The organism is Mesorhizobium sp. WSM4311 (assembly GCF_002295115.1).
In the GTDB taxonomy this organism is placed as follows: domain Bacteria; phylum Pseudomonadota; class Alphaproteobacteria; order Rhizobiales; family Rhizobiaceae; genus Mesorhizobium.
The window spans coordinates 166,786-279,050 of sequence record NZ_NSFV01000007.1; the positions used below are offsets into that span (position 1 = coordinate 166,786).

Annotated in this window: 111 protein-coding genes and 1 pseudogene (1 of these 112 running past the window's edge); 61 read left to right on the plus strand and 51 right to left on the minus strand. The window is 63.7% G+C overall.

The annotated features are described in order from the left end of the window. On the plus strand, positions 1-160 hold the 3' portion of the coding sequence (locus tag CK226_RS19965) for a diacylglycerol kinase family protein (RefSeq protein ID WP_095792824.1). It extends 779 nt beyond the left edge of the window; only the last 160 of its 939 coding nucleotides appear in the window; its start codon lies off the left edge, out of view; its stop codon occupies positions 158-160. A gap of 93 nt (positions 161-253) precedes the next feature. On the opposite strand, the gene CK226_RS19970 is transcribed toward CK226_RS19965, so the two are convergent. The 3 genes from CK226_RS19970 to CK226_RS19980 are packed head-to-tail and all read right to left on the minus strand — an operon-like array spanning position 254 to position 3,995. Beyond that, a complete protein-coding gene (locus CK226_RS19970) occupies positions 254-1,171 on the minus strand; it encodes an NAD(P)-dependent oxidoreductase (RefSeq protein ID WP_095792825.1) in 918 nt (305 codons plus the stop codon). Beyond that, the gene (locus CK226_RS19975; RefSeq protein WP_095773573.1) at positions 1,168-2,382 is read right to left on the minus strand and encodes a mandelate racemase/muconate lactonizing enzyme family protein; all 1,215 of its coding nucleotides are present in this window, start codon (positions 2,380-2,382) and stop codon (positions 1,168-1,170) included. The genes CK226_RS19970 and CK226_RS19975 overlap by 4 nt, the downstream gene beginning before the upstream one ends. Beyond that, on the minus strand, positions 2,379-3,995 hold the full coding sequence (locus CK226_RS19980; RefSeq protein ID WP_095792826.1) for a GMC family oxidoreductase N-terminal domain-containing protein: 1,617 nt from the start codon (positions 3,993-3,995) through the stop codon (positions 2,379-2,381). The genes CK226_RS19975 and CK226_RS19980 overlap by 4 nt, the downstream gene beginning before the upstream one ends. Positions 3,996-4,201: 206 nt before the next feature. Between CK226_RS19980 and CK226_RS19985 the strand changes: the two genes are divergently transcribed. From CK226_RS19985 to CK226_RS34960, 3 genes are all read left to right on the plus strand, one after another. Further along, positions 4,202-5,143, plus strand: coding sequence for a phosphoribosylaminoimidazolesuccinocarboxamide synthase (locus CK226_RS19985; RefSeq protein ID WP_095792827.1), 942 nt, complete (start codon positions 4,202-4,204; stop codon positions 5,141-5,143). A gap of 105 nt (positions 5,144-5,248) precedes the next feature. Continuing rightward, on the plus strand, positions 5,249-5,644 hold the full coding sequence (locus CK226_RS19990; protein ID WP_095792828.1) for an acyl-CoA thioesterase: 396 nt from the start codon (positions 5,249-5,251) through the stop codon (positions 5,642-5,644). A gap of 127 nt (positions 5,645-5,771) precedes the next feature. Then, entirely contained in the window at positions 5,772-5,936 is a 165-nt protein-coding gene (locus CK226_RS34960) for a hypothetical protein (protein WP_095792829.1), read from the plus strand. Between the two features lie 207 nt (positions 5,937-6,143). Here CK226_RS34960 and CK226_RS20000 read toward each other — a convergent pair whose 3' ends face one another. Further along, positions 6,144-6,512, minus strand: coding sequence for a helix-turn-helix domain-containing protein (locus CK226_RS20000; RefSeq protein WP_179295992.1), 369 nt, complete (start codon positions 6,510-6,512; stop codon positions 6,144-6,146). A gap of 92 nt (positions 6,513-6,604) precedes the next feature. Here CK226_RS20000 and CK226_RS20005 point away from each other — a divergent pair, with 92 nt between their 5' ends. Both CK226_RS20005 and CK226_RS20010 read left to right on the plus strand, forming a co-directional pair. Continuing rightward, positions 6,605-7,210 (plus strand): NADPH-dependent FMN reductase, encoded by a 606-nt coding sequence (locus CK226_RS20005; RefSeq protein WP_095773578.1) that lies wholly within the window; start codon positions 6,605-6,607, stop codon positions 7,208-7,210. A 29-nt stretch (positions 7,211-7,239) separates the two neighbouring features. Beyond that, entirely contained in the window at positions 7,240-7,983 is a 744-nt protein-coding gene (locus CK226_RS20010; protein WP_095792830.1) for a LysR substrate-binding domain-containing protein, read from the plus strand. A 32-nt stretch (positions 7,984-8,015) separates the two neighbouring features. Here the strand turns inward: CK226_RS20010 and CK226_RS20015 are convergent, their stop codons facing one another. Together CK226_RS20015 and CK226_RS20020 are read right to left on the minus strand one after the other, a co-directional pair. Beyond that, positions 8,016-9,275: an RNA polymerase sigma factor gene (locus tag CK226_RS20015; protein WP_095792831.1), complete on the minus strand. Its 1,260-nt coding sequence runs from the start codon at positions 9,273-9,275 to the stop codon at positions 8,016-8,018. After that, on the minus strand, positions 9,272-9,676 hold the full coding sequence (locus tag CK226_RS20020; RefSeq protein ID WP_095789097.1) for a YciI family protein: 405 nt from the start codon (positions 9,674-9,676) through the stop codon (positions 9,272-9,274). Before CK226_RS20020 ends, CK226_RS20015 begins: the two co-directional genes overlap by 4 nt. Before the next feature lie 235 nt (positions 9,677-9,911). On the opposite strand from CK226_RS20020, the gene CK226_RS20025 reads away from it, so the two are divergent. The 4 genes from CK226_RS20025 (at position 9,912) to CK226_RS20040 (ending at position 15,638) form a co-directional block, all read left to right on the plus strand. After that, a complete protein-coding gene (locus CK226_RS20025; RefSeq protein WP_095792981.1) occupies positions 9,912-10,790 on the plus strand; it encodes a DMT family transporter in 879 nt (292 codons plus the stop codon). Between the two features lie 253 nt (positions 10,791-11,043). Continuing rightward, positions 11,044-12,537 (plus strand): family 16 glycosylhydrolase, encoded by a 1,494-nt coding sequence (locus CK226_RS20030; protein WP_095792832.1) that lies wholly within the window; start codon positions 11,044-11,046, stop codon positions 12,535-12,537. Between the two features lie 35 nt (positions 12,538-12,572). After that, complete coding sequence (locus CK226_RS20035) at positions 12,573-14,312, plus strand: type I secretion system permease/ATPase (protein ID WP_095792833.1); 1,740 nt, start codon at positions 12,573-12,575, stop codon at positions 14,310-14,312. Positions 14,313-14,315: 3 nt separating this feature from the next. Next, positions 14,316-15,638 carry an HlyD family type I secretion periplasmic adaptor subunit gene (locus CK226_RS20040; RefSeq protein ID WP_095792982.1) on the plus strand — a complete coding sequence of 441 codons (1,323 nt, stop codon included), beginning with the start codon at positions 14,316-14,318 and terminating at the stop codon, positions 15,636-15,638. 42 nt (positions 15,639-15,680) lie between these two features. Here CK226_RS20040 and CK226_RS20045 read toward each other — a convergent pair whose 3' ends face one another. Together CK226_RS20045 and CK226_RS20050 are read right to left on the minus strand one after the other, a co-directional pair. Then, positions 15,681-16,991: a hemolysin family protein gene (locus tag CK226_RS20045; RefSeq protein ID WP_095792834.1), complete on the minus strand. Its 1,311-nt coding sequence runs from the start codon at positions 16,989-16,991 to the stop codon at positions 15,681-15,683. A gap of 172 nt (positions 16,992-17,163) precedes the next feature. After that, on the minus strand, positions 17,164-18,078 hold the full coding sequence (locus CK226_RS20050; protein WP_095792835.1) for a LysR family transcriptional regulator: 915 nt from the start codon (positions 18,076-18,078) through the stop codon (positions 17,164-17,166). 125 nt (positions 18,079-18,203) lie between these two features. Here CK226_RS20050 and CK226_RS20055 point away from each other — a divergent pair, with 125 nt between their 5' ends. After that, entirely contained in the window at positions 18,204-19,226 is a 1,023-nt protein-coding gene (locus CK226_RS20055) for an NAD(P)-dependent alcohol dehydrogenase (protein ID WP_095792836.1), read from the plus strand. A 13-nt stretch (positions 19,227-19,239) separates the two neighbouring features. On the opposite strand, the gene CK226_RS20060 is transcribed toward CK226_RS20055, so the two are convergent. Then, positions 19,240-19,947: an LssY C-terminal domain-containing protein gene (locus tag CK226_RS20060; RefSeq protein WP_095789102.1), complete on the minus strand. Its 708-nt coding sequence runs from the start codon at positions 19,945-19,947 to the stop codon at positions 19,240-19,242. 100 nt (positions 19,948-20,047) lie between these two features. Here CK226_RS20060 and CK226_RS20065 point away from each other — a divergent pair, with 100 nt between their 5' ends. Further along, positions 20,048-20,758 (plus strand): gamma-glutamylcyclotransferase, encoded by a 711-nt coding sequence (locus CK226_RS20065; RefSeq protein WP_095792837.1) that lies wholly within the window; start codon positions 20,048-20,050, stop codon positions 20,756-20,758. A 16-nt stretch (positions 20,759-20,774) separates the two neighbouring features. Here CK226_RS20065 and CK226_RS20070 read toward each other — a convergent pair whose 3' ends face one another. The 3 genes from CK226_RS20070 to CK226_RS20080 form a co-directional block, all read right to left on the minus strand. Next, a complete protein-coding gene (locus CK226_RS20070) occupies positions 20,775-21,581 on the minus strand; it encodes an extensin family protein (RefSeq protein ID WP_095789104.1) in 807 nt (268 codons plus the stop codon). Between the two features lie 193 nt (positions 21,582-21,774). Further along, positions 21,775-22,824: an extensin family protein gene (locus CK226_RS20075; protein WP_179296469.1), complete on the minus strand. Its 1,050-nt coding sequence runs from the start codon at positions 22,822-22,824 to the stop codon at positions 21,775-21,777. Between the two features lie 200 nt (positions 22,825-23,024). Continuing rightward, a complete protein-coding gene (locus CK226_RS20080) occupies positions 23,025-23,450 on the minus strand; it encodes a DUF3775 domain-containing protein (RefSeq protein ID WP_095773590.1) in 426 nt (141 codons plus the stop codon). A gap of 141 nt (positions 23,451-23,591) precedes the next feature. Between CK226_RS20080 and CK226_RS20085 the strand changes: the two genes are divergently transcribed. Beyond that, entirely contained in the window at positions 23,592-24,128 is a 537-nt protein-coding gene (locus CK226_RS20085) for a tetratricopeptide repeat protein (protein ID WP_095789106.1), read from the plus strand. A 271-nt stretch (positions 24,129-24,399) separates the two neighbouring features. Further along, a complete protein-coding gene (gene greA / locus CK226_RS20090; protein WP_008877613.1) occupies positions 24,400-24,873 on the plus strand; it encodes a transcription elongation factor GreA in 474 nt (157 codons plus the stop codon). 31 nt (positions 24,874-24,904) lie between these two features. On the opposite strand, the gene waaC is transcribed toward greA, so the two are convergent. From waaC to rfaD, 3 genes are read right to left on the minus strand one after another with little or no spacing between them, the layout of a single operon-like run. Continuing rightward, the gene (gene waaC / locus CK226_RS20095; protein ID WP_095792838.1) at positions 24,905-25,879 is read right to left on the minus strand and encodes a lipopolysaccharide heptosyltransferase I; all 975 of its coding nucleotides are present in this window, start codon (positions 25,877-25,879) and stop codon (positions 24,905-24,907) included. Next, positions 25,876-26,883, minus strand: coding sequence for a lipopolysaccharide heptosyltransferase II (waaF, locus tag CK226_RS20100; protein WP_095773593.1), 1,008 nt, complete (start codon positions 26,881-26,883; stop codon positions 25,876-25,878). Before waaF ends, waaC begins: the two co-directional genes overlap by 4 nt. Further along, positions 26,856-27,806 carry an ADP-glyceromanno-heptose 6-epimerase gene (gene rfaD, locus CK226_RS20105; RefSeq protein WP_095792839.1) on the minus strand — a complete coding sequence of 317 codons (951 nt, stop codon included), beginning with the start codon at positions 27,804-27,806 and terminating at the stop codon, positions 26,856-26,858. The genes waaF and rfaD overlap by 28 nt, the downstream gene beginning before the upstream one ends. Positions 27,807-27,938: 132 nt before the next feature. On the opposite strand from rfaD, the gene CK226_RS20110 reads away from it, so the two are divergent. From CK226_RS20110 to gmhB, 4 genes are all read left to right on the plus strand, one after another. Further along, complete coding sequence (locus CK226_RS20110) at positions 27,939-28,571, plus strand: LysE family translocator (protein ID WP_095792983.1); 633 nt, start codon at positions 27,939-27,941, stop codon at positions 28,569-28,571. 114 nt (positions 28,572-28,685) lie between these two features. Beyond that, positions 28,686-30,176 carry a D-glycero-beta-D-manno-heptose-7-phosphate kinase gene (gene rfaE1, locus CK226_RS20115; protein WP_095792840.1) on the plus strand — a complete coding sequence of 497 codons (1,491 nt, stop codon included), beginning with the start codon at positions 28,686-28,688 and terminating at the stop codon, positions 30,174-30,176. A 7-nt stretch (positions 30,177-30,183) separates the two neighbouring features. After that, positions 30,184-30,756, plus strand: a complete 573-nt coding sequence (locus tag CK226_RS20120) for an SIS domain-containing protein (RefSeq protein WP_095773597.1) — start codon at positions 30,184-30,186, stop codon at positions 30,754-30,756. After that, positions 30,749-31,402 (plus strand): D-glycero-beta-D-manno-heptose 1,7-bisphosphate 7-phosphatase, encoded by a 654-nt coding sequence (gene gmhB / locus CK226_RS20125; protein ID WP_095792841.1) that lies wholly within the window; start codon positions 30,749-30,751, stop codon positions 31,400-31,402. Before CK226_RS20120 ends, gmhB begins: the two co-directional genes overlap by 8 nt. Positions 31,403-31,417: 15 nt before the next feature. Here gmhB and CK226_RS20130 read toward each other — a convergent pair whose 3' ends face one another. Beyond that, complete coding sequence (locus CK226_RS20130) at positions 31,418-32,212, minus strand: glycosyltransferase family 2 protein (RefSeq protein ID WP_095792842.1); 795 nt, start codon at positions 32,210-32,212, stop codon at positions 31,418-31,420. A 246-nt stretch (positions 32,213-32,458) separates the two neighbouring features. Continuing rightward, positions 32,459-32,938, minus strand: coding sequence for an Lrp/AsnC family transcriptional regulator (locus CK226_RS20135; RefSeq protein ID WP_019860544.1), 480 nt, complete (start codon positions 32,936-32,938; stop codon positions 32,459-32,461). A 247-nt stretch (positions 32,939-33,185) separates the two neighbouring features. Here CK226_RS20135 and trxB point away from each other — a divergent pair, with 247 nt between their 5' ends. Then, the gene (gene trxB / locus CK226_RS20140) at positions 33,186-34,160 is read left to right on the plus strand and encodes a thioredoxin-disulfide reductase (RefSeq protein WP_032931359.1); all 975 of its coding nucleotides are present in this window, start codon (positions 33,186-33,188) and stop codon (positions 34,158-34,160) included. A gap of 90 nt (positions 34,161-34,250) precedes the next feature. After that, a complete protein-coding gene (locus tag CK226_RS20145; protein WP_095773600.1) occupies positions 34,251-35,147 on the plus strand; it encodes a LysR family transcriptional regulator in 897 nt (298 codons plus the stop codon). Here the strand turns inward: CK226_RS20145 and CK226_RS20150 are convergent. The 3 genes from CK226_RS20150 to CK226_RS35580 all read right to left on the minus strand — a co-directional run bounded on the left by CK226_RS20150 (position 35,139) and on the right by CK226_RS35580 (position 38,812). Then, positions 35,139-35,678 (minus strand): isoprenylcysteine carboxylmethyltransferase family protein, encoded by a 540-nt coding sequence (locus CK226_RS20150; protein WP_095792843.1) that lies wholly within the window; start codon positions 35,676-35,678, stop codon positions 35,139-35,141. The genes CK226_RS20145 and CK226_RS20150 overlap by 9 nt on opposite strands. Positions 35,679-36,408: 730 nt before the next feature. Further along, positions 36,409-38,460 (minus strand): elongation factor G, encoded by a 2,052-nt coding sequence (locus tag CK226_RS20155; protein ID WP_095792844.1) that lies wholly within the window; start codon positions 38,458-38,460, stop codon positions 36,409-36,411. Between the two features lie 199 nt (positions 38,461-38,659). Next, a complete protein-coding gene (locus CK226_RS35580; protein ID WP_245437788.1) occupies positions 38,660-38,812 on the minus strand; it encodes an EAL domain-containing protein in 153 nt (50 codons plus the stop codon). 161 nt (positions 38,813-38,973) lie between these two features. On the opposite strand from CK226_RS35580, the gene CK226_RS20165 reads away from it, so the two are divergent. Further along, positions 38,974-39,369, plus strand: a complete 396-nt coding sequence (locus CK226_RS20165) for a cupin domain-containing protein (protein ID WP_095789115.1) — start codon at positions 38,974-38,976, stop codon at positions 39,367-39,369. 105 nt (positions 39,370-39,474) lie between these two features. Further along, positions 39,475-40,992, plus strand: coding sequence for an MFS transporter (locus CK226_RS20170; protein WP_095789116.1), 1,518 nt, complete (start codon positions 39,475-39,477; stop codon positions 40,990-40,992). 69 nt (positions 40,993-41,061) lie between these two features. Here CK226_RS20170 and CK226_RS20175 read toward each other — a convergent pair whose 3' ends face one another. Next, a complete protein-coding gene (locus CK226_RS20175) occupies positions 41,062-42,264 on the minus strand; it encodes a pyridoxal phosphate-dependent aminotransferase (protein ID WP_095773722.1) in 1,203 nt (400 codons plus the stop codon). Positions 42,265-42,484: 220 nt separating this feature from the next. Here CK226_RS20175 and CK226_RS20180 point away from each other — a divergent pair, with 220 nt between their 5' ends. The 3 genes from CK226_RS20180 to CK226_RS20190 all read left to right on the plus strand — a co-directional run bounded on the left by CK226_RS20180 (position 42,485) and on the right by CK226_RS20190 (position 45,120). Beyond that, positions 42,485-43,372, plus strand: coding sequence for an EAL domain-containing protein (locus CK226_RS20180; protein ID WP_095773606.1), 888 nt, complete (start codon positions 42,485-42,487; stop codon positions 43,370-43,372). Beyond that, the gene (locus CK226_RS20185; protein WP_095773607.1) at positions 43,369-44,217 is read left to right on the plus strand and encodes an EAL domain-containing protein; all 849 of its coding nucleotides are present in this window, start codon (positions 43,369-43,371) and stop codon (positions 44,215-44,217) included. Before CK226_RS20180 ends, CK226_RS20185 begins: the two co-directional genes overlap by 4 nt. A 294-nt stretch (positions 44,218-44,511) precedes the next feature. Then, the gene (locus CK226_RS20190) at positions 44,512-45,120 is read left to right on the plus strand and encodes a glutathione S-transferase family protein (RefSeq protein ID WP_095792845.1); all 609 of its coding nucleotides are present in this window, start codon (positions 44,512-44,514) and stop codon (positions 45,118-45,120) included. A 345-nt stretch (positions 45,121-45,465) separates the two neighbouring features. Here CK226_RS20190 and CK226_RS20195 read toward each other — a convergent pair whose 3' ends face one another. Then, positions 45,466-45,678, minus strand: a complete 213-nt coding sequence (locus CK226_RS20195; RefSeq protein ID WP_010910991.1) for a cold-shock protein — start codon at positions 45,676-45,678, stop codon at positions 45,466-45,468. Between the two features lie 273 nt (positions 45,679-45,951). On the opposite strand from CK226_RS20195, the gene CK226_RS20200 reads away from it, so the two are divergent. Further along, positions 45,952-46,281 (plus strand): hypothetical protein, encoded by a 330-nt coding sequence (locus CK226_RS20200; RefSeq protein WP_064989843.1) that lies wholly within the window; start codon positions 45,952-45,954, stop codon positions 46,279-46,281. A gap of 38 nt (positions 46,282-46,319) precedes the next feature. Here the strand turns inward: CK226_RS20200 and CK226_RS20205 are convergent, their stop codons facing one another. Then, positions 46,320-46,889: a methylated-DNA--[protein]-cysteine S-methyltransferase gene (locus tag CK226_RS20205; protein WP_095792846.1), complete on the minus strand. Its 570-nt coding sequence runs from the start codon at positions 46,887-46,889 to the stop codon at positions 46,320-46,322. A gap of 181 nt (positions 46,890-47,070) precedes the next feature. Between CK226_RS20205 and CK226_RS20210 the strand changes: the two genes are divergently transcribed. From CK226_RS20210 to CK226_RS20260, 11 genes are all read left to right on the plus strand, one after another. Further along, positions 47,071-48,015, plus strand: a complete 945-nt coding sequence (locus CK226_RS20210; protein WP_095792847.1) for a lytic transglycosylase domain-containing protein — start codon at positions 47,071-47,073, stop codon at positions 48,013-48,015. 5 nt (positions 48,016-48,020) lie between these two features. Then, entirely contained in the window at positions 48,021-48,509 is a 489-nt protein-coding gene (locus tag CK226_RS20215) for a GNAT family N-acetyltransferase (RefSeq protein WP_095773611.1), read from the plus strand. Between the two features lie 196 nt (positions 48,510-48,705). Further along, complete coding sequence (locus CK226_RS20220; RefSeq protein ID WP_095792848.1) at positions 48,706-49,974, plus strand: ABC transporter substrate-binding protein; 1,269 nt, start codon at positions 48,706-48,708, stop codon at positions 49,972-49,974. 29 nt (positions 49,975-50,003) lie between these two features. Then, positions 50,004-50,918, plus strand: coding sequence for a sugar ABC transporter permease (locus CK226_RS20225; RefSeq protein WP_095792849.1), 915 nt, complete (start codon positions 50,004-50,006; stop codon positions 50,916-50,918). Position 50,919: 1 nt separating this feature from the next. Next, positions 50,920-51,744: a carbohydrate ABC transporter permease gene (locus tag CK226_RS20230; protein WP_095792850.1), complete on the plus strand. Its 825-nt coding sequence runs from the start codon at positions 50,920-50,922 to the stop codon at positions 51,742-51,744. Between the two features lie 125 nt (positions 51,745-51,869). Next, positions 51,870-52,292 (plus strand): lysozyme inhibitor LprI family protein, encoded by a 423-nt coding sequence (locus CK226_RS20235; protein WP_095792851.1) that lies wholly within the window; start codon positions 51,870-51,872, stop codon positions 52,290-52,292. 141 nt (positions 52,293-52,433) lie between these two features. Beyond that, positions 52,434-53,177: a DUF899 family protein gene (locus CK226_RS20240; RefSeq protein ID WP_095792852.1), complete on the plus strand. Its 744-nt coding sequence runs from the start codon at positions 52,434-52,436 to the stop codon at positions 53,175-53,177. Between the two features lie 174 nt (positions 53,178-53,351). Continuing rightward, positions 53,352-54,350: a YihY/virulence factor BrkB family protein gene (locus CK226_RS20245; RefSeq protein ID WP_095792984.1), complete on the plus strand. Its 999-nt coding sequence runs from the start codon at positions 53,352-53,354 to the stop codon at positions 54,348-54,350. A 126-nt stretch (positions 54,351-54,476) separates the two neighbouring features. Beyond that, positions 54,477-55,022, plus strand: coding sequence for a DUF4142 domain-containing protein (locus tag CK226_RS20250; protein WP_095792853.1), 546 nt, complete (start codon positions 54,477-54,479; stop codon positions 55,020-55,022). 272 nt (positions 55,023-55,294) lie between these two features. Next, complete coding sequence (locus CK226_RS20255; protein ID WP_095792854.1) at positions 55,295-55,759, plus strand: cupin domain-containing protein; 465 nt, start codon at positions 55,295-55,297, stop codon at positions 55,757-55,759. 215 nt (positions 55,760-55,974) lie between these two features. Beyond that, positions 55,975-56,367, plus strand: a complete 393-nt coding sequence (locus tag CK226_RS20260; protein ID WP_095792855.1) for a RidA family protein — start codon at positions 55,975-55,977, stop codon at positions 56,365-56,367. A gap of 92 nt (positions 56,368-56,459) precedes the next feature. Here the strand turns inward: CK226_RS20260 and CK226_RS20265 are convergent, their stop codons facing one another. The 5 genes from CK226_RS20265 to CK226_RS20285 form a co-directional block, all read right to left on the minus strand. Next, complete coding sequence (locus CK226_RS20265) at positions 56,460-57,308, minus strand: hypothetical protein (protein ID WP_142887729.1); 849 nt, start codon at positions 57,306-57,308, stop codon at positions 56,460-56,462. Between the two features lie 207 nt (positions 57,309-57,515). Then, entirely contained in the window at positions 57,516-58,664 is a 1,149-nt protein-coding gene (locus tag CK226_RS34460; RefSeq protein WP_142887728.1) for an AAA family ATPase, read from the minus strand. A gap of 209 nt (positions 58,665-58,873) precedes the next feature. After that, the gene (gene carB / locus CK226_RS20275; RefSeq protein ID WP_095792985.1) at positions 58,874-62,377 is read right to left on the minus strand and encodes a carbamoyl-phosphate synthase large subunit; all 3,504 of its coding nucleotides are present in this window, start codon (positions 62,375-62,377) and stop codon (positions 58,874-58,876) included. Positions 62,378-62,627: 250 nt separating this feature from the next. Continuing rightward, positions 62,628-63,584: an SH3 domain-containing protein gene (locus tag CK226_RS20280; protein ID WP_179301091.1), complete on the minus strand. Its 957-nt coding sequence runs from the start codon at positions 63,582-63,584 to the stop codon at positions 62,628-62,630. A gap of 242 nt (positions 63,585-63,826) precedes the next feature. Next, positions 63,827-64,585, minus strand: coding sequence for a metallophosphoesterase family protein (locus CK226_RS20285; RefSeq protein WP_095792987.1), 759 nt, complete (start codon positions 64,583-64,585; stop codon positions 63,827-63,829). Between the two features lie 211 nt (positions 64,586-64,796). On the opposite strand from CK226_RS20285, the gene CK226_RS20290 reads away from it, so the two are divergent. After that, a complete protein-coding gene (locus tag CK226_RS20290; protein WP_095792858.1) occupies positions 64,797-65,267 on the plus strand; it encodes a nucleoside deaminase in 471 nt (156 codons plus the stop codon). A gap of 32 nt (positions 65,268-65,299) precedes the next feature. On the opposite strand, the gene CK226_RS20295 is transcribed toward CK226_RS20290, so the two are convergent. Continuing rightward, a complete protein-coding gene (locus tag CK226_RS20295; RefSeq protein WP_095773624.1) occupies positions 65,300-65,656 on the minus strand; it encodes a helix-turn-helix transcriptional regulator in 357 nt (118 codons plus the stop codon). Positions 65,657-65,862: 206 nt separating this feature from the next. Between CK226_RS20295 and CK226_RS20300 the strand changes: the two genes are divergently transcribed. Next, positions 65,863-67,041, plus strand: a complete 1,179-nt coding sequence (locus tag CK226_RS20300; protein ID WP_095792859.1) for an MFS transporter — start codon at positions 65,863-65,865, stop codon at positions 67,039-67,041. A gap of 81 nt (positions 67,042-67,122) precedes the next feature. Here CK226_RS20300 and CK226_RS20305 read toward each other — a convergent pair whose 3' ends face one another. Then, complete coding sequence (locus CK226_RS20305) at positions 67,123-67,578, minus strand: MarR family winged helix-turn-helix transcriptional regulator (RefSeq protein WP_095792860.1); 456 nt, start codon at positions 67,576-67,578, stop codon at positions 67,123-67,125. A 211-nt stretch (positions 67,579-67,789) separates the two neighbouring features. Here CK226_RS20305 and CK226_RS20310 point away from each other — a divergent pair, with 211 nt between their 5' ends. Continuing rightward, positions 67,790-68,584 (plus strand): SDR family oxidoreductase, encoded by a 795-nt coding sequence (locus CK226_RS20310; protein ID WP_095792861.1) that lies wholly within the window; start codon positions 67,790-67,792, stop codon positions 68,582-68,584. Positions 68,585-68,798: 214 nt separating this feature from the next. Here the strand turns inward: CK226_RS20310 and CK226_RS20315 are convergent, their stop codons facing one another. Then, a complete protein-coding gene (locus CK226_RS20315) occupies positions 68,799-69,398 on the minus strand; it encodes a LysE family translocator (RefSeq protein ID WP_095792862.1) in 600 nt (199 codons plus the stop codon). A gap of 95 nt (positions 69,399-69,493) precedes the next feature. Here CK226_RS20315 and CK226_RS20320 point away from each other — a divergent pair, with 95 nt between their 5' ends. Next, the gene (locus CK226_RS20320; RefSeq protein WP_095792863.1) at positions 69,494-70,363 is read left to right on the plus strand and encodes a LysR substrate-binding domain-containing protein; all 870 of its coding nucleotides are present in this window, start codon (positions 69,494-69,496) and stop codon (positions 70,361-70,363) included. Positions 70,364-70,604: 241 nt separating this feature from the next. Here CK226_RS20320 and CK226_RS20325 read toward each other — a convergent pair whose 3' ends face one another. From CK226_RS20325 to CK226_RS20335, 3 genes are all read right to left on the minus strand, one after another. Further along, on the minus strand, positions 70,605-71,255 hold the full coding sequence (locus CK226_RS20325; protein WP_095773630.1) for a dihydrofolate reductase family protein: 651 nt from the start codon (positions 71,253-71,255) through the stop codon (positions 70,605-70,607). A 117-nt stretch (positions 71,256-71,372) separates the two neighbouring features. Then, positions 71,373-72,215, minus strand: coding sequence for a protein-L-isoaspartate O-methyltransferase (locus tag CK226_RS20330; RefSeq protein ID WP_179301093.1), 843 nt, complete (start codon positions 72,213-72,215; stop codon positions 71,373-71,375). Positions 72,216-72,269: 54 nt separating this feature from the next. Next, positions 72,270-73,634, minus strand: a complete 1,365-nt coding sequence (locus CK226_RS20335) for an Nramp family divalent metal transporter (protein ID WP_095792988.1) — start codon at positions 73,632-73,634, stop codon at positions 72,270-72,272. Positions 73,635-73,864: 230 nt separating this feature from the next. Here CK226_RS20335 and mntR point away from each other — a divergent pair, with 230 nt between their 5' ends. Continuing rightward, complete coding sequence (mntR, locus tag CK226_RS20340; protein ID WP_095773632.1) at positions 73,865-74,317, plus strand: manganese-binding transcriptional regulator MntR; 453 nt, start codon at positions 73,865-73,867, stop codon at positions 74,315-74,317. 95 nt (positions 74,318-74,412) lie between these two features. Continuing rightward, positions 74,413-74,601 (plus strand): hypothetical protein, encoded by a 189-nt coding sequence (locus CK226_RS20345; protein WP_095773633.1) that lies wholly within the window; start codon positions 74,413-74,415, stop codon positions 74,599-74,601. Between the two features lie 130 nt (positions 74,602-74,731). Here CK226_RS20345 and CK226_RS20350 read toward each other — a convergent pair whose 3' ends face one another. Continuing rightward, positions 74,732-76,729 carry a hypothetical protein gene (locus CK226_RS20350; RefSeq protein ID WP_245437789.1) on the minus strand — a complete coding sequence of 666 codons (1,998 nt, stop codon included), beginning with the start codon at positions 76,727-76,729 and terminating at the stop codon, positions 74,732-74,734. Between the two features lie 263 nt (positions 76,730-76,992). On the opposite strand from CK226_RS20350, the gene CK226_RS20355 reads away from it, so the two are divergent. After that, the gene (locus CK226_RS20355; protein WP_095792865.1) at positions 76,993-77,916 is read left to right on the plus strand and encodes a neutral zinc metallopeptidase; all 924 of its coding nucleotides are present in this window, start codon (positions 76,993-76,995) and stop codon (positions 77,914-77,916) included. Between the two features lie 217 nt (positions 77,917-78,133). Next, positions 78,134-79,399, plus strand: coding sequence for a TCR/Tet family MFS transporter (locus tag CK226_RS20360; protein ID WP_095792866.1), 1,266 nt, complete (start codon positions 78,134-78,136; stop codon positions 79,397-79,399). 70 nt (positions 79,400-79,469) lie between these two features. Here CK226_RS20360 and carA read toward each other — a convergent pair whose 3' ends face one another. After that, positions 79,470-80,687 carry a glutamine-hydrolyzing carbamoyl-phosphate synthase small subunit gene (gene carA / locus CK226_RS20365; RefSeq protein WP_095792990.1) on the minus strand — a complete coding sequence of 406 codons (1,218 nt, stop codon included), beginning with the start codon at positions 80,685-80,687 and terminating at the stop codon, positions 79,470-79,472. Between the two features lie 273 nt (positions 80,688-80,960). Between carA and CK226_RS20370 the strand changes: the two genes are divergently transcribed. Next, positions 80,961-81,413 (plus strand): GatB/YqeY domain-containing protein, encoded by a 453-nt coding sequence (locus CK226_RS20370; RefSeq protein ID WP_179295995.1) that lies wholly within the window; start codon positions 80,961-80,963, stop codon positions 81,411-81,413. A 35-nt stretch (positions 81,414-81,448) separates the two neighbouring features. On the opposite strand, the gene CK226_RS20375 is transcribed toward CK226_RS20370, so the two are convergent. Further along, on the minus strand, positions 81,449-82,375 hold the full coding sequence (locus CK226_RS20375; RefSeq protein ID WP_095792867.1) for a LysR family transcriptional regulator: 927 nt from the start codon (positions 82,373-82,375) through the stop codon (positions 81,449-81,451). 101 nt (positions 82,376-82,476) lie between these two features. On the opposite strand from CK226_RS20375, the gene CK226_RS20380 reads away from it, so the two are divergent. Next, positions 82,477-83,268: an alpha/beta fold hydrolase gene (locus tag CK226_RS20380; protein WP_095792868.1), complete on the plus strand. Its 792-nt coding sequence runs from the start codon at positions 82,477-82,479 to the stop codon at positions 83,266-83,268. A 50-nt stretch (positions 83,269-83,318) separates the two neighbouring features. On the opposite strand, the gene CK226_RS20385 is transcribed toward CK226_RS20380, so the two are convergent. Beyond that, positions 83,319-84,317, minus strand: coding sequence for a hypothetical protein (locus tag CK226_RS20385; RefSeq protein ID WP_095792869.1), 999 nt, complete (start codon positions 84,315-84,317; stop codon positions 83,319-83,321). A gap of 377 nt (positions 84,318-84,694) precedes the next feature. Here CK226_RS20385 and CK226_RS20390 point away from each other — a divergent pair, with 377 nt between their 5' ends. Continuing rightward, positions 84,695-85,405 (plus strand): DNA helicase, encoded by a 711-nt coding sequence (locus CK226_RS20390; RefSeq protein WP_095792870.1) that lies wholly within the window; start codon positions 84,695-84,697, stop codon positions 85,403-85,405. A gap of 46 nt (positions 85,406-85,451) precedes the next feature. Further along, positions 85,452-86,009, plus strand: coding sequence for a GNAT family N-acetyltransferase (locus CK226_RS20395; RefSeq protein ID WP_095773640.1), 558 nt, complete (start codon positions 85,452-85,454; stop codon positions 86,007-86,009). A 107-nt stretch (positions 86,010-86,116) separates the two neighbouring features. Here the strand turns inward: CK226_RS20395 and CK226_RS20400 are convergent, their stop codons facing one another. The 5 genes and pseudogenes from CK226_RS20400 to CK226_RS20420 form a co-directional block, all read right to left on the minus strand. Then, positions 86,117-87,148 (minus strand): P1 family peptidase, encoded by a 1,032-nt coding sequence (locus tag CK226_RS20400; protein ID WP_095792871.1) that lies wholly within the window; start codon positions 87,146-87,148, stop codon positions 86,117-86,119. 66 nt (positions 87,149-87,214) lie between these two features. After that, positions 87,215-87,310 (minus strand): annotated as a pseudogene (locus CK226_RS35585) (MerR family transcriptional regulator); the annotation flags it as partial. Positions 87,311-87,319: 9 nt separating this feature from the next. Next, positions 87,320-88,504 carry an MFS transporter gene (locus CK226_RS20410; RefSeq protein ID WP_095792872.1) on the minus strand — a complete coding sequence of 395 codons (1,185 nt, stop codon included), beginning with the start codon at positions 88,502-88,504 and terminating at the stop codon, positions 87,320-87,322. 148 nt (positions 88,505-88,652) lie between these two features. Then, positions 88,653-88,862: a DUF2061 domain-containing protein gene (locus tag CK226_RS20415; RefSeq protein WP_095773643.1), complete on the minus strand. Its 210-nt coding sequence runs from the start codon at positions 88,860-88,862 to the stop codon at positions 88,653-88,655. Between the two features lie 131 nt (positions 88,863-88,993). Then, positions 88,994-90,658, minus strand: coding sequence for a Na/Pi cotransporter family protein (locus CK226_RS20420; RefSeq protein ID WP_095773644.1), 1,665 nt, complete (start codon positions 90,656-90,658; stop codon positions 88,994-88,996). Between the two features lie 384 nt (positions 90,659-91,042). Here CK226_RS20420 and CK226_RS20425 point away from each other — a divergent pair, with 384 nt between their 5' ends. The 9 genes from CK226_RS20425 to CK226_RS20465 all read left to right on the plus strand — a co-directional run bounded on the left by CK226_RS20425 (position 91,043) and on the right by CK226_RS20465 (position 100,805). Beyond that, complete coding sequence (locus CK226_RS20425; protein ID WP_095792873.1) at positions 91,043-91,411, plus strand: RcnB family protein; 369 nt, start codon at positions 91,043-91,045, stop codon at positions 91,409-91,411. Between the two features lie 140 nt (positions 91,412-91,551). Continuing rightward, entirely contained in the window at positions 91,552-93,486 is a 1,935-nt protein-coding gene (gene dnaG, locus CK226_RS20430) for a DNA primase (protein ID WP_095792874.1), read from the plus strand. 366 nt (positions 93,487-93,852) lie between these two features. Next, positions 93,853-95,877, plus strand: a complete 2,025-nt coding sequence (gene rpoD / locus CK226_RS20435; protein WP_095773647.1) for an RNA polymerase sigma factor RpoD — start codon at positions 93,853-93,855, stop codon at positions 95,875-95,877. Between the two features lie 183 nt (positions 95,878-96,060). Further along, positions 96,061-96,354, plus strand: coding sequence for a GYD domain-containing protein (locus CK226_RS20440; RefSeq protein ID WP_027047268.1), 294 nt, complete (start codon positions 96,061-96,063; stop codon positions 96,352-96,354). 210 nt (positions 96,355-96,564) lie between these two features. Then, positions 96,565-97,623, plus strand: a complete 1,059-nt coding sequence (locus CK226_RS20445; protein WP_095792991.1) for a DMT family transporter — start codon at positions 96,565-96,567, stop codon at positions 97,621-97,623. Between the two features lie 13 nt (positions 97,624-97,636). Further along, positions 97,637-98,029 (plus strand): DCC1-like thiol-disulfide oxidoreductase family protein, encoded by a 393-nt coding sequence (locus CK226_RS20450; RefSeq protein WP_095773648.1) that lies wholly within the window; start codon positions 97,637-97,639, stop codon positions 98,027-98,029. Between the two features lie 158 nt (positions 98,030-98,187). Beyond that, the gene (locus CK226_RS20455) at positions 98,188-98,859 is read left to right on the plus strand and encodes a PadR family transcriptional regulator (RefSeq protein ID WP_095792875.1); all 672 of its coding nucleotides are present in this window, start codon (positions 98,188-98,190) and stop codon (positions 98,857-98,859) included. Between the two features lie 282 nt (positions 98,860-99,141). Next, the gene (locus CK226_RS20460) at positions 99,142-99,783 is read left to right on the plus strand and encodes a TetR/AcrR family transcriptional regulator (protein WP_095789150.1); all 642 of its coding nucleotides are present in this window, start codon (positions 99,142-99,144) and stop codon (positions 99,781-99,783) included. 248 nt (positions 99,784-100,031) lie between these two features. Next, positions 100,032-100,805, plus strand: coding sequence for a TylF/MycF/NovP-related O-methyltransferase (locus CK226_RS20465; RefSeq protein ID WP_245437802.1), 774 nt, complete (start codon positions 100,032-100,034; stop codon positions 100,803-100,805). An 85-nt stretch (positions 100,806-100,890) separates the two neighbouring features. Here the strand turns inward: CK226_RS20465 and CK226_RS20470 are convergent, their stop codons facing one another. Continuing rightward, positions 100,891-101,679 (minus strand): CmcI family methyltransferase, encoded by a 789-nt coding sequence (locus tag CK226_RS20470; RefSeq protein WP_245318153.1) that lies wholly within the window; start codon positions 101,677-101,679, stop codon positions 100,891-100,893. Between the two features lie 247 nt (positions 101,680-101,926). Between CK226_RS20470 and CK226_RS20475 the strand changes: the two genes are divergently transcribed. Continuing rightward, the gene (locus CK226_RS20475) at positions 101,927-102,220 is read left to right on the plus strand and encodes an HlyU family transcriptional regulator (protein WP_095792876.1); all 294 of its coding nucleotides are present in this window, start codon (positions 101,927-101,929) and stop codon (positions 102,218-102,220) included. Positions 102,221-102,349: 129 nt separating this feature from the next. Continuing rightward, positions 102,350-104,788, plus strand: coding sequence for an FAD-dependent oxidoreductase (locus tag CK226_RS20480; RefSeq protein WP_095792877.1), 2,439 nt, complete (start codon positions 102,350-102,352; stop codon positions 104,786-104,788). Positions 104,789-104,882: 94 nt separating this feature from the next. On the opposite strand, the gene CK226_RS20485 is transcribed toward CK226_RS20480, so the two are convergent. Beyond that, positions 104,883-105,773, minus strand: coding sequence for a LysR family transcriptional regulator (locus CK226_RS20485; protein ID WP_095792878.1), 891 nt, complete (start codon positions 105,771-105,773; stop codon positions 104,883-104,885). A gap of 103 nt (positions 105,774-105,876) precedes the next feature. On the opposite strand from CK226_RS20485, the gene CK226_RS20490 reads away from it, so the two are divergent. Further along, on the plus strand, positions 105,877-106,767 hold the full coding sequence (locus tag CK226_RS20490) for an NmrA/HSCARG family protein (protein WP_095792879.1): 891 nt from the start codon (positions 105,877-105,879) through the stop codon (positions 106,765-106,767). Between the two features lie 82 nt (positions 106,768-106,849). Here the strand turns inward: CK226_RS20490 and CK226_RS20495 are convergent, their stop codons facing one another. The 6 genes from CK226_RS20495 to CK226_RS20520 all read right to left on the minus strand — a co-directional run bounded on the left by CK226_RS20495 (position 106,850) and on the right by CK226_RS20520 (position 112,223). Further along, positions 106,850-107,080, minus strand: coding sequence for a hypothetical protein (locus tag CK226_RS20495; RefSeq protein WP_095773656.1), 231 nt, complete (start codon positions 107,078-107,080; stop codon positions 106,850-106,852). A 112-nt stretch (positions 107,081-107,192) separates the two neighbouring features. Then, positions 107,193-107,987 (minus strand): ATP-binding cassette domain-containing protein, encoded by a 795-nt coding sequence (locus tag CK226_RS20500; RefSeq protein ID WP_095773657.1) that lies wholly within the window; start codon positions 107,985-107,987, stop codon positions 107,193-107,195. Further along, on the minus strand, positions 107,987-109,084 hold the full coding sequence (locus tag CK226_RS20505) for an ABC transporter permease (RefSeq protein ID WP_095789154.1): 1,098 nt from the start codon (positions 109,082-109,084) through the stop codon (positions 107,987-107,989). Before CK226_RS20505 ends, CK226_RS20500 begins: the two co-directional genes overlap by 1 nt. 53 nt (positions 109,085-109,137) lie before the next feature. Beyond that, the gene (locus tag CK226_RS20510; RefSeq protein ID WP_095773659.1) at positions 109,138-110,094 is read right to left on the minus strand and encodes a sugar ABC transporter substrate-binding protein; all 957 of its coding nucleotides are present in this window, start codon (positions 110,092-110,094) and stop codon (positions 109,138-109,140) included. A 114-nt stretch (positions 110,095-110,208) separates the two neighbouring features. Then, complete coding sequence (gene iolE, locus CK226_RS20515) at positions 110,209-111,108, minus strand: myo-inosose-2 dehydratase (RefSeq protein ID WP_095773660.1); 900 nt, start codon at positions 111,106-111,108, stop codon at positions 110,209-110,211. Beyond that, the gene (locus CK226_RS20520; protein WP_095792880.1) at positions 111,105-112,223 is read right to left on the minus strand and encodes a Gfo/Idh/MocA family oxidoreductase; all 1,119 of its coding nucleotides are present in this window, start codon (positions 112,221-112,223) and stop codon (positions 111,105-111,107) included. The genes iolE and CK226_RS20520 overlap by 4 nt, the downstream gene beginning before the upstream one ends. Positions 112,224-112,265 lie beyond the last annotated feature (42 nt).

Consider the following 112,265-nt stretch of genomic DNA (forward strand, 5'->3'; position numbering starts at 1 on the left):
CCATCCGGCGATCACCATCCTGCGCGGCAAGAAAGTGGTTGTCGAACCGCTCGACGATGTGGAAAAGAATGGCGCGCTGGTCGACATAGACGGTGAGTCGCCCGGACGCATACCGGCGACCTTCGAGATCCTGCCTGGCGCGCTGACGCTCAGATATTGAATCAAGGCGTTGCCAAATTGATTCAGGTCTTTTCGAAACTGAATCCGGCTATCGATTCAAGCAGATGAAATTGCTTGGTTTTCCGGTCTCCGGTCAGATTCCCAGTTTGGCTGGAAAACCAGGCGCGCGCAGGTCGGTGCCGACGGCATCCTCCAGCAATTTGACGATCCGGGTCGACCAGGCGCTGCCGCCATAGGCCGCCTTGCCCTGTTCGAAAATCGCGTTGACGCGGGATGCCAGCTCCAGCGGCACGCCGAAATCCTTGCCCATGCCCAACGCAAAGCCGAGGTCCTTCAGTGCCAGGTCCATGGTGAAGCCGATGTCGTAGGAGCCGTTGAGGACGAGCTGGCTTTCGGTCTCGTGGACGAAGCTGTTGCCGGAGGAGGCAACGATGGCGTGGTAGGATTGGGCGAGGTCGAGGCCACCCCGCTTGGCCAGCATCAACGCCTCGCCGGCGGCGACGAGATGGATGAAGGACAGCATGTTGGTGATCACCTTGATCACCGCGGCCGAGCCGATCGGCCCCATCAGGAAGGAACGCGCGCACATCGCTTCGATGGCCGTGCGATGGCGTTCGTAAAGCGCGGCATCGCCGCCGACCAGGGCGGTGATTTTTCCGACCGCCGCCAGATGCACGCCGCCGGTGACCGGGCATTCCAAGGTGTCGACGCCCTTGGCCGAGGCGAGGGCGGCGAGGCGCACGATCTCGTCGCGGCCATTGGTCGACATCTCGATCCAGGTGCCGCCCGGGGCCAGGCCTTCGAGCAAGCCGCGGGGACCGGCAAGCACCGCTTCGCTGACCTTCGGCGAGGGCAGGCAGGTTATGGCATTGCCGGCCCGCGCCGCCGCCTCGGCAGGGCTGTCGGCAGTGGTGGCGCCGAGCGCCACCAGACGCTCGCCGGCAGCCGGGTCGCGGTCGAAGACGGTGACGGCAAAGCCGTTGCGGATCAGGCTGGCGGCAAGGTTGCCGCCGAGATGACCGAGGCCGATGAACGCGTAACTCTCGCTCACGGCATCAACGGGGTCTGCATCATTTGCAGATGCAGATCCTTGCCGGTGTAGGGATGCGCATCGCAGACCGCTTCGTCGAGCTCGACCCCCAGCCCCGGTTCCTTCGAGGGGATGACATTGCCGTCCTGCCATTCGATCTTCTTCTTCAGCAGCGTGGCGTGGAAGCCGTCCCACTGCTTCAGCGATTCCAAGATGAGGAAGTTGGGCAACGTCACCGCCAGCTGGATGTTGGCGGCGCCGACGATCGGCCCGCAATAGCAGTGCGGCGCGACCTGGATGTGATAAGCCTCGGCCATCGCCGCGATCTTCTTGGTTTCGAGGATGCCGCCGGAGCGGCCGAGATCCGGCTGCAATATGGTTGCGGCGCGGTTTTCGATGACGCGGGCGAATTCGAATTTGGTCGTCAGCCGCTCGCCGGTGGCGATCGGGATCGAGGTGCCCCGGGCGACCTGCGCCATCACTTCGGGCATGTCAGGCGGCACCGGCTCCTCGAACCACAAGGGATCGTAGGGCTCGATGGCGCGTGCCATGCGCAGCGCCCCTGACGCGGTGAACTGGCCGTGCGTGCCGAAGAGGATGTCGGCGCGGTTGCCCACCGCCTCGCGGATTGCCTTGATCATGCGGGTGGAGACGTCGATGTCGATGAGGCGCGGCTGATGGCCGTCGAAGGCGGTATAGGGGCCGGCCGGGTCGAGCTTGACGGCATTGAAACCCTGCTCGACATATTCGAGCGCGCAAGCCGCCGCCATTTCGGGGTCGTTGTAGACGTTCCGGCCGTCCGGCGCATCCTCGGAATGGACGCTGCCGGTGTGCGGATAGAGGTAGGTGTAGGAGCGCAGCGTCTCATGTACCTGGCCTCCGAGCAATTTGTAGACCGGCTTGTTCGCCTCCTTGCCGATAATGTCCCAGCAGGCCATTTCGAGCGCCGAGAAACAGCCCATGCCGGAGACGTCAGGGCGCTGGGTGAAGCCGGAGGAATAGGCGCGGCGGAAGAAGTTCTCGATGTCGTGCGGATCGCGGCCGACGAGATAGCGCTCGGCCATGTCCTCGACCATTTTCGCCGTGACATGGGCGGAGAAGGTGGCGTTGTAGGCTTCGCCATAACCGACCACGCCGCCATCGGTGGTCAGCTTGACGAAGATGAAATACTTGCCGCCGATGCCGGGCGGCGGGTTGCCGACAACCCAGGTCTTGACGTCGGTGATCTTCATTTTTGGTCCTCCAGAACCAGTTCGGCGCCCTTCCACCCGGTCATGACCGAGGCGGCATTGGTGTTGCCGGTGATGTTGTCGGGAAAGATCGAGGCGTCGATGACGCGCAAGCCTTCGAGGCCGTGCACCTTGAGGCGCGGATCGACGACGGCGCGCGCGGAATCGGGACCCATGCGGCAGGTGGAGACCGGGTGATAGACGGTGCCGGAGCGTTTCCTGAAATCGGTGATCAGGTCTGCGTCCGACTGGATCGACGGGCCGGGCAGGACTTCCTCCTGGATGATTTCGGCCATGGCCGGCATCGAGGCGATCTTGCGCACGAACTTCACCGCCGCCAGCATCTCCTCGACATCGGCATTGGTCGAATAGGCATTGGCGGTGATCTTTGGATAGTCCAGCGGATTGCTGGAGCGGATCATGATCGCGCCCCGGCTCGACGGGCGGCAATTGGACAGGCCGATGGAGAAGCCCGGCCATGGATCCGGCGTCAGGATCGGCCGCTCACCGCTCTTCGGGATGACGGTCGAGAAGGCCTGGAAATAGAGCTGCATGTTGGGGCGCGAGAACGCCGGGTCGGTGCGGAAGAAACCGCCGCCATGGTTCATCGACAGCGACAGCGGTCCCGAGCGCGTCAGTATGTACTGCATGCCGACCAGCAGCTTGCCCCACCAGGGACGCAGGATCTGGTTGAGCGTCGGCACCTTGCCCTTGAACGTGTAGTTGATGCCGACATGGTCCTGCAGATTGGCGCCGACATTCTCGTTGGCGTGGACGATCGGGATGCCCAGCCCATTTAGCAAAGCCGCAGGGCCGATGCCGGAGAGTTGCATGAGTTGCGGCGAGTTGATCGAGCCGGCGGACAGGATCACTTCACGGCCGGCGCGCGCCGTCTTCGGTTGACCGTTCTGCAGATATTCGATGCCGATTGCGCGCTTGCCTTCGAACAGGATGCGCGTGGCCAAAGCGTTGGTCTCGACGCGGACATTGCCGCGCTTCATCGCGGGGTGGAGGAAGGCGCGCGCCGCGGACATACGGCGGCCGTTCTTGGTCGAGATCTGGTAGGTGCCGACGCCTTCCTGGGCGGCACCGTTGAAATCGGGATTGAGCGGCAGGCCGGCCTGCTGGCCGGCGGCGAGATAGCGCTTTGTCAGCGGGTGGACGGCGTTGGCCGTGTCGCTGATGTGCAGGGGACCACCGGTGCCGCGCCATCTGTCGGCGCCGGCCTCATTGTCCTCGAGCGCCTTGAAGATCGGCAACAGTTCGTCATAGCCCCAGCCGGGATTGCCGGCGGCGCGCCAGTCGTCGAAATCCTCGCGCGCGCCCCGGATCCAGACCATGGCGTTGATCGAGCTCGATCCGCCGAGCAGCTTGCCGCGCGGCCAGTGGTCGACATTGCCGCCGAGACCGGGATCGGCTTCGGTCTTGTAGTTCCAGTTGACCGCGGGATCGAAGAAGGTCTTGCCGTAGCCGAGCGGCATCTGCACGTAGAAGCGCCGGTCGGTGCCGCCGGCCTCCAGCACCAGCACGGAAAAACGCCCCGAGGCGGACAGTCTGTCGGCGAGCACCGAGCCGGCCGAGCCGGAGCCGACGATGATGAAGTCAAAAGTCTGCATGATTGAAACAGGCGGCTCCGGAAATCTGGCCGCAGCCTAGACGCGACGGCTTCGCCGCGTCGCCGGGCCTTCCGGCATGCGTTGTGAAAAATGCGACCGCGATGTCAGGTCGAGTTGCGGGGAATACCGACAATCGCGCTTGATAAGCATGGGGTCGACAGCTTATGCGAGGGCACCAGCCAAATCTGCGGAAGGCAGGACATCATATGCGGACCTTGTCGGATGCCTTCATTCCCGAGTTGCCGGGCCACTACAAGGGTAAGGTTCGCGAAAATTACGATCTGGCGGACGGACGACGCATCATCATCGCCACCGACCGTCTCAGCGCCTTCGACATCATCCTGACCTCGATCCCGTTCAAGGGCGAGATCCTCACCCAGACGGCGCGCTACTGGTTCGAGGAAACCGCCGATATCTGTCCGAACCATGTTCTCGAATATCCCGACCCCAATGTCGTCGTCGGCACGAGGCTCGACATCCTGCCGGTCGAGATCGTCGTGCGCGGCTATCTCGCCGGCACCACCAGCACCTCGATCCTGACCCGTTACCGTCGCGGCGAACGGGAGATGTACGGGATGCGCCTGCCGGACGGCCTGCGCGACAATGAGAAGCTGGCCGAGCCTGTGATTACGCCGACGAGCAAGGCGGCGGATGGCGGCCATGACGAGCCGCTGTCGAGGGCGGAGATCCTTGGACAGGGCCTGCTCACACAGGCACAATGGGACACCGTCTCGGATTACGCCTTGAAGCTGTTCGCTCGCGGCCAGGCGCGGGCCGCCGAGCGCGGCCTGATCCTTGCCGACACCAAATACGAATTCGGCACCGACAAGAACGGCACGATCATCCTGGCCGACGAAATCCATACACCCGACAGCAGCCGGTACTGGATCGCGGCGAGCTATGAACAGGCGCTTACAAGCGGCACGCGGCCGGACAGCTTCGACAAGGATTTCATCCGCTCCTGGGTGGCGGCGCGCTGCGATCCCTACAAGGACCCGATCCCCCGGATTCCCGACGAGATCGTCGAACAGGCCTCGCGCATCTATGCCCAGGCCTACGAGGCGATCACGGGCAAGGCATTCGTTCCCGACCTTTCCGGGGACACGGTTCTCGATCGCATCCGTTCGAACCTGGCGCGCTTCTTCTAGCAGCCAGGCGAAGCATTGCCCGGGGCGCGTTGACGCGTCCGCGCCATGACGCTACGGGATCGAGGGCAGTCGATCTCAAGCCATCGACCTTGAGGGATTTCTCGCATGGTGCATTACGCGGACGGACGGCCGATCGGAGACCTCACGTTGCGCACGCTGGCCATGCCTTCGGACGCCAATGCGGCCGGCGACATATTTGGCGGCTGGGTGATGGCGCAGATGGACCTTGCCTGCGGCATCCGCGCCGCCGAGCGCGCTAGGGGCCGCGTGGTGACGGCGGCGGTCAAGGAGATGTCCTTCGCCAAGCCGATGAAGATCGGCGACACGCTGTGCATCTACACCCATGTCGAACGCGTCGGCCGCACCTCGATGACGCTCAAGGTCGAAGCCTGGGCGCAGCGCTATCTCTCCGATTTGATGGAAAAGGTCACCCAGGCCGATTTCGTCATGGTGGCTTTGGACGGCGAGGGCAAGCCGAAGGCCGTTCCGGCCGAGGGTTGACCAGCCCGTTCTCGCGCTCCGTTTTCCCAGCGCAGGGCAATTGTAACATCGCCCGTGCGGGCGATGCGTTTGCCGACATCCAATGGTTGCCTTGACGCCCGACTGTGCCGGCGTTGGGGGAGAGACAATGCGTCAACACATACTGAACAGCTGGCTCGTGGCAGCGCTTGTCGCCTTGGTCTGCCTGCTCGGCGTAACGGCCTACGCCGAAGTCAAAAACGACCTTCGGCCCATCGCCTGCACGCATGGCAACAAGGGTGACCGCAAGCCTGCCGCGACATGCGCGCCCTGACCACGGCGCCCGGCGATCGCCTGGCGCCGAGAAGTTGAATGGTCCGCCTATGGTCCGCGATTGTCGTCGTCAAAGTAGCATGTGTGCCGGTCTGCCACCGGCGCCATAGGACAAAGTTGCGAGCCCGCGTCTAGAGAACCACGACTTCCCCGCTGCCAGGCAATTTCACCTGATGCGAAGCTCCGGATCCGTTGCCGCGCAAGGGTTTCAGCCATGCACGCCGTCGAATTTTTCGCGTGCCTCCCGCACACGCTGCGTGTTCCTGCGCGCCCATTCGCCAAGCGCGCTGACCGGGATCAGCAATTCATGGCCGAGTTCGGTCAGCTCGTAGTCGACGCGCGGCGGTATGGTCGGGAATACGGTGCGGGTGACGAAGCCGTCGCGCTCCAGTCCGCGCAAGGTGGTCGTCAGCATCTTCTGCGAGATGCCGCCGACAGCGGTGCGCAACTCGTTGAAACGCAACGGTCCTTGGCCGAGCTTGCCGACCACGAGCACGGTCCATTTGTCGCCGACGCGCTGCAGGATTTCCGAAACGGCGCGGCAGTCTTCGGTGTTAAGCGGGTTCCTCAGTAACAAAAAGGTGCCTCCTTGCGCATCGAGTTGACAGTATCTCATATAGCGCCGGTATCCAAATGATACCAGCTTATTACTGGAATGGAGAGCCCCCCATGTCAAAGCCGAAAATCGCCATCATCGTCGGTTCGACGCGCGCCGCGCGCTTCGCCGATGTGCCCACCCAATGGATCGCTAAGATCGCCAAGTCGCATGCCGATATCGATGTCGAGGTCGTCGACCTCAGGGACTTCCCGCTGCCTTTCTTCGACGAAGTCGCCTCTTCCGCCTGGGTGCCGTCGACCAACGAAGTGGCGCAGCGCTGGCAGAAGAAGGTCGCCGAATTTGACGGCTTCATCTTCACCGCCGCCGAATACAATCACGGCCCGACGGCCGTGCTCAAGAACGCCATCGACTACGCCGCCAACGAATGGAACAAGAAGCCGGCCGGCTTCCTCGGCTACGGCAGCGTCGGCGGCGCCCGCGCAGTCGAGCAGCTCCGTCTCCATGCCGTCGAACTGCAGATGGCGCCGGTCAAGTCGGCCGTTCATATCGCCTGGGGCGACTTCCTCGCCGTGCGCCAGGGCGAGAAGAAGCTCGAAGACCTCGAACATCTGAACCAGGCGGCCACCGCGCTGGTCAACGACGTCGCCTGGTGGGCAAAGGCGCTGAAGAAGGCGCGCGATGCCGACGTGGTCGACGAGGAAATCAAGGCGGCCTGACCGCCAGCCGAATTATCCTCCCAAGGGATATGGGGCGGCGCTTGCGTCGCCCTTTTTCATATGGATCGCGTTTCAGAGGTGATCAATTTGCTTCAAATGCGACGCTGCCTCTCATCCGCCTGCCGGAACCTTCTCGTACAGTGACGGGAGAAGGGAAACGGCCTCATCGCATCACGCTGTCGGATCATGCGCTGCAGACGACGGTCTGGCCAAAGCTGCGACCTGTCCTGCTCGATTATCCAGACCTGCGCGTCGAACTCCACAGCGACAACGGCATGAGAAACATCGTGGAGGAGCGGTTCGATGCCGGCGTGCGGCTCGGTGAAAGCATCGACAGGGACATGATCGCCGTCCGCATCGGCCCGGACTGGCGGCTGGTGGCAGTGGCGTCGCCGGACTACTTTCGGCGTCGTCCGGCTCCGAAGGCGCCGCAGGATCTCGTCGGGCATGACTGCATCAATATGCGCCAGGCCACGTTTGGCGGGCTATATGCTTGGGAGTTCGCAAAAGAGGGCCGTGATCTGCGTGTCCGGGTGGAAGGCCAACTCACCTTCAACACGTCCATCGTCATGATTGACGCCGCGATGAGCGGCTACGGCATCGCCTACGTGCCGGAAGATCTGGTCAGCCACCATCTCTTGGAGGGGCGGCTGGAACTCGCGCTGGACGACTGGAGCCCGCCGTTCCCTGGCTATCCTCTCTATTATCCAAGCAGGCGGCAGGTGTCTCCGGCGATGGCTGTTGTCGTCGATGTACTGCGGTATCGAAACTGAGACCGAACCAAGGCGCCGCTGGCGTGAAGACGTCAGGAGCGGCCGCCCGAGGGTGAACCCGCGCGGGCGAGCAGCAGCGCGCGCTCCCTCTCATTGCCGGTCAATTCGGCGGCCTGGCGGAACGCGGCGCGGGCTTCCGCCCGATGTCCCAGTTTCTCCAGAAGATCGCCGCGCACCGTGGGCAGGAGATGCGAGCCCTTCAGGCGCGGCTCGTCCTTCAAGGCCTCGACGATGGCGAGGCCCTGCGCCGGTCCGAACGCCATGCCGACGGCCACCGCCCGGTTGATCTCGACGATGGGCGAGGGGGCCGCCAAGGCAAGGGCCTGATAATAGGCGGCGATCGCGATCCAGTCGGTGTCGGCGGCGGTTGCCGCGCGGCTATGGCAGGCGGCGATCATCGCCTGCAACTGATAGGGGCCCGGTGTCGATGTCAGGGTCATCGCCCGGTTCAGGCCGTCGAGGCCGCGCCGGATGAGCGACCAGTTCCAGCGCGTGCGGTCTTGGTCGAGCAGTAGGATCGGCTCACCCGCTTTGCCGGTGCGGGCAGGAAAGCGCGAGGCGTTGAGTTCCATCAGCGACACCAGCCCCTGCACCTCGGGCTCATCAGGCATCAGCGCCGCCAGCGAACGGCCAAGGCGCAGCGCCTCGCCACAGAGATCGGCGCGCAGCCAGTCCGATCCAGCGGTCGCCACATAGCCTTCGTTGAAGATGAGATAGACCACCTCCAGCACAGCGGCGAGGCGTTCGCGCCGCTCTTGCCCGCGCGGGGTCTCGAACGCGATGGCGGCATCGCGAAGCGCCCGCTTGGCTCGCACGATGCGCTGGGCGGCGGTGGCTTCGGGCACCAGGAAGGCACGGGCGATCTCGGCCGTCGACAACCCGCCCAGCAGGCGCAGGGCGAGGGCCGCGCGCTGCTCGACCGGCAAGATGGGATGGCAAGCGGTGAAGATCAGCCGCAAAAGGTCATCGTCGATATCCTCGTCCAGCGCGGCCTCGATGTCGGGCATCTCGCGCTCCAGCTCGGCGAGGTCGATGGCGAGTTCGCGGTGCTTGCCGTCGATCATGGTGGTGCGGCGCAGCCGGTCGAGCGCCCGGTTCCTGCCGACCTCGGTCAACCAGGCGGCCGGGTTGCGCGGGATGCCGTCCCGTGGCCAGCGCTCCAGCGCCAGCAGGAAGGCATCGCCGGCGACCTCTTCGGCGAGCCCGACATCCCTGAGACAGCGGACGAGCCTGGCGGTGAGCTTCGGCTGCTCGATCCGCCAGACCGCTTCGATGGTAGTTGTGGCCGTCAACCCATCAGCTCGCCAAAACCTTCCGCCACCTTCTGCACGTCCTCGGGGAAATCGCTCATCTCAAAGACGCGGCGAACCTCGATCACGTCATTTTCCCCTGCGGGGCAGCGGCGGGCCCATTCGATGGCTTCTTCACGCGAGCGTACGTCGATGACCCAATAGCCGCCCAGCACTTCCTTGACCTCCGCGAACGGCCCGTCGGTGACGACGGGCTTGCCGCCCTTGAAGCTGACCCGCGCGCCCGATGACGGCGGATGCAGCCCGTCGAGCGCCAGCAACACGCCGGCCTTCTTGAGCTCCTCATTGTATTTCATCATTCCCTCCACCCCCTTGGCGTCGGGCCTGACGTCGGGCGCTGCCTCGGCGTAGCCGCCGGGGATCATCAGCATCATGAACCGCATGGTCTTCTCCTTGGTTGGGTTGGTTCGATGATACGACGAACAACGGGTGGCGGAATCGACAGGTGCCGCAAAAAAAGTTCGAATCGCGATTGCCCCCGGACCGACAGCGTTGGACCGCCACATGGGCGAGGCTGCCATCTGGCCCTGTCCTTTTGCCCTGATATGTCAGCTTGCATCCGTCATCCTCGAGAAAGCCCGCGTGAAATCATCCAGCCTGGCCGGCGCCGTTTCCCCTATGGTCCCGGTGCTCGTCTGCGCATTCGGTATCTTCCTTCTGTCCGGCATGGATGCGGCGATGAAGGTGCTGGTCATCGCGGTCGGTGTCTACAACACGGTGCTGTGGCGCAGCATGCTGGCGACATTGGTCGCGGGGGCGGGCTGGCTGGCGGGGCCGCGCTCGCTTCCGGTTGCCTCGGTGCTGAGGCTGCATGCGCTGCGCGCGGTGGTTGTCGGCATTGTCCTGCTGTCATTCTTCTGGGGGCTTGCAAGGCTGCCGCTGGCGGAGGCGGTCGGGCTTAGTTTCGTGGCGCCGCTGTTCGCGCTCCTGCTGGCCGCGCTGCTTTTGGGCGAAAGGATACAGCGCAAGGCCATCTGGGCCTCGCTCGCCGGTATTGCGGGTGTCGCAGTCATAGTGGCGGGCCAGTTCGGGCAGAAGACCTATGCCGGCGATGCGCTGCTCGGCACCGCTGCGGTGCTGGTCTCGACGGTGTTCTATGCCTACAATCTGATCCTCGCGCGGCGACAGGCGATGCTGGCCAAGCCAATCGAGATCATGCTGTTCCAGAACCTTTGTGTCGCGGTCATGCTTGGTCTTGCCGCGCCCTGGCTCGCTATCGCCTTGCCCAGCAATCTTTGGCTTCCGCTTGCCGGGGTGACGGCACTGTCGCTCGCCGGCCAGTTCCTGATGAGCTGGGCCTATGCGCGGGCCGAAGCGCAATATCTGATCTCGACCGAATATTCGGCCTTCATCTGGGCGATCGCGCTCGGCTGGTTCTTCTTCGACGAGGCGGTGACCTGGACGACGCTGGCGGGAGCCGGCCTCATCGTGGCCAGCTGCCTGATCGCCGCGCGCTCCAACCCCAGACTTGCCGAGCCGATCGAAGTCGCGGTTTGAGGGAAGCGCGCAAGTAGATCGGTGCCTATTGTAAAATTTTATTAAATATTTCGTCGGGCGAATTACTGCCTGTACACCATTCGTCGGGTTGTTGTGCTTCCAGTCCCGGAAAACGTCACTCAATGGTCGATGTAATGGTGAACTATGTGGCAAGTTCCTGGAACGGTATCGTGCATGGCAACGTTGGTCCGGATGCGGCCGCCTGGAATCGAACGATCCGAGCAGGCCAGGCATCACGAGGAGGATTTGTCCTATGAGCTTCTTCGTCAACGCCCTCGGCGTTCCGCTTCCCTACAGCGGCGCTTCCAGCCATTGGTACTCGGCGGCAGGGTCCGGGCCGGACTTGTACGGCAGCTCCGGAAACGACTCATTCTACGGAGCATCCGGTGTCAACGTCACCATGCACGGAGGCACGGGCGATGACATCTATTACCTCTATGCGGCGGGCAACAAGGTGGCGGAGGCCCCTGGGGCAGGCATCGACACGATCAGCACATGGATGAGCTATAAGCTCCCCGACAACGTCGAGAATCTCGTCGTCACAAACGCCAACAACTATGCTTTCGGAAATGGGTTGGACAACATCATCACCGCCAAGGCCGGGCACCAGACTCTGGACGGCGGCGCGGGAAACGATGTGCTGATCGATGGCGGCGGCGGTTACGACACGTTCATCGTCTCGAAAGGCAACGGCAGCGACCTGATAGCGAATTTTGCCGCCACCGACACGGTCCGCCTTAATGGCTATGGGTTCATGTCGTTCGACGCCATCCATTCAAACATGATCCAGGCGGGATCGAACGTGCTGCTGAACCTCGGGTCCGGCGAGATCCTCGAGTTCAAGGACACGACCATCGACAAGCTGCAGCCCAGCCAGTTCGAATTGCCGATCGACAAATCCGGGATGCAGCTCTCCTTCAGCGACGATTTCAACACGCTGAACCTTCACAATAGCCAGGGCGGCACGTGGGATTCCAACTTCTGGTGGGGAGCACCGAACGGCAGCACGTTGAGCAGCAACAACGAACTGCAATGGTATATCGACGCCAACTACGCACCGACGAGCTCCGTCCATCCGTTCAGCGTGAACAACGGCGTGCTCACAATCACCGCGGCGCAGGCGCCGGCGGACATCAAGCCGCTGATCAACAACTACGAATACACCTCAGGCATACTGACCACTCACGATTCCTTCTCGCAGACCTATGGCTATTTCGAAATACGGGCCGACCTGCCCGAGAATGCCGGTGCCTGGCCGGCCTTCTGGCTGCTTCCGGAAGACGGTTCGTGGCCGCCGGAACTCGATGTCGTGGAGACGATCGGCCAGGCCCCGAACTCATTGATCATGACGGCGCACTCGAATGAAACGGGGACGCATACCAAGGTCACGTCGATAGTGAGTGTCTCGAACCCCGCCGGCTTCCACACCTATGGCCTGCTCTGGACGCCGGACAAGCTCGTCTGGACCTATGACGGCGTGCAGGTCGCGGAAACGGCGACGCCGTCCGACATGAACAAGCCCATGTACATGCTGGTCGATCTCGCGGTCGGCGGCTTGGCCGGCACCCCTCCTGATCATCTGGCCACGCCGGCCGAGATGAAGATCGACTACGTCCGCGCCTATACGCTGGACAGTGCGCCGGCAAACGCCCTGAACATCACCAGCAGCAGCATCGGCACGCACAGTGTCGCAACGCACGGCAACAGCACGCTGCACGGCGGTTCCGAGTTCGGGGGCCACGCGTAGGGTCTCTGGAACATGCAGCGTCGGGGAATGTGGAAATGACTGGACCGTCTGGCCTGCGTCCGGTCTTCATGCGCGCCATCGCCGATGTCGGCGTCTTCTCGCTGTTGATCAACGTCCTGCTGTTGGTGATTCCGCTCTACCTGCTGCAGGTCTATGACCGCGTGCTGCCGTCCTCCAGCGTCGAGACGCTTGTGTATCTTTCGGCCATCGCGGTTCTCACGCTCGCTTTCCTCGGGCTTCTGGACGCGATCCGCGCCGTGTACACGCAGCGCGTTGCGGCGACCGTCGACCAGAAACTGGGCGCCGGCACATTCGCTGTTTCGCTTGGCGCGAAACATGCGGGCGGCCTGTCGCCGCTGCGCGACCTCGCCTCGGTCTGCGCCTTCATCAGGTCGCGCGGCGTGGCGGTGTTGTTCGACCTGCCTTTCGCCCCTGTCTTCCTCGCCTTGCTCTATCTCATCCATCCGGTGCTGTTCTGGGTGACGGTCGCCGGCGCGGCGCTTCTGCTTTTGCTGGTCGTGGCCAACCAGCTTGCCATCGGCAGGAACGACGCCTTGTCCGCGGAGCGTTCGGCCTTGGCCAGCCAGGCGGAACAGGCCTTTGCCCGCAATGCCGAAACGCTGCGCGCCATGGGCATGGTGGAGAACGCCGCGCAGATCTGGGGACGGCACGTGGCGGCAGCGCTCACCCTGCATGACCGTTCCTCGAGTGCCAATGCGGTCTTCAGCGGTGCCTCGCGGGCGCTGCGCATGATGCTGCAACTGGCGATCCTGGGCGCCGGCGCATGGCTGGTGCTCAAGGGACAGATGACGGCGGGCATGATCTTCGCTTCCTCGCTGGTGTCGTCGCGCGCGCTGCAGCCGCTCGACCAGTTGATCGGCGCCTGGCGGCAGATCGCCGACGCCCGGCGGGCGTGGAAGCGGCTGGAGACAGCGCTTGCGGCGCGTCCGGCTGAAGCGCGCAAACTCATCCTGCCCGATCCGGCAGGCGCGATTTCCGTGCAGGACGTTTTCTTCATGGCGCCGAATGCGCAGCCCGGCACCGAACCCATCCTCAAGCGGCTGAACTTTCAAATCGGTGCCGGCGAAGCGTTGGCCATCGTCGGCCCGAGCGGCGCCGGCAAATCGACGCTGGCGCGGTTGCTTGTGAGCGCTGCGCGGCCGACCGGCGGTGCGGTCAGGATCGACGGCGCCGACCTCAGGACCTGGGACGAAAACCAGCTCGGAAAGCATGTCGGCTACCTCGCGCAGGAGGTCGAGCTCTTTCCAGGATCGATCGCGCAAAACGTCGCCCGCTTCGACCCCGATGCAGATGACGTCGCGATCATCGAGGCAGCAAGGCGGGCCGAGGTGCATGAACTGGTCCTGGCGCAGCGGGACGGCTACCAGACATTGATAGGTCCTTCGGACAGGACGCTGTCGGGCGGCGAACGCCAGAGGATCGGGCTGGCACGCGCCTTCTACGGCAATCCCAGAATTCTCGTCCTGGACGAGCCCAGCACCCATCTCGACGGCACCGGCGAAGCGGCGCTCGAGGCGGTACTCGCCGCCGCGAAGGCGGCCGGCGTCACGATGGTCGTGATCACGCATCGCCCTTCGATTGCCGCGTCCTGCGACCGTGTGATGCTTCTGCGTGGCGGCGCGATCGAAGCCTTCGGCCCAAGCAGCGAGGTGCTGCGGCATTCGGGCAAGGGCCTTCCCGCGCAGCCGAATACGGTGGTGACAGGATCATTCGCCACGACGATCCGCACGCATAACATCCGTTTTGGGTCGTAGATGATGGCGGCGCAGAGCCTCGCCTGGGAGGAAGGCAACCCGCGTACCAACATAAGGCGCGTCGCATTCGCCGGATACGCGGCAACGGCGCTGTTGGTGGGTTGCTTCGGCTATTGGGCCGTCAGCGCGCCCTTGTCCGGAGCGGTGATCACGCAAGGCACGATCTCGGCGACCGGCGGAAACATCCTGATCCAGCATCCCGACGGCGGCATCATCGAGGCGTTGCTGGTCCATGACGGCGATCGCGTGCAACAGGCCCAGGATCTGATCGTGCTGGATCCGACAGCCGCGCAGGCCGAGCTCAACCGGCTGACGAGACAGTCGATCGCGCTCAGGGCTGGTGCGGCACGGCTGGAGGCGGAACGCGACGGGTTGGACAGGCTCGCGCCAATCACCAAACCGGCGCCGGCACCGCTCCAGGCCGATTTCGAAGCCCTCATTCGAGAACAGCAAAAGGAATTCGACGCCAGACTCGCCCGGTTCCGATCGGAACAATCGATCCTGGCCCAACGACTGGCCATGCATCGGCAGTCCGTGGTGGGATTGCAGTCCCAGAAAGAGGCCGTTCGGCAACAAGCCGAAATCGTGAAGAAGGAACTCGGCATCAAGACAAGCCTGCTGGACAAGGGCCTCACCAATCGCACCGAATATTCGCAGCTTTTGCGCAGCGAGGCCGATCTCGTCGGGCAGGCCGGGGCGCTGGAAGCCAATCTGGCGGCGGTCAACACCCAGATCGTCGAGGCCCAGGAGCAGATCGAGCGCCTGACCACGCAGCGCGTGGAAGAGGCGCTGACGAAGCTGGACGAGGTTCGCTCCAACCTGGCCGACATCGAGGAACAGGTCAGGGCGGCCGAGGCGGTGCTGCGGCGGACGAGGATCAAGGCACCGGCCGCGGGCATCGTGGTGTCCTCGACCTACAATGCCAAGGGCAGTGTGATTGCCCGCGGTGAGAAGATCATGGAGATCCTGCCTACCGCACCGGGCCTGATTGTCGATGCAAGGCTGCGGCCGAAGGACGTCGATCAGGTCCGTGTCGGCCAACCGGCGAAACTGCGATTGTCCGCCTTGAACATGCGGCTCACCCCCGAGGTTTCAGCCACCGTGGCACAGATTTCCGCGGACCGACTCGTCGACGAGGCTACGCATGAGCCCTATTTCCGCGTCAAACTCAGGATTGCGGCCGACCTGCCGCCCGGCGTGAAGCCCGAGCAGCTTTATCCCGGAACGCCGGTCGAGGCGTTCATCAACACGGGCGACCGGACTTTCTTCGAGTATCTGGCACGGCCGATGCTCGATTCCTTCGCTCGCGCGTTCACGGAGCGGTAGCTGTCGCCGGCCGCGCAATCCGCCGGGCCGACATTCAGACAATCACCGCACCGCCTCGCGGTGGGTACCGGGCAGGCGGGTGGCGATCAGCTTGTCGATGCGGCGGCCGTCGAGGTCGACCACCTCGAAGCGCCAGCCTTGCGCGTCGACGCATTCGCCGGTCGCCGGCAGATGGTGCATGTGCGACAGCACATAGCCGGCGACGGTTTCGTAGTCGCGGTTTTCGGGCAGGTCGAAGCCCAGAATCTCGGCCATCTCGTCGGCCTGCATATAGCCGGCGAGCAGCCATGAGCCGTCCTCGCGCTTGACGGCGTTTTCCTCGTCGCCGGCATCGAGGTCCGCCCGGAACACGCCGGTGATGGCTTCGAGAATATCGGCCGGCGTGACGATGCCTTCGAAATGGCCGTATTCGTCATGCACCAGCGCCATCGGCACGTCGGATTCCTTGAGCTTGTGCAGCACGTCGAGCGCGTCGGCCTGGTCGTAGACGATGGGGGCGGCGCGCACATGCTTGCGCGGGTCGAGCGTGCGGCCGGCAAGGATCGCCGCCAGCACGTCACGGGTCTGGACGACGCCAACCATGACATCGACGCCGCCGTCACCCGCCGGCAGGCGTGAATGCTGCGTTTCCATGAGGAGCTTGCGGATCGTCGTGTCGTCGGACTGCAGGTTAATCCAGTCGACCTCGGTGCGCGGCGTCATCACAGCGCGCACGGCGCGGTCGCCGAGCCGCATGACGCCGGCGATCATGCGCCGCTCGTCGGATTCGATGGTGCCGTGATGCTCGGCCTCGGCGACCAGCATCTTGATCTCCTCGTCGGTGACCTTCTCCTCGCTTTCGCCACGCTGGCCGAGCAGCCACAATATGGCGCGGCCGGAAATGTCGAGCAGGAACACCAGCGGCGCCGAGATGGTGGCGAGGATGGTCATGGCCGGCGCCGCGCGGGCGGCAACGCGCTCGGGGTCGCGCAGCGCGATCTGCTTAGGCACCAGTTCGCCGACGATCAGCGAGAAATAGGTGATGATGGCAACGACGATGCCGACGCCGAGCGGATCGGCGACGCTTTCGCGCATGCCCGCCGAGGCCAGGAACACGGACAGCCGGTCGCCCAGCGTAGCGCCGGAGAAGGCGCCGGAGAGCACACCGACCAGAGTGATGCCGATCTGCACCGAGGACAGGAACTTGCCGGGATTGGAGCCAAGATCCAGCGCCCGGCCGGCGCCGTTGACGCCACGGTCGATCATCGCCTTGAGCCGTGCCGGGCGCGATGAAACGATGGCGAGTTCGGACATTGCCAGAAGGCCGTTCACGCAGATGAGGACGACCACGATAGCGATTTCGACGTATAGCATGAGGGCTCAATAGCATTGCGGCGGGCCGCTCGAAAATAGTGAAAGCGCGTCACGCGCAAATGGATGACACGCGGCCGCTTTCAGTCTTTGTGTTGGTGCATGTCGTTATCCCAAAACCGGAGCCACTTTTGGGCGACATGCATGAGGTATCTTGGAATATGACGCGTGTCTTTCAGGCCTTGTCCCAAGGCGGCGCCGAAAGATGTTCGACGAGGGCGTCGACGACAACCCGCACCTTTGGCGTGAGCGCGCGCGTCACTGGCCAGACGGCGTGCACGACGACGTTTTCCACCGCACAATCCGACAGGACCATTTCGAGGTCGCCCTGCCTGAGGCTGTCGGCCGCCAGCCAGGTCGGCAGGAAAGCGATGCCGCAGCCGGCAAGGGCGGCGTCGAGCATCGGTTCGCCATGGCCGAGGACAAGCCTCGCCTTGGGGGCGAAGGTCGTCTGGCGGCCGTCGCCATGTCTGATCAGCCGGGGGCGGACGACGCCGTCGCGGCCGTAGCCGATGACGCTGTGATGGGAGAGATCCTCGACCGATCGCGGCCTGCCATGCTCGTCGAAATAGGCGGGAGCGGCGCAGATGGCCGAGCGCTGGGCATAGATGCGTCTGGCCGCCAGCGACAGGCTGTCGTCCAGTTCTCCCATGCGGATGGCGAGGTCGATGCCTTCCTCGATCAGGTCGACGCGACGGTCGTTGAAGGAGATCTCGACCGTGAGTTCGGGGAATTTCCTGGAAATCTCGAACAGGACGGGCGCGACGCAGCGCCGACCAAAGGCGAGCGGAACATCGACACGCAGCCGGCCGGAAGGGATCTGCCGGCGGGCGGCGAGCAGCGACTGCGCCGCCTCGATCTCGGCCAGCGCCCTGACGCAGGCCTCATAGTAGCTCACGCCTTCGCTGGTCGGCCTGAGGCTGCGGGTGGTGCGGTTGAGCAGCCGAACGCCAAGGCGCTGCTCCAACTGGGCGACCGACTTGCCGATCGCCGACTTCGTCACATGCAGCCGCTCGCCGGCGCCGGTGAAGCTGCCGGCCTCCACGGCCTGGACGAATGCGATGATGCCCTGCAGGTCGGTCGTTTCCATGATGATTCCAATTGGTGAATATTGCTCCTCAATCAATCGTCAGATATGCCGCATTGGAGCTCTATTTTCCATAGCCGAAGAGCATAAATGTCTCGCGTGGCCATCAATCACGGAGCGCGAGCAAGATGAGCACCCAAATCAACCGATCCTGGCAGATGAGCGGTTTCGGCCTGTCCAGGCTGAGCCAGGTGATGGGCAAGATGCCGCAACCCGGGCCGCACGGGCTTCTGGTGCGCACGAAAGCCGTGTCGCTGAACTACAAGGACAGGCTGATCGTGGACGGGACGCTGATCCCCGACCTTACCTTTCCCTTCGTGCCGACATCGGATGCGGTGGGCGAGATCGTCGCCATCGGCAGTGCGGTCAGCCGCTTCCAGGTCGGGCAGCGCGTGCTTGGCCAGGTCATCGCCGACTGGCCGGATGGCGACGCGCCGCCGGTACTGCACAAGCATACGCTGGGGTTCTCGCTGCCGGGCGTGCTTTCCGACCACGTTATTTTCGGCGAAGACGCCGCCGTGCTGGCGCCGCCATCGCTCAGCGGTATCGAGGCGGCGACGCTGCCGATCGCCGCCTTGACCGCCTGGTTTGCGATGGCCGAGGCGACAAGGCCGGTGGCGGGCCAGACCATCCTCATCCAGGGCACTGGCGGCGTGTCGCTGTTTGCGCTGCAGTTCGCCAAGGCGTTCGGCCTGCGCGCCATCGTCACCTCGAGCAGCGACGAGAAACTCGAGCGTGCAAGAAAGCTCGGCGCCTGGCAGGTGATCAACTATCGCACCCGGCCGGCATGGGACGAGGCGGCGCGTGAACTGACCTGTGGGTTGGGCGTGAACCATATTCTGGAAATGGTCGGCGGCGACAATGCGCGGCGATCGCTGAACGCGCTGGCCGCCAGCGGCCGGCTGTCGATCATTGGTCTCCTAGGCGCGATGGAGCTCAATTTCCCGATCGTGCCCTTCATGCGCAACCGCATTGTCGTGCAGGGTCTGTCGATTGGCCATCGCCGGTCCTTCGAGCGGATGAACCAGGCGATCGAGGCGCTCGGCATCAAGCCGGTCATCGACAAGGTCTTTGGCTTCGACGAGGTGCCGCAGGCCCTGCAGCATCTGGAAAAAGGGCCGTTCGGCAAGATCGTGATCAGCACGACCTGACCTCGGCATCCGATCATTGCTGCTGCTTCAGCACGCCGATGATTGCCTTGCCGTCGGTGAAATAGGGGTCGCCGCCGCCATTGCGGCCAGTCCTGGTGGCGCCGATGCCCGCCATGTCGCTGGTCGATGCCAGCAGACCGGCCGCCTTGAGGTCGCCGATCAGGAAGTCGCGTTCGGCGTCGATGTCGGGACCGATGTGATGGGTGATGGCACCGGTGTCGTGGCTGAGGCCGACGCCGCGATCGAAGCTGGCGGCACCCAGCCAGAGCGGACGGCCGTCGTCGCCGACCGTATCGGTCTGCCAGAAACGCACGTGATGGCGCTGGTCGGCGCTGTCGCCGACCGGCTTTTCGAAAGCGAGATCCTGGGCGCGGCCCTCGAACAGCAGGCGGCTCATCGGCGCATCGGGATAGGGGCGGGAAAACAACACACTTTCGCCGATGTCGATCGCCGTTCTCAAAGTGATCGCGTCGGCTGTATCCCAACCGGCAATGGCGAAGGCGTGGACCACCTCCCTCCCGGTGCCGACAAGGCCGACATTGATCGGGTCGCCTGGAATGCCTTGCGGCGTGTGCGTCACCATTTCGAAGCGTTGGTCGCGGAAGCCGCGCTCGCGGAACGTCCAGAATTCCGGCGCGGCGACATAGGCGAGAACGACCCAGGCGCCTAGCAAGGACGCCAGCCAGATTGTCGCGCGTCGCCGAAGGCTTCGTTGGCTCATGAAAGAGGCTCGATTCGTGCCGTATCTGTTGCCCGACGGTCCCTGGAAATCAATGGTCAGCCGGTCTATCGTCGGCCATCGTTTTTGCGCGGGGGCGAGAATGAAGGGGAAACCGGCAGGCCGCGGACCAATGGCGTTGACCGCCGACCTTGTCGCGAGGGTCGAACGCATCGAACCGGATCCCGGCCCCGAGCCTGGGACAGCCGAGCATAGCGACGCGGAGTTCGACGGCCTTGTCGAGCAACTCCTGTCGCAATACCGGCCTGAGGCGCTGTGGGTCTTTGCCTACGGCTCGCTGATCTGGAATCCTGAATTCGTTCCTGTCGAGCAGCGCCCAGCCACGGCGCCAGGATGGCACCGCTCATTCTGTCTGAAACTGACCCGCTGGCGTGGGACCCGCGAATTGCCAGCCCTGATGCTGGCTCTCGACCGCGGTGGCAGTTGCAACGGCATTGTTTACCGACTGCCCGTGGAAGATCATTTCGGGCAACTCGGCCAGTTGATGCGCCGTGAGATCGATGCCAACCCGCCAACCAATGTGCCGCGCTGGATTAAGGTTCAGACGAGGGACGGTCCGCTACGCGCCCTGGCCTTCGTCGCCGCGCCGGATGGCAGGGCCTATGCAGGACGCCTGCCGCCGGAGCAGGTCGCCGATACGCTGGCGCGGGCTGCCGGACATTGGGGTTCGTCGGCGCAGTATCTCTTCCGGACCGTCAGCAAGCTGGAGGACAGCGGTATCCACGACCGGAACCTCTGGCGCGTCCAGGATCTGGTGGCACGGCAAATCATCGCTTCCACCGCTGGCGCATGAGCCGCCTGATCATCTGTTACCGGCAGGCGCGATAGCCGTTCCTGCGGTTCTTGATGTCGAAATGGAAATGGTTGCGGTGGTCGTAATTGTAGCCGGGTCCCAGCACGGTGGTGAAATACTGGCAGCCATCGGCGCGTACATTGTTGAGGAAGCCGCGCGTGCGGAAGGCGAACAGGCCGGGCTTGCGCACGTCGATGTCGTCGCCATTGTTGAGTTCGATGCTCATCACGTCGAGCGCATTGCCCTTGCCGTGCTCGGACAAAACACCTTCGCCGGCGATGTTGCGGCAGGAATAGCTCGAGCCCTGGTGGATGGTCTTGACGCCGGAGAAGTAGCGCCAGCGGGCGGAGGGAACGAGTTCGTTCTTCGTCCAGGCGGCAAAGGTGGCGGCCATGTCGCAGGTCAGCGTCGCTGCGGGCTTCATCTCGACACTGCCGATGGCCGTGACCTTTACGGGATAGTCGATGCCGCACTGGCCTTCATGGATCGGCGCCAGGTCGGTATAGGCGACATCGAGGCGCTTCAGCTGCTGGCGGCAATCGACTTCGCTGGCCGGTATCTGCTCGACCGGCGACATCGGCTCATCCATGCGTGGATAGGCGGCCTGCGTCATGTAGGGATTGGAGGGGACAAGCCGCTGCATGCCGGTATATTGCGGCACGGCCGCGGTTTGCGCGCCGACATCGACCGCCGGCTGCAGCGATAGCACGCTGCCGGTGTTGCAGGCCGAAACCGCGGCGAGGGTAAGGCCGGCGGCCAGCAGCGTCGCGGGTTTCGATCGGCGCGCGGTGGCGAAAAACACGGCGCGAAATTTGCCGGCCATTGGCGGAATCCTGTCCCCGAACCTGATCCCGATCAGGTTCTACCTTTTGCCTGGCCATGATCCTTTCCGAAAACTGGGTTCCACTTTTCGGGATCATGGCCGGATATCCGGCATTTTAACGATCAAGGGTAAAGGAAAACTCAGCGCCCGCATTCACGCCTGCGGCGGAAATGCGGCGGCGATCGTTGAGGGCCTACTGGCAGAACGTGCCGCCATGCCTGCGCGGCTCGAGATCGAGGTGGAAGTGCAGCGCGTGGTCGGCGTCTGCTCCCGGTCCGAGCACGGTCTTGAATGGACCGCAGGCGGCCTTGCGCACCGCGTTGAGGAATTTGGCATCCTTCTCGGGCGGCGTTGGGCCGACCTCGACCTTCCGGCCGTCGGACAAGGTGAAGCTGGCGATGTCGAGCGCATTGCCGAAGGCGTGCTCGGACAGTTTCCCGGTGCCGTGGCGCGGACGGCAGACGAAGGCCGATGCCTGGCCGATCGATTTGAGGTCGGCGCCGAATTCGGCTTTCGCCGCCGGCTGGATGATTTCGGCGGCAAAGCGCGCCGCCGCTTCGGCCATCGGGCAGTTGAGCTCGGTGCCGGGGGCGATGGCGATCGACTTGCCAAGGCTCTTCAGCACCAGGGGGTAGGGGATGGAGCAGCCGATTTCGGGATTGCTTTCCGCATTGTGCTCCTCGAATTCGACGCCGAGCGCCTTCAGCCGTTCGCGGCAGGCGACTTCCTCGGCGGGCATCTTTTCGCCAGGCCGGTCGGCCGAGCGCGGGTCGGGAAGCATTTTCTCATCGCCGGCATCCGCCGGTTTTGGCGGCGGCTGCGGGGCCATGGCAGGAGGCCCAACCTCTGGTTCCGTAGTGTCGGGTCTTTGTGTCGGGATCGGCACCTCGGCTGGCGGCTCCGGCTCGCTCTCCGTTTTGGTTGACGGCGTTCGGGACGAAGGTTCGGGGGCTGACGGCTCGGGATGTGCCTGCTTTGCATGACGAGACTTTTCCTCATTGAGCTGGTTGGAGGCGTCCGGGGCCTTTGGACCTTCCGTCTTTTGCTCTTCCGCCGGTGCGGCGTCGGCCTTTGGAGCGTCCGCGGGACGCGGCTCCGGCACTGGAACCTCGGCGGGCGAGGTCTGCTGCTCCGGCGTTTCCTGTGGCGCCTGCTTTGGCGGCTGCTTGCCCCGCGCTCTCACGCGGTGCTTGAACCTCGGCCTTCGCGGCTGGTCCAGACGCTGCGTCGACGACTGATCCATCCGAGGGGATAGTGGCTGGTAATGCCTGTGACGATGTCTGGCGTCGGCCGGTGTCGCCAGCAGGACCGCAGCCGCCAGAAGCAGCGCCAAGGTGCAAAGTCGGGAAAAGCTCAGCGTTGCCATCGCTCCGAAACGGCGCCGGCATGCTGGAAGTTGCCTCGACGAACGCTTTGCGCCGATCACAATCGGTTACCACGGCGTTACGCGCCGATCGCTTCGAGGCCTTCCTCCAGCCAGTCGGCGAGCAGCGGCATGCCAAGCAGGTACTTGGCCGTGCGCTTGTTGGCGCGTTCGCGCGCCGCCGTCACGGCGTCCACCCATTCCGAGGCGTCGTAGTCGCCGCGGCCGACCCAGGCGAGCGCGACCAGTTCGGCGGCTTCATCGACATTGAGGTCGTTGATCAGTTCGCGCAGTTCCTCTTCGGTCAGGTTTTCCGAACTTTCCTCGACAAGGCCGTCATGGTGATGATTGTCGTGCGTGTCGCCGTCGAACTCGATCTCGTGTTCGGCACCGTCGGCATAGTCCTCGTTGACAGCGGCACTCAACGCCTTGGCCTTGAGGATGAACAGGCGCACGGTATCGGGGCCGATCGTAAGATCCCAGTCCTTTTCAAGCCGCCGCTGCACGGGCCGTCTCCGTCAGTCGTTTGCCCGGATGATAGCGGATTTCCGGCCTCCGTCACCTGATGTTCTCAACGTGATTTTTCCGGGATGAAACGCGGGACGCTTGGCGTTAGTGTTGCATTCTCACCCCTCAAGGAGGCTTCGATGCACAAAAGAATGCTGATCCAGGCCGCGACTGCCCTTGTCGCGCTGCAGTTCTTCGCTGTCCCGGTATTCGCCGCGGGCAGTAGTGGTGGCAGCGACCAGACTGTCACCCAGTGCAAGAAGGGAGAGGTCTGGGACAAGAAGAAGAAAAAGTGTGTCGCTCCTCAGGAAGGCATGCTGGACGACGACAGCATCTATGATGCAGGCCATGCGCTGGCGATGGCCGGGCGCTATGACGAGGCGATCTCGGTGCTTACCCTCGCCGCCAACAAGCAGGATCCGCGCATCCTCAACTATCTCGGCTATTCGCACCGCCATTCCGGCCGTGTCACGGTCGGTCTCGGCTATTACGAGGAAGCGCTGCGCATCGACCCGAACTACACCCTGGTGCGCGAATATCTCGGCGAGGCGCATCTGCAGATCGGTGACCTCGCCGGCGCCCAGCAGCAACTGATGGAAATCGAGAAGCGCACCGGCAAGGGCTCGCGCGAATACGGCATGCTGTCCGAGCAGATCGAGCATTTCATGCGGAGCTGATCAGGCTCCCCAGGCTTATCGAAGCGGCCGCGAGCGATCGCGGCCGTTTTTTGTTGCCGCCCGCCTCACCTGCCACCGCCTCTGGTGAAAGCGGGGATGATTTTTGCAAAACCGATTTTTGGGCGTGAAAAACCCGCGAAGGTTGCTATATTGGGGGAAATTGCGGTGAAACGGTTCCGTTAGCCCGAGGCTGCCGGACCGTTTTCTTTTTGTACCCAACGACAAGGCTTCCCCCGAAACGCGGGGGTGGCGGCAGGAAAGGTCAGGCATCATGAACAAGGTCCCGATGACAGGCGAGGGGTTCGCGTCATTGAAGGAAGAACTGCGCTGGCGCCAGCAGGAAGAGCGGCCGCGCATCATCGAGGCGATCTCCGAGGCGCGCTCGCATGGCGACCTGTCCGAAAATGCCGAATACCACGCCGCCAAGGAGGCGCAGAGCCTGAATGAGGGCCGCGTCAACGAGCTCGAGGACCTGATCGCGCGCGCCGAGGTGATCGACGTCACCAAGCTCAGCGGCGACAAGGTCAAGTTCGGCGCCACCGTCGTGCTGGTCGACGAGGACACCGAGGAAAAGAAGACTTATCAGATCGTCGGCGACCAGGAAGCGGACGTGAAGTCCGGCCGCATCTCGATCTCCTCGCCGATCGCGCGCGCATTGATCGGCAAGGAAGTTGGCGACGCCATCGAGGTCAATGCGCCCGGCGGTGCCAGGGGGTATGAGATCGTCCAGGTGCAGTTTATTTAGGGCCTCTTGATAGTTCTATTTTTAAAAGGCCCTAAGCTGGCGCCTGCAATTTGAGATTAAGCAGCGTGCCGGCTTCCGCCACCACCTCCGCGGGCGTCAGACGTCCACCAGGGGCGGCCAGCAGTGTCGACGCAAATTGCCCACGCGGACCCGTCAAACCCGGCTCCGTCGCCAAAAACACAGCAACCGTCGGCAGGCCGAAGGCGCTGGCGAGGTGGGTCAGGCCGGTGTCGGCGCCGATGACCAGCGTGGAGCGGCCGAGGATGGCGGCGATGTCGGCCAGCGGCGATTTTGGCACCACGACCGTGGACGGCACGACCCTGGCGATGGCTTCGGCCACGGACTTCTCACGTTCGTTCGACCAGGTGGTGACCGGCATCATGCCGCGCTCGACCAGCAGGCGGGCGGTCCCGATCCAGTCCTCGACAGGCCATTTCTTGTCCTCGCGGCTGGTGCCGTGCAACAGGAAGGCGGTTTTTCCGGTGATGGCGGCGAGAGCGCCGGGTGGGGGCACGATGCCTGAAGCGAGCGTCGACAGATCGGGCTGATAGCCAAGCGCCAGCCCGAACAGCCGCCGCGTCCGCTCGATGGCGTGCAGGTTGCGCGGCACGCCGTAGGTGACGTCGTAGAACATGGTCGCCGAGGGTTCGCGCGCGCTCGACCGGTCGAAGCCGGCGATCGGTGCGCGCGCCTGCCGCGCCACCAGGGCCGATTTCAGCAGGCCCTGTGCGTCGACGACCAGATCGTAGCGGCATTCGCGCAAGGTTCGGCGTAGCGCGGCCGCCTCGCGCCAGGTGCTGTCCCTGAAAAGCGCCTTGCGCCAGCGCCGGATGGCCACCGTATGGATCCTGCCGACCGCCGGGTGCAGGGCGACAATGCCGGCAAACGCCTCCTCGACGCACCAGTCGAAGGAAACGTCGGGCCGGTGCAGGCTGGCATCCTCGACGGCCGGAAAGGTGTGGATGACATCGCCCATCGACGATGTCTTGACGATCAGGACCTTCATGCCGCGGCCGGGAATTCCAGCAGCCGCTCCGCCGCCGCCGCTACCTGGCCGACTTCCATTGTCTTCAGGCAGTTGAGATGGCCGAGCGGGCAGATCTTCTGGTGGCAGGGCGAGCAGGAGAGGTGCAGCCAGACCAACTCGCGCCGTTCCGCCAGCGGCGGCGTGTTTTCGGGCGAGGTCGAGCCGTAGACGGCAACGATCGGCGTGCCGACGCTTGCCGCGACATGCATCAGTCCGCTGTCGTTGGACACAGCCAGCCTTGCCGCGGCGATCAGGTCGATGGCGTCCTCCAGACGTGTCTGGCCGGCGAGGTCGACGACGCCGGGGGCAAGGGCAGCGATCTCGGCAGTGACGTCGCGGTCGTTCTTCGAACCGAACAGGGCGACCTTCAGGCCCTTGTCCACGAACTCGCGGGCAAGGCCGGCATAGCTTTCGCTCGGCCAGCGCTTGGCCGGGCCGAATTCGGCGCCAGGCATCAGGGCGACGAATTTCTGCCGCGCCAGCCCGAAACGGTCGAGCAGGGCGGCTTGGTTGCCGGCATCCACGGTCAGATGGGGCGCGCGAAAACTGCCGCCCCTGGCGAGACTGAAATAGGCCTGCGCGGTGCGCCGTTTCACGGCGTTCGGCAGCGGCACGATGTCGGTCAGCAATCCATAGCGCATTTCGCGCAGATGGCCGACACGGCGCGGAATGCGGGCAAAGAAGGGGATCAGCGCCGATTTCCAGCTGCCCGGCAGGACATAGGCCATGTCGTAGCGGCCGCGCAGCAGGCGGCCGAAGCGGCGGCGATGGGTAAATTCGAGCGCGCCGGGTTTCAGCGGAAAGTCGATCTGCTGGCGGATCTCGGGCATGCGCTTGACCAGCGGTGCCGCCCAGGCCGGCGCGAGCACGTCGATCGCGGCGTTGGGATGGAGCTCCTTCAGCGCCGAGAACAGGCACTGCGCCATCACCATGTCGCCCACCCAGCGTGGGCCGATCACGAGGATCGTTGGGCTTTCAGCCATTCGACATAGTCTCTGACACCGGTTTCCACTGTCCGGAACTGGCCGTTGTAACCGGCCGCGCGCAAACGGGACATATCAGCTTGCGTGAAGCTCTGGTAGCTGCCCTTGAGGTGATCGGGGAAGGGGATGAACTCGATCTCGCCCTTGCCCAGCGTATCGATGACGGTTTCGGCGATGGCGCGGAACGGTTGGGCACGGCCGGTACCGCAGTTGAAGATGCCGCTAGAACCCCGCTTCCACAGCCATAGATTGACGTCGGCGACATCGCCGACATGGATGAAGTCGCGGCTCTGTTGGCCGGGGCCGAAGCCGTCATAGGCGCCGAACAGTTTCGGATTCTCGCCGCGCTCGACCTGGTTGAACAGATGGAAGGCGACCGAGGCCATGGCGCCCTTGTGCGCCTCGCGCGGACCATAGACGTTGAAGTAGCGCAGGCCCGAGACCTGCGAATGGTCGGTGTCGAAGACGGTGCGCCTGACATAGTCGTCGAACAGCTTCTTCGAATAGGCATAGACGTTGAGCGGCCGCTCGAGCGCCGGCTCCTCGCGAAACTCGGAACCGCCACCGTAGACGGAAGCCGAGGAGGCGTAGAGGAAGGGCACGCGCAGGGCCTGGCAGGCATGCAGCAGCCGCTTCGAATAAGCAAAATTCACCTCCATCATGAACTTGCCGTTCCACTCGGTGGTGGTCGAGCAGGCGCCCTGGTGGAACACGGCCTCGACACGACCGAGCGAGCCGGCCTCGAAGCTCGACAGGAATTCATCCTTGTCGAGATAGTCGGCTATTTTCAAATCGGCGAGATTGGCGATCTTGTGGCCGTCGGTGAGATCATCGACGACGAGGATGTCGTCATGGCCTTCGGCATTGAGCGCGGCGACGATGTTGGAGCCGATCATGCCGGCGCCGCCCGTGACGATGATCATGAAGGCCTCTGGTTGCTTGCGATTCCGGTCCTTATAAGGGAGGCCAGCCGGGCTGTCGACAAAGCAGGTGCAGGCGTCACAGTGGCGCCGCAAAGCTTCCGCTCAGTCAGCACCGATCATAAGGGACAGAAAATGCCGTCGACCGAACTGCTCATTGCGTTCTTCGCCACCACGGCGATCTTCGCCTATATCCCCGGTCCGGCCATGCTTTATGCCGCGGCGCAGACGATGGCGCGCGGGCGATGGTCGGGACTGACGGCGGCACTGGGCATCCATCTCGGCGGTTATGTGCATGTCTTTGCCGCCGCCGCCGGCCTTTCGGTGCTGTTCCATGCCGTGCCGCCGCTCTACATGGCGGTCAAGCTGATCGGCGCGCTCTACCTGATCTGGCTCGGCATCTCGCTGTTTCGCAAGCGCGTGGAGGGCGATGTGGCGCTGCCCGCCATCGAGCGGAAATCGGCCCGCCGCGCCTTTTTCGAGAGCATCACCGTCGAGGTGCTCAATCCGAAAACCGCGATCTTCTTCATGGCGTTCCTGCCGCAGTTCATCGATGTCTCTGCGGCCCTCCCGGTGTGGCTGCAATTCGTGGTGCTAGGCACCATCGTCAACCTGATGTTCTCCTCGGCCGACATCGTCTGCGTGTTCCTGGCCGGCCTCGTCATCGGCCGGCTGCGGCGTTCGAGCCGGGCGCAGCGGCTGATGCAGCGGGCCGGTGGTGCCGTGCTGGTCGGGCTCGGCGTCCACGTTGCCTTGCAGAAGAGCTGAAGCGGCGCCGCCGTTGCGCCGGTTCGAATTGCGGTATATCGGCAGGCATGAACGACCGCCAGCCGACACCCCATATGTTTCAGCGACTGTTTTTCCCCGCGCGTTGCCAGTGATATGATCAAGCACAATCCGCCTTCTCCCGAACCCTTGCACCGCGCCATTGCCCGCTTTGGCGGCGTCACCGTGCTGGTGGTCGGCGACCTTATCCTCGACCGCTTCGTCAACGGCGTCATCGAGCGGATTTCGCCGGAAGCGCCGATCCCCGTGCTGCATGGGCGCGGCGAGACCTCGGCCATGGGCGGCGCCGGCAATGTCGTGGCCAACATCGTCTCGCTTGGCGCGCGGGCCATTCCGGTTTCGGTGATCGGCACGGACACCGCCGGCGACAGCCTGGTGCGGATGCTCGGCGAGCTTGGCGCCGAGACAGCGGGGCTTTGGCAGCAGCGCGGCCGCATGACGTCGTCGAAGAGCCGCTTCAGCGCGCTCAACCAGCAGGTGCTGCGCTTCGACGAGGAAGAGATCAAGCCGCTGGACGCGACTGAGCGGGCAGGGCTGATCCGGCATTTCCGCGCGGCACTGGCGGGGGCCGACATCGTCATCCTGTCCGATTACGGCAAGGGCATCCTGCTCGACGGCGTCGCCGCCGAACTCATCGCCATCTGCCGCGAGGCGGGCAAGCCGGTGCTGGTCGATCCGAAGGGCCGCGACTATGCGCGCTATGCCGGCGCGACCGCCATCACCCCCAACCGCAAGGAGCTTGGCGAGGCCGTCGGCCACGCCGTGTTCGCCGATGACGAGATCGTGGCTGCCGCACGCGAACTGATTTCGGCGCATGGTTTCGACTTCGTCGTCGCCACGCGCAGTGAAAAGGGCATGAGCGTCGTCGGCCCGGTCGAGGCGCGCCATATCGCCACCCAGGCGCGCGAAGTGTTCGATGTCTCTGGCGCCGGCGACACGGTGATCGCGACGTTCGCGCTGGCGCTCGCATCGGGAGCCGATCCCGTCGCGGCGGCCTCGATCGCCAATGCCGCCGGCGGCGTCGTGGTCGGAAAACGCGGCACCGCGCGGCTGACGGTCGAGGAGCTGACCGGGGCGCTGTTTCGCTCGCACGGACCGACCGCCCACAAGGATGCCATTCTCGATGCCGCATCGGCCGCGCGCATGGTGGCGGCCTGGAAGGAAGAGGGCCTGAGCGTCGGCTTCACCAATGGCTGCTTCGATATTCTGCATGCCGGCCATGTCAGCCTGCTGCACGCGGCGCGCAGCCAGTGCGACCGGCTGGTGCTCGGCCTCAACAGCGATGCTTCGGTGCGGCGGCTGAAAGGGCCGGGCCGTCCTGTCAACGACCAGCACGACCGCGCCTGCGTGCTCGCGGCCCTTGCCTCGGTCGATGCCGTCGTTGTCTTCGAGGAGGATACGCCGCTGGCGCTGATCGAGGCGCTACTGCCCGACATCCTGGTCAAGGGCGCGGACTATACGATCGACACCGTGGTCGGCGCCGACGTGGTGCAGAAGGCCGGCGGGCGCGTCGTGCTGGTCGATCTCGTCGCCGGCAAGAGCACCACCGGCACCATCGGCAAATTGCGCGCCGGCTCTACAAGCTGAGGTTTTGATGTCTGAACTGAACGACTATCTGGTCCGCTCGGCGGCCGCGATCACGGCGATGGTCAAGCGTGACCTGACCGGCGAGATGGAACGGGCGGCGAGCGCCGTGGTGACGGCACTTTCATCGGGCAAGGCCTTGCTGATCGCCGGCAATGGCGGTTCGGCGAGCGACGCCATCCACATAGCCGGCGAATTGGTCGGCCGCTTCCTGAAGGAGCGCAAGGCCTACAATGTCATCGCGCTGCCGGCCAATGCGGCGGTGCTGACGGCCTGGGGCAATGATTACGGCTTCGACACGGTGTTCTCGCGCCAGGTCGAGGCGCATGGCACGGTCGGAGGCGTGCTTCTGGCGATCTCGACCAGCGGCAATTCGCCGAGCATCCTGGCCGCCGCCGAACAGGCGCGGATGATGGACATGACGGTGATCGGCCTGACCGGCGACACCGGCGGCAAACTCAAGCCGCTGTGCGACATCCTGCTCAACGTGCCCTCGACCTCTACGCCGATCATCCAGCAGGGGCATCTGTGCCTCTACCATCACCTCTGCGAAGTGGTCGAAGCGCGTCTCAGCAATGGCTGACAGGACGGCGCCGCCACATCCGCTGACCGAGCCGGGCGTGTGGATCGAGCGCATTGGAAACCGGGTTTTCCCGCCGCACCTGCCGGCGCTGTTCCTCGACCGCGACGGCACCATCAACGTCGATACCGATTATCCCAGCGACCCGGCCGAGATAGAGCTCAGGCCGCAGATGCTGCCGGCGATCGCAGCCGCCAACCGGGCGGGAATCCCGGTTGTGGTGGTCACCAACCAGTCCGGCATCGCGCGCGGCTATTTCGGCTGGAGCGCCTTTGCGGCGGTGAACGGCCGCGTGCTCGAGCTGTTGGGCGAGGAGGGCGTGTTCGTCGACATGGTGATTGCCTGCGCCTACCACGAGGCCGGCGTCGGACCACTCGCCATCCCCGATCATCCGATGCGCAAGCCCAATCCAGGCATGCTGGTCGATGTGGGCAAACGCCTTGCTCTCGATCTCCAGCGCTCGCTGATCGTCGGCGACAAGCTTGCCGACATGCAGGCGGGAAAGCGCGCCGGTCTGGCACTGGGCTGGCTGGTCGACGGCGAGGCTGCGGTCCAGCCCGGCTTCGCCATTCGGCCCCTGCGGGGCAGCAGCGACCTTGGTGAGTTGCTCGCCGCCGTTGAAGCGCTCGGCCGGGACAACCGTTCCTGATCCCGGCCTGACGGCTCACGCAGGATCGTTGCGTTCCGAGGCTTCGTAGAGCTTTGCCTCGGTGGCGAAGGAATAGATCATCACCGACATCGAGTAGACGAAGCCGTGCCGGCCGCACAGGAAATAGCGCTTGGCCAGGTAGAATTTCAGGAAGTTGCCGAGCGGCGACAACACCAGCCGCACAAGGCCGGGCTTCTTGCCCTTCTCGACCAGCGTGACGGCCTTGAGGCTGGAATAGGCGTTGGCCCGGGCGAGACCTTCCTCGATCGATATTTCACGGCGATGCAGCAGGACGCCCTCTTCGATCGTGCCGGTCTCGCCCGGCACGTGGAAGGCTTCGTGCACCCGCGCGGTGAGATCGATGGTGGCGCCCTCCCGACGGAAAAGCCGCATCAGCCTGTTGTGCAGCACCCAGCGATGCGCATAGCCATAGCCCTTCAGCCAATCGCGGCGACGGATGTACCAGCCGCGGATCTTGCCATCGGCGGCCTCCGTGATGGCCACGATCGACTGCCGCAACTGGTCGTCGACGCGCTCGTCCGGGTCGATCGAAAGGCACCAGGGCTGGGTCGCGTGGTCGAGCGAGAATTGCCGCTGGCGGGGAAAACCCGGCCAGTCATTGTGCAGCAGCGTTATCGGGTAGCCCTTGGCGATATAGCTTTTGACGCATTCGATGGTGCCATCAGTAGAACCGGAATCGACGATGATGATCTCGGAGCAGAAGTCGATGCTTTCCAGGCACGGGCCGATCATGTCGGCCTCGTTCACGCAGATGATAAGCGCCGAGACCGGGCTTGCAAATCGAGTCATGGTCCCCCTCCCATGGCGGGCCGCCCCCAGAGCAACGCTGCTATCGCCATCTGTACCCAAGCAAATCCGCACGGAAAACCGTTACACACTTTTCCTGGAATCGCTTGAGAAACCAATTAGCGGTCAGCCAAGCGACGAAGTCCGGCAGAGCCGTCCAGCCTTGTACATCAGCGTCTGTCGAATACCAACGCGGCGCCGGTGTGGCGAAGGCCAGGAATTCGCCAGCGCACAGGCGCTCGCCTCGCCTCAGGGGCGTTCGAAGGAAACCAGGCCCTCATCCTTGACCCGGCGTATGGTGAGAGCGGTGCGCACCGTGTCGACATTCGGCGTCGAGGTCAGCTCCTCGATGACGAAGGTCTGGAAGGCGCCGAGGTCGCTTGCCACGCAGTGCAGCAGGAAATCGGATTCGCCCGAGACCATCCAGGCATCGCGCACGATCGGCCAGCCGCGCGTGCGCTCGGCGAAGGTGCGCAGTTCGGCATCGGCCTGGTGATGCAGGCCGACCAGACAGAAGGCGACGACATCGAGGCCGAGCGCCGGGGCATTGAGCAGCGCGCGGTAGCCGCGGATGATGCCGGCCTCCTCCAGCCGCTTGACCCGGCGCAGGCAGGGCGGGGCCGAAATGCCGACGCGGTTCGACAGCTCGACATTGGTCATGCGTCCATCCGCCTGCAGCTCGCGCAGGATCTTCCAGTCGATGGCGTCGAGGTCGGCTTTCAGCGGCATGGCGGTCTCAGCTCGGCGCAAGAATCTTTCGCGATTTTGTAATTAAACGACTTTTGTGTCGGCGCCAGCCCTCATCAACGCGATTTTTGAATGGTAACGAAAGCGGCAATGGCGCGAATAAGCGCTTTGGGCCGAAGCTTTCCGGGGACGACGGCCCGTTCGTCTTGCTGGCGTGGTTGGCAACCCTTACATTGAGCGCGAATTCCACGTCTTTTTCCAAGGCATCGTCCGCCCGCAGAGGTTTTAGATGACCACCAAGCACGCGCCCGTTCTCATCATCGGTTCCGGCCCCGCAGGCTATACGGCGGCGGTCTATGCCGCGCGCGCCATGCTGAAGCCGATGCTGGTCGCCGGCCTGCAGCAAGGCGGCCAGCTGATGATCACCACCGATGTCGAAAACTATCCCGGCTTCGCCGATCCCATCCAGGGACCGTGGCTGATGGAACAGATGCTGAAGCAGGCAGAGCATGTCGGCACCGACATCATCAACGACATCATCACCGAGGTAGACCTCAACGTGCGGCCGTTTCGCGCCAAGGGCGATTCCGGCACCACCTACACCGCCGACGCGCTGATCATCGCAACCGGCGCGCAGGCCAAGTGGCTGGGCATTCCGACCGAGCAGGATTTCATGGGCTTCGGTGTCTCGGCCTGCGCCACCTGTGACGGCTTCTTCTATCGCGGCAAGGATGTCGCGGTGGTCGGCGGCGGCAATTCGGCGGTGGAAGAGGCGCTCTATCTGTCGAACCTCGCCAAGAGCGTCACGGTCATCCATCGGCGCAGCGACTTCCGCGCCGAGCGCATCCTGCGCGAGCGGCTGCTGCAGAAGGACAATGTCCGCGTCATCTGGGACACGGTGGTCGACGAGATCACCGGCCGCCCCGGCAAGGCGCCGCTGCCACCGTCAGTCGAAGGGCTGAAGCTCAAGCATGCGGTGACCGGTGCCGAAACCCACCTCAAGGTCGACGGTGTGTTCGTGGCGATCGGCCATGCGCCGGCGGTCGAGCTGTTTGTCGGCAAGCTGAAGCAGAAGCCGAACGGTTACTTGTGGACGGCGCCGAATTCGACCCGCACCGACGTGCCCGGTGTGTTCGCGGCCGGCGACGTGACCGACGATGTCTACCGCCAGGCGGTGACGGCGGCGGGGCTCGGCTGCATGGCGGCACTCGAAGCGGAAAAGTATCTCGCCGGCATCGAGGTGCACCGCGAAGCAGCCGAATAACGGCCGCTTTAAACTGTTAAAAAAACGGCTTAGAAACGCCGTGTAAAAGCCTGATTTTTCATTCAGACGCCAAACAGAACGAGGGGAATCATGGCGTTGGACTGGGACAAGCTACGCGTGTTTCACGCTGCGGCGGAAGCGGGGTCGTTTACGCACGCGGCCGAGACATTGCACCTGTCGCAATCGGCGATCTCGCGGCAGGTCAGTGCGCTCGAGCACGATGTCGGCGTGCCGCTGTTCAACCGCCATGCGCGCGGCCTGGTGTTGACCGAACAAGGCGAGATGCTGTTTCGCACGGCGCATGACGTGCTGATGAAGCTCGAGACCATCAAGTCGCGCCTGACCGAGACCAAGGACCGGCCCTCCGGCGTGCTTCGCGTCACGACAACGGTTGGCCTCGGCGCCGGCTGGCTGACCGAACGGGTGCAGGAGTTCATCGAGCTTTATCCGGAAGTCAGCCTGCAGCTGATCCTCGCCAATGAGGAGCTCGACCTCACCATGCGCCAGGCCGATTGCGCCATCCGGCTGCGCCAGCCCCAGCAGCCGGACCTGATCCAGCGCCGCCTGTTCACCGTGCATTTCCACCTCTATGCGGCACCCTCCTATGTCGCCAAGCATGGCAAGCCAGCCTCGGTCGCGGAGCTCAGAAACCATCGCATCGTCACCTTCGGCCTGCCGGTGCCGTCGCATCTGTCGGAGTTGAACTGGCTGGAGACGGTCGGCGATTTCGAGGGCGGCCAACGTGTGCCGTCGCTGCAGATCAACGACATCTTGTCGATCAAGCGCGCCGTGCAGGGCGGCGCAGGCATCGCCATGCTGCCCGATTATGTGATCAACAAGGACTCCGGCCTGGTGCAGCTTTTGCCGGAAACCGAGGTGCCGTCCTTCGACACCTATTTCGCCTATCCCGACGCGATGAAGAACCAGGCCAAGCTGCACGTGTTCCGCGATTTCATTATCGCCAAAGCGCGCAGTTGGTCATTCTAGCCCTAGCGGACGATCGGCAGCACTGGTGATCTGTTCGCCCCGCCAGGGCGTCAGGCGCGGCAGCCAGCCGGGGACGTTGCGTCGATAGGTTTCATAGTCGGCGCCGTAGCGGCGGGCGAGCGTCGGCTCCTCGTAGAATTTGACGAAGGAGCTCATGACAACAGCGCAGATGACGGCATAGCCGACAAGCGTCCAGCTCGAGAACAGCAGCGCCTGGCCGAGGATGATCGACAGCACGGCGACATACATGGGGTTGCGGACATGGCGGTAGATGCCGCCGATCACGAGCTTCTCCGTCGGCGCGACCGGGGCCGGCGTGCCCAGCCCCTCGAGCGCGAAGCTGGCGAAAGCATGCAGCAGAACAGCAGCCGCGGCGACGATGAGGACGCCGCCGGCAGGAACAAAGCCCGGCATGGTGGACCACGGCAGGCGATAATGATCGCTGAGCAGCCAGGGAACCAGCCCGGCGACCACGCCGGGTGCCGCGATGAAGAAGGCCGTGCTGCCGGCGATCGCCGAAAACGTCCGCATTGGCTGCTTTCTCTCCGATTGCCTCAGAAATGAACGTCTGCTGCCTGCTTCGACATCATTGCGTAATTTTGGTGGTTTGGGGCGAAAACCGGTCGCGATTCACGCTTCTGTAGTGACGATTGCGTGGTTGAGCGCCCCATTTTTGACGATTCTGCTGGTCCTATTGGCTCGTGGAATGGGTTGGACCACAGCCTATGTCTTTTTGCATGCGTGTGTTGCAAAATAGATGCTTGTTTCTTGGGCATGTTGAGCACATATATAGATCATCTCCTGGGCGCGTTCTCCTCCCATTAGCGCCCTCGAGTGTTCCCCTCTGGAGGTTAGCCTTAACAGGCACTTCCAATCAAACTCAGCCGGATCTTCACTGATCCGGCTTTTTTGTTGCCCGGACCCTGCCGGGATGGCTGGGAATTCCACGAGAATTGCCGCGTAACAGTGTCATGTAACCTCTGGTAACATGACAACGATGCCTTCCGCTGCTATGAAGAGGCTAGGACGCGGTGTGGTTCGGACGGGAGATGGGGGCATCACTCGTACGGCCCGGGCTCAGGCGGCTACCGCGTCCGAACCCTTTTCCGCCGAAAGCGGCGACTGTACATGCGGCGGGCCTGCCGTTTCCCCTCCCGAGAAAACGGTCCGCAAACAAAACGACGTCCGGCTCCCCGGGCGTCGTTTTTGGTATTTATCCCCTCGAACAAGGGTTCGAGGGGATGGTGTGTCGAAATCAGGATCAGGCGGCCTTGCCGTTGGTATTCATCGCTTCGTCGGCGAGACGGCCGGTGAGTTCGGCCATATGGTCGAAGACGGCGCGATAGCTGGCGACGCCCGCGGTCGCCGAGCGCAGTTCGATGATCAGGTCGCCGATCTCGGCCTGCGGCATGGTCGCCTCGACGACGTCCCATCCCGGCCATCCCGGCCGCGCGTCATAGCCGAGGATCTGGCCGCGCCGCTGCGGGATCAGCGCGATGACCTTCGACGTCGCGTCGGACGGCGTGACGATCTCGACCTTCATCACCGGCTCGAGCAGCACCGGCGAGCAGGCGGCCATGCCTTCCTTCATCGCGAGCTTCGCTGCCATCTGGAAGGCCATGTCGGAGGAATCCACCGCATGGTAGGAGCCGTCCGACAGGTTGACGGCGACGTCGACGACGGGGAAGCCGAGCGGGCCGTTCTTCAAGTAGTCGCGTATGCCTGTCTCCACCGACTGGATGTAGGTCTTCGGCACGACGCCGCCGGTGATGGTGTCGGTGAACTGGAAGCCTGAGCCGCGCGGCAGCGGCTTGATCTCGATCACCACATCGCCGAACTGGCCATGGCCGCCCGACTGCTTCTTGTGGCGGCCGCGCTGCTGCGCCGATTTGCGGATCGTCTCGCGGTAGGGCACCGCGGGCGCGTGGCCTTCGACGGGGATCTGGTTCTTGCCCTCCAGCCGCTCGCGCACGACGCGCAGATGCATTTCGCCATGGCCCGACAGCACCGTCTCGGCCGAGTCCTGGTTGTGGCGCAGGCTGAGCGAGGGATCTTCCTCGGCCAGCCGCTGGATGGCGGCCGACATCTTGACCTCGTCCTTGCGTTCCTTCGGCCGCAGCGCGAAGGCGAAGACCGGCTGCGGCGGCTCGAACGTGAACAGCTGTTTGGTGCCGCCCTTGGCCGAGGTCAGCGTCTGGCCGGTCTTGACCTCGTCCAGCTTGCCCAGCGCCACCGTGTCGCCGGCCTTGGCGGCGGTGAGCTTGAACTGATCCTTGCCGAGCATCTTGTAGATGCCGGAAACCTTGGCGGTGTCGCCGCCGGGCAGCCACAGCTCAGAGCCGTCGGCGACCTGGCCGGACAGGATGCGCGACACCGACAGCTTGCCGCCATGCGGCGTGTGGATGGTCTTCATCACCTGGACCACGGTGGCCCCGCCGTCCGAGGCACCAAGCCGCTTGCGGGTCGCCTCGATGTCGGGTGCGTCGTGGCGGATCGCCTTCAAGAGGCGCAGCACCCCATTGCCCTTTTCGGCGGTGCCGATCAGCACCGGCGTCACCACGCCTTCGCGCAGGTCGGCGGCGAGGTCGTCGAAGATCGCGTCCTTCGGCGGTTCGATCTCCTCGAGCAACTGTTCCATCAGCTGGTCGTCGTGGTCGGCCAGGGTCTCGAGCATGGAGAAGCGCGCCTCCAATTCGCGCGCCTTGTCGTCGCCCGGTATCTGAGCCACCTCGCTTTCGGCATATTCGCGGTAGATGTAGGCGCGTTCCAGCGCCAGATCGATCGAGCCGATGACGACGCCGTCCTTGCGCAGCGGAATCTGGCGCAGCAACAGCGGCACCGAGCTTGCCGGCTGCAGCATCTTCAGCGTGTCGCGTACGCCTGAAATCGCCTTGTCGACCTTGTTGAGGAACAGGATCCGCGGCACGCCGAGATCGTCGAGCTTGCGGATGATGAGCTGCAGGGCAGGGATCTTCTTTTCGTCGGCCTCGGCAACGACCACCGCGAGGTCGCAGGCGGCCAGCACCGGCTCGGCCTCGAAGGAGAATTCGATCGAGCCGGGACAATCGACGAAGGTGATCTGCTCGTCCATGAATTCGGTGGTGGCGATCGTCGCCTCGACGCTCATGGCGTGGGCGCGCGCCTCCGGCGAATGATCCGAGACGGTGCTGCCTGATGAAACGGGATTTTGTCGGGGGATGGCGCCCGTGCGGGCCAATATAGCTTCGAGAAGTGTCGTCTTACCGCTTGCAAAGGGACCGACTATGGCAATGCATTTCGGTCCCGTGCGTCGTCCTCCGGCGCGAGTACCCATGGCTGACCTCCACTCAGGCGTTTCCCTAGGGACCGACTGCTTGCATGGTTCAGGCGTGGTCAGTCGGTCCTGAGCGGCGGCCGGCCTGTTCGACCGTCGCGGGCGGGGTTCTTTTCCTGTTGCCACCTGCCCTGAAGCATCGTCCCACTTGTTTGCCGGCAGGGCAAGGAAAATAGAAATCCGCTGCCGTGTGGTGGTCTCAGGCGCTCAGCGCCAGGGGTTCGGCATCGATGGCGCGAAAGGGCGCCTTGTCGCGCGGCGCCGGCCTGCCAAAGAAGTAGCCCTGGAAACGGTTGCAGCCCGCGGCCTTGGCCAGCGCGAACTCTTCCTGCGTCTCCACGCCTTCCGCCACGATGGTGAAAGGTTCATGGTTAAGGAGAGAAAACCGCTTCTTCCGCCAGGCAGCCGAAACAGCCGGTTGCGCCTCGGGCGATATCGGCCGACAATGCGTTTGCCTCGACGAGCAGCGGCGTTTGCGGCCGGTCGCTTCACCACCAGTTTCAGGATCAGACGATGAAGATCATTGCTTGCGGCAGCGTGTCGACCATCATAGCGCCGGAAAAATACTTCACCGGCCGGGTTCTGCAGACGCCGATCATCGAGGCGGAGGCGCCGGCGCGACTGAGGGCGACACTGGTCAGCTTCGAACCGGGGGCGCGCACCCACTGGCACACACATCCGCTCGGTCAGACGCTCTACGTCACCTCGGGCGCCGGGCTTGCCCAGACATGGGGCGGGCCGGTCCAGGAGATCAGGGCAGGCGACGTGATCTGGTTCGCGCCCGACGAAAAGCACTGGCATGGCGCCGGGCCGAAGACGGCGATGACGCATATCGCCATGCAGGAAGCGCGCGACGGCGTCCATGCCGATTGGCTGGAAGCGGTTTCCGGCGAGCAATATGGCAGCTGAGTCCTGGCCATCCGCGGACGGCAGGCCTATTCGGGCCGCACCATCCTGAGGAACAGAGCGGAAAGGTTTGCAGCGAGCTCTGCACGTTTCATGTTGGGATGGACCATGCCGAAGAATCGCCTGCCGCTCGTCGCCGCCGTCTATCTCGGCACGTTTGTCGCTTTGCTCGACGTCAGCATCGTCAATGTCGCGCTGCCGACCATCCAGCAGGCGCTGCACACCGATTTCGGCGGCATGCAATGGGTGGTCGATGCCTACACGCTGTGCCTGTCGGCCTTCATGCTGTCGTCGGGGCTGATCGGCGACCGCTATGGCCGCAAGCGCTCATGGTTGGCCGGCGTCGGCATCTTCGTTGCCGGTTCGCTGATCTGTGCCGTCGCGCCCAATTTGCCGGCGCTGCTCGCCGGCCGGGTGGTGCAAGGCATCGCCGGCTCGCTGCTCATTCCAGGCGCGTTGTCGATCCTGACGCAGGCCTTCGCCGATCCGCGCCAGCGGGCCGGCGTCATCGGCGGCTGGGCCTCGTTCGCCGCGGTTTCTCTGGTCGTCGGCCCGGTGCTTGGCGGCATTCTGGTGCAGACGGTCGGCTGGCAGAGCATCTTCCTGATCAATTTGCCGCTCGGCCTTTTCACCATCGCGCTGGGCGCTGTGTCGATCGAGGAGACGGCGCATCCCGAACATGCCCATCTCGACCTTGTCGGCCTGGCGCTCTCGATCCTGTGGCTCGGCGCGCTGACCTTCGGCCTGATCTCGGCCGGCGAGAGCGGCTGGGGCGACGCCTGGACCATCACGGCCATCCTTGCCGGCGTCGTCGGCCTGGTGGTCTTCCTTGGCTTCGAGGCGCGCACGCCACGGCCCATGCTGCCGCTTGGCCTGTTCCGCGACGTGCGCTTTGCCGTCGCCAACGTCGCCTCGTTCGCGCTCGGCTTCACCTCCTACAGCTGCGTGTTCTTCTTCTCGATGTTCCTGCAGCAGGTGCAGGGCTGGTCGCCGACGCAGACCGGCCTGCGCATGGCGCCGGCCTTTCTTATCCAGATCGTCGTGTCGCCCTGGATCGGCCGGCTGAGCGCCCGCTATGGGCATTCGCTCTTGATGACGGCGGGCTACGTGCTGATCGGGCTTTCGATGCTCGGCATGTGCTGGGCCGGGCCGTCGACGCCATACGCGCTGCTCTGCGCGCTGTTCATCATCAACGGTCTCGGCAACTCGCTGGCGATACCGACCGGCAGTGCCGCCGCAATGTCCTACGCGCCGCGCGAGCGCTCCGGCATGGTGTCGGCCGTCATCAACGCCACCCGCCAGGGCGGGCTGGCCATCGGCATCGCGCTGCTAGGCGCGCTGATGAGCATGCGGGCGACGAGCCTCTTGACCGGATATCTCGGTGACGCCGGTGTCGGCAATGCCGAAGCGGTGGCGCGTGCCGCCATATCACGGCATGATTTCGCGACCGACGCGGCAATCGGCGAGGATGGCGTGCATCGGCTGTTCGCCACCGCCTATGCCGGCGGCTTCCACGCCGCAATGCTGACGGCGGCGATCGCCGCGTTCCTCACTGCCGCTCTGCTGATCATGGTCCTGGCGCCGGCCGAGGCGCGTTCGGCCAGGCAAGCAAAGCAGCAGGCGTAAGGTGCCTGGCCGCCAACAACAACCCGGCGATGATGGCGCCGGGTTTCTTTTGTCGTCAGATCGATCTGATCAGGTCAGCGATGCCGTGAAGCGCTGGATGCGCGTGCAGGCTTCCTCCAGCAGTGCATCCGAGGTCGCATAGGAGATGCGGAAGTTGGGGCCGAGGCCGAAGGCCGAGCCGAACACCACCGCCACGCCTTCCGCCTCGAGCAGTTCCGAGCAGAAGGCCTCGTCCGTGTCGATCACCTTGCCGGCCTTGGTCTTCTTGCCGATCAGCTGGGCGCAGGAAGGATAGACATAGAAGGCGCCTTCCGGCGACGGGCACGTGATGCCGCGCGCCTGGTTGAGCATCGAGACGACGAGGTCGCGCCGCCCTTGGAAGATCGCCTTGTTCCTGGCGATGAAGTCCTGCGGGCCGTTGAGCGCCTCGACGGAAGCCCATTGCGCGATGGTGCAGGCGCCCGAGGTCTGCTGGCCCTGGATCATGTCCATCGCCTTGATCAGTTGGACCGGACCGGCGGCATAGCCGATGCGCCAGCCAGTCATGGCATAGGCTTTCGACACGCCGTTCATGGTCAGCGTGCGCTCATAGAGCTTCGGCTCGACCTCGGCGATGGTCTTGAAGACGAAGTCGCCATAGGTCAGGTGCTCGTACATGTCGTCGGTCAGCGTCCAGACATGCGGATGCTTCAACAGCACGTCGGCCAGCGCGCGCAGTTCGGCTTGCGTGTAGGCCGCGCCCGACGGGTTGGACGGCGAGTTCATCAGCAGCCATTTGGTCTTCGGGGTGATCGCCTTTTCCAGCACTTCGGGCGTCAGCTTGAAACCATTCTCGATCGAGGTGTCGGCGAACACCGACGTGCCGCCGCAGATCGCCACCATTTCGGGGTAGCTGACCCAGTAGGGGCGGGGGATGATGACCTCGTCGCCGGGGTTCAATGTCGCCATGAAGGCGTTGAACAGGATCTGCTTGCCGCCGGTGCCGACAATGGTCTGCTCGGGCTTGTAGTCGAGATTGTTCTCGCGCTTGAATTTTTTTGCGATCGCCTCGCGCAGCGGCACGATGCCCGAAACCGGCGGGTACTTGGTCTCGCCACGGCGGATGGCTTCGATCGCCGCATTCTTGATGTTGTCGGGCGTGTCGAAATCCGGTTCGCCGGCGCCGAGGCCGATAATGTCACGGCCGGCATTTTTCAGCTCGCGCGCTTTCTGCGTCACCGCGATGGTGGCGGAAGGCTTTACGCGGGAAAGGGTGTCGGCAAGAAAGGCCATGACCAGATATCTCTCCTTGAGAAGATCGGCGCGGCCAGGAGCGGCCGCGGCGCTTCTCATGTCGCATGATTCCGCTCAGTGCAAGCTTTGTCGGCTGATCCAGACCTCAAGGAGCCGTGATTGCCACCTGTGAGCGGCAACAAAAAATTCATTAACGGGCGGTAAGGGCTTGAGTGGCAGGATCGCAATCCATTCCGCCATTTCGCGGAGCGAGGGACCCTTGTCACGCAGCGTCGGGCTTGCCCATATCATCCGTCATGATGACGGCACCTCGTCAGGTGTCTGGGGCATCTACACGCTGCAGAGCGCCTTCCAGCCGATCTTCGCCTTCAACCAGGGCAAGCTGTCGATTGCCGCCTTCGAAGGGCTGATCCGGCCGTTTCGCGACGGCGAGCCGCAATCGCCGATGGCCTTCTTCTCGACCTGTCCGGCCGCCGACCGCCTGCATGTCGAAGCGCTGACCAGGACGTTGCATCTGCTCAATGCCGGCGCCTGCCTGCCGCAGGAGGCGTCGATCTTCATCAATTTCGACCCGTCGGTGTTCACCGAGCGGTCGATTGCCGACAATGCCCTGCGCGAAATGCGGCTGGTGCTGCACGAGGCCGGCATCGATCCGGGCCGCGTCGTGTGCGAAGTGACCGAGCAGAGGTCGGCTTCGCAGGAGGTCCTGCACAGCTTCGTCGCGGCGTTGCGGGGCAACGGGTTTCGCATCGCCGTCGATGACTATGGCGCCGACGATTCCGATATCAACCGCATCAAGGAATTGCGGCCCGACATCGTCAAGTTCGACGCCACCTGGATCACGCAGCTGATGGAGTCCGGCGCCGGCTTCGCGCTGTTGACGACGATGGTCAAAAGCTTCGAGGAACAAGGCATCCGCACGGTGTTCGAGGGCATCGAGGAAAGGTGGCAGCTGGAACTCGCCGAGAAATCCGGCGCTTCCATGGTCCAGGGTTTCGTGCTTGCGCGGCCGGAACTGGCGCCGACGAGTTTCCGTGTTTTCGGAAAAACTCCGGACCCGGTTGCGGCCGCAAGCGATGCGTCCACCGCCGTCGCCCCACGTGCAGCGCGGCCGGCAAAAGCCTTCGGGCGCAGGGTCGCGCCATGAGGATCGAGCGGCGGCGCAATGTCGGCAAGGCGATCTTCGTCGACGAGATAGGCATCGAATACGGCGTCCACGGCGAGTTCCGCCTGCGCAGTGCCTACCAGCCGATCTTCGCGCCGCTTGGGCGATCGCTGCACGCGGTGGCGGTCGAGGGCCTGATCGAGCCGCACCGCGCCGGCAGGGCAGGGTCGGCGCGGGCGTTCTTCGAAAGCGTTGCCCCGGCGGACCGGCTGTTTGTCGAGACCATGTGCCGGGTGCTGCATCTCAGGAACTTCCACAATATCGGCGTCGACGGGCTCGATCTGTTCTTCAACTACAATCCGATGGTCAACGACCATTCCGGGCGGGCGCTGGCCGAGATCCGGCTGATGAGCCGGCATCTGGGCGAGCTCGGCCTCGCCCCTAGCATGCTGGTCTGCGAGATCACCGAACAGGCGGCGGACGACGCGCTTCTGGCGCGGCTGGTGCGGGAGATGCGGCGCGACGGCATCCGCATCGCCATCGACGATTTCGGCACCGGCCATTCGACCGAGGAGCGGGTGAGCCTGCTTCAGCCCGACATCGTCAAGATCGATGGCGGCTGGTTCGCGCAGTTCTGCCGCCATGCCGCCGCCGAACGCTTCTTCCGCCCGCTGGTCTCCAGCCTGCATGACCGTGGCGCCAGGGTGCTGGTCGAAGGCATCGAGCAGCCCGTCCACCTGCGCGTCGCGCTCGACGGCGGCGTCGACCTGCTGCAGGGTTATCTCCTCGCCCGTCCGGCGCTGGCCGGCACCATCTTCAACGAAGAGCCGCTATCAGTCGATGCTCTGCTGGGCAGGGAGAACAATGTCGTGCCGCTGTTCGGCTAAGCGACTTCGGCGACTGGCGAAAGCGGTGCCACAGCGTCCTTCTCCCCGCTCTACGGGGAGAAGATGGCGGCAGCCAGATGAGGGGCGGCGCCAGCCTTCGTTGTTATCGGCTGTATGATCATTCCTCTTGAAACGTCAGCGCCGCCCCTCATCGCCCTGCCGGGCACTTCTCCCCGTAAACGGGGAGAAGGATGCTCTCATCAGCGCCGCTGATTGTCCCACCAAAACAAATCATTGGTTGAAGGCACGGCGGCTGCGATAATCGCCTGGTCAAGGCAGCTCCGGGGACCCTCCATGATACTCTACAGCATGATCGACAGCGGCAATTGCTACAAGCCGCGCCTGCTGATGGCCAAGCTTGGCCTGGCCTTCACCACGATCGAGGTGAGTTCACATACTGGCGACACGCGAAAAGCCGATTTCGTCGCCAAGAACCCGAACGCCATGGTGCCGCTGCTCGAACTCGACGACGGCCGCCGGCTGGCCGAATCCAACGCCATCCTGCTCTATCTCGGCGAAGGCACGCGCTTCCTGCCGGCGGACAAGTATGAGCGTGGGCTCGCCTATCAATGGCTGTTCTTCGAGCAATACAGCCACGAGCCCTATATCGCCGTGCGCAAGGCGCTGCTGACCTTCCCCGAACGCGCCAGGGATGCGACGCCCGAGCGGTTGGCGATGACGCTGGAGCGCGGCCACAAGGCGCTCGGCGTGATGAATAGATATCTGGAGAACAACGCTTTCTTCGCCGGAAACGCCTTCAGCGTCGCCGACATCGCGCTCTACGCCTACACGCACACGGCCGAGCAGGGCGGGTTCCAGCTCGACGCCTATCCGGCTGTCATGGCCTGGCTTGGCCGTGTCGAGGCGGATCCGGGGCACGTGCCGATCGAGTGGGCGGGATAGGAAACCCTTGTCCTCACGCTCGTCGCCGCTTCGCGGCTCGCTCCGGACGGGGCGCGCCAACAGGCGCGACGCCCGGTTGGGCTGGCGGCCTCCGGCCGAGAAGCCACCGGTGGGACTATTGCGTTAGTTGCGGCACCCTAACCCCAGACAAACAAAAAGGCGGGATAAATCCCGCCTTCCCATGCTTGGTAGCCTGATCGGGAGCGTCCGGTCCGGGCTGGCAGCTATCTGCTGTTCCAGCTTGTCGGGTCTTTCCGCTCCGGGCGCGCTTCTCGCGCGACCGTCAGTACATCCGTGACTTGCCGCGCGCCCCGGGCTCTCGCCCGGCGCGCGCCATTCGCAAAATCAGGCTGCCTTGCTCAGAGATCCAGCGGACGACTTGCCAGTGCGGCGGTCCTGCTCGATCTCGAAGTTGATCTTCTGGCCTTCGACCAGGGTCGACAGTCCAGCGCGCTCGACAGCGGAGATGTGGACGAAAACGTCCGCGCCGCCCGCGTCAGGCTGGATGAAGCCGAAGCCCTTGGTGGCGTTGAACCACTTGACCGTTCCAGTTGCCATAAAAATAGTCCTTGCATTTGCTTTGGTTTGACCGGACCGAAGTCCAGCCGGTGTGCATCGAGATTTTGGAGATAGACGTCAGCAAACGCGAAGATCGCGAGGCCCGGATCGATCGGCCGAAATATCAATGGGGCTGATATAGGCTGCTTTCGTTCCAAAAACAAGACTGCGTGAGAAAGCCGTGATTGAGAACTGCCCAACCGCCGCCCCAATCTGGTGAAACCGTCGTGGCAGATCGCGCTGTCCGTGGGCGGCGGATCAGGGGAGGAGACCATGAAAACCATAGTGCTTGCCGCCTGTCTGACGCTGGTGGCCGCCGAGGCGCAGGCCATCTCGCGCTATGACCCGACGCATATGAGCTGCGGCAAGGTGCAGTCGACGATCGCCAGGCAAGGCGCGGTCATCCTGCGCTACCAGTCGAAGCGGGTGCCGGGGCTGCCGCTCTATGACCGCTATGTGCAGAGCCAGCAATTCTGCACAATGGGCGAGGTGAGGACGCGCGCCTATGTGCCGAGCGCTGACACCAAGTCCTGCCCGGTCTACAACTGCAAGCGGCCGGACAATGACCGGCATTTCCGCCGGCGATTTTTCCACAACAATTAGGGGCAGCGCCAATTAGGGGCAGCGTCCGCGCCGGCGGTTCAGAACCCGAAGGATACCTGCGCCGGTGGGGGCGGGCCGACGCGCACGCCTTCCATGGCCAGCATCTTTTCCTTGGTGACGGAGCCGCCCGGCGCCGAGAAGCCGCCAATCTTGCCGCCTGCCGCCAGGATGCGGTGGCAGGGGATCACCAGCGGCACGGGGTTGGCGCCAAGGGCGGCACCGGTTTCGCGCGGCAGGCCGGCATGGCCGGCGCGCTTGGCGAGTTCGCCATAAGTGGTTGTCTCGCCATAGCTGAGCTTGCGTGCCGCGTCGTAGATGGCCAGGCGGAAATCGTCGACGCCGTCGAGATCGACCGGGACATCGGAGAAATCGACGTCCTCGCCGGCGGCGTATGCCTTGATCGAGGCAATGAGCTCGACCACCCATGGCGGCTGGGCCGTCGAGGCGGAAACGCCGCCATGGCGCATCAGCCGCCGCTCCACTGATTCACGGCTGCGTTCGGGCAGGCAGAGCCGGATCAGGCCCCTTTTGCTCCAGGCGATGCCCATGAAACCGATCACTGTTTCTAACACTGCGTGGCCGGCTGTGATCGACGGTGTCGTTTCCATGATGCGCTCCTTTCCGCAAAACGGCGAAATCCGGGATTCCCGCCGGTACATATCAGGAACAATATGGCATCACCGCCCGCGTCTCGCCACCCGAAAACCACCAGATGGCCCCGATTGCTACCCTGGAATCGCTGGTGTAAGGGATTTCTTAACATCCCGACGAACCGGACCCGAGCGCGGCTTGCCAGCAAAACAAACCCTTATCGCGATCGGCGTGATCGTGGCGGCAGCCGGCATGAGTGGCTGCACCTCGACTTCGCAGATGAAAGCCGCGCCGTCCCTGACCGAAACCGCGACCGTTGCCGGCAGCGATGCCGGCTTCACCATACCGCTGCCGGAGACGGTTTCCGTGCTGCCGCAATCCTCCGGTATCGCCCCCGTCCAGACCGCCGAATTGACGCCTGGCGCAGCGACCCCGCCGGCGCTTGATCCAGCCGCCCAGCCGGCCGCGACGACCGCCGCCTTTGCCGGCCCGACGCCGGCCGCACTCGCCGTACCCGCTGTCATGACCGCCAACGCCTGGCAGGCGCCGCCGCCGGCCAAGGCGGGCCAGCCCGTCAAGGCGGCTCAGGCGGTTCAGACCTACACCACCGCCGGGCTCATCGTGCCGGCGGTCGCCGGCAGCGGCCAGAAACTGCCTGCGGTGCAGCAGGTTGCCTATGTCGTGCCGCAGAACCCGGCTTCCCTGGTGCAGTTTCCCTCCGCGCCGGTTGATCCGGCGCAGGAGGAGCATACGGGCGTGCGCGGCGACGTCGACCGGCTGATCGTCAAATACGCCGCGCTCTACCAGGTGCCGGTCGATCTGGTGCGCCATGTCGTCAACCGCGAGAGCACCTTCAATCCCAAGGCCTACAACAATGGCCATTGGGGGCTGATGCAGATCAAGCACGCGACGGCGCGCGGCATGGGCTATGACGGCCCGGCCAAGGGCCTGTTCGACGCCGAAACCAATCTGAAATACGCGGTCAAATATCTGCGCGGCGCCTGGCTGGTGGCGGGCGGCAACGCCAAGAAGGCGGACTGGCTCTACCAGACCGGCTATTATTTCGACGCCAAGCGCAGGGGCCTGCTCGAGGCGACCGGCCTCGGTGTCGACCGCAGGCGGCGTGCGCAGCCCGACGCCTGAGCGCGATGCCTGAACCGCGCCCGCCGGCCCTCAACGACATCCGGCTGCGCAAGCTTCTCGACGAGACGCTCGTTGCACCGCACTGGCCGGATGGTTTTGCCATGCGTTGCTTCGAGCCAGGCGACGCGCCGCCTTTGCATGCACTGCTGAGCGAGGTGTTCGACGACGGCGCCGACGGCCCGTTCGACGAATGGTGGCCGCGCATATCGGCCGATCCCGAATTCGACCCGGCGCTGTGCTTCCTCGTCATCGACGCCAAGGGCCGGCTGGCGGCAGCGGCGCTGTGCTGGACAAGGGCTTTCGTCAAGGATCTCGCCGTTCATCCCGAGGCGCGCGGCAAGGGCATCGGCGAGGCGCTGATGTGGCAAGCCTTCGCCACCTTTCGCGGTCGCGGCGCGGCCCATGTCGACCTCAAGACCAACACGGTCGAGAATGCCGCCGCGGTGCGGCTCTACGAGCGGCTGGGGATGATGCCCGTAGCCTGGGAAGGCTAGGGTGCGTTGATGTTCAGGTGATGCCGGCCTGCGAGCGTCGAACCCCTTCACTTCCGATGCTCACCTCGTCAAGGACGCTCCGCTCCGGTTTTGGGAACCCAAAGCGTCGTTCCGCATTCAGGGACTGGGTGGGAATCTGACGAGCTGTTGACACGCGGAGGTTTCCGTTGCCGGCTCCAAAGGGAGACCCGCCACCGTGAAGCTTTTCCACGCATTTCTGGCGCTTGCGGTAGGTGTTGTGCTTTCGGCCGCTCCGGTGCATGCCGTCGACCTCTCGATCGTGTCGGGAGACACCGGCAACGGCATCAAGGTGCTTCGCGAGATACTCGACCGCTACGAGAAAGAGAGCGGCAACAAGGTTTCCATCGTCGTGCTGCCGCCGTCGACGACCGACCAGTTCGGCCTGTACAGACTGTGGCTTGCAGCCGGCAACAGCGATATCGACGTCTACCAGACCGACGTCATCTGGGCGCCGCAGCTCGCCAGCCAGCTCATCGACCTGACCGCGGCGGCCAAGGATGTCGTCGGCGCCCATTTCCCGTCGATCATCCAGTCGCAGACCGTCAATGGCAAGCTCGTCGCCTTGCCGATCTTCACCGACGCGCCGGCGCTCTACTATCGCAAGGATCTCCTCGACAAATACGGCGCCAAGGTGCCGGCAACCTGGAAGGAGCTGGCCGACACCGCCAAGCTGGTCATGGATAAGGAACGCGCGGCCGGCAACAAGGACATCTGGGGCTTCGTCTTCCAGGGCAATGCCTATGAAGGGCTGACCTGCAACGCGCTCGAATGGGCGATGTCGAACGGCGGCGGCCAGATCATCGAGCCGGACGGCACCGTCTCCATCAATAACCCGCAAGCGGCGGCCGCGCTCGACATGGCCAAGGGGTGGGTTGGAACCATCTCGCCGCCCGGCGTGCTTGCCTATCAGGAAGAGGAATCGCGCGGCGTCTGGCAGACCGGCAACGCCGTGTTCATGCGCAACTGGCCGTATGCCTATGCGCTTGGCAACAGCGAAGCCTCGCCGATCAAGGGCAAATTCGACGTGGCGCCTTTGCCGGCCGGCACAGGTGAGGGCGCCCGGCCGGTCGCGACGCTGGGTGGCTGGAACCTTGCGGTCTCCAAATATTCCAAGCACACCGGCGCGGCGATCGAGCTGGCCAAGTTCATCGCCTCGCCAGAAATGCAGAAATTCCGGACGCTCAAGACATCCAACCTGCCGACCATCCAGGCGCTCTACGACGATGCCGACATCGCCAGGCAACAGCCGATCGTGCCGCGTTGGAAACAGATATTCCTCAACGCGGTGCCGCGTCCCTCCGCCACCGTCAAGATCAAATACAACGAAGCATCGAGCCAGTTCTGGACGGCGGTGCACAACACCTTGTCCGGCGAAGGCAGCGCCGCGGACAATCTGGCCGACCTCGAAGCGAGACTGACCAAGCTGAAAGGCAAGGGCTGGTGAGCGTCACGCCTGTGAAGCGATCGCGACTGATGGCGCAGCGCGTGCGCTCGGCATGGCTGTTCGTGGCGCCGATGCTCCTGGTGCTTGCCGCCGTTGCCGGCTGGCCGCTCGCCCGCACCGTCTATTTCAGCTTCACCGACGCCTCGCTGGCGGATCTCGATGCCCGCCGATTTGTCGGCTTCGACAATTATTTCTCGGTGCTGCGCCTGCCCAGCGGCCGGGTGATCCATGACGGGCTGCTCGTCGACCCGGTCTGGTGGCGCGCCGTCTGGAACACGGTGCGTTTCGCGGTGATTTCGGTGACCTGCGAGACGATCCTCGGCACGATCGTCGCCCTGGTGCTCAACGCCCAGTTCGCCGGCCGCGGCATCGTCAGGGCGGCGATCCTCATCCCGTGGGCGATCCCGACGATCGTTTCGGCCAAGATGTGGCAATGGATGCTCAACGACCAGTTCGGCATCATCAATGTCGTGCTGGTCAACCTTGGCCTGATCAGCGGCAAGATCGCCTGGACGGCCAGCGCCGACACGGCAATGGTGGCCGTCCTCATCGTCGACATCTGGAAGACGACACCGTTCATGGCGCTGCTGATCCTTGCGGCACTGCAGATGCTGCCGGGCGAGATAATCGAGGTCGCCAAGCTCGACGGCGCCAATCCGTGGCAGATCTTCTGGCGGGTGACCTTGCCGCTGATCCGCCCGGCGGTGATGGTGGCCGTGATCTTCCGCGCGCTCGACGCGCTGCGCATCTTCGACCTGATCTACGTGCTGACGCCCAACAATGTGCACACCAAGTCGATGTCGGTGTTCGCCCGCGAGAACCTGTTCGAGTTCGACAAGTTCGCCTATGGCTCCGCCGCGTCGACCTTGCTTTTCCTGATCCTGGCCCTGCTTTCCATCGCCTATATCCGGATCGGCCGGATCAGCCTGGACGGAGGCCGCTGAGATGCGGATGCTGAAGCGAACGGCCTTCTACCTGCTGGTCGCGGTGATCGCCTTCGTCGCGGTGTTCCCGTTCTACTACGCCGTCGTCACCAGCCTGAAATCGGGAACCGAGCTGTTCCAGGCCGACCTCTGGCCGAAGACGCCAAGCCTCGCCAACTACCGCAACGTGCTGACCGAAGGCAGCTTCGTGCGCAACCTGGTGAATTCGCTGGTCGTCTCGAGCGCGGTCGTCCTGTCCTCGCTGCTGCTCGGCGTCACCGCCGCTTACGCGCTGGCGCGCATCCGCTTCCGCGGCCGCTCGGCGCTGCTGCTCGCCATCCTGTCGGTCTCGATGTTCCCGCAGGTGGCGGTGCTGGCCGGGCTGTTCGAACTGGTGCGCATGTTCGGCCTCTACAATTCGCTGTTCGCACTGATCTTCTCCTACATGATCTTCACCTTGCCGTTCACGGTCTGGGTGCTCACCGCCTTCGTCCGCGACCTGCCGGCCGAGGTCGAGGAGGCGGCGATCCTGGACGGCGCCACGCCATGGATCATCATCACGCGGATCTTCCTGCCGCTGATGTGGCCGGCGCTGGCCACCACCGGGCTCCTGGCCTTTATCGGTGCCTGGAACGAGTTCCTGTTTGCCCTGACCTTCACCTCCAACAATGCGCAGCGGACCGTGCCGGTGGCGATCGCGCTGCTTTCCGGCAACTCGCAGTTCGAGATCCCCTGGGGCAACATCATGGCCGCATCGGTGATCGTCACCGTGCCGCTGGTGGTGCTGGTGCTGATCTTCCAGCGCAAGATCGTCTCCGGCCTCACCGCCGGCGGGGTCAAGGGGTGACACGGTTTCCCCGCGGCAGATCTGGAAAGGAACTGTCCACCAAGACGGCAGGCCGTGTCTTGCCTCCACTCCTTCGGTTGCTAAGGTCCGCCTGCGTGGGGCTTGTTGAAACAGGAGGAAACACGATGCGGTTTCTGCTTTCCAGCCTTGCTACTCTGCTCCTTGCCGCTCCGCTGCTTGCCGTCCCGGCGCGGGCCGCCGCCGACTGCGCCAACGCGCAGGACCAGACGACCATGAATCAATGCGCCGGCAAGGATTTCGACGCGGCAGACAAGAAGCTCAACGACGCCTACAAGCAGATCGAGGGCCGGCTGAAGGACGATGCGGCATCGAAGAAGTTGCTGGTCGACGCGCAGCGCGGCTGGGTCGCCTTCCGCGACGCCGAATGCAAGTTCCAGGGTGGTCCGATCGACCAGGCGGGTACCGTCTATCCGATGGTCGTCGCCAATTGCCGGACGGCGCTCACCAACGATCGGCTGAAGGATTTCCAGACCTATCTCAACTGCCCTGAAGGCGAGTTGAACTGCCCGGTGCCGACGGCGCAGTAGCGTTCGTCCATCCCATCGGGAAGATATGCCCCTCCCGTCGCCGGGCGGCGTGCGAAAATGTCGGGACCGATCGTCGCCAAACGTCCTTGGGTCGCAGAGCAACAGCGCCGGGACGCCGGCGCCGATTTAAGGGAGCCGATCATGATCACCTTTCCCAACGAATCCGCCAGATACCGCACCGCCCGCGAAAAGCTGCTGACGAAGGAAATCGAGCTGCGCCGCGCCATGGAAGCCGTGGCCGAGGCGCGGCGGGCGCTGCCGCCGGGCGGGCTGATCCGCCAGGATTATGTATTCGATGCGCTGGATGTCGACGGCAGGCCGGCGAAGACAAAACTGTCGGAGCTGTTCGCGCCGGGCAAGGATACGCTCATCCTCTACCAGATGATGTTTCCGCGCCATCCCCAGGAAAGACGCGACGTGGCGACATCTGGCGGCACGGCCAGGCTCGCCCGGCCGGACCAGCCATGTCCATCCTGCACGGCGCTGCTCGACCAGTGGGACGGCGCCGTCGGCCACCTCGAAGCCGCCGGCTTCAACTTTGCCGTGGTGGCCAAGACCGCATTGGAAAACCTGGTCACGCTCGGCCGCGATCGCGGCTGGAAGAACATGCGGCTGGTGTCGTCGGCCGCCAACAGCTTCAAGCGCGACTACAATGCGGAGACGGCCGACGGCGCGCAGATCCCGCTGCTGTCGGTGTTCCACCGCGACGGCGACGGCATCAGGCATTTCTGGTCGTCCGAGCTCGGCTTCGCGCCGCCGGAGCCCGGCCAGGACCCGCGCGCCATCGGCACCTGCGAGATCCTGTGGAACCTGATGGATTTTACCCCGCAAGGCCGGCCCGATTGGCATGAGCAGCTGCAGTATGGGGCGGGGTGTTGTCACTGAGATCAGGACGTTTCGGCTTCAGTCGCCGCGCTTCAGCTTCGAATGCTTTTCGGCAAGCGGTCGCTATCCCACCTGCTCGATGAGCCAGGCGGGGCTCGTGCCTGCTTCGGCCGGAACATCGGAAGGCCCGCTGCATTGATAGGAGACGGTTTCGACGCCCTTCACGGATTCGAAATGCGACCGACGGTTAGCAGCCTGTGGGACCTGGTGCGAGAAAGCCTGGTTGGCTTTGTCAACGACAATGCCCTTAGCCATGGCGCGGCGATGGCCTTCTATGCTGCCACGTCGCTGGCCCCGGTTCTGATAATTGTCATCGCGATAGCAGGCATTGCGTTTGGGCATGACGCAGCGCAGCTGGCTTTGTCTGCTCAGATTTCCGGGCTGATGGGTTCAGAAAGTGCGGCGCTGCTTCAAACCGCGCTCGAAGGGGCATCCAGCAAATCATCGGGGACCGTGGCGGCAATCATCGGCACGGCCACTTTGCTCGTCACCGCCTCCGCGGTGTTTGGCGAGATGCAGCAGGCCCTGAATGCAATATGGAAGGTTGAAGCGAAAGGGGGTTCTTTGTCGCGGCTCTTGCGCGCCCGTGCGGCAAGTCTTGGCCTGGTCGCCGCCCTCGGCTTTATGTTGCTGGTCTCCTTGGTGGCGAGCGCGGCGATCTCGGCTTTGGGCAGCGTGATCAGCGCTCGATTGCCGTTCGGCGAATTTGTCCTGAGCGCGATCAACACCCTGATATCCTTTTCCCTGATCACCGTGATGTTTGCCGCGATCTACAAGGTCCTGCCGGACCGTGCCTTGCAATGGCGGGATGTCTCGATCGGTGCTGTCGTGACCGCCGCTCTGTTCACATTGGGGAAGTCGCTTATCGGCTGGTATATCGGCACAAGTGCAATCGCTTCCTCATATGGCGCGGCCGGAGGGCTGCTCGTCATACTGCTCTGGGTCTACTATTCATCACAAATCTTTCTGCTCGGTGCGGAGTTGACCCGAGCCTATTCCGTTCGGCATGGCAGCAGGTCCGATCTGTACGGGCTGGTTCACAATGCTCCCGTTTCAGAAAACCTTGTTTCAGTTCGTCGCAGGACCGGCGCTTCGGGCGTCGTTGCGTTGTTGGCGGTGGCCTGCGTGAGCGCAACGATGACGGCCTTCATGCTGGGGCCTCGCCGCCCGTAGAGGAGCGGTCACGCCGCAATCGCGAGGCCGCTTTCATCCCTTCCCGGAAGGGAGAAGCGGCGCGTCGGCAACCTCACCGCCTCTGCCGCGTTGGGCCTTCGAGGACACCTCTCACGGAGCGCTTCGATGAAACCGCATCTCGCCGCCGCCATGCTGGCCCTTCTGGCCGGAACGCCTTCAGCCTTTTCCCAACAGCCGTCCAGCGACGTGCCGCCGGTCTCCGAGAACAAGGTCGACACCGAAACCTTCGCCAGGACCCTGGCCAGCGCCGACCGCTTCGAGATCGAAAGCGGCAAGCTGGCCGAGAAAAAAGGCGTCGCGGCGGATGTGAAGGATTTCGCCGGGCTGATGGTCAAGGACCACACCAAGGCCGGCGAAGATTTCAAGGCGGCGCTTGAAAAGAGCCAGACCACGGCGTCCGTCACCCCGCAAGGCCCGCCGCTGCTGCCGAACGACCAGGCGATGCTCGACCAGCTCAAGGCGCTCGACGGCGACGCCTTCCAGGCCAAATACATCACCTTGCAGACGCAGGCGCACAAGCAGGCCGTGGCGATGGTTTCGACCTATGCGCGGTCCGGCGACGATCCGGCGCTGAAGGAATTCGCCAAGAAGACGCTGGAAACGCTGAAGATGCACGAGATGCATTTGAGGGATTTGGCGGCTGTGCATTAGGGGAGCGAGGCGGCCACTGCGGCACCATCCATTTGACGTTTGCGCTGCCCCTCATTGCCCTGCCGGGCATTTCTCCCCGTAAACGGGGAGAAAGACGCCTGCGCCGGGCTTCGCTAATCCTGTTCGCTGCCGGAGAAGAGCCGGCGTTGCGACAGCCCCTTCGCCCCGTTTACGGGGAGAAATGCCCGGCAGGGCAATGAGGGGCAGCGCTGACTTCGATGGTTTGGTGGTGAGCGGTCGTATAAACTTCGCCCACCACCATGGAGCCACCCATGCCCAGGATCGACCTCTCCGCCGTACCCGTCCGCAAAGGCTCCGGCTATCCCGCGCCGTTCGACGCCCCGTGCGCCGAGCGCACGCGCCGGCGCCTGGGCGATGCCGGCGGGCTCAGCGATTTCGGCGTCAACCTGATGACGCTGCCGCCCGGCGGATGGTCGAGCCAGCGCCACTGGCACAGCCATGAGGACGAACTCGTCTATGTGCTGGAGGGCGAACTGACGCTGGTCGAGGATGGCGGCGAGACGCTGCTCAAGGCCGGCGATAGTGCTGCCTTCGCCAAGAACAGCGGCAACGGCCATCACCTGATCAACCGCTCGTCGGCCACGGCGCGCTACCTCGAGGTCGGCTCGCGCAATCGCGACGATGTCATCACCTGCTCCGACATCGACATGATGAGCCCGAGCTCGGATGGCCGGTTTTTGCACAAGGATGGCACGCCGTATCCGGGGCAGGGGTGATCTGGGCTCCCCCTTCTCCCCTTGCGGGAGAAGGTGTCGCCGAAGGCGACGGATGAGGGGTGCTCCAGGGAACGCCAGCGTCTCACTCCGCTGGAACACCCCTCATCCGTCTTGCCGCTTCGCGGCAATCCACCTTCTCCCACAAGGGGAGAAGGGAAAGACTAGCGTTCCGCCAGTGCCGGGATAAGCTCCCTGCCAACCCAGGGAGCATCACCATGAAAAAACAAATCATCGAAGTGCCTGTCATGTCGGACAAGGTGCGGGCGCTCGGCCTGCCCTGTTCGACGGCGGTGAAGGCCAACGGCTTCGTGTTCATCTCAGCGACGCCGCCGGTGGATATGGTGACCGGCGAGATGGTGCGCGGCGACATCGAAACGCAGACCGAGGCATCGCTGAAGGCACTGAAACATTGCCTGGAAGCGGCCGGCACCTCGCTGGACAACGTCGTGATGGTGCGCATCTACGCCGTCAATTCCGGCTTCTACAACGCCATCAACCGGGTCTATGCCCGGTATTTCAGCGTGAACCCGCCGGCGCGGAGTTTTGTGCCGGTGGCGTCGTGGCCGATGGAGTTTGATATCGAGATCGAGTGTGTGGCGGTGGCGTGAGGAATATCGCTTCTCTCCACTCAAGTGTGGGCACCGATGGTTCAGCTTCCTCAAGTCAAGGGGCAATCCTTGATGTTCGCGCTGTGCTACTTCTATGCAGCGTCGTATACAGGGTAATCCAAGTTTGCCTCTTGCCAGTCTTTCAAATTTTTACCAAGATTTGAATCGTCAAAATTATTCTTGGCGTAAGCCATTCGTAAATGTTTTTCGACTTCATCTGGCTTTGCAGATCCGGATAATAAATTACCGAATTTGAACTGAAGGGCTTTTCCAATAATTGCTGTCATGTCGTGACCGTTGACAATACGCCATACGTCAAATCCCTCCGCTTCTATCTTTTCGATCTCATTCTCTATCTCTGTATTATTATATCTACCGATTTTCGATAGATTCATTATTGATCGTATCATTTCTGCGCGATCGCAGAGCAGATTCTTACCGACAAATTGATACTTCATACCATCGAATCGCAACTTATTTCCGATCCGGCGTGAGTAAATTCTAAGCAACCCAATATCCTTCGCAGCATCACGCACCAAAACTCGGGTGTCCTGGCCTGCTTCGCGGATCGCTGTCAGTTTGGGCTTTGAGCCCAATTCAACTAGAAGTCGGTCAAAGGCGGGAGATCGGATCAAAACAGTTTCGACATCATTCTCAACGCTGATCATGTTGGGAATGGCGGGTCCGTCCTCGAATAATCCGTCATAGTCTTGATCTACGATGCAAAGAACGCCTGCCACTGGCATGGCGTTCGTCCTAACAATGGCGGAGATAGCCCTTTCCTTTCCAAATGAAAAAACAAAAATACACGATTCTTCAAGGTGTGGGCTTAAAAATTTCTCGTCAGATCCACCTTCAACGATAACAATTGCACTATCAGAGGCTGCCCGAAGCATAACAACTTCAGCTACCACAGTATGTTCGTCGATTTCATCAATCATTTTCTTCATCGTCAGGACCGGTTAACTGGACCGCAAGGTCCAAATTTGAACCTATAAGCTGTGGTGAATGCGTTGACAGCACAACATCCATTGGGGAAAGTGAAATTATTTGCCTCAAGTCGGAAAGAAACTTCTTCTGCCAAGCGATATGCAAGGATATTTCTGGCTCGTCGATTAGAAGAAGTGAGTTCTCCTTCGTTTTGAAAATCAATCCATAAGCCAATACGAGCTCATGTTGTTCTCCAGAAGAAAGGGAGTCTGATCAAGGTTCCCTCCTCGAGAGTTCTTGAATACAAATCCGCTTGTTCTGCTGATGGAAAGCTTCTTAAACTGAAAGCGACGATTGATTATGTCTATAAACAGTTCGATCCTTGGCAAAAGTCGTAAGTAATTTTCAAGTTTTTTTTCCGCGTCGCTTACGTATTCGGATAGAAACTTCCGTGTTGGCTCGTCGAAACGGTCGTTTGAATGGATGGCGCCCTCATCAGAATCGTCTAGCAGGCCAACAGCTGTTAGCCTTCGGCGTTTTTGTTCGAGTTCACCGAGTCGAGATCGCAGCTGTGATTCTGGCAGAGGCGCTGTAGGCTCGCGCAAGCGGGCAAGTACACGATTTGGAAAAGTTCGGTCGAGCGCAGAGCCTACTGTAGCAGATTCGGCTAGCGTTACGGCGATCGCCGTAACTAATTCTTTAGAATAGTCTTGAACCGCAGAAACCCACGTCAGCTCGCTACGTTCGTAAGCTGCTTTTGACGCCCGCTGTAACAAGAGTCGCTGGGTTTCAATTAGTTGGCAATGTATAGAACCTCTAAGGTCTCGAACCCATTCAGGGGGGGCCAGATCGGCGCGAATCTGTGGTGGCAGTATGTCGCTATATTTTTCTATAGCGTCATAGTAGCTCAAAAATTCTCCAGACTGGCTATCTCTGTATTCTCGAGGTCCTAATCTATATAGATGAGGTATATATCTATCTATTGAATATATCTCTCGTTTGTCCTTAACATTCCCTTCGGGCTTCCACCCGGTCCACTCTTGCAACGTCTTGCGCGACTTGTGCAACCTGATAGTGAAGGGAGGGGTCGAGTTCCCTTTTCTCTTGTCGTTTGATTGTTCATCCGGCCGTTTTGTAATGGTAAGAATTCGCCCATCATCAAATCGAAAATTTACTTGCCTAAAATCTACTTTTCTAAATATGGAGAACGATCCCCCGAAGAAACCAGAAATGAGTTTTAATACGATAGTTTTGCCATAACCATTTGGAGCGTGAATAATAGTTATTCGATCGCCTAATTTGAAATGGATGTCGTGATCAAACAGGCCAAAGAGGCCCTCAACTGAGAATGATTCCAACCGGGCCATCTGAACGCTCTCCCTCGCGGAATTGAATAGCAATATTTCTGTTAGTCAAGCTCGCGCAATAGCTGGATTGGCGGCAACATGCGAATGTATCCTGGCTTTGAAAGAAACTCTTCACGCCGGCCCGTTTTCTAGGCTCACTTAACTGTGAGGCAGCCTTCGCACCTAGCAGCGACGAGCGGCATGTGTGCTAACGCCAGCACCTAGCAGACTCACGCAAAATACTCCTGCAGCGGCCTGACCTCCAGGCTCCCCGCCTTCAGCGCCGCGATCGCCTCGGCCACCGCGGCCGCGCCTGACAGCGTCGTATAATACGGCACCTTCTGCATCAGCGTCGCGCGCCGCAGCGATTTCGAGTCCGACACCGCTTTCTGGCCGTCCGTCGTGTTGAACACGATCTGGACCTGGCGGTTGCGGATGGCGTCCTCGATGTGGGGGCGGCCTTCCAGGACCTTGTTGATCTTTTCGGCCACCACGCCGTTTTCGGCGAGGAAGCGGGCCGTGCCTGAGGTCGCCATCACCTTGAAGCCGAGGCCAGCCAGGCGTTTCACCGCCGGCAAGATGCCCTTCTTGTCCTCGTCGCGCACCGAGACGAACAGCGTGCCCGAACGCGGCAGGTCGACGCCGGCGCCGAGCTGGCTCTTGGCGAAGGCCAGCGCGAAGTCGCGGTCGAGGCCCATGACCTCGCCGGTCGAGCGCATTTCCGGGCCGAGCAATATGTCGACGCCGGGGAAGCGGGCGAAGGGGAAGACGGCTTCCTTGACCGCGATGTGGCCGGGACTTCTGGGGTCAGGCATCGCGCCGTAGTGGGCGAAGGCGTCTTCCAGCGTCTCGCCGGCCATGATGCGGGCGGCGATCTTGGCAATGGGACGGCCGATGGTCTTGGCGACGAAGGGCACGGTGCGCGATGCACGCGGGTTGACCTCCAGCACATAGACCGTGCCGTCCTTGATCGCGTACTGCACGTTCATCAGCCCGCCGACATTGAGCGCGCGGGCGAGCGCCGCCGTCTGGCGCTCCAGCTCGTCGACCAGCTCCGAAGGCAGCGAGTGAACGGGGAGCGAGCAGGCACTGTCGCCCGAATGGATGCCGGCCTCCTCGATGTGTTCGAGAATGCCGGAGACGAAGGTCGCCTTGCCGTCGCAGAGGCAATCGACATCGACCTCGATGGCGCCGGAGAGATAGGTGTCGAACAAAAGCGGGTTCTTGCCCAGCAGCGTGTTGATCTGGCCGGTCTTGTCGTTGGGGTATTTCTGCTTGATGTCCTCCGGCACCAGGCCGGGCACGGTGTCGAGCAGGTAGGACTGCAGCATGCTCTCGTCATGGATGATCTGCATGGCGCGGCCGCCGAGCACATAGGACGGGCGCACCACCAAGGGGAAGCCGAGCTCGCCGGCGACGAGGCGGGCCTGCTCGACCGAATAGGCGATGCCGTTCTTCGGCTGGCTGAGGTTGAGCTTGTGCAGCAGCTTCTGGAAGCGGTCGCGGTCCTCGGCCAGATCGATCATGTCGGGCGAGGTGCCGAGGATCGGGATGCCGGCCTTCTCCAGCGCATCCGCCAGCTTCAGCGGCGTCTGGCCGCCGAACTGGACGATGACGCCGACCAGTTCGCCCGAGGCCTGCTCGACGCGCAGGATCTCCAGCACGTCCTCCGCCGTCAGCGGATCGAAATAGAGCCGGTCCGACGTGTCGTAGTCGGTCGAGACCGTCTCCGGGTTGCAGTTGATCATGATCGCTTCATAGCCGGCATCGCGCAGCGCAAACGCCGCATGGCAGCAGCAATAGTCGAACTCGATGCCCTGGCCGATGCGGTTCGGACCGCCGCCGAGGATGACGACCTTCTTGCGCGACGAGACCTGCGCCTCGTTGGCCAGCGCGCCGGCGAACGGCACTTCATAGGTCGAGTACATGTAGGCGGTCGGCGAGGCGAATTCGGCCGCACAGGTGTCGATGCGCTTGTAGACGGGATGAACGTCGAGCTTGTCGCGGATCTTCGCAACCACTTCGGCGTCGGTCCTGGTCAGTGATGCCAGGCGGGCGTCGGAGAAACCCATGGCCTTCAGCATGCGGAGGTTGACGGCGTCGGCGGGCAAGCCGTGCTCGCGGATGCGGGCTTCCATGGCGAGGATGCCGGCGATCTGTTCGAGGAACCACGGGTCGATCTTGCACATTGCGTGCACGTCTTCCAGCGAGGTGCCCATGCGGATCGCCTGCGCCACCATGCGCAGCCGGTCCGGCGTCGGCGTGCCGAGTGCGGCACGGATGGCATTGCGGTCGTCGGCGTGGTTGGCAGCCGTCGCCCCATGGCCGAGACCGGGGATTTCGATCTCGTCGAGGCCGGTCAGGCCCGTTTCCAGGCCACGCAGCGCCTTCTGCAGCGATTCCTGGAAGGTGCGGCCAATGGCCATGACCTCGCCGACCGACTTCATGGCTGTCGTCAGCACCGGCTCGGCGCCGGGGAATTTCTCGAAGGCAAAGCGCGGGATCTTGGTGACGACATAATCGATCGACGGCTCGAAGGAGGCGGGCGTGGCGCCGCCGGTGATGTCGTTCTCCAGCTCGTCCAGCGTGTAGCCGACGGCGAGCTTGGCGGCGATCTTGGCGATCGGGAATCCGGTCGCCTTCGAGGCGAGCGCCGACGAGCGCGAGACGCGCGGGTTCATCTCGATGACGACGAGGCGGCCATCGGCCGGGTTGACGGCGAACTGCACGTTGGAGCCGCCGGTCTCGACACCGATCTCGCGCAGCACCGCGATCGAGGCGTTGCGCATCATCTGATATTCTTTGTCCGTGAGGGTCAGCGCCGGTGCGACGGTAATGGAGTCGCCGGTGTGGACGCCCATCGGATCGATGTTCTCGATCGAGCAGACGATGATGCAGTTGTCCGCCTTGTCGCGGACGACCTCCATCTCGTACTCCTTCCAGCCAAGCACGCTTTCCTCGATCAGTACTTCGGTGGTCGGCGAGGCGTCGAGGCCGGACTGGACGATGTCGTAGAATTCGGCGCGGTTGTAGGCGATGCCGCCGCCGGTGCCGCCCATGGTGAAGGAGGGGCGGATGATGGCGGGTAGGCCGACATGGTCGAGCGCCTGGGCGGCGATCGCCATGGCGTGGCTGATGTAGCGCTGCTTGCGGTCGCCTTCGCCGAGGTTCCAGCGGGTTTCCAGCGCGTCGAGTTCGGCGTCGAGGTTGTCCGGCTTCTCGGCCTTGAGCGCGGCGCGCTCCGCCTCATGCGTCTTGCGGTCGGCGTTCTTGACGTCGGTGGCGTTGGCCAGCATCGACTTCGGCGTTTCCAGGCCGATCTTGCTCATCGCCTCGCGAAACAGCGCGCGGTCCTCGGCCTTGTCGATGGCCGTGGCGTCGGCGCCGATCATCTCGACATTGTAGCGGTCGAGCACGCCCATGCGGCGCAGCGACAAAGCGGTGTTGAGCGCGGTCTGGCCGCCCATGGTCGGCAGCAGCGCGTCCGGCCGCTCCTTGGCGATGATCTTGGCGACCACCTCCGGCGTGATCGGCTCGATATAGGTGGCGTCGGCCAGTTCCGGGTCGGTCATGATCGTGGCCGGGTTGGAATTGACCAGGATGACGCGGAAACCTTCCTCCTTAAGCGCCTTGCAGGCCTGGGTACCGGAATAGTCGAACTCGCAGGCCTGACCTATGACGATGGGGCCGGCCCCGATGATCAGGATCGACTTGATGTCGGTGCGTCTTGGCATGTCATAGGTCCGTTCGGCGGGCGGCTTGCACAAAAAACCGGGACGGGAAGACCCGGCCGGTTGTGCTCGCGATTCTGGTATCAGGCTAGGTGGGCCTTATAGGGAAGAGTTTTGGCGGATGTAACCCCGAAAATGCTGGATTAGGCAGTAGGAAATAGGCAGTAGGGATTGGGCAGTAGGCAGTAGGGCTTTTCAAGCGCCTTGGACGTACGCCCCTACTGCCCATTCCCTACTGCCTACTGCCCAATCCCTAGCGTCCAAACGCCACCGTGTCGGTGATCTCGAAGCGTTCGGAGACGCCGATGCGGATCATGCTCAGGCTGCCCTCGCGGGTGAAGCGGAAATCGCCCTTGGTGTCCGAGCCGGCCGGCAGGCCGGCATAGAAGGAGATGAGGCGCGTGCCGCCGTCGGGCCAGGTCACGGTGATATCGGCTTTGTCGGCGCCCTTGTGCACGATGGCGGCCGCGCAGCGCTGCATCGGCTGGCCGACATAGCGGGCGCAGGGGATTTCGACGCCACCGCCCTGGGCAAGCGAGGTCGGCTGCGGCGGCAGTTCGGCGACGGTCCGCGTGTCGACGGCGGGCGCGGCGCCATCAGGACGCGGCGTGGGAACGGGAAGCGATCCGGCCGGCGAGCCGCTGTCCGCGGCTGCATCCTGGGCGAGGGCGGGGATTTCTCCGGTCGGCGGGGTTTCATTCGCCGCCAGCGCCAGGCCGTAGGCATCCTGCATGGCGATCTCGGCGGCTGACTTGACCGGGGCTTCCGGCGTGACGGGATGGGCGGCGCCGCCGAGCCGCGCCGTCAGGTCGGGTTGTGCCGGCGGCGGCGCATCGGGCGCCGCGCCTGCATCGGGCGCCTGGTCGACGGGCACCGTTGCCGGGTTGAGGGGGACGAGGTAGCGCGCCGGGGCCCAGCCGCTGGCTTTGGGGTTGTCTGTCTCGACCTTGCACCAGGGATGCCCGTCAATGTCGTTGCAGCCGAGGTTCCTGACGCTGGCGCCGGCGGCCAGACGCGCCTCGGTCTTGCCGATCGCCGATGGTTTGGCGCGGACATTGAGCAGGTCGTCAGGCGCGAGACCGGTAACAACGGAGATGAAGGGCGTCTCTTCGGCATGGGCCGGGACAACGGCGAACCACGCCGCCATCAGCGACGAAGCGGCCATCAGCGCGTACAGGGTTGTTCGGAGCGTAACTGTGCGCCTCATCATTTGGCTGTCGGCGATCAATTGCATTACCAAAGGCACCGCCAGAAAACGCTGCCGCACGCGAAGCCGGTTTATAAGCGACGCTGCGCCGCCGTGTCTACAAGCGAGATGTTTTACGCCTTGGCCGCGAAGGCGTTTGAGCAGGTCGGATGAGGCTACCGGCATGAACGCAAGGCATTCCCCGGGGCATGAGCTTCGCTCAGCCCGGGGCATGAAGCAAGCTTCAGCCCGGCATGAAGCAAGCTTCAGCCTGGCATGAAGCCGGTCCTGAGCGCATGGGCCCATTCCAGCCGTCCCGCCTGCTCGGCCTGCCGTGCCGCCGCCGCGTGGTCGTAGTCGACGGCGATCGTCTCGAAACGGTCGGGCCGGCCTTCGCCACCCAAGGTGACGATGCCGTAGCGCGCATGCGGCGAGCCTTGTTCGGAAACATGCGCCGGCGGGGTGGAATCATCATAGGCGGGGCAGCCGATGCTGCCCGGATTGAAGATGACGGGACCGTCGGGGATGCGGATCAGTTCCGGGCGGTGGCTGTGGCCGCACAGCGCGATGCGGCAGGCCCGGTCGAGCGCCTTGAGCCGCCGCCTGATCGACGCCAGCGGCGCGCGCACCAGCTGGCCATCGACGATTGCGTCGAGCAGGTATTTCTCGTCATGGTCGGGACGGGCATGGAAGGCGACGATGCCCGGCGCGATCTCCAGCGTCAGCGGCTGCGCGAACAGCACCTGGCGCTGCGCCTCAGTCAGCCGCTCCTGCGCATAGATGTCGGACGCCCACATGGTCTCGTCGGCCGGATCGACCGCGACGCGGCGGTCATGGTTGCCGCGCACCGTCGGCAGGTTCAGCGCTTCCAGGCGCTCAAACGTCTCGCGCGGCCAGAGCGGTCCTGAAACGCTGTCGCCGAGATTGACGGTGAGCTCAGCGCCGCCGCGACGCGCCAAATCCTCCAGCACCGCGTCAAGCGCAAGGACGTTGCCATGGATATCGGCGAGGACGGCTATGCGCATGCGACGGGCTCCCTTGGTGCGGCCCATCGGGACGCCGGCCCATCTTCGTTATCAAGCCACCGCCTTCCTAATCAAGTCCCCACCTTTGGGGCAGCCGGAACCACCGCGCAGCCCGCCCATGGCTATCGCGAGGCAGCATTCCATCTGCTACCATCCACGCCGTCCCAGAGTTCATGATATCCGCTGAGACAGGTTCGGAAGGCACCAAGCGATGACCCGCGACCAGATGTTCGCCCACCTGCGCGCTGCCAATGAGGTCGCGCGCGACGCCGCCGCGCATGGGCACCATCCTTTCGGCTGTGTGCTCGTCGGCCCCGATGACCGCATCCTGATGCGGCAAGGCAACATCAACACCGTGCGCCACGCCGAAACCGAACTCAGCCGGCGTGCCGCGGACGCCTATCCGCCGGAATTCCTGTGGTCCTGCACACTGGTCTCGACCGGCGAGCCCTGTGCGATGTGCACGGGAACGCTCTATTGGGCAAATATCGGCCGGCTGGTCTACGGCTTCGAGGAGACCAAGCTTCTCGCGCTGACTGGCGACCATGCCGAGAATCCGACGATGAACCTCTCCTCGCGCACGGTCCTCGGCTCCGGGCAGAAGCCGGTCGAGGTCCACGGCCCCATCCCCGAGATGGAGGAGGAGCTTCTCGCCCCGCATATCGGTTTTTGGCAGCGCTAGGGCGACAGCACCTTACCTTTGAACCTGCAAATCTAGGCCGGCATCTCGATATCGTGGCCGCCGACCGCCGGCAGAGCGGGGTCGTCGACGGCGGCGGCGATGACGCTGTCGAGCAGGCCGGGGAAGCGGGCGTCGAGATCGGCGCGGCGCAGCGTGATCATGCGGTTGGTGCCGACCACTTCGGCGCGGGTGACGCCGGCCTCGCGCAGCTTGGCAAGGTGGTAGCTGAGATTGGTCTTCGAGCCGAGATCGAGGAACCGGCTGCAGTTCAGCGCCACGCCTTCCTTGCTGGCGAGATAGCGCACGATGGCGAGCCGCGTCGGATCGCCGAGCACGCCAAGCACGATCGGGAGGCTGATCTGGTCCGTATTGGGATGAGGTAACGTCATGGCTGGAACCTAAGCGCAGTTCGGGTCGATTTCAACGCATCCGTCCTCGCCGGCCCGTGCACGCTGTTTCTCCATTTTTGTCCGTACCGAACGATTGTGCTGACACAGGGCTGTCAGGATGGTTCAGCTATTTTGCCATGGCTTCATTGACATCATGCCCTGTTATGTCCAATTGTTCAATAACTTTTGAACTAAGGACACGCGCCATGGACAAGCGGCTCTTCTGGCTTGCGCTCGGATCGTTCACGATCTCGACCGAGGGCTTCGTCATCTCCAGCCTTCTGCCAGACATCGCCAGGGATGCCGGCATTTCCATTCCACTCGCCGGCACGCTGATCACCGCCTTCGCGCTCGCCTATGCGATCGGCACGCCGATCCTGGCGACGCTGACCGGCGAATGGGACCGGCGTCGCGTCATCCTTTGGACGCTGGTGTTCTTCGTCATCGGCAACATCGCCGCCGCCTTGAGTTCCTCATTCGAAGTGCTGTTGATCGCGCGCATCATCATGGCGCTGTCGTCGGGCCTGTTCGCCGCGACGGCGCAAGGCACGGCGGTGGCGCTGGTCGATGACCATCACCGGGCACGCGCCATCGCCGTGGTCGTCGGCGGCACCACGGTGGCCGTCGCCGTCGGTGCGCCGCTCGGCGCGCTGGTCGCGACGATCGCCGGCTGGCGCGGCACCTTCTATGCCATTGCCGGGCTCGGCGCGCTTGCCGGCGCCATCCTCTGGTACAGGCTGCCGCGCGGCATCGTCGGCACCAGGCTGCCGCTGAAGCGCCGGCTGGCGGCCGCCATGCGGCCGGGCGTGATGCCGATCCTGGTGACGACATTGCTGGCGCTGACCGGCGCTTTCGCCGTCTTTGCCTATGTCGCGCCGCTCGCCATCCAGGGCGCCGGGCTCAGCCAGATCGCGCTGCCCGGCATGCTGCTTGCCTTCGGCGTCGGCGCCGTCATCGGCAACATTGCCGGCGGCCAGGCGGCCGACCGGTTCGGCGCCACCCGGACCGTCGGCTGGTCGCTGACGCTGAGTGCCGCCATGCTGGTGATGCTGTCGGTCGTGCCGGCCTTCCTGCCGCAGCACATTGCCGGTCCGGCGCTGATGGCGATGATGGTGCCGTGGGGCATTGTCGGCTGGGCGTTCCCGCCGGCGCAGGCCAGCCGCATCATCAAGCTGGCACCCGATGCCGCCCCGATCGTGCTGTCGCTCAACGGCTCGGCGCTCTATCTCGGCGTGGCGCTGGGCGCGGTGGTCGGCGGTGGCGTGCTGCGCTATGGCGCGCCGGCCGATCTCGGCCTGGTCGCGGCTGCCTTCCCGCTGATCGGGCTGGGCATCGTGCTGGCCGGCCGCTGGGCGGCACGGCCGGTCGCGATGCCTGCCGAATAATCGCTTCGAAGGCCGCCGGCTGCCAATCCATTTTGACACAATTCCGGACGGAAAACCGTTTCACACTTTTCCTGGAATTGCTTAGGTAGCCGGCGGCAGATCGAAATCCAGCGCGCTGATGTCATCCAGCACCGCGCGCAGGCGTTCCGCCTTCTCCTTGCCCACCACATCCTCGAAGCGCTGCTGGGCGAGCTGCCACAGCTTCATCGCCTCATCGAGCTTGATGCGCCCTTGCCGGGTCAGCCGCACCCGCTTTATGCGGCGGTCGTCCGGGTCGGCGAAGGTCTCGACATAGCCGTCGCGGATCAGCGGCTTCAGCGTGTGGCCGAGCGCCGACAGGTCCATGACCAGGGCAGCGGCAATGGCGCCCATCGCCGGCTCGTTGCCGATATGGATCTGGTATAGCAGGCCCTGCTGCGTGGCCTTGAGGCCTGACGGCGCCTGCACGTCGTCATAGAACTGGCCGAGCTTGCGCGTCGCGCGCCGCAGCATGGCGTAGTTGCAGGCTGTCAGCCCGGGCAGGGTGTCTTTCGGCATGGTGGTTCCTCGGCGCCCGTGAGAATTCTGTCCGGCCGCTGCCCGACAAATAATCCCCAACGCACTCATTGACAAGATAGTGGCATATGCCTACTTCGTTGAAAGTGGTATATGCCACTAAATCAATCAGGCGGCTTGCCGGCGAGCCGGGGCGAATGCCTGCGGCGCCGGCGGCCAGGTCGAAGCGAACAGAGATGGAAGGAACAGGACAATGAGTGGACAGGCAAACAAGGGAACGGCGGTCGTCACCGGCGCCTCGTCTGGCATCGGCGCGGTCTATGCGGACAGGCTGGCCGGGCAGGGTTATGATCTCGTGCTGGTGGCGCGGCGCGCCGACCGGCTCGAGGAACTGGCCGAAAAGCTGCGCTACGCCTACGATCGCAAGGTCAGCGTGATCAGCGCCGATCTCTCCGACGACGACGATATGCGCCGCGTCGAGCAGGCGATGTCGGCCGACGACAGCGTGACGCTGCTGGTCAACAATGCCGGCCTTGGCGGCCAGCAGGTGGTGGCTACGGCCGACGCCGACGCGGCCGAGCGCATGATCAAGGTCAATGTCATCGCCTTGACCCGCCTGACCCGTGCCGTGCTGCCGGGTCTTCTGGCACGCAACCGTGGCGCCATCGTCAACATCGCCTCGGTGCTTGCCTATGAAACCTCGTTCGGCGGCATCTACAGCGGCACCAAGGCCTATGTCGTCAACTTCACCGAGGCTCTGCACCGCGAGGTCGCGGGTACGGGCGTGAAGGTGCAGGTTGTGCTGCCGGGCGCGACCCGGACCGATTTCTGGGAACTCGCCGGCAGCGATATCGACCAGCTTCCGAAGGAAATCATCATGTCCGCCGACGATATGGTCGATGCCGCGCTTGTCGGCCTGGCCAGGGGCGAAGCCGTCACCGTGCCGGCACTTGCCGATGTCGCCAAGCTGGACACATTCCTCGGCGCCCGCCAAGCCTTCTACGGCAGCCTGCACGCCGACAAGCCGGCGGCGCGTTACGCGGGTTGAGGGTTTCAGGACTTGAGTTCCTCGCCCCCACGGGAGTGGGGGAGAGGTGGCCGCGAAGCGGTCGGAGAGGGGGCCTGCGCCAGCGGTGGAAAGGATTCTGGAAGCCCATTCACGGACAGCATTGCGCTATTCCCCCCCTCCGTCTCGGCTTCGCCGAGCCACCTCTCCCCCGCCTCTGGCGAGGGCGAGGAACCCAGGCTCTGCAAGGCCTCAGCTACGCCGCCCGCCACATCGGAATGATCGATGCGGCCAGCACCAGCGCCAGCACGATGTTGAGCGCTCGCCACTGCCATTCGGTCTTGAGCAGCCGGGCCAGCACCATGCCGGCCATGCACCAGACGGAGAGCGAGATGGCGGCGGTGAGGCCGAAGGTTGAGCCGAGCAGCAAGGCGAGTTGTCCCGGCCCATCGGCCAGCGCGGCGAACGAGGCCGCCGCGCCCAGCCCCATCGCCCAACCCTTGGGGTTCATCCATTGGATGCCGGCGCCGCCAAGGAAGCTGTTGGGCTTGGCCATGGTCACGTCGAGATTGGGTGGCCCGGCACGGCCGATCTTGATCGCCAGCCACAGGAGATAGAGCGAGCCGATCACCTTCATCGCCAGTTGCAGCGACGGCACCGCAAGCAGCAGGCCCGCGAGGCCGGCGGCGGCCGCCCCCGTCACGGTAGCGAGGCCAGCGGCGCTGCCGATCATCAGCGGAACCGAACGGCGAAAACCGAACTGCGCGCCCGAGGCGGTGGACAAGGTCGTGGCAATCCCAGGCGTGGCGGTGGCCACGAAGGCAAACAGGATGAGCGGCAGGATCGGCTGGAGCATGGGGCGTCCTTTATCGGAGCTCCATCGTAGGCTGGGTGCGTGCATCAGCAAATGCAATGTTTGCTATGATTAGCATTAGCATTTATAATGCAACTATGATCCGCAATCTCGATACGGCGCTGATGCGCACCTTCGTCACCGTCGCCGACAAGGCCAGCATGACGGCGGCCGCCAATGCGCTGCACCTGACCCAAGGCGCCGTCAGCCAGCAGGTCAAAAGGCTGGAGGACACGCTTGGCTGCAGCCTGTTCGAGCGCGACCGGCGCGGCCTGCGCCTGACGCGGTCCGGCGAGCGGCTGTTCGGCAAGGCCAAGCGCCTGCTCGGCCTCAACGACGAGATCTGGGCCGAGATGGCGGGCTCGGCCGTCGCCGGCCAGGTGCGGCTTGGCGTGCCCTACGACCTCGTCGGCACTTTGCTGGCGCCGGTGCTGAAGGCCTGTGCCGAGACCTATCCGCAGGTCGAGATATCGCTGGTCTGCGCGTCATCGCCGGAACTGGCGTCAGCGCTTTCGGCCGGAACCATCGACCTCGCGGTGATCGAGGAACGCGTCGGCCCGACATCGGGCGAGTGCCTGGCCATCGACCGGCTGGTCTGGGTCGGCGCCCGAGGCGGCACCGCCAGCGCCAAGCGGCCGCTGCCGGTGTCGATCGTCGCCGACACCTGCGCCTTCCGCCCGGTGGTGCTGTCAGCCCTCAACGAGCATGGGCTGGAATGGCGCACCGTGTTCGAAAACGGCAATATCGACGCCACGACGGCGACGGTGCGCTCCGATCTTGCCGTCACCACCTGGCTGGCCTCCACCGTGCCGGCCGATCTCGACATCTTGCCGTTCGATGTCGGGCTGCCGCCACTGCCGAATTTTGCCATCAATCTGCATCTGCCGCGGCATGGCGTCGGGCCTGCGGCACAGGAGTTCGCGCGGCATATACGCGATGGGTTGGCGCGACGGCCACAGGCGGCTTGAGACCAAGCAGAACTTGGGTTCCTCTCCCCCGTCGATCGGGGGAGAGGTGTCGAGCGAAGCTCGACGGAGTGGGGGTCGATCTTTTTCCGCTTGATTACCGCAGGCCTCCAGTCTTCTTGCCCGCCTGGTTCTGCCTGTCTTACGGCGGTACGTTTGGCGATGGCTTCCCCCACTCCGTCGCTGCTTCGCAGCGCCACCTCTCCCCCCTCCGGAGGGAGAGGAAAGGTGCCAAGGCCGTCCGCTACTTCCAGTTCCTGCGCCGCTCGAGCTCGGCGTCGGACGGTTCGCCCGTGACAAAGGAGCCGACCTCGATTTCGCCCGCGCGTTCGTAGCTCGCGATGATGACGCCGGTGCTGGACGTCTGCGACTTCACAAGCTTGAAGGCGGCAGGCATCGCGTCTTCGCCGAACAGCCGCTTGCCTTTGCCCAGCAACAGCGGGAAGATCATCAGCCGGATCTCGTCGATCAGCCCGTTGGCGAGCAAGGTCTGGATGAGGTCGGCCGATCCTTGGATGAGCAGGTCGGGTCCATCCTCCTGCTTGAGGCGGCGCAACGCCGCGACGATATCTTCCCCAAGCCATTGCGTGTTCTGCCAGGTGAGGGTGTCGGGCCGATGTGTCGCCACATATTTGGTCGCGGGGTTGAAGGCATCGGCGATCGGATCTTTCTGATACGGCCAGTACGCTGCGAAGATGTCATAGGTTCTGCGGCCGAGCAGCAGGGCGAAGGGCTTGGAGAACAGTTCATCCATCGCCGCACCGCCCACCTCGTCAAAGTAATGGAAGGTCCAGCCGCCGAACTTGAAGCCGCCGACCGGATCCTCTTCCGGCCCGCCGGGTGCCTGCATGACGCCGTCGAGGCTGACGAAGGTGGCGGCGATGATCTTTCTCATGGGTCTCTCCCTTGTTCCATCCACGCCGTCGCGGCCGGATTGTGGCCCAAGGACGGCTGGCCGGCCCCTATCCCGACAGGGCCTGAGAAATTCTGGCCAAATCCGCGCATCGATGCGTCAGTTGCCGGGTTTGGCGCGGACGTCTTTCGACGAGAACCAGACGTCGCCGAAGATGGCCGTGGCGGTGCGGTCCGGCGGGTTATCGCTCGTCAGCCAGATCGAGCGGCTGCGCGTGGCTTGCTCGCGTGTCGGGATTTTTGCCGCAAGATCCGCAACCGAGGCTCCGAAGCACGGGATGAACCAGGAGCGCATGAAGGGATCGCAGGCAAAGCCCTTTTCGGTGCGGGTCACCATCACCGCCAGCGGGACGCGTTCGGACGGGCGCCAGGGGAAGATCATGCGGCCGCCGGGGCGCAACGCCTTCAGCCATCCGACCGGCGGGGCAACGACGCCGGCGTTGACATAGATGATGTCGGATGGCGGCAAGGGCGTGGTCACGGCGTCGCCCTGGACGACTGTCGCATTGCGGTAGGGCTCAAGATTTTTGCGCGCCAGCTCGGCCAGCCTGCCGTCGAGCTCTAAGGCGGTGACGGTGCCGCCAGGTGAAACCAGCCTGGCCAGCACGGCGGAGTAATAGCCGGTGCCGGCGCCGATATGGGTGACGGCCTCGCCGGGTTTCGGCGCCAGCCTTCCGATCCACATGGCGTGCAGGAAAGGCTCGCCATTGTTGATGCCCTTGTCGGCATCGAGCGCCACCAGCACGTTCTGGTAGACATGCGCCGGGTCGGCGCTCGGCGTCGTGACCTTGCCGCTGCCGGCGACGATCGTCCACGGTCCCGGGCCAAGAAAGGCTTCGCGCGGAACCTCGGCGAAGACCTCTTCCAGGCGTGGATCCGATGAGGCGGCATTGGCCGCCATCAGCCGGGCGTAGAATTTCCTGATGTCTTCGATGTTGCTCATGGCATCGGGAAAGATAGCGCGATTTGGCGGTTTGTCGCGCTGTCTGGCGGAATTCTAGCCGACCCCGAACATCGTGTCGTAGAGCAGCTTGAAGTTGAGCACGAGGATGATCGCCGCGACCACCCAGGCCAGCGCGGCCACGCCGCGTGGAATGGCGAGGTTGCCCATCTTCTTCTTGTCGGAGACGAACTGCACCAGCGGCACCACCGCGAAGGGCAGCTGCATCGACAGGATCACCTGGCTGAACACCAGCAGTTGGCCGGTGCCCTTCTCGCCATAGAGCGCGGTGACGACCACCACGGGAACGATGGCGAGGCCGCGCGTCAGAAGCCGGCGCGCCCAGCTGGGGATGCGCAGGCGCAGGAACCCTTCCATGACGATCTGGCCGGCAAGCGTCGCCGTCACCGTCGAATTCAGGCCGGAAGCGAGCAGCGCCACGGCGAACAGGATCGAGGCGATGCCGAGGCCGAGCAGCGGTGACAGAAGCTCGAAAGCCTGGTCGATCTCAGCCACATCCTGGTGGCCGGTGTTGTGGAAGGCGACGGCCGAGACGATCAGGATGGCGGCGTTGACGAACAGAGCCAGCATCAGCGCGATGGTGGAGTCCGTCGTCGCCCATTTGATGGCGTCGCGCTTGCCTTTTTCTGTGCGCTCATAGGCACGGGTCTGCACGATCGAGGAGTGCAGATAGAGATTGTGCGGCATGACGGTGGCGCCGATGATGCCGATGGCGATGTAGAGCATCGCCGGATTGGTGACGATCTCCGAGGATGGCACGAACATCGAGTGCAGGATCGTGCCGGCCGGCGGCGCGGCAACGAAGATCTGGATGGCAAAGCAGCTGAAGATGATGATCAAAAGCGCGATGACGAAGGCTTCGAGATAGCGGAACCCCTTGTTCATCAGCATGAGCACGAGGAAGGCGTCGAGCGCGGTGAGTATGGCACCGCCGATCAGCGGAATGCCGAACAGAAGCTTCAAGGCGATCGCCGTGCCGATCACTTCGGCGAGGTCACAGGCGATGATGGCGAGTTCGCAGGCGATCCACAGCACGAAATTGACGGGGCGGGGATAATAGGCGCGGCAGGCCTGGGCGAGGTCGCGGCCGGTGGCGATGCCAAGCCGCGCGGCCAGGGCCTGCAACAGGATCGCCATCAGGTTGGACAGCATGATGATGAACAGCAGCGTGTAGCCGAACTGGGCGCCGCCGGCGAGGTCGGTCGCCCAGTTGCCGGGATCCATATAGCCGACCGAGACCATGTAGCCCGGCCCCATGAAGGCGAACAGCCGGCGGAACCAGACGCCCGAACTCGGCACGGCAATGGTGGAATTGACTTCGCGCAGGCTGGGCTGATCGTCCTCGTCCCGTCCGGCGAACCGCCATGAGGATCGAGGGGCTGTGGCTTCTGCGTCTGACATGAAAAGGCTTTCCGAGACTTCCGGCGAATACCCATAAGCTATGCCATGGCTCAACATTATGCAATAGGCTATATTTCATTGTTTGTGCTTTTTGCCGCGCGCTCGCTCGGGTTTGCGAAACCGCAATCGGAACGCCGGTTGCTCCTGTGGGGAATGCAAATAAACGGCCTGAAGAATCAGAGCCCGTGCTATAAAGCAGGAACGGCTAAACTCCCGAGGAGGAGCGCGCATTGGCGCTGAAGAACAAACCCGTCCCGCGTGAGCCATTGCCCGACGCCGATGTCCATTCGGAAGGGTTCCGGCAGCAGCGCCAAGCGCGCCGCAGCGCGCTGGTCGAGGACTATGTCGAGCTGATCGCCGATCTGATAGAGGACGGCAACGAGGCGCGCCAGGTCGACATCGCCGCGCGGCTCGGCGTCGCGCAGCCGACGGTGGCCAAGATGCTGACGCGCCTGTGCGCCGACGGGCTGGTGTCGAGAAAACCCTATCGCGGCGTGTTCCTGACCGAGGCTGGCCGCAAGGTGGCGGAGGAAAGCCGCATTCGCCATCAGACGGTGGAAGCCTTCCTGCGCTCGCTCGGCGTCAGCGCCGAGACCGCGCGTATCGATGCCGAGGGCATCGAGCACCATGTCAGCGCCGAGACGCTGGAAGCGTTCCGCAAGGCGATGACGGCGCCGCGCTAAATTGCTCAGCCGTTCTCAGTGCGGTCGCCGGAACCGCAGTCCCTTATGCACGTTGCTCCTCACATAGCGCTGATATCGCGCCAAGGGAGGAAGCAATGGGCGTCGAACAAGCACCGACCGCGAAGGGTAAGCAGGCCGCCAAGGGATTGAAGCAGGCGGCGGCGAAGGACGAGCGCAAAACCGAGGCCGAGACAGGCCATTCCCTGAGGAAGGGTGCGGCGCGTTTCGAGGAGCGCTCGAAAAGCTCCGACGGCAAGAGCGCCAGCGCCAAGCAGAAAAGCTGAGGGCGCGCCGAGGTCAGTGGCAGGCGGAAGCTGTCTGTGCAGCGGCCGGTTGCCCTCCGCTATGGTTCCGGGCGTTCGAGCCCTTTGAAAGGTCCAGTGGACCTTTCAATTTGCCCGCGGCAAACCGTTCTCACTCGCTGACATCCTGCACCCAGCTTCTGGGGTGGCCGTCGACACGGAACTGGAAGATGAAATAGGGCGGGATGCAGGTGCCTTCGCCGGGCTTGGCCTGGGGTAAATCGTCATAGCCGGCGGTGCAGATATAGTCCTCGCGGCAGGCATGCGCTTTGTCGCAGGCGCGCAGGCCGGCGGTCTTGGTGAATTCCCCGGTGCAGAATTTGTGGTCCCTGCCGGACGCGATGCAGTCGTTGAAGCCGGTCTTGGCCAGCCGGCCGCAGGTCGCCTCGTCGGGAAGCTTGTCGCAGCTTGCCTTGCGCAACATGCCGCCGGGAAAACCGCCGGTCTTCTGCTCGGGATTGTCGTAGCGCTGGCGCGCCGCACCATAGCCGGCGAGTTTGACCAGTGGTTTCTTGTCCCGCGCGGGGTCGATGGCGCAGGCCTTGGCGGTGGCCGGCGACAGGCGGCAATACTGGTCGTTGCCCCAGGTCGACATTTTGATCTCGCCGAACTCGACGGGATCGCCGACCGCGGTACCCTTCTCGCTGACGCAGGTGCCGAAGCCCGGATGGATGGCGCTTTCGTGGACGCCGGCGCAGCGCAGGCCGGCACCGCAGGTCCAGTCCTTGAAGCTCGCGTCGTCACCACGATAGCAGATCGAGCCCCAGCCATTGTAGAGATCGGTGCCCTTCAGCGCTTCGGCATATTTCCGGTCCGGGCGGGCGGCGAAGCCGCGCGTGAAATCAGGATGGCCGCCGGCGGCGAATTGTTCGACGATGGCGCGGCGGCGCGGCAGGTCGGCGAAGAACACCGCCGAGCCCGGCACGAAGACGGCGTTGCGGCGCGGTTCGCTGGCCGGGTCGGCGCCGGTGTAGTGGAAGCCGGCAATGCCATGGGTCTGATGGCAGCCAGTGCAGCTCATTTCGTTCAGCCGCAAATTGAAGCCGGCGACCGATTTGATGGTGACGAGCGTGTTGCCCCTGGCGACGTAATCCTTCAGCGCCTTGTCGATATCGGTATCGTCGACCAGCCCATAGGCGATGTTGTTCTGCGAGCGGCTCAAGCCTCCAGGCGCGACGGAAACGGCGCTCTTGGCCAGGAATTTTTCGTCGATGACGAGCCGGCCATGGTCGAGATCGTAGATGTTGCGGTCGGTGAGCAGCCATTTGGCGAAGGACTTGACGTCGGCCAGCACCGTCGCCCGGTCGATCTGGTTCTCCATCCTCGCTTCATAGAAGCTCGAGATCGCCGGATCCCATTTGAAGATCTTCAGGAGATATTCGGCGTGGCCGCCGAAATCGCGCCGCGTCGAGGCCGACAGCCGCAGCACCTGCATGTTGAGCTCGAGCCGCATGATCTGCGAGGAATTGAGCATGGCGCCGGACAGCGGGCCTTCGTCGGAACGCAGCCAGGCGGCCAGTTGCTCGGGCGGCAGGTCTTTCTGGCCGGCGGCAAGCCAGCGCTGGGCGATTTCGGCGCAGGAGACGTCGGTTGCACTTGGCAGATCCTTCGAGGCGCGCGCCTGCGCCCGCCTTGGCTTGGCGTTGAAGACCAGGCTCATGGTCAGCGGCAGGCGCGAGGAGATGCGCTGCGCCACCTTGCCCTTGGCCGGCTTTTCGGCGACCGAATAGTGAAAGCGGTAGATCAGCCTGATTTCGCCGCATTCGGTGTGGCCGAGATAGCCGCGATCCATGCGGTTGACGACGCCGGTGAGGTCCAGCGTCGAGCCGTCGTCGTCGATGTATCTGGGATTGAATTTCTGGCTGGTGTCGCTCGATTTGGCCATGGCGGCGACATAGGGGTCGGGACTGGTCCTCGGCTCGTCCGATATCTCCTGCTTGACGGTGTCGCGCACCTTGGCCAGCGCCGGCACGGAAAACAGACCGTGATTGTCGACGTCGCGGGTGAGGCCGAGCGCGGGACCGAGCAGCCGGCTGATCGACAAGCCGCCGCGCTCCAGCGCCTGCAAGGTGGCCGGATCGGTGACCGCGACGCCGGAGTCGAGCGTCACCGATCCGGCCCCCCGCAAGCCCAGGCAGCTCAGTGCCACAACCAACACTATTTGACCGATCGTTCGCAACCGCCCCTCGCATCCTCCGTCACGGCCGATGCTACAAGCCTTCAAAGGTTCCGGCCAGAGTGGTGAAGCGGTCATGCCGGCATCGCCTTGGCCATCGAAAAACACTGTGACTTGGCGCAACCATTGGGATAATTGTTTGTTGGGTTGAGCCGGCCTTGCCGGAGCAATGAGGAAGTTTATCACGGGGAGTTGCCATGCTCTGGAGAGGCCGTCGTCAGAGTGACAATATCGAGGACGACCGCAGCGATAGCGGCGGCGGCGGGATCGGCGGCGGTGGCGGCCAATTCCAGCTCCCCATCGGCGGCCGGACCGGTGGCGGCGGCAGCATCCTCCTCGTTATCCTCGTCGTGCTGGCCGGATGGTATTTCGGCTTCGATCCCTCGGCGATCCTGGGCGGTGGCGACGGCGGCCTGCTGCCGGGGGGCGGTGGCCAGATATCAGACAACAGCGGCGGCCAGGGCAGCGGCACGGCACCCGCCAATGACGAGATGAAGCAGTTTGTCGCGACCGTGCTTGCCGAAACCGAGGACACCTGGACCGGCATCTTCAAGTCGCAGGGCCTGACCTATGAGGATCCCAAGCTGGTGCTGTTTTCCGGCCAGGTTCGCTCGGCCTGCGGCTTTGCCTCGGCGGCGGCTGGACCGTTCTATTGTCCGGGCGACCACAAGGTCTATCTCGACATGACCTTCTTCCAGCAGCTCGATCAGCAATTCGGCGCCTCGGGCGAGTTCGCGCGGGCCTATGTCGTAGCGCATGAGGTCGGTCACCACGTGCAAAACCTCACCGGCATCATGTCCAAGTTCAACCAGATGCGGCAAGGCATGAGCGAGGCCGATGCCAACCAACTGTCGGTGCGCATCGAACTGCAGGCCGACTGCTTCGCCGGCGTGTGGGCGCATTACACCGCGCAGAAGGGCATATTGGAGCAGGGCGACATCGAAAGCGCGCTCAACGCCGCCAAGCAGATCGGCGACGACACGCTGCAGAAGAAGATGCAGGGCTATGTCGTGCCGGAAAGCTTCAACCACGGCACCTCGCAGCAGCGCCAGACCTGGCTGGCGCGCGGCTACAAGAGCGGCAAGCTTTCGGACTGCAACACGCTGAGCGGCCCGATCTGACGAGGCCATCTGGAAATTCTACTCCTGCGGCCATCTAGCCGGAGCGAATTTTGAAGCGGTCTCGGCTAGCGTTTCCTGGCCGGCCTGACGACGAAGTCGCAGTCAGGGAGAGTCAGGATCAACGATTCCTGGCTGTTCCCGCATTGTTCCTTTTTGCGGGCTCGCCTATAAGGTGCGTCCGCCTGCGCCCCGGGCGACCAAAGGAGCCTGACCCATCATGATCGACCCCAAAACCGCCAGGCGGGGCCTCGCGCTGGTTTTCACCACGCTGCTGCTGGATATTATCGGCTTCGGCATCATCATGCCGGTGCTGCCGGCCTATTTGCAGGAATTGTCCGGTGTCAGCATCAGCGGCGCGGCGATCGAGGGCGGCTGGCTGTTCTTCGTCTATGCGGCCATGCAGTTCTTCTTCGCGCCGATCATGGGCGGGTTGAGCGACCGGTTCGGGCGGCGGCCGATCCTGCTTGCCTCGGTGCTGACCTTCTCGATCGACAATCTGATCTGCGCGGTCGCCTGGTCTTATCCGATGCTGTTCATTGGTCGTGTGCTGGCCGGCATTTCGGGCGCCAGCTATTCGACGACCTCGGCCTTCATCGCCGACATCTCGAACGACGAGAACCGAGCGAAGAATTTCGGCCTGCTCGGCATCGCCTTCGGCGTCGGCTTCGTCATCGGCCCAGTGTTGGGCGGGCTGCTCGGCACGTTCGGGCCGCGCGTGCCGTTCTTTTTCGCCGCCGGGCTCGCCTTCGTGAACTTCCTGATCGCGATGGTCTTCCTGCCCGAAACGCTCGACGAGAAGCATCGCCGCCGGTTCGAGTGGAAACGCGCCAACCCGGTCGGCACGCTGCTGCAGATGCGCAGGTATGAGGGCATCGGCTGGATCGGGCTCGTCTTCTTCCTGATGACGCTCGGCCACATGATGTATCCGGCGGTCTGGTCGTTCGTCTCCAGCTACCGCTATGGCTGGAGCGAGCAGCAGATCGGCTTCTCACTCGGCGCTTTCGGCCTGTGCGGCGCGATCGTCATGGGCACGGTGCTGCCGCGCGTCATCCCCAGGCTCGGCGAGTGGAAGACGGCGGTCATCGGCCTGACATTCACGGCGCTCAGCGCCTTCGGCTACGCCTTCGCGACGCAGGGCTGGATGATCTATGCGGTGATCGTCGCCGGTTGCCTGGAGGCACTTGCCGATCCGCCGCTGAGGAGCCTCGCCGCCGCCAAGGTCCCGCCTTCGGCGCAAGGCGAACTCCAGGGCGCGATGACCTCGCTCTTCTCGATCACCTCGATCATCACGCCGCTGCTCTACACGGCGATCTTTTCCTGGTTCACCGGGCCAAGCGCACCGGTGACCTTCGGTGGCGCACCCTATCTGGTTGGCGCATGCTTCCTGATGCTGGCGCTCATCGTCTTCGTCACGAAAGTCGCGAGACCCTCGCGGCTGAGGAACGCCGCGACCAGCGTCGCGGAAGATGCGGCGCAGGTATGAGCCACGACAGCCGGATCGCGCTGACCAGGGGACGGCCTGTCGCTGTCGCGGCGGGTCGCGTCGCTTCCGGCTAAGCCCGCTCGGCCAGCAATTCCTCGCCGCGCTTTTCGCGGATCAGGTTGACGAAGCGGCGGAACAGATAGTGCGAATCCTGCGGGCCGGGCGAGGCTTCCGGATGATGCTGGACCGAGAACACCGGACGGCCGGTGAGCGTGATGCCGCAGTTCGAGCCGTCGAACAGCGAGACATGGGTTTCCTCGACGCCCGCGGGCAGCGAGTCCGCGTCGACGGCAAAGCCGTGGTTCATCGAGACGATCTCGACCTTGCCGGTGGTGTGGTCCTTGACCGGATGGTTGGCGCCGTGATGACCCTGGTGCATCTTGGCGGTCCTGCCGCCGAGCGCCAGCGCCAGCATCTGGTGGCCGAGGCAGATGCCGAACACCGGAATGTCGGTCTTCAGCAGGTCCTGGATGACCGGCACGGCATAGTCGCCGGTGGCTTCCGGGTCGCCGGGGCCGTTGGAAAGGAAGATGCCGTCCGGCTGCATGGCGAGGATTTCTTCCGAGCCGGTGCTGGCCGGAACGACCGTCACCTTGGCGCCGAGGCCGGCAAGCAGGCGCAATATGTTGCGCTTGACGCCGTAGTCGATGGCCACGACGTGCAGCGACGGCGCCGCCTGTTCGCCAAAACCCTCATTCCACACCCAGGGCGTCTCGCGCCAGACCGAGGACTGGCCCGAGGTGACTTCCTTGGCGAGGTCGAGGCCGATCAGACCAGACCATGCGGCGGCGCGCCGCTTCAGATCGTCGAGGTCGAACACGCCGTCGGGCGCATGCGCGATGACGGCGTTGGGCATGCCTTTTTCGCGGATCAGCGCGGTAAGCGCGCGGGTGTCGATGCCCGAGAGCGCGACGATGCCGCGCTTCTTCAGCCACTGGTCGAGGTGGCCGGCGGCGCGGTAGTTGGACGGGTTGGTGACGTCGGCCTTGAACACGGCCCCGACTGCGCCGGCGCGGGCCGCCGGATTGAGGTCCTCGATGTCCTCGCCATTGGTGCCGATATTGCCGATATGCGGGAAGGTGAAAGTGACGATCTGGCCGGCGTAGGACGGATCGGTGAGGATTTCCTGGTAGCCGGTGAGCGCGGTGTTGAAGCAGACTTCGGCGACAGCCGAGCCGGTGGCGCCGAGGCCGCGGCCCTCGATGACGGTGCCGTCGGCCAGCACCAGAAGGGCGGTCGGCTTTTCGGCGGCCCAAGGGGCGGTCGACGCGGGCGTCATCTCGGCCATGGCGGCACTCCTATCAGGCTGCGCGTTGCAAAGGCCCGGCGGGCCATCCGCGCAGCATACGGCGCGGAGCGGCGAATTCGCAGCCTCCACGCACTCAAGCTTCAGTTCATGCAAGGCCCAGTACATAGGGGAAGGGGGCAGGGCGGTCAATGATCATGCGAAATGCGGCTCCGATTTATTTCATCAAGCAATATCATAGGCTTGCCTCGCAATATCAGGGTTTGCGTTGGCTTGGCCCCGGCGCTATTGTCCGCGCCGATCGAAGGAGAAAGCATGATGCGCGCAAAAATCGCCGAATCCCTGAAGAGCGCGATGAAGGCGCAGGACAAGCACCGGCTGCCGACATTGCGGCTGATCCAGGCCGCCATTCATGATCGCGACATCGCCAATCGCGGGTCGGGCAAGGATCCCGCCAGCGACGAGGAGATCCTGCAGATACTGGCCAAGATGGTGAAGCAGCGCGAGGAATCGGCGAAAGCCTTCGAGGAAGGCAGGCGACCGGAACTGGCGGCGCAGGAGCGCGGTGAGATGGAGATCATCCGCGGCTTCCTGCCGACGCAGCTCGACGACGCGGCGGTCACGGCGGCAGCCCGCGACGCGATCGCGGCGACGGGTGCCGCCAGCCAGAAGGACATGGGCAAGGTGATCGCCGCGCTGAAGCAGAAATATGCCGGCCAGATGGATTTCGGCAAGGCCAGCGGCATCGTCAAGGGCCTGCTGCAGTAGGGCGTTTAAGGGCAACCGCCAGGTCTGGACTTGCCTTAAGACGCTGTTTTTGGCGGCTCCAGCGCGCGTCGCAATGCCGGCGCCTCCTGCTGGATGTGATCCCACAACCGGTTGGCGATCGGCCCGTGCGGCCGGTCGCGGCGGCGCGCCACCACCAGCTCGTCGGTGCGGCCCGGCATATGGCGACCGGCAATGGAGCGCAGGCGTCCATCGTGCAATTCTTCCTCGATCAGGAAGCGGGGCAGGTGGCCCCAGCCAAGGCCCTGCAGGATGATTTCCTTCTTCATGCCCTGGTCGGGCACCAGGCATTGCGGCGCGCCTTCGACCATGAAGTAGTCCTGCCGTGGCGAATGGCGGGCGGTGTCGCGCATGACGCATTGGGTGAGCGCCCGCATCTGGTCCAGCGTGATCGGCTGCCTGAGGCGCTCGGGCAAAAAGCCCGGCGCCGCCACGGGAATGAACGGCACCTTGCACAAATCGATCCATTCCACCCGCGCGTCGCCCTTGTCGATCCAGTGCAGGATCAGGTCGGCCTCGTCATCGAAAAGCCGCTCCCAAGGGCCGCCGACGGCTTCGAAATGCAGATGCAGGCGCGTGCCCGGGCATTGGCCGAAGAACCGTCCGAGCATGCCCAGCACCTGCGGCCTCGGGCAGAGGTCGCCGATCACGACATGGATCTCGCTTTCCTCGCCCATCGAGAGCTGGGCGGCGTGGACGCGCAGGCTTTCCAGTTCGCGCAGCAGCGATTGCGCCCGGCGGTGGAACGACAGCCCTGCCTCGGTCGGGCGCACGCGATAGCCGCTGCGATCCAGGAGAACGAGGTCGAGCTGCCGTTCGAGCTTGGCAATGGCGGCGAACACCGCCGGGTGCGAGCGGTGCAGCAAGCTCGCCGCCGGCTGAAAGCCGCCGGTGCGGATCACCGCATCGAAGCATTGCAGGTCGTGCAAGGTGAATTCGGCCATGTCAGCTTTTTCTACAGAATTTGTCCTATCTTTGTAATATCAACAAAAGCTCGACGCGACTACGCTCCGCCTCATTCATCGTTCCAGAAGGACTTTTCATCATGAATGAGCCGAATTTCGTGACCGTCGGCGACGGCACGCGCATCGCCTATCGTTTCGATGGCGATGCCGCCAAGCCGGTGCTGGTGCTGTCGAACTCCATCGCCACCACGCTGCACATGTGGGACGGGCAGGCCGGCGAGCTTTCAAAACATTTCCGTGTCCTGCGCTACGACTTTCGCGGCCATGGCGGATCAAGCGCCCCGGTCGGTGCGTATTCGCTCGACCGGCTCGGCCGCGACGTGATCGAACTGCTCGATGCACTCGGGCTTGGACGTGTGCATTTCCTCGGACTGTCGCTGGGCGGCTTCGTCGGGCAGTGGCTCGGCATCCATGCACCGGAGCGGATCGACAGGCTGATCCTGAGCAACACCTCGTCCCATCTGGCGCCGGCAAGCTATTTCGACGAGCGGATTGCCGTTGTCCGGCAGGCGCCGGACATGTCGGAAACCGCCGAAGTCTTCCTCAACAACTGGTTCCCCGCGCGGATGGTGACGGCCAACGAACCCGTCATCGAGGAATTCCGCACCATGCTGCTCGCTATCGACCGGCAAGGCCTGGCTGGCCTGTTCGCCGCCGTTCGCGATGCCGATCTTCGCCGCACGGTGTCGCTGATCAACCGGCCGACGCTGGTGATCGCCGGCGAGCACGACACGGTGACGGCCGCCAGCCACAGCGAACTGATCGCGGCGGCCGTGCCCGGCGCGAAGCTGGTCGTGCTGCCGGCGGTTCACCTGTCGAATGTGGAGTATCCGGCGGAGTTCATGGAGGCCGTGGTCGGTTTTCTGTGCTGAGCGAGAGTCTACCCCGGTGAGGTCTGCTGTCTCGCGACGTGGAGCGGACCTCACGGCTCCTTGCACATCGGCACCGGCTGCGGTGGCGGTGCCGGGTGGTCCTGCTTGTATTGGGCGATGATCGGCTCGAGGGTTTTTCGCGGCCAGAATTTCGGCGCGCCGATTTCCTGCAGGCAGGAGGCGTTCCAATAGGGTGCTTCGCCCGATGGCGAATGGCTTTTTGCCGCCTGCGCGACGGCGGCGATATCACGCGATTCCGGATAGATGTAGAGCGTCGTCGGATTGTCCTTCACCATCGCGATGATCTGCTGCGCATCCGTTGGCGACCAGCTGGTGCAGCCATTGCTGCGGCCGCCGGCATAGTCCACCAGCTTGCCGAACGGCACCAGGCCGTCATGGTCGGCGTAGGAGCTGTTGGGGCCTTTGCGCATGCACATGCCGCGCAGCACCTGCGCCGCATGGCCGCCGATCACCCGCTGCCTGGCATTGGCGGCTTCGCCTTCGCCGTCGAACTGGATGAAGGTGCGCTGGAAAGCCACGTCCCGTTTCGCGCCGGTCCGATAAAAACCCTTGAAGGAGGTCTTTGCCTCGCTGGTCATGTAGGCGCCGCCGGCGGTCAGTTCGGAATCCATGGCATTGCCGAAGTTCTTGGAGCACCGCCTGCCGTTTGAAAAATCGACCGTGCCTTTCAGATTCCGGCCGCCGCCGTGACCCGACGAGATGGCGTGAAACGACTGGCTGGCCTCGCAAATGACGTAGTACCGGCGCCCTAGCACGCCGTTGCCCATGTCGCCGGGACGTGTCGCATCCATGGCGAAGTAACAGGGGTTCCTGACCACGCCTTGCGCCACCTTTTTCAGGTAGAGCCCCCGCGCCCGCTCCAGCACCACGGTTGAGATCTGGCCGTCGCTGTCGCCGACATGGGCCTGCAGCCAGGCCGGGACGGCCGAGGGCGCGGCAATGGACCGGACCGTCGCGGTCAGCGCAATGACGATGACAAGAAGGCTGAGGGTGACGACTACACCCAGGGGAAAAAATCTCAACCGCACCGGTTCAATTCTCCTGCCGAAGCCATGCGAATCCCTGCTGTGTTATATCCGCAACCAATCATAAAATGTCTCGCGGCAATCGGCGAAACACATCTTGTTTAGCGAGCCTGCAAGTCCGCACGAAGAACCGGGGCCGGCGCGCGCACCGCCCATAGACCGGGACGCTGGTCCAAGGCTTGCGGCCGATGCCTCCACCGACATGCCCGATTTTCGATCCGCAAGGGTTGAGCTATGATGTGATTCTGGCGTGGCCCACGCCTCCTCCCTCCAATGGGAAAGCATCAGTTCATGCGGGGCACTCTCATCACCGAACCGACTGTTCGAGCGCACGGCATAAGGAGGGGTTGCGAAAACGGCTCGCATCAGAAGGTTTTGCCATGAAACTATCCGCGCCCATCTACCATCTGAAACGTCAGGCCAGGCTGTTGTCGCGCCAGGCAGGAATTCCGCTCCACCAGGCGCTTGATCGTGTTGCCGCGCAGCAAGGTTTTACCAGCTGGGGTTTGCTTGCGGCCAAGCTGTCCGAGGCAGCGCCTGCCGGCAGATTGTTTGCGCAGCTGACACCGGGCGATCTGGTCCTGGTCGGCGCGCGACCCGGCCACGGCAAGACGCTGATGAGCCTTGAACTCGCGGTCGAATCCATGAAATGCGGCCATCGCAGCGTGTTCTTCACGCTGGAATATACGCAACGCGATGTGCTGGAGCGGTTTCATGCCATCGGCGTGGAGCCGGCCCGGTTCGACCGGCTGTTCGAATTCGACACTTCCGATGCCATCAGCGCCGACTACATCGTCAGGATCTTGCGATCGGCGCCGCGTGGTACGCTGGCGGTCATCGACTATCTGCAGTTGCTCGACCAGAGACGTGAGAACCCCAGCCTGATGGAGCAGGTCCGCACCTTGAAAGCTTTCGCGCGCGTCAGCGGCGTCATACTGGTTTTCATCTCGCAGATCGACCGGTCCTACGATCCCGAGACCAAGCCGGTCCCCGATATCGGCGACATCAGGTTGCCCAACCCGCTCGATCTGTCGCTGTTCGACAAGACCTGCTTCCTGAACAAGGGCGAGATCCGCTTTCAGGTGGCTTGAGCGCTCGGATGGCCACGGCTATGCCTGCTGCCAGGGAGCATGGATCATGATCGAGATCGTCAAACCAGCGCTTGAGCATCTGCCGTCCTACAAGGCGGCGCTCGAGCGCGGCTGGTCGCCGGACAATGTGCGGCTCCAGGAGGCGACCCGCGAGCAGTTGGCGGAGATAGAGCAGGATCCCGTGGCCTTCCTGGCCAGCCTTGACGACCCAGAAGCGAAGGGCGGCCCGATCACCTTGCCCGACGGCACGCAAGTGCCGCGCCTGCCGGGCTTCCGCCGCTGGATCTGGGATGGCGAGGCATCGGGCTCGATCGGCTTTCGCTGGCAAAAGGGCACGGCGGAACTGCCCTCGCACGTGCTTGGCCATATCGGCTATGCGGTGGTGCCGTGGAAGCGGCGGCGCGGCTACGCCACGCAGGCCTTGCGGCTGATGCTGGACGAGGCGAGGGCGGTCGGCCTGCCCTGTGTCGAGATCACCGCCAAGCCAGGCAATCCGGCCTCGCACAAGGTGATCCTGGCCAATGGCGGCAGGCTGGTCGCACGCTTCTTCGAGGACGCCGCCTACGGCGGGGCGGAGAGTTTGCGGTTCCGGATCGAGCTGTAGGTCGCCTTAAAGCGCGTCACATCGAAACGGATGCATGGCGCGCTTCGGGTCTGTCTTTTTATGCATGTCGCCTTCCCAAAACCGAGGTCACTTTTGGGCGACATGCATCAACGTTGCTGATCGCGCAGCCAGTCGGCCAGCGATGCGCGATGCTTGCCGGCCCTGCCGGTGAAGGCCACGGTCGACAGCATGGAGTTCAACACCGCCTCGTGCGTGGCTTCCGCCGCCGCGCGAAAAAGGATGTCGATGCGCGCCTCATTGAGCGCGAGCAGCGGCACCAGATCGCGGCTTTCATCGTGGTCGACCAGATTGCCGGTGCTGAAGGCGATGGCGATGTCACCACTGCCATGGCCCCAGAAGGAGCCGAGCCTGGCGATGCCGGCCCCAGCGCGGCGCGCCACTCTTTCAAGCTGGCGGTGTTCGAGCGGCACATCGGTTGCCAGCACGATCATGACCGAGCCGCGCTCGTCCCCGGCCGGTTGTCCGGGGTCCGGCCGGCGCCCATCGGGCAGAACGAGGTCTCCGGGTCTGCCGAAATTCGACAGAACGAGAACGCCGAGATGATGGCCGCCGCCGAGCGCGATTTTTCTGGACGCCGAGCCGATGCCGCCCTTGAAGCCGAAGCAAGTCATTCCCGTTCCGGCGCCGACATTGCCTTGCTCGACCTCGCCCGCATGCGCGTCGGCCAGCGCGGCGAGGGCGTGTTCCTCTGATATCGCCAGGGCCTGGATGTCGTTCAGCGGACCGTCATTGCATTCGCCGACCACCGGATTGACGGTTCCGGTGGTGCGGCCGATATCCGGGTTCTGGCGGATGGCGTCGCGGATCAGCGCCGTTGCGCAGGTTCCGACCGAGAGCGTGTTGGTCAAGAGAACAGGCGTTTCGATGGTGCCAAGCTCCTGCACCTGCGCCAGGCCGGTGGTCTTGCCGAAGCCGTTGATGACATGGCTTGCCGCCGTCACCTTCTTGCGAAACAGATTTCCGCCATGCGGCAGGATCGCGGTCACGCCGGTGTTGGTGTCGCCGTCGCGCAGCGTGCAGTGGCCGACGCGTACACCGGGCACATCGGTGATCGCATTGCGCGCGCCGGCCGGCAAGCTGCCGCAGCTCAAGCCGAAATCGCTGACAGTGCTCGTCATGTCTGCTCCTGGTCTCACGAACGGCACGCGCCCAGGCCGAGGCCCGCGTCGGACCGGATCTCAGTATCAGACATGCTCGTCTGCACACAGCGCGTGGTCTGACAGCGCGCGGATGACATAGCAGTCGCCGACCGTCTTGCCGTCACAGCAGGAGGCGATGCGGATTGTGGTCTACTCCGCCGGTGCCGTCAGCGGCGGAGTAGCATTGCTGCGCGCTTCCCAGACCTGGGAGGTGACAGCCACCACCACGGCGACCAGCATGGCGAAAGCGCCGACCACCGGCAAGCTGCGATAGCCATAGCCGGCATTGAGCATGGCGGCGCCCAATGACGCTGCCAGCGCGATGCCGACATTGAAGCCGGACGGGATCAGCGATGAGGCGAGATTGGACGCATCGGCCGTCCACGCCAGGATGCGGGTCTGGATCGGCGTGCCGATGGCGAAGTTGAGGCCACCCCAGATGACGATCGCCACGATCATCGGCAGGGGATAGGGGCTGACGGCATAGATGACCGCCAGCGTCACCGCCTGCAGGGCCAGCATGGTGATCAGCGACGGCATCAGCTTCCAGTCCGACAGCTTGCCGCCGAGGAAGACGCCAAGCGTGGCGCCGACGCCGTTGAGCAGCAGCACCCAGGGCACCAGATCTTCGTCGAGCCCGGTGACCTCCAGCAAGGTCGGCGTGATGTAGGTGAACAGGCAGAACTGGCCGAGCATCAGCATGAGCATCAGGATCAGCGAGGTCCAGACCTGCTGGCGCGCCAGCACGCGGACCTCACGCGCCAGCCCGGCCGGTTTGGCCTGATATCCGGCGGTGCGCGGCAGAAGGGCAGTCATCGCCAGCGTTGCCGCCACGCCGAGCGCACACATCACCCAGAAGGTCGCGCGCCAGCCCCAGATGTTGCCGATGGCGGTGCCTGCCGGCACGCCGATGACGTTGGAGACGGTGAGGCCGGACAGGATGACCGCCACTGCCATGCCGCGTTTGTCCTCGGGAACCAGGCCGACGGCGACCACCATGGCGACGCCGAAATAGGCGCCGTGCGCGACGGCAACGGCGATGCGCAGCAGCAGCATCGAGGTAAAGTCGGGCGCCAGTGCACAGGCCGCCTGGCCGATAGTGAAGACGATGGCGAGGCCGAGCAGCAAGGTCTTGCGCGGCAGGGATTTGGTGGCGAGCGCCAGCAGCGGGCCGCCAATGGCGATGCCGCAGGCATAGCCGGAGACGAGGTAGCCGGCGGAGGGAACCGAAACGCCGAGCCCTTCCGCCACCTGCGGCAGCACGCCGGCAATGACGAATTCGGTAGTGCCGAAGGCAAAAGCGGCAATGAACAGGGCAATGAGCGGAAGCGACATGGGAAAGCCTTGGCTGGAACAGCGTCAAACCACGGATAGGAGGCGCGGGCAATCCAGAAATTTTTGTCGCGACTTTAGCTTTTCTTGACTGCTCCCCTTGCCGCCGGCGCGATCGGTCACGCAGCGCATGCCGGCAGTGGGCAAGCTCCTAGACCGGGGTCCTGCGGCCGTAAGGGATCTTCAGCCATGCGCGCTCATGAAAATAATAGAGCAGCGACTTGGTGAAGACCTCCGTCACGCCGATGGCGGCCGCCAGCTTGACGCTGCCAGTCACCACAAGCGAGATGATGATCGTGTCGATGGTGCCGGTCATGCGCCATGAAAGCGCCTTGGCGAAACTGCGCGAATGGGTATCCATCGATTTCCTCCCGGGGGCATCGGATGCTTAGCCGACGGGAGGCAGGGTGAGCAAAGACTAATTTTGCCGTTCGAGCCGGAACGACGCAAGCTTGTTCCCAAGTTGACGCCGCCGTGGCAAATCCCTTCTCGCTAGCTGGCCTTCAGTCGGGATCCTGTGAGAAGGCCGCGCTCTTCGAGCACCGGATAGGCCATCGAGGCCAGCAGTGAATTGATCTGCTTGAGGTCGCGGATGGTGTCGAGATGGATCGAGCTTGTCTCGACGCTTTTGGCGGTGCCTTCGCGCAGCCGCAGGAAATGGCTGGCGCTGGTTTCCTTCTCGCGGTCGCGCAACTGGTCCTTCTCCAGCACCAGCTGGCGCGCTGTTTCGGGGTCGCGCGAGACCAGCACGTTGAAGGCAAGCCTTGCATTGGCCAGCACCGAGCCGTGGAAGGCGCACAATTCGCTCCATCCCTCGTCGGTGAATTCCAGCCCGCGATCGACCTTCTTCTTCACATGCACCAGCATGTTGCGCACGATGATGTCGCCGACCTGCTCGAGCTTGACACAGGCGCCGATCAGTTCCTGGCAGCGCAGCGCCTCGTCCTCGGTCAGCGGGTTCTTGGTGACCTTGGCGAGGTAGAGTTTGATCGCCGCATGTTTACGGTCGACACGGTCGTCGAGGGCGGCCAGCGCCTTTATCTTGTCGGCGTCGGCACTCTCATAGAGCTCAATGATGCGCTTCAGCATGATCTCGACCGTCTCGCAGACCCGCACCACCTCGCGCGTGGCATTGGCCAGCGCCTGGCTCGGCACATCGAGCGCGCTTTCGTTGAGCGCGGACAGTTCGATGACGTCGAGCGAGGCAGCCGGCGCTGCCTTGGTGCCGAGCGCGACGATCTTCTCCGAGGCGCGGTAGACGAAGCCGGCCAGCGGCAGGCCTGCCAGCAGGATGATGACGTTGAACAGGATGTGGGCGTTGACGATCTGGTCAGCCGCCGTGGTGCCGAGGAAGCCGACATGCGGCCGGACGATCATGAAAAGGACCAAAATGACCAGCGAGCCGAGCCCGCGCATCAGCAGATTGCCGATCGGCACGACGCGCACGGCGGGTCCGGCCGAGCGGGTCAGCATCGGCGCGATGATGGAGGAGCCGAGATTGACGCCGAGGATGAGGACGACGCCGAGTTCCGGGCTGATCAGGCCGCGGCCGGCCAGCGTCGCCATCAAAAGCACCGCGGCGATGCTCGACTGGAACAGCCAGGTGATCAGCGCCGCCAGGAGATAGGCGGTGATGGAATCGCTGGAGAAGTAGTTGATGATGACCGGCATCAGCTGGCTGTTGCGCAGCGGCTCCGACGCCTGGCCGATCATTTCCAGCGACAGGATCAAGAGGCCGATGCCGACCAGGATGCGGCCGGTCTGGCGCCAGTCGCGCCGCTCGGTCGCCATGAACATCACCGTGCCGGTGATCAGGCAGAGCGGCACCAGCAGCGTGAGGTCGAAGGTCAGCAGCTTGACCACGAGCGCCGAGCCGATCTCGGCGCCGCGCACGGCCAATTGGCCGGCGGCGCCCGAGACGATACCGGAACCGGCGAAGGAGCCGACCAAAAGCGTCACGGCGGTCGAACTCTGCAGGGCGATGGCGAGGCCGGTGCCGGCCAGCACCGCCATGATCGGATTGCGCATGGTGGCGCGCAGCCTGTGGCGCAGCACATCGCCATAGGCGCGCTCGACGCCGGTCTTCACCATGCGGGTGGCAAACAGCATCAGCGCCACGGCGCCGGCCAGATGCAAAAGGACGACGGAACCGCTCATTTCGGCGCCTGCATGCGGACAGGGCACGCAGTGCGGACGGCGCGGCCAACAGGCGGAAAAGCAAGGGTTCGAATCATGGTCATGACACTGTGAATAATAGCCGGAATATTTTAGCCGGGTAATAAAACTTTGTCGATTTCAAGAGGCCGTCGCGGCGCGACAGGCCGTGTCGGGAAATGGATGGGTGCGCGAATGGCTGCACAGCCGGGCTTTGGCCGGTCTGGAACGGTTGTTTTGCCGAGTGGCCGACACTCATCTTTGCGATGATGTTCAAGTATCGGCAATAAGCAGAAGATTTCATTACACAATTGTAATGCCGGCGTTCAGTTTCAGTTCATCCGCCGGCCGCTATTCCTCGGGCATCGACAACCAAGGAGATTTCTCATGAAGCGCATTGTTCTTTCTGTCGTCGCCGTCTCGATGCTGGCCGCCACCTCACTTGCCGGCCAGGCCGCGCCGATGAACGCGCCGGTCGTGCCGCAGTCGAATTACACCAAGGTCGACTGGCAGAAGCCGGGCCACCACGATGATGTGAGGAAGCGCGTCTTCAAGAAGAAAGTCGTCGTGAAGCGGAACCACTGGCGCAATGGCCAGAAATATTCCGGCTGGAGGCAGCACCGGCCGATCCGCGACTATGGCCGCTACGGCCTGCATCGTCCCGGCCGCGGCCAGGAATGGATCCGCGTCGGCAACGACTATGTGCTGGTCGGCATCCTCTCGGGCGTCATCTTCGGCGCGCTCGCCGCGCAGTAAGCGCCGCAACCGGGCTGAGAAGGAAGGGCGGCCTGTAACGGCCGCCCTTCCTTTTACCCTGTGGAAACCGGGTATGGCCGGTATTGGGGGTCGTCGGATTTCGCTGGCATGATTATATGGTGGGGAAACGAGTTCCCTCAATGCGCTTTCCGCCCGCCTTTCTCGACGAGATCCGCGACCGCGTGCCGATTTCATCGGTTATCGGCCAGCGCGTCGCGTGGGATCGCAGGAAGACCAACGCGTCGCGTGGCGACTTTTGGGCCTGCTGCCCGTTCCATGGCGAGAAGAGCCCGTCCTTCCACTGCGAGGACAAGAAGGGCCGCTATCATTGTTTCGGCTGCTCGGTCTCGGGCGATCATTTCAAATTCCTGACCGAACTCGACGGAATGAGTTTCCCCGAAGCGGTCGAAAAGATCGCCGACATGGCCGGCGTGCCGATGCCGGTGCGCGACGCCCAGGAAGAGCGGCGCGAGCAGGAACGCGCCAGCCTGACCGACGTCATGGAGATGGCGACCGCCTTCTTCCAGGAGCGGCTGCAGGGGCCTGAGGGGGCAAAGGCCCGAGCCTATCTCAGGGACCGCGGGCTGACGCCGGCGACGCAGCAGTCGTTCCGGCTGGGCTACGCGCCGGACAGCCGCAACGCGCTGAAGGAGCATCTCGCGGCAAAAGGCGTGCCGAAGGCCGATATCGAAGCCTGCGGGCTGGTGCGCCATGGCGACGACATTCCGGTCTCCTATGACTGGTTCCGCGACCGCATCATGTTCCCGATACCGGATTCGCGCGGCAAGATCATCGCCTTTGGCGGCCGGGCGCTGGCGCCCGATGCGCTGGCCAAATACATGAACTCGCCCGACACCGAGCTCTTCCACAAGGGCAACGTGCTCTACAATTTCGCCCGGGCGCGAAAGGCGCTGGCCAAGGGCGGCACGGTCATTGCGGTCGAAGGCTATATGGATGTCATCGCGCTGGCGCAGGCCGGCTTCGAGAATGCCGTGGCGCCGCTTGGCACCGCGCTTACCGAAAACCAGCTTGAATTGCTGTGGCGCATGGCGCCCGAACCGATGCTGTGCTTCGACGGCGACAAGGCCGGGTTGAAGGCGGCATGGCGTGCGGCGGATCTGGCGTTACCGTCGGTGCAGGCCGGGCGCTCGGCGCGTTTTGCGCTGCTGCCGGAAGGCAAGGATCCCGACGACCTCGTCAAGGCCGAAGGGCCGGACGCGTTCCGCGCAGTGCTTGCCGATGCGCGGCCGCTGGTCGACCTTTTGTGGATGCGCGAGACAGCTGGCGGTGTCTTCGACACGCCGGAGCGGCGGGCGGAACTGGGAAAGACGCTGCGGGAGTTGACCAGCCGCATCCGCGACGAAAGCACGCGCTTTCACTACCAGCAGGAAATGCGCGAGCGGGAAAAGAGCTTCTTCGGCTCGCAGCGCGATGCGCGGCAAGGACGCCAGGACTGGAAACCGGGGCAGGGCAAGGCAGTCGCACCCGGCGGCCAGTTCGCCAAGCCTGGCGGCGGTCGCATGGCGATCACCGAAAGCCTCGGCCAGTCGGCGCTGGTCAAGCGCGGCAGCGAAGGGATGTCTATGCGCGAGGCGACGATCATCGTGGCGCTGGTCAACCATCCGGCGCTGATCGACGAGAATTTCGCCCATGTCGAATTTCTCGACCTCGCCAATTCCGATCTGCAGCGGCTGCACGCCGCCATCCTTGACGCAATGGCGCATGACATGGCCAATGACCGCCACGCCGTGGTGGCGACGATCGAGCGTGCCGGCTGCGCCGAGATCTGGGAGCGCGCGGTCGGCCTGATCCGGCGGGCGCGGCAATGGCCGGCGCTGGAGACGGCAGCACTTGACGACGCCCGTGACGCTCTGAACCAGGCACTGCACTTGCAGCGCAGCGCGCGCACCTTACATAAGGAGCTGAAACAGGCGGAAGCGGCGCTCGAAGCGGATCCCTCGGACGAAAACTTCCGCCATCTGATCGAAATTCAGGCGCAATTTCAGGATGTGCAGGCGACGGAAGCGCTGATCGAAGGATTTGGCGTTTCGTCGGGCAGGGCTGGGCGAGCCTAAGTGCAGCTGAGTGCAAGAATGAGAGCGTGGCCGGGCTTCCCAGGGGAGCAAGGCGCGCTAAGTCGGGTAATTGATTCGCTTTTTTCATGCGAATCATGCCAGAGGCGCTTGACCTTCAGACAGAATGGCGGAATCAGGACGATTCGAAACGTTAACCCGCACCCGCGCCGACGGGAAATGAGCGATGTGAAGTACTGGTCACTGGACAGGCAGGCAGCCTGCCACAGATATCAGGGTTAATCTGGACTTAACGATCAATGAAGTTAGTGGCCCGGTGAAGCGCGTTTCAAAACGAGCCTATCCGATTTGACTGGTCCGACAGCTTACGCGGCCCCGATGCCCGGCCGCTAGGAGAAGATAAAAATTATGGCGACTAAGGAAAAGGAAGAGGTCGAGACCGAACGCGAAGGCGCCACCGATGGCCCTCTGCTCGACCTTTCCGATGATGCTGTCAAGAAGATGATCAAGGCCGCCAAGAAGCGCGGCTATGTCACGATGGACGAGCTGAATTCGGTGCTGCCTTCCGAGGAAGTGACCTCCGAGCAGATCGAGGACACGATGGCGATGCTGTCCGACATGGGCATCAACGTCGTCGAGGATGACGAGCAGGGCGAAGAGGCCGAGGCCGGCGACACCGCGGCGGACGCCGAGGAAGACGCCAACGAGCTGGCCGAACAGACCGGCACGGCGGTCGCCGCCACCACAACCAAGAAAGAGCCGACCGACCGCACCGACGATCCGGTGCGCATGTATCTGCGCGAGATGGGCTCGGTCGAGCTGCTGTCGCGCGAGGGCGAAATCGCCATTGCCAAGCGCATCGAGGCCGGCCGCGAGACGATGATCGCGGGCCTGTGCGAAAGCCCGCTGACCTTCCAGGCGATCATCATCTGGCGCGACGAGCTCAACGAATCCAAGATCCTGCTGCGCGAGATCATCGATCTCGAAGCCACCTATGCCGGCCCGGAGGCCAAGCAGGCGCCGGTGGTCGAGCGCATCGAGGAAGCGCCCAAGGCCGAGGAAAAGCCGCGGCGCGGACGCGACGAGGAAGACGACATCACCAATGTCGGCACCGATACGCGCGGCATCGGGGACGATGACGAGGAAGACGAGGACGAAGCGAGCCTGTCGCTGGCGGCGATGGAAGCCGAACTGCGTCCGCAGGTGATGGAGACGCTCGACGTCATCGCCGACACCTACAAGAAGCTGCGCAAGCTGCAGGACCAGCAGGTCGAGAACCGTCTGGCCGCCGCCGGCACGCTGTCGCCCAGCCAGGACCGCCGGCTGAAGGAGCTGAAGGACCAGCTGATCAAGGCGGTGAAGTCGCTGTCGCTCAACACGGCGCGCATCGAGGCGCTGGTCGAGCAGCTCTACGACATCAACAAACGCCTGGTGCAGAACGAGGGCAAGCTGCTGCGCCTCGCCGAAAGCTATGGCGTGCGCCGCGAGGAGTTCCTGAAGGAATATCAGGGTTCCGAACTCGACCCCAACTGGACGCGCGCGATCGGCAACCTGACCTCGCGCGGCTGGAAGGAATTCACCAAGAACGAGAAGGATGCGATCAAGGACCTGCGTGCCGAGATCCAGCATCTGGCCACTGAAACGGCGATCTCGATCCTGGAATTCCGCAAGATCGTCAACCAGGTGCAGAAGGGCGAGCGCGAAGCCGCGATCGCCAAGAAGGAAATGGTCGAGGCCAATCTGCGCCTCGTCATCTCGATCGCCAAGAAATACACCAATCGCGGCCTGCAGTTCCTCGACCTGATCCAGGAAGGCAATATCGGCCTGATGAAGGCGGTCGATAAGTTCGAATACCGCCGCGGCTACAAGTTCTCGACCTACGCGACATGGTGGATCCGGCAGGCGATCACGCGTTCGATCGCCGACCAGGCGCGCACCATCCGCATTCCGGTGCACATGATCGAGACGATCAACAAGATCGTGCGCACCTCGCGCCAGATGCTGCACGAGATCGGCCGCGAGCCGACGCCGGAGGAACTGGCCGAAAAGCTCGCCATGCCGCTCGAAAAAGTGCGCAAGGTGTTGAAGATCGCCAAGGAGCCGATCTCGCTCGAAACGCCGGTCGGCGACGAGGAGGATTCGCATCTGGGCGACTTCATCGAGGACAAGATGGCAATCCTGCCGATCGACGCCGCGATCCAGGCCAATCTGCGCGAGACCACCACGCGCGTTCTGGCCTCGCTGACGCCGCGCGAGGAGCGCGTTCTGCGCATGCGCTTCGGCATCGGCATGAACACAGACCACACGCTGGAAGAAGTCGGCCAGCAGTTCTCGGTCACCCGCGAGCGTATTCGCCAGATCGAAGCCAAGGCATTGCGCAAGCTCAAGCACCCGAGCAGGTCGCGCAAGCTGCGCAGCTTCCTCGACAGCTGAGACATACCGACAACAAGAACAAAAGGGCGCCCCCTGGCGCCCTTTTTCGTTTGTGACACGCGCTCTTGCGGCTCGCATCCATCGGGAGGATAATTTCCAGGTCGGATGCATTTTCTGGGCGACAACCCGGATGCCCGCCCCGGCGAAGACGCCGTGCTCCGTGGCCCCGGAGGGAGGTGTGCCGTGACAAGCTACATCGTGCTGATGAACTGGACGGAGCAGGGCGCGAAGAATGTGCGGGATTCGCCGAAACGGCTTGATGCCGCCAGGAAACAATTGGGCGACATGGGCGGCTCGTTCAAGGCGTTCTACCTGACGATGGGTGAATACGACATGGTGGCGGTGGTGGAAGCACCCGACGATGCGGTCCTGGCGCGTTTCTCGCTGATGCTGGCGGCCGCCGGCAACATCCGGACGCGGACGCTGAAAGCCTTCCCCGAATTCGCCTACCGCGAGATCATCTCGTCGCTTGGATAGCAGGCGGCAGGGTTCGAAGGCGACGACAAGATACCCGGCCTGACGGCGCTTTGCCGCAGGACAGGACGCTTTGCCGTGATAAACTGCGGCCAGAGGATCGCGATGAAGAAAGTCTCGATACTGGCTGGCAGCCTTGCCTTGATAAGAGTGGGCGCTGTTTCGCGACAACGGATGCACCGAGGCCATGCGCGGCTGTCATAGGGTGAGATGATGTCCGAAACACATTCGCATCTTTGGCCCGGCGTGCCGCTCGCCCTTGGCTCGGCCGCTCTGTTCGGCGCGACGCCGCCGCTTTCCAAGCTGCTGCTCGACGCCGTGAACCCCTTCATGCTGGCCGGCCTGCTCTATCTTGGCGCCGGTCTCGGCCTCGCTCTCTATCGCTTGCTTCGCGGCAGGCAGGCGGCGGCTGGCGAAGCGCAACTGGCCGCCCGGGATATCCCCTGGCTGGCGCTGGCAATCGGCATGGGTGGCATCCTCGCGCCGGTGCTGTTGATGTTCGGCCTCAGCCTCAACACGGCATCCAGTTCAGCGCTGCTGCTCAACCTGGAAGGGTTGGCGACCATGGCGATCGCCTGGCTCGTCTATCGCGAGAATGTCGACCGGCGCCTGCTTTTTGGCGCCTTCGCCATTCTGGCGGGCGCGGTGCTGTTGTCATGGGACGGCGGCGGCGTTGCTTTCAACCCGGGCGCCCTGCTGGTGGCGGGGGCTTGCGTGGCCTGGGGGCTGGACAACAATTTCACGCGCAGGATTTCAGCCACCGACCCCGTGGTGATCGCCATGCTGAAAGGCCTGGTGGCGGGTGCGGCCAATGTCGGATTGGCGCTTGCCGCCGGGGCGTCGTTTCCCACGATGTCGATTGTCGCGGCCACGGCCGCGGTCGGCTTCCTCGGTATCGGCGTCAGCCTGGTGATGTTCATCCTGGCGCTGCGCCATCTCGGGACGGCGCGCACAGGCGCCTATTATTCGCTCGCTCCGTTCATCGGTGCGCTGCTGGCCATCGTCATGCTGGGTGATGCCGTCACCCTCAAACTGGTGATCGCGGGGCTTCTGATGGGCGTCGGCCTGTGGTTGCATCTGTCGGAACGCCATGAGCACGAGCACGACCATGAGGCGTTGGAACACGAGCACAGCCATGTGCATGACGAGCACCACCAGCACGATCATGACGGGCCGGTGAGCGAACCGCATTCGCACTGGCACCGGCACGCGCCGATGCGCCACCGGCATCCGCATTATCCGGACCTGCATCATCGGCATAGCCACGGCTGAGCATGCCAACATCATGCTCAAGCAAACACCCAAGCCTGAACTAACCGTTTGGTACAACACGCGATGCCCTGTCTGCGATGCGGGCATCAGCCGGCAAAAGCGGCGGCTGATCGAAGCGGTCCAGGCGGGGCGGATCGAGTTTCGCGACATCAATCTGGAGCCGGCGGCGCTTGGCCGTTTTGGCGCCTCGCTGGAAGACATCCGCCGCCGGCTGCACGCCACCGACGCGGCCGGCCGGCTGCTGGTCGGCGCCGATGTCGCGATTGCCATATGGCAAGCGACACCGGGCGAGGGCTGGCTGGCCGCGCTTTTCGGTAATCCGGTTGCCTTGCCGTTGACACGACTTGCCTATGACCGGTTCGCCGACCTGCTCTACGCCTGGAACCGGCGCAAGGGCCGCTGGTAGCCGAACGCATCCAACTCCGTTGTCTGCAACGACAAGACCCGGACGGGAAGGCCGATCCGGCTGGCGGCGCATTCCGATACATCGTAAGATATATCTTGACACCAGCAGGGCAGGTGCCTAATTAAGATATATCGTAAGATAGAACTCAAGGAGCAATCATGCACAGACATAGTCATTTCGGCGAACGCATGTTCATGCACATGGCCGGCAAATTCGGTGGCAGAGGCGGCGGCTTTGGTCCGTTCGGCCATGGCGGTCGCGGCGGCGGACGCGGTGGCCCGGGCGACATGTTCCGCGCCGGCCGCATGCTGGCCGACGGCGACCTCAAGCTGATCACGCTTTCGCTGCTGGCCGAGGCGCCGCGCCATGGCTACGACATCATCAAGGCGCTGGAAGAGCGCACCAGCGGCATCTATAGCCCGAGCCCGGGCGTGGTCTACCCGACGCTGACCTTCCTGGAAGAGGCCGGCTATGCCGTCTCGTCGAGCGAAGGCAACAAGAATGTGTTTTCCATCACCGAGGCCGGGCAGGCGCATCTTGCCGACAATCGCGAGATGATCGACGGCGTGCTCGACCACCTCGAGCGCTTTGGCCGCAAGATGGCCAAGGCACGCGACTGGTTCGGCTGGAACGATGATGGCGAGGACCGCCGCGGTGGCCGGGGCGGGCGTGGCGAGCGTTCCGAAACGCGCGACGAATTCCGCGCCGTCCGCCACCGCCTGCGCGCTGCGCTGGGCGACATCGTCGATGCCCCGGCCGAAAAGCAGGCCGAGGCGATCGCCATTCTCGAAGCCGCGGCGGAAGCGCTGGAAGCTCTGACGCACCGCTGATCCAGATGCAATAAATGCATGAAAAGAGCCCGGGTCGACCCGGGCTTTTTTGCGTCAGCGCGAATGCGGATCATTCCTTGCCGACATATTCGCTGATCAGCCTTTCGTTGCGGGCCTTCTCGATCTTGGCGGTCATCTCGGCCGACAGGCGCTCGTACCAGGAAATGAACATCGTTCATACCTGTTTTTGAACACTGTTCACGAAATCCCGGATGTGGTAGACGGAGGGACGATCGTGGTTCGAACAGCCGGGCCGAGGGCACGGCATCCATGAGGACAAGCATGGCGCTGGACAGGGAAGAAACAGGCGAGCGGGTGCTGGCGATTGCCGAGGTGCTGCTCAACGAGGGCGGCATGGACAATCTGAAGGCCAGGACCATCGCCGAGCAGGCGGGCATTTCGGTCGGCTCGGTCTACAATCTGTTTTCCGACCTCGACGGGGTGCATCGTGCCGTCAACATGCGGCTGCTCGACCGGCTCGGCGCGGCAGGGGCGGCGGCGATGGCCGATCTTTCCCAGCGCGGCATCACCGACGTGCGCCAGCGCCTGCTGGCACTGGCCGGCGCCTATGTGCGTTTTGTCGAAGCGCATCCCGGCAGCTGGCCGGCGCTGCTCGCCTTCAACAGGCGGCGTCCGACGCTGACCGAGCCGGATGCCTATGAGGCGCGGCTCGACCAGCTGTTCGAGATCATTGCCGGCGTGCTCGCCGGCGGCGATTTCGACCTCGACGACGACACCCGCCGGATCGCCGCGCGCACATTGTGGTCAAGCGTGCATGGCATCGTCACCAGCGGCTACGCCGGCAGGTCCGTTCGCCGGCAAGCCGACGAGATCGACCGGCAGATCGAACTGCTGGTCGCCGTCTTCATCAGGGGGCTGGAACGCGGCGGCACATTCGCGCATGCTGGGACAACAGCGTCGTGAATCGAGACGTTGAAGGCTTGCAGGCCTTCGGCAAGCCAAGCTGAAGGCCGGCGCCTTGACCAGACCTATGAGCCACCGGCCTTGCAACAGACGGTCTTCGTCTGCTCACCATTGTCAACTCGTTTCGGCTCGGCTGCATTCCAAACGCTCGCGCAGGACATCGTCCTGAGCAATTGGCTTGACGTTGAGGGTTGACGCGTCGTGCGGATTCGCGAACGTGGCAGATCGGAGCAATGAAGGGCCGGATGATGACGACAGCCAACGATTCAACTCCTGCAGCGCGGGAATTGTATCTTGATCTCCTGATCAGGATATTGCTCAACACGATTTACCAGGATCCCGCCATCAACCCGGAGGTTCGGCCGATTGTGGTCGAGCCGTTCAACCCGAAAACCCGCGCGATCGGCAAGGATTGGCCAACGCAGGCTCACACGATGGTCGGCCAGGCGCGTCTCGAGAGCTTGCGTAATCTATCACAGCAGGTGCTGGACGACGGCATCGTTGGCGACTTCATCGAAACGGGCGTCTGGCGCGGTGGCTGCTGCATCCTGATGCGCGGCGTTCTTGCCGCGAACCAGATCCACGACCGCAAGGTCTATGTCGTGGACTCGTTCGCCGGCCTGCCGGCGCCAAACGAAGAGCTCTATCCCTGGGATACCGGGTGGAACCTTAACGTGTTCAAGGAACTGGCCGTCTCGCTGGAGACGGTCAAGGACAATTTCTCACGCTATGGGCTGCTCGACGAGCAGGTCGTGTTCGTGGAAGGGATGTTCAGCGACACCCTGCCGTCGCTGTCGGCCGGGCCGTTCGCGCTGCTGCGGCTCGACGGCGATCTTTACGAGTCGACCATTGTGGCGCTGAATTCCCTTTACCCCAAATTGTCCCAGGGCGGTGTTGTCATCATCGACGATCGCGCTCTCGATCCATGCCAGCGCGCGGTGATCGATTTTCGCGATCAACACGGCATCACGGCACCGATGCAGGAGGTCGACTGGACCGGATCCTGGTGGCGCAAGGAGTGAGAGTATTTTCCTTTTACGCAATTCCCAAGGGCAAGCGCTAAGCGCTTTTCCCGGGAAAAGCGCTTCACACTTTTCTGCAATTGCTCTAGCGAACGCGACGGAGATAGCCGTTGACGTTCCAGGTCACATTGGTGCCGAAGTGGTCGCAAAGGCCGGTATCGATTTCATAGTCCTGCCCACGATCGCGCAAGAACAGCTCGACCGCACGGCGTGGGCCGCCCATCAGCTTGGCGACAAATTCTGGACCATAAAGATCGTCGACAATACCGTCCTCGACGGCAATATACTCTCCCGCAACCAGCCAACGATCGAAGAAGCGCAGCACGGCGAGCGTCGTCTCGCAATGATGGTCCGCATCCTCGATGACGAACATCGGTCTGGGGAGGCTCTCGATCAGATCCGCCGGTAAGGTTGCCGCCAGGTCGCGACCGTCGCCACGATGAAACGTCACGCCCGGCACGCTGATCGAGGGCGGCGTGATGTCGATCGAGTGAATGACGCAGTCGACGCCGAAGCTGCGCATGATATCGGCAAACCAGAGCGCGCTGCCGCCCCATTTGGAGCCGATCTCGATCAATGTCCTGGGCTTCTGCTGCCAAAGCAGCATTTGGTACAGCGCCAGATCGAATGGATTTTTGTAGGTGGGCACGCCCTTGTAGGTGTAGCGCAAGGTGCCGTCTTGAATCGTCGCAAGCGGTACACCAAGCAATGCGCTTCCGGTGGCAAGACGTTCAATCATACGGTTGTCCTTCAAGCCGACGTCAAACCCGATTATGCGGTATGCCGCTGCGACACAGCGTGAGCGGGTCGGTTGGCGGTTCAGAAGATACTTGCCGAAGCCGGTGTAGCAACGGGGTCGCAACTCGCTGGTCATGAACGGCTTACTGGTACGAAATATCGCCACCCATATTCAAGGACATTCATGGCACGCAGCGGTATATTGCCGATCGTGATTGAATTCCCATGCGCCTCCCGCAACGCAGAACCGGTCGTCAGGACAGCGGCGGAACAGTGAGAGGGGGCTGGAACGCGGCGGCACATTCGCGCATGCTGGGACAACAGCGTCGTGAATCGCGAACAGGGCAGGCCGCGATCGCAGGGCGAACAAGGAGATTTGAGCCATGTCTTTTCTGAAACGTCTTTTCGGCGGTGGCGGCGGTGAAGCGGCCGAGCCCAAGAGTGCCGCACCCGCCAAGCAGGTCGAGCACAAGGGTTTCCTGATCAGTGCCACACCCTACAAGAACGATGGCCAGTACCAGACCTGCGGCATCGTCTCCAAGGAGATCGACGGCGTGGTGAAGGAGCACAAATTCATCCGCGCCGACCGCTTCGCCGGCCTCGACGACGCCGTCGACATCTCGATCAAGAAGGGCATCCAGCTGGTCGATGAACAGGGCGAGCGGATTTTCGGCTAGGGCTCGGCCACGTGGAGCCTGCATAAATCCAGCTTATCATCACCCCTAGTTTTTGAAGACGTTACAGGGTCTTTCGCCGTCTGTAGCTTCGACCCTACACATTGGAAATGACTGAGATTTGGTGGGTCGATGCAGACACATGCGCGGGTGGTGATTGTTGGCGGCGGGTGCGTCGGCGCGGGCATCCTCTACGGCCTGGCCAAGCGCGGCTGGACCGACGTCGCGCTGCTCGAACGCACGCAGCTGACGGCCGGCTCGACCTGGCATGCGGCGGGCCTCGTCCCGTCCTATGCCCGCAACATCAATATCGGCCGGATGATCAACAAGACCATCGAGATCTATGAAGGGCTAGAGGCCGAGACCGGACAGCCGGTCGGCTGGCACAAATGCGGCCAGTTGCGGATCGCCAATTCCAGGGACCGGCTCGACGAATACAAGAGCTATATGAGCGTGGCCGACGTTCAGGGCATGCGGGCGCATTTGCTGTCGCCGGCGGAGGCGAGGGCGCTCTGCCCGCTTCTCGACAACAAGCATATGCTTGGCGCGCTCTATCATCCCGACGACGGCCATATCGCGCCGGCCGACGTGACCCATGCCATGGCCAAGGGCGCGCGGGATCTGGGTGCCAGGATCCACCTGAACACGGAGGTCACCGGCTTTCAGCGGACCGCCGGCGGCGAATGGCGGGTCACCACCAACAAGGGCGACATCATTTGCGAACATGTGGTCTGCGCCACCGGCAATTATGCGCGCCAGACCGGCGCGCTGCTCGGCCTCGACATCCCCGCCATCCCGATCCTGCACCAGTACTGGATCACCGAGCCCGTGCCGGAGATCGTCGAGCGCAAAAAGCAGGGACGTGCCGAAATGCCGATCCTGCGCGACGAGGGTTTTGAAGGCTATCTGCGCGAGGAAGGCGACGGCTTCATGTTCGGGCCCTACGAGCGCACCGAACACCTCAAGCTGTTCGCCGAGGACGGCGTTCCCGCCTGGTTCGGCGCCGACCTCGTCGAAGAGGATTTCGAGGCGGTGTCGTGGAACTGGGAGCAGGCAACGCAGCTCGTGCCGGCGCTGGGACGTGCCGGGATCAAGGCCAATGTCCGCGGTCCCTTCCAGATGACGGCGGACGAGCTTCCGCTGATGGGACCGGCCTGGGGCCTGCACAATGTGTGGCTGGCCGAGGGCGTGCCGGGCGGCATATTGTGGGGCGGCACGATCGGCTATTACCTGTCGGAGCGGATCGTCGAGGGCGGCAACAGCCTCGACACTTCCGATCTCGATCCGCGCCGCTTCGGCGACTATGCCAACAAGGCCTGGACGCGCGAGAAGGTCCGCGAGGCCTGGGGCACGCATGCCGAGCAGAAATATCCGGGACAGGACATGCCCGCCGCCCGCCCGCAGAAGACCGCGCCGTCCTATGCGCGGCTGACCGAACTGGGTGCGGTCTGGGGCGTGCTCAACGGCTGGGAAATGCCGAACTGGTTCGCGCCCAAGGGCGTCGAGGCCAAGGACCAGTACAGCTGGCGCTGGACTGAAAAGGGCGTCTTCGTCGGCGAGGAGGTGCAGGCGGTGCGCAACGCCGTCGGCCTGGTCGAGATGACGCCGATGACCAAGTTCGAAGTATGGGGGCCAGGCGTGGCCGCCTGGCTCGACACGATCCTCGCCAACCGCCTGCCGGCGACCGGCCGGGCGGTGCTGGCGCATCACCTTACCGCTGCCGGCGGCGTGCAGGCCGAATATATGGTGGCGCGCCTTGGCGACGACAGTTTCTACCTGATTTCGACGCCGCGCGCGGAACGCTGGAATTTCGACGATCTCTCAAGGCTGCTTCCCGCCGACGGCAGCGTCAGCCTGAAGAACGTCACCAACGATCGCGGTTGCTTCACGGTCGTCGGGCCGAAAGCGCGAGACGTGCTGCAACCACTCACCGAGATCGACCTGTCGAATGCGGGCTTTCCCTGGTTCGGTGTGAAGACCGGCAGCGTGGCGCTTGCCAGCGACGTGCGGCTGCTGCGCGTCAACTACGAGGGTGAACTCGGCTGGGAACTCTACCATCCGATGGCCTACCAGCGGCAATTGCTCGACGCGATCCTGAGAGAGGGCGAGAAGCACCGCATGCGGCTCGTCGGGCTGCATGCGCTGGAATCGCTGCGGCTGGAGAAATCCTACCGCGCCATGTATCGCGACATGAATCCCGAACTCAACGCGCTGGAGAGCGGGCTCGAGCGCTTCATCCGCCTCGACAAGGGCGATTTCGTCGGCCGCGACGCGGTCGTGAAATACAAGGCGAGGAGCGACCAGCGCCGGTCGGTGACGCTCAGAATAGAAACCGACGGCGCCAGCACGCTTGCCAGTGAAGGGCTGTACATCGGCGGCGAACTGGTCGGCCGCATCACATCGGGCGGCTATGGCTACACGCTCGGCCACGATGTGGCGCTGGCGCTGCTGCCCGAGCGTCTCGGCACGCCCGGCACGAAGCTCGACGTCGCCATTCTGGGGGAATGGAAGACCGCCGAGGTCATCGCGGATTCGCCCCATGATCCCTCTTCGGCCAGGGCACGGATGTAACGCGCAGCAGCGGTGAGCGAAGGTATTGGGGGACGCTTCCAGCTTCCGTTGTTTTTTGCATAGGACTGTCGGCGCCCGAAAGCGGCTTCGGCCATCACTTGCCGATGTAGGCGGCCAGTTCGTCCGGCGTCCCATTTGGGAAAGCCTGTTTTAGAAAGTCCAAGAACGCCGACACTCGCGCGCTGAGCAGCCGCCGCGATGGGTACAGCGTCCAAATCGAGATTTCGGGACCGTCAATATCCCCCCAATTCACCAGTGTCCCGTCAGCCAAGTCGTGGCTCACCAACGAAATGGGAAGACGTCCTGCACCGACGCCGGCTCGCACGGCATCCCGGACCATGATGAGCGTTGACAGAACGAGGACCGGCTCGATTGTAATCGTTGACCGGCCACCGGGTGTCTTCACGTGCCATGTTTGCAGTTCGCCTGCGCCGCGGGCAACGCCAGGAGCGGCACGCTCACCGGTCGTGCGAGGAAGGTCGGGGTTCGCCACAACAACCAGACGATCGCGGAGAAACGCCCGTCCGACCAGGCTTTCGTCGGGATCTGGATTGACCCGGATTACCAGGTCGTAGCCTTCCTCGATCATGTCGACAGGCCGGTCCTCGGTCGTCACCTCGAGCTTCACCTCCGGATACTTGAGGGCAAATCCCGCGGCGATCCTCCCCATTGCCGTCTGCGAAAAATGTAAAGGTGCGCTGATCCGCAATCTCCCCTTGGGTCTCTGAGCGCCCGAGGCAATCGCCGAAGCCGTCTCGTCCAGTTCGGCAAGCAACGCCCCCGTCCGCTCGAAGAGCGCCCGTCCTTCTTCAGTGAGCTTCAGGTTGCGCGCACCCCGTTCAAACAGGCGCAGATCAAGACTGCTTTCCAACTCTCCAACGCGCCGGGACAGCGTTGCCTTGGGCCGGCCGGTGGCCCTTGCCGCTTTGCCGAAGCCACCATGGCGGGCGACGAGATTGAAATCGGCGAGCGAAAGAAGATCCATTGGTGTTCCACCAGTGAGACGGTGCGTCTAGAGTTTCCGTCTATTGGGCTCTCAGTGAGCCACACATATTGGAGGTGTCAAGCAACCCAACAGGAGAAATTTCATGACCATTCTCGTTACCGGCGCCACAGGCAATATTGGCCGCCAAGTCGTCGAACACCTCGTCAAGCGCGGCGCCGATGTCCGTGCTCTCGTCCGCGATCCGTCGAAAGCCAGCTTCCCGGCAGGCGTATCCGTCGTGCAAGGCGACTTTCTCGATGTCGATTCGCTGCGCAAAGCCATGTCTGGCGTTTCCACTCTTTTCCTCTTGAACGCCGTGGTGCCGGACGAATTCACCCAAGCTTTGATCGCACTGAACGTCGCCCGATCGGCCGGCATCGAGCGGCTCGTCTATCTTTCGGTGATCCACGCTGACGTCTATGTGAACGTGCCGCATTTCGCGGGCAAGTTCGGCGTCGAGCGAATGATCGAGCAGATGAACTTCAAGGCTACGATCTTGCGCCCGGCCTACTTCATCCAGAACGATCTGATGATCGAAGACGTTATCACCGGCTACGGCACCTACCCAATGCCGATCGGCGCCAAGGGTCTTGCCATGATCGACGTGCGTGATATCGCCGAGATCGCCGCCCTTGAGCTGCTGCGCCGCGAACAGTCCGCAGAGCCGCTTGCGCTCGACCGGATCAACCTCGTCGGTCCGCAGACACTGACTGGGACGGATATCGCCGCAATCTGGTCAGACGTGCTTGCCCGCCCGATCCACTACGGCGGCGACAATACAGAGGGCTTTGAGCAAAATCTCAAGCAGTTCTTGCCCGCCTGGATGGCCTACGACATGCGCTTGATGGGCGAGCGCTTCTTCACCGACGGGATGCGGCCCGAGGCCGGCGACGTCGAGCGCCTGACTGCGCTTCTGGGCCGCCCACTGCGCCCATATCGCGACTTCGCCTCAGCGATCGCTGGTTCGCGGGCGATAGAGTCGGCGGCGAGCTGAGGAGTAAAACTGGCCGGCTCTACAATGCCTGGATCAATCCCTCAAACCGCCCGCGAAGAGGCGAATACTCCGTTCGGGGCTCTTAATCCGAAAAACTTACACTGACGCCGCGCTGGCGAAAATAGGCCTGCATCAGCTTGCGGCCCGAGCGGTTGTTTTGCGCCAGCTTGGTCGGATCGAACACCGCCTGTTTCATCCCCTCGCGTGCCAGCGCGGCCTTGAGCGTCGCGATATGTGCGTCGATGTCGGCATTGTCCGCCCGAAGCGATGCATAAATATTCTCGGTCGCCTCGGCCACGGTCGGTTCGCTCACAGCTGTCGTCCTCTTGTTGATTGGGCGGCGGCTTAGCACAGATTCGCGGCTGCGCGATACCGATGCGTACCGGCCAGACTGGTCAGCCACAGGCATCCGATCAGCGCGGCGCCTAAGCCTGGCCGCTCCTGGCCGACTTCGTCAGTTCCTGTTCCAGGTCCACCAGTTCCTTGCCGCCGGCCATCAGGTTGAGCAGCTGGTCGCGGGTGATTTCGCCCTTGGCGTAGGTGCCGGTGCTTCTGCCGCGCTTCAACAGCGTGAAGCGGTCGCCGACGACATAGGCGTGGTGGACGTTGTGGGAAATGAAGATGACGCCGATGCCGCGAGCCTTGGACTGCACGATGAGCTTCAGCACCACGGATGCCTGGTGGACACCCAGGGCCGAGGTTGGCTCGTCGAGGATCAGCACCTTGGCGCCGAAATAGACGGCACGCGCTATGGCCAGGCATTGCCGTTCGCCGCCCGACAGCGTGCCGACCGGCTGTTCGGGATCGCGCAGCTGGATGCCCATCGCCGACATTTCGTCATAGGCGGTGCGGTTGGCGAATTCGGCGTCGAACTGGCTGATCGGCCCGAACTTGCGCATCGGCTCGCGCCCGAGGAAGAAGTTGCGCGCCACGCTCATCAGCGGCACCAGCGCCAGATCCTGGTAGACGGTCGCGATGCCGCTGTCGCGCGTATCGGCGGGCGAGGCGAACCTTGTGGGCTTGCCCTGGACGCGGATTTCGCCCTCGTCCGGCGAGTAGACGCCGGACAGGGTCTTGATCAGCGTCGACTTGCCGGCGCCATTGTCGCCGAGCAGGCAATGCACCTCGCCGGGGCAGACATCGAAGGACACGTCCTTCAGCGCCACGACCGAGCCGAAATACTTGCTGACCGACTTCAGTTCGACATAGGGCTCGGCCATCACCGGCTCCTCATGGCGCGGTTGCGCACATAGCTGTTGAACAGCACCGCGATGACCATCATGGCGCCCATGAACAGCTTGAACCAGTCGGTGTCGATGCCGGTGTAGAAGATGCCCATCTGCACCACGCCGAAGATCAGTGCGCCGAACATGGCGCCGATGGCCGATCCATAGCCGCCGGTCAGCAGCGTGCCGCCGATGACGACGGCGATGATGGCCTCGAATTCCTTCTGCGTGCCGCGCAGTGTGTCGGCGGAGCCGGTGACCAGCACCTGGACCGCCGCGAACAGGGCGGCCGCGAGCGCCGTCATGACGAACAGCGTGATCTTGGTGCGCGCCACCGGCACGCCGAGATTGCGCGCGGCATTGGCTTCGCCGCCGGCTGCAAAAATCCAGTTGCCGAAGCGGCTGCGCGTCAAGAGCCAGGTGCAGGCCAAGGTCAGCGCGATCCACCACACGATCGACACCGGAATGCCCGATATCGACGGCATTCCGTCAGCCCGCTTGCCGATCAGGCCGAGATCGGAAAGCCAGGCGATCAGGCCGGTGAACACCTGGCCGGAGAACAGGCTGTTGAGGGGATCGTTCTGCGCCAGCTCGTGCACGCCCGACACCTGGGTCCGCCCTGAAATGCCGCGCGTGAGGCCGAGCGTCAGGCCGCGCAGCATGAACAGGCTGCCGAGCGTCACGATGAAGGAAGGCAGGCCGGTCCTGACGACGGCGAGCCCGTTCAGCGCGCCGATGCCGCCGCAGACGGCGAAGGTGAACAGCAGCGAAAGCCAGATCGGCCAGCCCCAGAACACGGCAGGGATGGCGATGAGGATGCCGGCAAAGCCGATCATCGAGCCGACCGACAGATCGAACTCGCCGGCAATCATCAGCAGGGCCACGGGTGCCGCGAGAATGCCAAGCTGGGCCGAGACTTCGAGGAAGTTGACGATGCCCTTGGCGCTGAAAAGCCCCGTGCTTCCCGCCGTGATGGCGAAGAACACGAAGACCAGCACGGTGCCGGCGGCCGCGCCAAGCTCCGGCCTGCTTAGCAGGCGGCTGAGGCGTGAGACGGACCGGACCCGCTCGTCGCGAATCTCTGAAACCATGGCTGCTTGCCCTCAAGAGTGTAGCGGCCGGGGCGTGGCCCCGGCCGCCTGTGTTAGCGCTTGCCTTGTTTCGACAGCTCGATGACCGAGGCGGCAGTATCCTTGGTGACGAAGCCTGGGCCGGTCGGATAGTCGGCGATCGGCATGATCTTGTACTTCTTCCAGAGATCGAACATCGCGACCGGGATGTAGCCCATGGCGTATTGCTGGGCGTCGATGCCCCATTCCATCTTGCCGCCGACGACGGCCTGCAGGATCGTGGGCGAGAGGTCGAACGTGCCGGTCTTCACCTTGCCCGAGAGGCCCAATTCATCAAGCGCGGCCAGCGTCGGTTCGGCGCCGCTGGCGCCGACGGCGAGGATGAACTGTGTATCGGCATGAGCGGTCATGTAGGCGATCACGCGGTTCTTCATTTCGGTCGGGTCGATGACGCCGTTCATCACCGGCACGTCGACGCCCAGACCCTTGGCGAAGCCGGCGCAGCGGTCGTCGAGGCTCGAATTGCCGACCTCGTGGTTGGCGCAGACCGCCTTGGTGAGGCCGAGCGCCTTGATGCGCTCGCCGGCCATGACGCCCGCCTGGAATTCATCCTGCCCCATGAACAGCAGGCCGCCAAGGTCATGGGTGAGTTTCGAGCCGCCGGAATCGATGACGATCACCGGGATGCCGGCGGCGACGGCGTTCTTGACCGGAGTTGTAAGGGCGGCCGCATCGGGGATCGAAACAACCATGCCGTCGGGCTTCGAGGCCGCGATGGCGTCGATCATCTGCCCCATCTTGGCCATGTCGAAGGTTTCGGGCGCCAGATATTCGGCCTTGACGCCGAGCGTCTTGGCGGCATCGTCCATGCCGTTCTTGACGACCGACCAGTAGGGGTCGCCGCTCTGGCCGTGGGTGACGAACACCACCCGCGTTTCGTCGGCGGCCGCAAGGGTCGTGGCCGCCGCCATCATCGTGAAGCCGGCCAGCAAGCCGAGCGCGGGCTTTATTAATTTCGCAAGCGAAAACATAACAACCTCCTGTTTGTTTTCCGCCGCCGCAATTACGGTCGGCAGTCCAGTTGCCCCTTCATTCCAGTTTCATTCCTCAGCACTGGTTTCCTGGAGGCCGAATAGTGGCCTCGATCACTCCATGACGGTAAATCCAACCTCTTTCGCCATGCGCGACAGGTTCTTGAATCCCATCGTCGCATAGGTCAGCGGATTGGCCTTGTTGGGGTCCTGCTCGGCCTCGACGACCAGCCAGCCGCTGTAACCATTGTCGGCCAGCACGCGCAGAATGGCGGGATAGTCGATGAAGCCGTCGCCGGGCACGGTGAAGATCCCGTCCATGACCGCGCCCATGAAACTCATGTCCTCGGCGCGGGCACGCTCGAGCACAGTCTTGCGGGCGTCCTTGCAGTGCACATGCACGACGCGTTTGACCTGCGCCTTGATCAAGGCGAGCGGGTCGCCGCCCGAAAATATCGAATGGCCGGTGTCGTAAAGCAGGCCGACCGCTTCGCCGGTATGCCGCATCAGCAGGCCAACCTCGGCATCGGTCTCGACGATGGTCCCCATATGGTGATGAAAGGCCATGCGCACGCCGAACTCCGCCATTCTTTCGGCGAGTGCCGTGAGCTTGCGGCCATAGGCCGGCCATTCTTCCGGGCTCAGGGCCGGGCGTTGAGAGATCGGTCCCCAGATGGCGTTGTGGCGCCCGCGCGAGGTGTCGGCATAGACGACATGGGTCGAGCCCATATCCTTCAAGAGCTGGAGATGCGGCGTGATCGCATCCATCTCGGCGCCAATATCCTTCTCGTCGCAGCGGCCATCATACCACCCGGAAATCACCGCGAGGCCATAGCGGTCCATGATCGGCCTGAGCTCGGCCGACCGGCGCGGAAACTTGCCGCCGAGTTCGGTGCCGGCGTAGCCGGCCTGCCTGGTTTCGCTGAGGCAGACTTCAAGCGGCGTATCGCCGCCGAGTTCCGGCACGTCGTCATTGGTCCAGGTGATCGGATTGATGCCGATGCGAACCGTCACGGGCGAGCTCCTGATTGCTTCGATTGGGCAAGGTGGTGGCGGGTCAGCCCAGCCAGCAGCGTCATGTCGCGGCGCGCCTGCTCGGCAGTGTTGCGCACGGTTGAGCCTTCGACGATCGCCGACCAGAAGCCCGTCAGCTCCTCGACGAAAGCCTCTTCATAGCCGCTGCGGATGTCGCGGCTGGAAAGCGTGTGGCCGTCGGCGCCGCGGATGGTCAGCCGCGTCGGCTGGTGGTTGAGATAGGGCGAGGGAAATTCCAGCTCGAGCGAGGCATCATCGAAATGGAGCGTGATGCGCTCGCGGTAGTCGGGCAGCCCCGGCGTGGCGACATGGACCATGGTCCACAGGGCCTGGCCGTCGAGCAGCCGCACGGCGCCCTGGCCGCCTTCGCCTTTGGCGAAGAACGAGGCGCCGACGATTTCACCGTCGGCGACGCCGAGCGCATCGAGCAAGCCATGGACGGCGTTCACATCATGGACGATCGACGAAGAATAGGCGCCGACAAAGCCCCGAAAGGCCTCGGGATCGTCGATCCCGGGCACCGCGCGGTCGACCTGCTCGCGCTGCCTGGCTTCGGTCGAGGCAATCAGTTCCGCCGCGACGTCGTCGCCCCGGCAAGTGGAGGCGTGCCGGATGAAGGGCCAGGCGTCGGGATCGTTGACCTCGACCGAAATGTAGCGAAGCGTCCGCGCCGTACCGGGCAGCAAGTTCAGCGCCGCCTCGTAGCTCGGGTCGAAACGCTTCATATAGCCGACCTGGAGCACCTTTCCGGCGCGATCCCTGGCGGCGATCAGTTCGTCGATGTCCTGCGCGCCATAGCAAAGCGGCTTTTCGCAGAAGACATGCAGGCCCCTGGCAAAGGCGGCGAGGCTCTGTTCGCGGTGCAGCGCATCCGGCGAAGCGATGACCACGGCGTCAAGCGGCATGGCGAGCAGCGCGTCGAGATCGGAAAATGTTTCGAGGCCGAATTCCTCTGCGACGAAAGCGCGGACTTTTCGCGACGGATCGTAGACGCCAAGGATCTTGAACTGCCGGTGCAGCTTGAGCAGGTTCGGAATGTGCTCGACCTGGGCGACGCCGCCCGCCCCGATCACTCCCACCCTTATGCACTGCATCGGCCAGCCCCATCTGAACCCGAACGCTTTTTTCTTGAGGGT

Coding starts and splice junctions, on each gene's coding strand:
- CK226_RS19975 (WP_095773573.1), bottom strand. CDS start 2,382: ATGAAGATCACCGACGTCAAGACCTGGGTTGTCGGCAACCCGCCGCCC.
- CK226_RS19980 (WP_095792826.1), bottom strand. CDS start 3,995: ATGCAGACTTTTGACTTCATCATCGTCGGCTCCGGCTCGGCCGGCTCG.
- CK226_RS19985 (WP_095792827.1), top strand. CDS start 4,202: ATGCGGACCTTGTCGGATGCCTTCATTCCCGAGTTGCCGGGCCACTAC.
- CK226_RS19990 (WP_095792828.1), top strand. CDS start 5,249: ATGGTGCATTACGCGGACGGACGGCCGATCGGAGACCTCACGTTGCGC.
- CK226_RS34960 (WP_095792829.1), top strand. CDS start 5,772: ATGCGTCAACACATACTGAACAGCTGGCTCGTGGCAGCGCTTGTCGCC.
- CK226_RS20005 (WP_095773578.1), top strand. CDS start 6,605: ATGTCAAAGCCGAAAATCGCCATCATCGTCGGTTCGACGCGCGCCGCG.
- CK226_RS20010 (WP_095792830.1), top strand. CDS start 7,240: ATGGGGCGGCGCTTGCGTCGCCCTTTTTCATATGGATCGCGTTTCAGA.
- CK226_RS20020 (WP_095789097.1), bottom strand. CDS start 9,676: ATGCGGTTCATGATGCTGATGATCCCCGGCGGCTACGCCGAGGCAGCG.
- CK226_RS20025 (WP_095792981.1), top strand. CDS start 9,912: ATGGTCCCGGTGCTCGTCTGCGCATTCGGTATCTTCCTTCTGTCCGGC.
- CK226_RS20030 (WP_095792832.1), top strand. CDS start 11,044: ATGAGCTTCTTCGTCAACGCCCTCGGCGTTCCGCTTCCCTACAGCGGC.
- CK226_RS20035 (WP_095792833.1), top strand. CDS start 12,573: ATGACTGGACCGTCTGGCCTGCGTCCGGTCTTCATGCGCGCCATCGCC.
- CK226_RS20040 (WP_095792982.1), top strand. CDS start 14,316: ATGGCGGCGCAGAGCCTCGCCTGGGAGGAAGGCAACCCGCGTACCAAC.
- CK226_RS20045 (WP_095792834.1), bottom strand. CDS start 16,991: ATGCTATACGTCGAAATCGCTATCGTGGTCGTCCTCATCTGCGTGAAC.
- CK226_RS20050 (WP_095792835.1), bottom strand. CDS start 18,078: ATGGAAACGACCGACCTGCAGGGCATCATCGCATTCGTCCAGGCCGTG.
- CK226_RS20055 (WP_095792836.1), top strand. CDS start 18,204: ATGAGCACCCAAATCAACCGATCCTGGCAGATGAGCGGTTTCGGCCTG.
- CK226_RS20060 (WP_095789102.1), bottom strand. CDS start 19,947: ATGAGCCAACGAAGCCTTCGGCGACGCGCGACAATCTGGCTGGCGTCC.
- CK226_RS20065 (WP_095792837.1), top strand. CDS start 20,048: ATGAAGGGGAAACCGGCAGGCCGCGGACCAATGGCGTTGACCGCCGAC.
- CK226_RS20070 (WP_095789104.1), bottom strand. CDS start 21,581: ATGGCCGGCAAATTTCGCGCCGTGTTTTTCGCCACCGCGCGCCGATCG.
- CK226_RS20075 (WP_179296469.1), bottom strand. CDS start 22,824: ATGGATCAGTCGTCGACGCAGCGTCTGGACCAGCCGCGAAGGCCGAGG.
- CK226_RS20085 (WP_095789106.1), top strand. CDS start 23,592: ATGCACAAAAGAATGCTGATCCAGGCCGCGACTGCCCTTGTCGCGCTG.
- greA (WP_008877613.1), top strand. CDS start 24,400: ATGAACAAGGTCCCGATGACAGGCGAGGGGTTCGCGTCATTGAAGGAA.
- waaC (WP_095792838.1), bottom strand. CDS start 25,879: ATGAAGGTCCTGATCGTCAAGACATCGTCGATGGGCGATGTCATCCAC.
- waaF (WP_095773593.1), bottom strand. CDS start 26,883: ATGGCTGAAAGCCCAACGATCCTCGTGATCGGCCCACGCTGGGTGGGC.
- rfaD (WP_095792839.1), bottom strand. CDS start 27,806: ATGATCATCGTCACGGGCGGCGCCGGCATGATCGGCTCCAACATCGTC.
- CK226_RS20110 (WP_095792983.1), top strand. CDS start 27,939: ATGCCGTCGACCGAACTGCTCATTGCGTTCTTCGCCACCACGGCGATC.
- rfaE1 (WP_095792840.1), top strand. CDS start 28,686: ATGATCAAGCACAATCCGCCTTCTCCCGAACCCTTGCACCGCGCCATT.
- CK226_RS20120 (WP_095773597.1), top strand. CDS start 30,184: ATGTCTGAACTGAACGACTATCTGGTCCGCTCGGCGGCCGCGATCACG.
- gmhB (WP_095792841.1), top strand. CDS start 30,749: ATGGCTGACAGGACGGCGCCGCCACATCCGCTGACCGAGCCGGGCGTG.
- CK226_RS20130 (WP_095792842.1), bottom strand. CDS start 32,212: ATGACTCGATTTGCAAGCCCGGTCTCGGCGCTTATCATCTGCGTGAAC.
- CK226_RS20135 (WP_019860544.1), bottom strand. CDS start 32,938: ATGCCGCTGAAAGCCGACCTCGACGCCATCGACTGGAAGATCCTGCGC.
- trxB (WP_032931359.1), top strand. CDS start 33,186: ATGACCACCAAGCACGCGCCCGTTCTCATCATCGGTTCCGGCCCCGCA.
- CK226_RS20145 (WP_095773600.1), top strand. CDS start 34,251: ATGGCGTTGGACTGGGACAAGCTACGCGTGTTTCACGCTGCGGCGGAA.
- CK226_RS20150 (WP_095792843.1), bottom strand. CDS start 35,678: ATGCGGACGTTTTCGGCGATCGCCGGCAGCACGGCCTTCTTCATCGCG.
- CK226_RS20155 (WP_095792844.1), bottom strand. CDS start 38,460: ATGGGTACTCGCGCCGGAGGACGACGCACGGGACCGAAATGCATTGCC.
- CK226_RS20165 (WP_095789115.1), top strand. CDS start 38,974: ATGAAGATCATTGCTTGCGGCAGCGTGTCGACCATCATAGCGCCGGAA.
- CK226_RS20170 (WP_095789116.1), top strand. CDS start 39,475: ATGCCGAAGAATCGCCTGCCGCTCGTCGCCGCCGTCTATCTCGGCACG.
- CK226_RS20175 (WP_095773722.1), bottom strand. CDS start 42,264: ATGGCCTTTCTTGCCGACACCCTTTCCCGCGTAAAGCCTTCCGCCACC.
- CK226_RS20185 (WP_095773607.1), top strand. CDS start 43,369: ATGAGGATCGAGCGGCGGCGCAATGTCGGCAAGGCGATCTTCGTCGAC.
- CK226_RS20190 (WP_095792845.1), top strand. CDS start 44,512: ATGATACTCTACAGCATGATCGACAGCGGCAATTGCTACAAGCCGCGC.
- CK226_RS20195 (WP_010910991.1), bottom strand. CDS start 45,678: ATGGCAACTGGAACGGTCAAGTGGTTCAACGCCACCAAGGGCTTCGGC.
- CK226_RS20200 (WP_064989843.1), top strand. CDS start 45,952: ATGAAAACCATAGTGCTTGCCGCCTGTCTGACGCTGGTGGCCGCCGAG.
- CK226_RS20205 (WP_095792846.1), bottom strand. CDS start 46,889: ATGGAAACGACACCGTCGATCACAGCCGGCCACGCAGTGTTAGAAACA.
- CK226_RS20215 (WP_095773611.1), top strand. CDS start 48,021: ATGCCTGAACCGCGCCCGCCGGCCCTCAACGACATCCGGCTGCGCAAG.
- CK226_RS20225 (WP_095792849.1), top strand. CDS start 50,004: ATGGCGCAGCGCGTGCGCTCGGCATGGCTGTTCGTGGCGCCGATGCTC.
- CK226_RS20230 (WP_095792850.1), top strand. CDS start 50,920: ATGCGGATGCTGAAGCGAACGGCCTTCTACCTGCTGGTCGCGGTGATC.
- CK226_RS20235 (WP_095792851.1), top strand. CDS start 51,870: ATGCGGTTTCTGCTTTCCAGCCTTGCTACTCTGCTCCTTGCCGCTCCG.
- CK226_RS20240 (WP_095792852.1), top strand. CDS start 52,434: ATGATCACCTTTCCCAACGAATCCGCCAGATACCGCACCGCCCGCGAA.
- CK226_RS20245 (WP_095792984.1), top strand. CDS start 53,352: ATGCGACCGACGGTTAGCAGCCTGTGGGACCTGGTGCGAGAAAGCCTG.
- CK226_RS20250 (WP_095792853.1), top strand. CDS start 54,477: ATGAAACCGCATCTCGCCGCCGCCATGCTGGCCCTTCTGGCCGGAACG.
- CK226_RS20255 (WP_095792854.1), top strand. CDS start 55,295: ATGCCCAGGATCGACCTCTCCGCCGTACCCGTCCGCAAAGGCTCCGGC.
- CK226_RS20260 (WP_095792855.1), top strand. CDS start 55,975: ATGAAAAAACAAATCATCGAAGTGCCTGTCATGTCGGACAAGGTGCGG.
- CK226_RS20265 (WP_142887729.1), bottom strand. CDS start 57,308: ATGATTGATGAAATCGACGAACATACTGTGGTAGCTGAAGTTGTTATG.
- CK226_RS34460 (WP_142887728.1), bottom strand. CDS start 58,664: ATGGCCCGGTTGGAATCATTCTCAGTTGAGGGCCTCTTTGGCCTGTTT.
- carB (WP_095792985.1), bottom strand. CDS start 62,377: ATGCCAAGACGCACCGACATCAAGTCGATCCTGATCATCGGGGCCGGC.
- CK226_RS20280 (WP_179301091.1), bottom strand. CDS start 63,584: ATGATGAGGCGCACAGTTACGCTCCGAACAACCCTGTACGCGCTGATG.
- CK226_RS20285 (WP_095792987.1), bottom strand. CDS start 64,585: ATGCGCATAGCCGTCCTCGCCGATATCCATGGCAACGTCCTTGCGCTT.
- CK226_RS20290 (WP_095792858.1), top strand. CDS start 64,797: ATGACCCGCGACCAGATGTTCGCCCACCTGCGCGCTGCCAATGAGGTC.
- CK226_RS20295 (WP_095773624.1), bottom strand. CDS start 65,656: ATGACGTTACCTCATCCCAATACGGACCAGATCAGCCTCCCGATCGTG.
- CK226_RS20300 (WP_095792859.1), top strand. CDS start 65,863: ATGGACAAGCGGCTCTTCTGGCTTGCGCTCGGATCGTTCACGATCTCG.
- CK226_RS20305 (WP_095792860.1), bottom strand. CDS start 67,578: ATGCCGAAAGACACCCTGCCCGGGCTGACAGCCTGCAACTACGCCATG.
- CK226_RS20310 (WP_095792861.1), top strand. CDS start 67,790: ATGAGTGGACAGGCAAACAAGGGAACGGCGGTCGTCACCGGCGCCTCG.
- CK226_RS20315 (WP_095792862.1), bottom strand. CDS start 69,398: ATGCTCCAGCCGATCCTGCCGCTCATCCTGTTTGCCTTCGTGGCCACC.
- CK226_RS20320 (WP_095792863.1), top strand. CDS start 69,494: ATGATCCGCAATCTCGATACGGCGCTGATGCGCACCTTCGTCACCGTC.
- CK226_RS20325 (WP_095773630.1), bottom strand. CDS start 71,255: ATGAGAAAGATCATCGCCGCCACCTTCGTCAGCCTCGACGGCGTCATG.
- CK226_RS20330 (WP_179301093.1), bottom strand. CDS start 72,215: ATGAGCAACATCGAAGACATCAGGAAATTCTACGCCCGGCTGATGGCG.
- CK226_RS20335 (WP_095792988.1), bottom strand. CDS start 73,634: ATGTCAGACGCAGAAGCCACAGCCCCTCGATCCTCATGGCGGTTCGCC.
- CK226_RS20345 (WP_095773633.1), top strand. CDS start 74,413: ATGGGCGTCGAACAAGCACCGACCGCGAAGGGTAAGCAGGCCGCCAAG.
- CK226_RS20355 (WP_095792865.1), top strand. CDS start 76,993: ATGCTCTGGAGAGGCCGTCGTCAGAGTGACAATATCGAGGACGACCGC.
- CK226_RS20360 (WP_095792866.1), top strand. CDS start 78,134: ATGATCGACCCCAAAACCGCCAGGCGGGGCCTCGCGCTGGTTTTCACC.
- carA (WP_095792990.1), bottom strand. CDS start 80,687: ATGGCCGAGATGACGCCCGCGTCGACCGCCCCTTGGGCCGCCGAAAAG.
- CK226_RS20370 (WP_179295995.1), top strand. CDS start 80,961: ATGATGCGCGCAAAAATCGCCGAATCCCTGAAGAGCGCGATGAAGGCG.
- CK226_RS20375 (WP_095792867.1), bottom strand. CDS start 82,375: ATGGCCGAATTCACCTTGCACGACCTGCAATGCTTCGATGCGGTGATC.
- CK226_RS20380 (WP_095792868.1), top strand. CDS start 82,477: ATGAATGAGCCGAATTTCGTGACCGTCGGCGACGGCACGCGCATCGCC.
- CK226_RS20390 (WP_095792870.1), top strand. CDS start 84,695: ATGAAACTATCCGCGCCCATCTACCATCTGAAACGTCAGGCCAGGCTG.
- CK226_RS20395 (WP_095773640.1), top strand. CDS start 85,452: ATGATCGAGATCGTCAAACCAGCGCTTGAGCATCTGCCGTCCTACAAG.
- CK226_RS20400 (WP_095792871.1), bottom strand. CDS start 87,148: ATGACGAGCACTGTCAGCGATTTCGGCTTGAGCTGCGGCAGCTTGCCG.
- CK226_RS20410 (WP_095792872.1), bottom strand. CDS start 88,504: ATGTCGCTTCCGCTCATTGCCCTGTTCATTGCCGCTTTTGCCTTCGGC.
- CK226_RS20415 (WP_095773643.1), bottom strand. CDS start 88,862: ATGGATACCCATTCGCGCAGTTTCGCCAAGGCGCTTTCATGGCGCATG.
- CK226_RS20420 (WP_095773644.1), bottom strand. CDS start 90,658: ATGAGCGGTTCCGTCGTCCTTTTGCATCTGGCCGGCGCCGTGGCGCTG.
- CK226_RS20425 (WP_095792873.1), top strand. CDS start 91,043: ATGAAGCGCATTGTTCTTTCTGTCGTCGCCGTCTCGATGCTGGCCGCC.
- dnaG (WP_095792874.1), top strand. CDS start 91,552: ATGCGCTTTCCGCCCGCCTTTCTCGACGAGATCCGCGACCGCGTGCCG.
- rpoD (WP_095773647.1), top strand. CDS start 93,853: ATGGCGACTAAGGAAAAGGAAGAGGTCGAGACCGAACGCGAAGGCGCC.
- CK226_RS20445 (WP_095792991.1), top strand. CDS start 96,565: ATGTCCGAAACACATTCGCATCTTTGGCCCGGCGTGCCGCTCGCCCTT.
- CK226_RS20450 (WP_095773648.1), top strand. CDS start 97,637: ATGCTCAAGCAAACACCCAAGCCTGAACTAACCGTTTGGTACAACACG.
- CK226_RS20455 (WP_095792875.1), top strand. CDS start 98,188: ATGCACAGACATAGTCATTTCGGCGAACGCATGTTCATGCACATGGCC.
- CK226_RS20460 (WP_095789150.1), top strand. CDS start 99,142: ATGGCGCTGGACAGGGAAGAAACAGGCGAGCGGGTGCTGGCGATTGCC.
- CK226_RS20465 (WP_245437802.1), top strand. CDS start 100,032: ATGACGACAGCCAACGATTCAACTCCTGCAGCGCGGGAATTGTATCTT.
- CK226_RS20470 (WP_245318153.1), bottom strand. CDS start 101,679: ATGACCAGCGAGTTGCGACCCCGTTGCTACACCGGCTTCGGCAAGTAT.
- CK226_RS20475 (WP_095792876.1), top strand. CDS start 101,927: ATGTCTTTTCTGAAACGTCTTTTCGGCGGTGGCGGCGGTGAAGCGGCC.
- CK226_RS20480 (WP_095792877.1), top strand. CDS start 102,350: ATGCAGACACATGCGCGGGTGGTGATTGTTGGCGGCGGGTGCGTCGGC.
- CK226_RS20485 (WP_095792878.1), bottom strand. CDS start 105,773: ATGGATCTTCTTTCGCTCGCCGATTTCAATCTCGTCGCCCGCCATGGT.
- CK226_RS20490 (WP_095792879.1), top strand. CDS start 105,877: ATGACCATTCTCGTTACCGGCGCCACAGGCAATATTGGCCGCCAAGTC.
- CK226_RS20500 (WP_095773657.1), bottom strand. CDS start 107,987: ATGGCCGAGCCCTATGTCGAACTGAAGTCGGTCAGCAAGTATTTCGGC.
- CK226_RS20505 (WP_095789154.1), bottom strand. CDS start 109,084: ATGGTTTCAGAGATTCGCGACGAGCGGGTCCGGTCCGTCTCACGCCTC.
- CK226_RS20510 (WP_095773659.1), bottom strand. CDS start 110,094: ATGTTTTCGCTTGCGAAATTAATAAAGCCCGCGCTCGGCTTGCTGGCC.
- CK226_RS20520 (WP_095792880.1), bottom strand. CDS start 112,223: ATGCAGTGCATAAGGGTGGGAGTGATCGGGGCGGGCGGCGTCGCCCAG.